73 protein-coding genes, 1 tRNA gene, 2 rRNA genes and 6 pseudogenes (2 of these 82 running past the window's edge) are annotated in these 82,874 nt (G+C 66.9%); 42 read left to right on the top strand and 40 right to left on the bottom strand.

All coding sequences use genetic code 11. The annotated features are described in order from the left end of the window. Positions 1-672: the final stretch of an acetyl-CoA acetyltransferase gene (locus AC2S9W_RS00535; RefSeq protein WP_486571487.1), read on the top strand. Its footprint begins 831 nt before the window's first position; 672 of the gene's 1,503 nt are visible here — the last part of the coding sequence; its start codon lies beyond the left edge, outside the window; it ends in the stop codon at positions 670-672. A gap of 124 nt (positions 673-796) precedes the next feature. Here the strand turns inward: AC2S9W_RS00535 and amaB are convergent, their stop codons facing one another. Continuing rightward, entirely contained in the window at positions 797-2,326 is a 1,530-nt protein-coding gene (gene amaB / locus AC2S9W_RS00540; RefSeq protein WP_286750219.1) for an L-piperidine-6-carboxylate dehydrogenase, read from the bottom strand. 168 nt (positions 2,327-2,494) lie between these two features. Here amaB and acs point away from each other — a divergent pair, with 168 nt between their 5' ends. Beyond that, a complete protein-coding gene (gene acs, locus AC2S9W_RS00545) occupies positions 2,495-4,459 on the top strand; it encodes an acetate--CoA ligase (RefSeq protein ID WP_286750220.1) in 1,965 nt (654 codons plus the stop codon). A 72-nt stretch (positions 4,460-4,531) separates the two neighbouring features. On the opposite strand, the gene AC2S9W_RS00550 is transcribed toward acs, so the two are convergent. The 3 genes from AC2S9W_RS00550 to AC2S9W_RS00560 form a co-directional block, all read right to left on the bottom strand. After that, positions 4,532-5,263: a proteasome-type protease gene (locus AC2S9W_RS00550; RefSeq protein ID WP_067106147.1), complete on the bottom strand. Its 732-nt coding sequence runs from the start codon at positions 5,261-5,263 to the stop codon at positions 4,532-4,534. A 55-nt stretch (positions 5,264-5,318) separates the two neighbouring features. Next, entirely contained in the window at positions 5,319-8,054 is a 2,736-nt protein-coding gene (gene secA / locus AC2S9W_RS00555; RefSeq protein WP_286750221.1) for a preprotein translocase subunit SecA, read from the bottom strand. Between the two features lie 104 nt (positions 8,055-8,158). Further along, positions 8,159-8,425, bottom strand: a complete 267-nt coding sequence (locus AC2S9W_RS00560; RefSeq protein WP_067106142.1) for a hypothetical protein — start codon at positions 8,423-8,425, stop codon at positions 8,159-8,161. 170 nt (positions 8,426-8,595) lie between these two features. On the opposite strand from AC2S9W_RS00560, the gene AC2S9W_RS00565 reads away from it, so the two are divergent. Beyond that, a complete protein-coding gene (locus AC2S9W_RS00565) occupies positions 8,596-9,390 on the top strand; it encodes an SDR family oxidoreductase (RefSeq protein WP_286750222.1) in 795 nt (264 codons plus the stop codon). Positions 9,391-9,425: 35 nt separating this feature from the next. On the opposite strand, the gene AC2S9W_RS00570 is transcribed toward AC2S9W_RS00565, so the two are convergent. Then, on the bottom strand, positions 9,426-10,949 hold the full coding sequence (locus tag AC2S9W_RS00570; protein ID WP_486571488.1) for an acyl-CoA carboxylase subunit beta: 1,524 nt from the start codon (positions 10,947-10,949) through the stop codon (positions 9,426-9,428). Between the two features lie 220 nt (positions 10,950-11,169). On the opposite strand from AC2S9W_RS00570, the gene AC2S9W_RS00575 reads away from it, so the two are divergent. The 3 genes from AC2S9W_RS00575 to AC2S9W_RS00585 are packed head-to-tail and all read left to right on the top strand — an operon-like array spanning position 11,170 to position 14,545. Beyond that, a complete protein-coding gene (locus AC2S9W_RS00575; protein ID WP_486571489.1) occupies positions 11,170-11,949 on the top strand; it encodes an SDR family NAD(P)-dependent oxidoreductase in 780 nt (259 codons plus the stop codon). Between the two features lie 53 nt (positions 11,950-12,002). After that, positions 12,003-13,604: a S10 family peptidase gene (locus tag AC2S9W_RS00580; RefSeq protein WP_286750258.1), complete on the top strand. Its 1,602-nt coding sequence runs from the start codon at positions 12,003-12,005 to the stop codon at positions 13,602-13,604. A 38-nt stretch (positions 13,605-13,642) separates the two neighbouring features. After that, the gene (locus AC2S9W_RS00585) at positions 13,643-14,545 is read left to right on the top strand and encodes a DMT family transporter (protein ID WP_286750259.1); all 903 of its coding nucleotides are present in this window, start codon (positions 13,643-13,645) and stop codon (positions 14,543-14,545) included. 19 nt (positions 14,546-14,564) lie between these two features. On the opposite strand, the gene AC2S9W_RS00590 is transcribed toward AC2S9W_RS00585, so the two are convergent. After that, positions 14,565-15,521 carry an L-threonylcarbamoyladenylate synthase gene (locus tag AC2S9W_RS00590; protein WP_486571490.1) on the bottom strand — a complete coding sequence of 319 codons (957 nt, stop codon included), beginning with the start codon at positions 15,519-15,521 and terminating at the stop codon, positions 14,565-14,567. A gap of 53 nt (positions 15,522-15,574) precedes the next feature. On the opposite strand from AC2S9W_RS00590, the gene AC2S9W_RS00595 reads away from it, so the two are divergent. The 5 genes from AC2S9W_RS00595 (at position 15,575) to AC2S9W_RS00615 (ending at position 23,933) form a co-directional block, all read left to right on the top strand. Beyond that, positions 15,575-17,317, top strand: a complete 1,743-nt coding sequence (locus AC2S9W_RS00595; RefSeq protein WP_286750261.1) for an acyl-CoA dehydrogenase — start codon at positions 15,575-15,577, stop codon at positions 17,315-17,317. A gap of 81 nt (positions 17,318-17,398) precedes the next feature. Continuing rightward, positions 17,399-19,687: an EAL domain-containing protein gene (locus AC2S9W_RS00600; RefSeq protein ID WP_486571491.1), complete on the top strand. Its 2,289-nt coding sequence runs from the start codon at positions 17,399-17,401 to the stop codon at positions 19,685-19,687. Positions 19,688-20,376: 689 nt separating this feature from the next. Next, positions 20,377-22,320 carry a ribonucleoside-diphosphate reductase subunit alpha gene (locus tag AC2S9W_RS00605; RefSeq protein ID WP_212598475.1) on the top strand — a complete coding sequence of 648 codons (1,944 nt, stop codon included), beginning with the start codon at positions 20,377-20,379 and terminating at the stop codon, positions 22,318-22,320. A gap of 102 nt (positions 22,321-22,422) precedes the next feature. Beyond that, on the top strand, positions 22,423-22,737 hold the full coding sequence (locus tag AC2S9W_RS00610) for a hypothetical protein (RefSeq protein WP_286750263.1): 315 nt from the start codon (positions 22,423-22,425) through the stop codon (positions 22,735-22,737). Positions 22,738-22,871: 134 nt separating this feature from the next. Continuing rightward, on the top strand, positions 22,872-23,933 hold the full coding sequence (locus AC2S9W_RS00615) for a ribonucleotide-diphosphate reductase subunit beta (RefSeq protein WP_286750264.1): 1,062 nt from the start codon (positions 22,872-22,874) through the stop codon (positions 23,931-23,933). A gap of 167 nt (positions 23,934-24,100) precedes the next feature. Here the strand turns inward: AC2S9W_RS00615 and AC2S9W_RS00620 are convergent, their stop codons facing one another. After that, positions 24,101-24,817: a hypothetical protein gene (locus tag AC2S9W_RS00620; protein ID WP_486571492.1), complete on the bottom strand. Its 717-nt coding sequence runs from the start codon at positions 24,815-24,817 to the stop codon at positions 24,101-24,103. Positions 24,818-24,990: 173 nt separating this feature from the next. Here AC2S9W_RS00620 and AC2S9W_RS00625 point away from each other — a divergent pair, with 173 nt between their 5' ends. Then, positions 24,991-25,143: a hypothetical protein gene (locus AC2S9W_RS00625; protein ID WP_169799637.1), complete on the top strand. Its 153-nt coding sequence runs from the start codon at positions 24,991-24,993 to the stop codon at positions 25,141-25,143. A 289-nt stretch (positions 25,144-25,432) separates the two neighbouring features. Beyond that, positions 25,433-25,915 (top strand): hypothetical protein, encoded by a 483-nt coding sequence (locus tag AC2S9W_RS00630; protein ID WP_286750266.1) that lies wholly within the window; start codon positions 25,433-25,435, stop codon positions 25,913-25,915. A gap of 230 nt (positions 25,916-26,145) precedes the next feature. On the opposite strand, the gene AC2S9W_RS00635 is transcribed toward AC2S9W_RS00630, so the two are convergent. The 5 genes from AC2S9W_RS00635 to mnmA form a co-directional block, all read right to left on the bottom strand. Beyond that, on the bottom strand, positions 26,146-26,379 hold the full coding sequence (locus tag AC2S9W_RS00635; RefSeq protein ID WP_067106114.1) for a DUF2171 domain-containing protein: 234 nt from the start codon (positions 26,377-26,379) through the stop codon (positions 26,146-26,148). Positions 26,380-26,520: 141 nt separating this feature from the next. After that, the gene (locus AC2S9W_RS00640) at positions 26,521-26,649 is read right to left on the bottom strand and encodes a hypothetical protein (RefSeq protein ID WP_276516798.1); all 129 of its coding nucleotides are present in this window, start codon (positions 26,647-26,649) and stop codon (positions 26,521-26,523) included. A 245-nt stretch (positions 26,650-26,894) separates the two neighbouring features. Then, positions 26,895-27,590, bottom strand: coding sequence for a DsbA family oxidoreductase (locus AC2S9W_RS00645; protein ID WP_286750267.1), 696 nt, complete (start codon positions 27,588-27,590; stop codon positions 26,895-26,897). Positions 27,591-27,875: 285 nt separating this feature from the next. Then, on the bottom strand, positions 27,876-28,295 hold the full coding sequence (locus AC2S9W_RS00650) for a hypothetical protein (protein WP_286750268.1): 420 nt from the start codon (positions 28,293-28,295) through the stop codon (positions 27,876-27,878). Between the two features lie 92 nt (positions 28,296-28,387). After that, the gene (gene mnmA, locus AC2S9W_RS00655) at positions 28,388-29,521 is read right to left on the bottom strand and encodes a tRNA 2-thiouridine(34) synthase MnmA (protein ID WP_286750269.1); all 1,134 of its coding nucleotides are present in this window, start codon (positions 29,519-29,521) and stop codon (positions 28,388-28,390) included. 144 nt (positions 29,522-29,665) lie between these two features. Here mnmA and AC2S9W_RS00660 point away from each other — a divergent pair, with 144 nt between their 5' ends. The 3 genes from AC2S9W_RS00660 (at position 29,666) to AC2S9W_RS00670 (ending at position 30,807) form a co-directional block, all read left to right on the top strand. Next, positions 29,666-30,049, top strand: coding sequence for a hypothetical protein (locus AC2S9W_RS00660; RefSeq protein ID WP_067106108.1), 384 nt, complete (start codon positions 29,666-29,668; stop codon positions 30,047-30,049). A 2-nt stretch (positions 30,050-30,051) separates the two neighbouring features. Further along, on the top strand, positions 30,052-30,351 hold the full coding sequence (sciP, locus tag AC2S9W_RS00665) for a CtrA inhibitor SciP (protein WP_067106105.1): 300 nt from the start codon (positions 30,052-30,054) through the stop codon (positions 30,349-30,351). A gap of 180 nt (positions 30,352-30,531) precedes the next feature. Beyond that, positions 30,532-30,807 (top strand): hypothetical protein, encoded by a 276-nt coding sequence (locus AC2S9W_RS00670; RefSeq protein WP_067106103.1) that lies wholly within the window; start codon positions 30,532-30,534, stop codon positions 30,805-30,807. Positions 30,808-30,909: 102 nt separating this feature from the next. Here the strand turns inward: AC2S9W_RS00670 and AC2S9W_RS00675 are convergent, their stop codons facing one another. The 3 genes from AC2S9W_RS00675 to AC2S9W_RS00685 are packed head-to-tail and all read right to left on the bottom strand — an operon-like array spanning position 30,910 to position 34,297. Then, on the bottom strand, positions 30,910-31,917 hold the full coding sequence (locus AC2S9W_RS00675) for an isoaspartyl peptidase/L-asparaginase family protein (protein ID WP_486571493.1): 1,008 nt from the start codon (positions 31,915-31,917) through the stop codon (positions 30,910-30,912). A gap of 47 nt (positions 31,918-31,964) precedes the next feature. Continuing rightward, entirely contained in the window at positions 31,965-33,101 is a 1,137-nt protein-coding gene (locus tag AC2S9W_RS00680; RefSeq protein WP_486571494.1) for an NAD(P)/FAD-dependent oxidoreductase, read from the bottom strand. Further along, a complete protein-coding gene (locus AC2S9W_RS00685; protein WP_486572050.1) occupies positions 33,098-34,297 on the bottom strand; it encodes a DmpA family aminopeptidase in 1,200 nt (399 codons plus the stop codon). The genes AC2S9W_RS00680 and AC2S9W_RS00685 overlap by 4 nt, the downstream gene beginning before the upstream one ends. 200 nt (positions 34,298-34,497) lie before the next feature. On the opposite strand from AC2S9W_RS00685, the gene AC2S9W_RS00690 reads away from it, so the two are divergent. Further along, complete coding sequence (locus AC2S9W_RS00690) at positions 34,498-35,622, top strand: GNAT family N-acetyltransferase (protein WP_237233563.1); 1,125 nt, start codon at positions 34,498-34,500, stop codon at positions 35,620-35,622. Further along, positions 35,619-36,491, top strand: coding sequence for a proline dehydrogenase family protein (locus AC2S9W_RS00695; protein WP_067186068.1), 873 nt, complete (start codon positions 35,619-35,621; stop codon positions 36,489-36,491). The genes AC2S9W_RS00690 and AC2S9W_RS00695 overlap by 4 nt, the downstream gene beginning before the upstream one ends. Before the next feature lie 72 nt (positions 36,492-36,563). Here the strand turns inward: AC2S9W_RS00695 and AC2S9W_RS00700 are convergent, their stop codons facing one another. Beyond that, positions 36,564-36,902, bottom strand: a complete 339-nt coding sequence (locus AC2S9W_RS00700) for a hypothetical protein (protein WP_067106095.1) — start codon at positions 36,900-36,902, stop codon at positions 36,564-36,566. Positions 36,903-36,984: 82 nt separating this feature from the next. On the opposite strand from AC2S9W_RS00700, the gene AC2S9W_RS00705 reads away from it, so the two are divergent. Together AC2S9W_RS00705 and AC2S9W_RS00710 are read left to right on the top strand one after the other, a co-directional pair. Then, entirely contained in the window at positions 36,985-37,911 is a 927-nt protein-coding gene (locus tag AC2S9W_RS00705; RefSeq protein WP_067186070.1) for a LysR family transcriptional regulator, read from the top strand. Positions 37,912-38,038: 127 nt separating this feature from the next. After that, positions 38,039-38,806 carry a sulfite exporter TauE/SafE family protein gene (locus AC2S9W_RS00710; protein ID WP_212598465.1) on the top strand — a complete coding sequence of 256 codons (768 nt, stop codon included), beginning with the start codon at positions 38,039-38,041 and terminating at the stop codon, positions 38,804-38,806. A 20-nt stretch (positions 38,807-38,826) separates the two neighbouring features. On the opposite strand, the gene AC2S9W_RS00715 is transcribed toward AC2S9W_RS00710, so the two are convergent. Beyond that, entirely contained in the window at positions 38,827-39,378 is a 552-nt protein-coding gene (locus AC2S9W_RS00715) for a hypothetical protein (protein ID WP_067186073.1), read from the bottom strand. Between the two features lie 197 nt (positions 39,379-39,575). Here AC2S9W_RS00715 and AC2S9W_RS00720 point away from each other — a divergent pair, with 197 nt between their 5' ends. After that, complete coding sequence (locus tag AC2S9W_RS00720) at positions 39,576-40,712, top strand: beta-ketoacyl-ACP synthase III (RefSeq protein WP_067186075.1); 1,137 nt, start codon at positions 39,576-39,578, stop codon at positions 40,710-40,712. On the opposite strand, the gene hisF is transcribed toward AC2S9W_RS00720, so the two are convergent. From hisF to hisB, 4 genes are all read right to left on the bottom strand, one after another. Further along, positions 40,699-41,463, bottom strand: a complete 765-nt coding sequence (gene hisF, locus AC2S9W_RS00725) for an imidazole glycerol phosphate synthase subunit HisF (protein ID WP_067106085.1) — start codon at positions 41,461-41,463, stop codon at positions 40,699-40,701. The two genes, AC2S9W_RS00720 and hisF, sit on opposite strands and share 14 nt — an antisense overlap. A 118-nt stretch (positions 41,464-41,581) precedes the next feature. Beyond that, positions 41,582-42,316, bottom strand: coding sequence for a 1-(5-phosphoribosyl)-5-[(5-phosphoribosylamino)methylideneamino]imidazole-4-carboxamide isomerase (gene hisA, locus AC2S9W_RS00730; protein WP_067106083.1), 735 nt, complete (start codon positions 42,314-42,316; stop codon positions 41,582-41,584). Next, entirely contained in the window at positions 42,304-42,912 is a 609-nt protein-coding gene (gene hisH / locus AC2S9W_RS00735; protein ID WP_067186077.1) for an imidazole glycerol phosphate synthase subunit HisH, read from the bottom strand. Before hisH ends, hisA begins: the two co-directional genes overlap by 13 nt. A gap of 9 nt (positions 42,913-42,921) precedes the next feature. After that, entirely contained in the window at positions 42,922-43,509 is a 588-nt protein-coding gene (hisB, locus tag AC2S9W_RS00740; protein ID WP_067106177.1) for an imidazoleglycerol-phosphate dehydratase HisB, read from the bottom strand. A gap of 97 nt (positions 43,510-43,606) precedes the next feature. Between hisB and AC2S9W_RS00745 the strand changes: the two genes are divergently transcribed. From AC2S9W_RS00745 to AC2S9W_RS00760, 4 genes are read left to right on the top strand one after another with little or no spacing between them, the layout of a single operon-like run. Then, positions 43,607-44,089: an SspB family protein gene (locus AC2S9W_RS00745; protein WP_067106079.1), complete on the top strand. Its 483-nt coding sequence runs from the start codon at positions 43,607-43,609 to the stop codon at positions 44,087-44,089. Between the two features lie 4 nt (positions 44,090-44,093). Next, positions 44,094-44,405 carry a hypothetical protein gene (locus AC2S9W_RS00750; RefSeq protein WP_067106077.1) on the top strand — a complete coding sequence of 104 codons (312 nt, stop codon included), beginning with the start codon at positions 44,094-44,096 and terminating at the stop codon, positions 44,403-44,405. Continuing rightward, the gene (gene fumC, locus AC2S9W_RS00755) at positions 44,402-45,817 is read left to right on the top strand and encodes a class II fumarate hydratase (RefSeq protein ID WP_067186079.1); all 1,416 of its coding nucleotides are present in this window, start codon (positions 44,402-44,404) and stop codon (positions 45,815-45,817) included. Before AC2S9W_RS00750 ends, fumC begins: the two co-directional genes overlap by 4 nt. Positions 45,818-45,839: 22 nt before the next feature. After that, entirely contained in the window at positions 45,840-46,205 is a 366-nt protein-coding gene (locus AC2S9W_RS00760) for a hypothetical protein (RefSeq protein WP_067106073.1), read from the top strand. Between the two features lie 20 nt (positions 46,206-46,225). Here the strand turns inward: AC2S9W_RS00760 and AC2S9W_RS00765 are convergent, their stop codons facing one another. Further along, positions 46,226-46,777: a DUF2585 domain-containing protein gene (locus tag AC2S9W_RS00765; RefSeq protein WP_148650921.1), complete on the bottom strand. Its 552-nt coding sequence runs from the start codon at positions 46,775-46,777 to the stop codon at positions 46,226-46,228. Positions 46,778-46,835: 58 nt separating this feature from the next. Between AC2S9W_RS00765 and gmk the strand changes: the two genes are divergently transcribed. After that, the gene (gmk, locus tag AC2S9W_RS00770) at positions 46,836-47,498 is read left to right on the top strand and encodes a guanylate kinase (protein WP_067186083.1); all 663 of its coding nucleotides are present in this window, start codon (positions 46,836-46,838) and stop codon (positions 47,496-47,498) included. 73 nt (positions 47,499-47,571) lie between these two features. On the opposite strand, the gene AC2S9W_RS00775 is transcribed toward gmk, so the two are convergent. The 4 genes from AC2S9W_RS00775 to AC2S9W_RS00790 form a co-directional block, all read right to left on the bottom strand. Beyond that, positions 47,572-48,009: an acyl-CoA thioesterase gene (locus AC2S9W_RS00775; RefSeq protein ID WP_067106066.1), complete on the bottom strand. Its 438-nt coding sequence runs from the start codon at positions 48,007-48,009 to the stop codon at positions 47,572-47,574. Between the two features lies 1 nt (position 48,010). Beyond that, complete coding sequence (locus tag AC2S9W_RS00780; protein ID WP_067186085.1) at positions 48,011-48,793, bottom strand: SDR family NAD(P)-dependent oxidoreductase; 783 nt, start codon at positions 48,791-48,793, stop codon at positions 48,011-48,013. Between the two features lie 156 nt (positions 48,794-48,949). Further along, positions 48,950-50,119 carry an acetyl-CoA C-acetyltransferase gene (locus tag AC2S9W_RS00785; protein ID WP_067186087.1) on the bottom strand — a complete coding sequence of 390 codons (1,170 nt, stop codon included), beginning with the start codon at positions 50,117-50,119 and terminating at the stop codon, positions 48,950-48,952. Positions 50,120-50,273: 154 nt separating this feature from the next. Continuing rightward, on the bottom strand, positions 50,274-51,428 hold the full coding sequence (locus AC2S9W_RS00790; RefSeq protein WP_067186089.1) for an acyl-CoA dehydrogenase family protein: 1,155 nt from the start codon (positions 51,426-51,428) through the stop codon (positions 50,274-50,276). 196 nt (positions 51,429-51,624) lie between these two features. Here AC2S9W_RS00790 and AC2S9W_RS00795 point away from each other — a divergent pair, with 196 nt between their 5' ends. From AC2S9W_RS00795 to AC2S9W_RS00830, 8 genes are all read left to right on the top strand, one after another. Then, positions 51,625-52,494: an SMP-30/gluconolactonase/LRE family protein gene (locus AC2S9W_RS00795; protein WP_067186091.1), complete on the top strand. Its 870-nt coding sequence runs from the start codon at positions 51,625-51,627 to the stop codon at positions 52,492-52,494. Between the two features lie 88 nt (positions 52,495-52,582). After that, a complete protein-coding gene (locus AC2S9W_RS00800; protein ID WP_486572051.1) occupies positions 52,583-54,787 on the top strand; it encodes a M3 family metallopeptidase in 2,205 nt (734 codons plus the stop codon). Positions 54,788-55,152: 365 nt separating this feature from the next. Next, positions 55,153-56,055: an SPFH domain-containing protein gene (locus AC2S9W_RS00805; RefSeq protein WP_067186093.1), complete on the top strand. Its 903-nt coding sequence runs from the start codon at positions 55,153-55,155 to the stop codon at positions 56,053-56,055. A gap of 86 nt (positions 56,056-56,141) precedes the next feature. After that, complete coding sequence (locus AC2S9W_RS00810; RefSeq protein WP_067186095.1) at positions 56,142-56,345, top strand: type II toxin-antitoxin system antitoxin; 204 nt, start codon at positions 56,142-56,144, stop codon at positions 56,343-56,345. 69 nt (positions 56,346-56,414) lie between these two features. Continuing rightward, on the top strand, positions 56,415-57,083 hold the full coding sequence (gene rpe / locus AC2S9W_RS00815) for a ribulose-phosphate 3-epimerase (protein ID WP_067186097.1): 669 nt from the start codon (positions 56,415-56,417) through the stop codon (positions 57,081-57,083). Positions 57,084-57,086: 3 nt separating this feature from the next. Further along, positions 57,087-58,865 (top strand): heparinase II/III family protein, encoded by a 1,779-nt coding sequence (locus AC2S9W_RS00820; protein ID WP_286750276.1) that lies wholly within the window; start codon positions 57,087-57,089, stop codon positions 58,863-58,865. Between the two features lie 599 nt (positions 58,866-59,464). Next, positions 59,465-61,057 (top strand): bifunctional phosphoribosylaminoimidazolecarboxamide formyltransferase/IMP cyclohydrolase, encoded by a 1,593-nt coding sequence (gene purH, locus AC2S9W_RS00825; protein ID WP_067186101.1) that lies wholly within the window; start codon positions 59,465-59,467, stop codon positions 61,055-61,057. A 214-nt stretch (positions 61,058-61,271) separates the two neighbouring features. Continuing rightward, positions 61,272-61,922 (top strand): YqaA family protein, encoded by a 651-nt coding sequence (locus AC2S9W_RS00830; protein WP_067113185.1) that lies wholly within the window; start codon positions 61,272-61,274, stop codon positions 61,920-61,922. A 152-nt stretch (positions 61,923-62,074) separates the two neighbouring features. On the opposite strand, the gene AC2S9W_RS00835 is transcribed toward AC2S9W_RS00830, so the two are convergent. The 6 genes from AC2S9W_RS00835 to AC2S9W_RS00860 all read right to left on the bottom strand — a co-directional run bounded on the left by AC2S9W_RS00835 (position 62,075) and on the right by AC2S9W_RS00860 (position 70,079). Next, the gene (locus AC2S9W_RS00835; RefSeq protein WP_067186103.1) at positions 62,075-62,623 is read right to left on the bottom strand and encodes a VOC family protein; all 549 of its coding nucleotides are present in this window, start codon (positions 62,621-62,623) and stop codon (positions 62,075-62,077) included. After that, positions 62,620-63,711, bottom strand: coding sequence for a 4-hydroxyphenylpyruvate dioxygenase (gene hppD, locus AC2S9W_RS00840; protein WP_067186105.1), 1,092 nt, complete (start codon positions 63,709-63,711; stop codon positions 62,620-62,622). Before hppD ends, AC2S9W_RS00835 begins: the two co-directional genes overlap by 4 nt. A gap of 160 nt (positions 63,712-63,871) precedes the next feature. Then, positions 63,872-65,755, bottom strand: coding sequence for an ABC-F family ATP-binding cassette domain-containing protein (locus tag AC2S9W_RS00845; RefSeq protein ID WP_067186107.1), 1,884 nt, complete (start codon positions 65,753-65,755; stop codon positions 63,872-63,874). 66 nt (positions 65,756-65,821) lie between these two features. Continuing rightward, positions 65,822-67,372, bottom strand: coding sequence for a DHA2 family efflux MFS transporter permease subunit (locus AC2S9W_RS00850; protein WP_067186109.1), 1,551 nt, complete (start codon positions 67,370-67,372; stop codon positions 65,822-65,824). A gap of 131 nt (positions 67,373-67,503) precedes the next feature. Further along, entirely contained in the window at positions 67,504-68,661 is a 1,158-nt protein-coding gene (locus tag AC2S9W_RS00855) for an HlyD family secretion protein (RefSeq protein ID WP_067186111.1), read from the bottom strand. Continuing rightward, a complete protein-coding gene (locus tag AC2S9W_RS00860; RefSeq protein ID WP_067186113.1) occupies positions 68,658-70,079 on the bottom strand; it encodes an efflux transporter outer membrane subunit in 1,422 nt (473 codons plus the stop codon). The genes AC2S9W_RS00855 and AC2S9W_RS00860 overlap by 4 nt, the downstream gene beginning before the upstream one ends. A gap of 64 nt (positions 70,080-70,143) precedes the next feature. Here AC2S9W_RS00860 and AC2S9W_RS00865 point away from each other — a divergent pair, with 64 nt between their 5' ends. Continuing rightward, the gene (locus tag AC2S9W_RS00865) at positions 70,144-70,848 is read left to right on the top strand and encodes a TetR/AcrR family transcriptional regulator (protein WP_486571495.1); all 705 of its coding nucleotides are present in this window, start codon (positions 70,144-70,146) and stop codon (positions 70,846-70,848) included. 24 nt (positions 70,849-70,872) lie between these two features. Continuing rightward, positions 70,873-71,052 carry a hypothetical protein gene (locus AC2S9W_RS00870; RefSeq protein ID WP_067186115.1) on the top strand — a complete coding sequence of 60 codons (180 nt, stop codon included), beginning with the start codon at positions 70,873-70,875 and terminating at the stop codon, positions 71,050-71,052. 9 nt (positions 71,053-71,061) lie between these two features. Here the strand turns inward: AC2S9W_RS00870 and AC2S9W_RS00875 are convergent, their stop codons facing one another. Together AC2S9W_RS00875 and AC2S9W_RS00880 are read right to left on the bottom strand one after the other, a co-directional pair. Continuing rightward, on the bottom strand, positions 71,062-71,775 hold the full coding sequence (locus tag AC2S9W_RS00875; RefSeq protein ID WP_172709678.1) for a helix-turn-helix domain-containing protein: 714 nt from the start codon (positions 71,773-71,775) through the stop codon (positions 71,062-71,064). Positions 71,776-72,436: 661 nt separating this feature from the next. Next, a pseudogene (locus AC2S9W_RS00880) lies at positions 72,437-72,775 on the bottom strand (integrase core domain-containing protein); the annotation flags it as partial. A 153-nt stretch (positions 72,776-72,928) separates the two neighbouring features. On the opposite strand from AC2S9W_RS00880, the pseudogene AC2S9W_RS00885 reads away from it, so the two are divergent. Next, a pseudogene (locus tag AC2S9W_RS00885) lies at positions 72,929-74,225 on the top strand (IS110 family RNA-guided transposase). 209 nt (positions 74,226-74,434) lie between these two features. Here AC2S9W_RS00885 and AC2S9W_RS00890 read toward each other — a convergent pair. The 3 genes and pseudogenes from AC2S9W_RS00890 to istA all read right to left on the bottom strand — a co-directional run. Next, positions 74,435-75,224 (bottom strand): annotated as a pseudogene (locus tag AC2S9W_RS00890) (IS3 family transposase); the annotation flags it as partial. A gap of 106 nt (positions 75,225-75,330) precedes the next feature. Next, on the bottom strand, positions 75,331-76,167 hold the full coding sequence (gene istB, locus AC2S9W_RS00895; protein WP_067182650.1) for an IS21-like element helper ATPase IstB: 837 nt from the start codon (positions 76,165-76,167) through the stop codon (positions 75,331-75,333). Continuing rightward, a pseudogene (istA, locus tag AC2S9W_RS00900) lies at positions 76,164-77,677 on the bottom strand (IS21 family transposase). The gene istB and the pseudogene istA overlap by 4 nt, the downstream one beginning before the upstream one ends. A gap of 296 nt (positions 77,678-77,973) precedes the next feature. Here istA and tnpC (AC2S9W_RS00905) point away from each other — a divergent pair. From tnpC (AC2S9W_RS00905) to AC2S9W_RS00925, 5 genes and pseudogenes are all read left to right on the top strand, one after another. After that, positions 77,974-78,674: pseudogene (tnpC, locus tag AC2S9W_RS00905) on the top strand (IS66 family transposase); the annotation flags it as partial. 150 nt (positions 78,675-78,824) lie between these two features. Then, on the top strand, positions 78,825-79,055 hold the full coding sequence (locus tag AC2S9W_RS00910; RefSeq protein WP_486570931.1) for a transposase: 231 nt from the start codon (positions 78,825-78,827) through the stop codon (positions 79,053-79,055). 210 nt (positions 79,056-79,265) lie between these two features. Continuing rightward, positions 79,266-79,622 (top strand): IS66 family insertion sequence element accessory protein TnpB, encoded by a 357-nt coding sequence (tnpB, locus tag AC2S9W_RS00915; protein WP_486570932.1) that lies wholly within the window; start codon positions 79,266-79,268, stop codon positions 79,620-79,622. A 31-nt stretch (positions 79,623-79,653) separates the two neighbouring features. After that, positions 79,654-81,169 (top strand): annotated as a pseudogene (gene tnpC / locus AC2S9W_RS00920) (IS66 family transposase). 59 nt (positions 81,170-81,228) lie between these two features. Then, positions 81,229-81,423 carry a hypothetical protein gene (locus AC2S9W_RS00925; protein ID WP_486571496.1) on the top strand — a complete coding sequence of 65 codons (195 nt, stop codon included), beginning with the start codon at positions 81,229-81,231 and terminating at the stop codon, positions 81,421-81,423. A gap of 16 nt (positions 81,424-81,439) precedes the next feature. On the opposite strand, the gene AC2S9W_RS00930 is transcribed toward AC2S9W_RS00925, so the two are convergent. The 3 genes from AC2S9W_RS00930 to AC2S9W_RS00940 form a co-directional block, all read right to left on the bottom strand. Next, positions 81,440-81,516, bottom strand: a tRNA-Met gene (locus AC2S9W_RS00930). 109 nt (positions 81,517-81,625) lie between these two features. Beyond that, positions 81,626-81,740 (bottom strand): 5S ribosomal RNA (rrf, locus tag AC2S9W_RS00935). 117 nt (positions 81,741-81,857) lie between these two features. Next, positions 81,858-82,874, bottom strand: a 23S ribosomal RNA gene (locus AC2S9W_RS00940) (it continues 1,776 nt past the right edge of the window).

Raw genomic sequence — 82,874 nt, forward strand, 5'->3', positions numbered from 1 at the left:
CCCGCGAGCATTCTGGCGCGCGACCGCTACGACCATAGCGTCAGCATGGAGACGTCGATCGCCCGCACGCTCGACCTGAACGGTATGACGGTCGAGGATTTCGACTGCGTCGAACTCTACAGCTGTTTCCCCTGCGTGCCGAAGATGGCGCGGCGCGTCCTCGGCTGGCCATGGGACCGGCCCGCAAGCGTGTTCGGCGGCCTGACCTTCGGCGGCGGCCCGATCGCCAATTACATGAGCCACGCGGTCGTCTCGATGGTCGACAAGCTGCGCCGCGAAGGCCGCTATGGCTTCCTGTTCGCCAATGGCGGTTTCGCGACCGACAATCATTGCATCGTGCTGGGCAACCGGCCGATCGCCGCGGCACGCTTTCCGCAGGATTTCGACTATCAGGCCGAAGCCGAGGAAAAGCGCGGCCCCGTTCCCGAACTGGTCGAGGATTATGCGGGGCCGGCGACGATCGAGAGCTACACGGTCTTCTACGGGCGCGACGGCGCGCCCAGGGCGGGCGTCGTCGTCGCGCGCACGCCCGAAGGGCAGCGCACGCTCGCGCATGTCGACGTGCGCGACGCGGCGATGCTGGCGTTCCTGACCGACGGCACGCACGAACCGGTGGGCACCGAAGGGCGGATCGTGGCGCTGGACGAGGGATTCGGCTGGTGGGCGAACTGATCCTCTCCCCTCCCGCTTGCGGGAGGGGTCGGGGGTGGACCAGCGGTGTTGCATTCGCCCACCCCGCTGCGGCTAGCGAACGAGTTCGCAAGCCTCGCTGCCCCTCCCGCAAGCGGGAGGGGAACTAGATCTCGAACGACACCCCCTGCGCAAGCGGCAGCGCGTCCGAATAATTCACCGTGTTCGTCGCGCGGCGCATATAGGCCTTCCAGCTGTCCGACCCGCTCTCGCGGCCGCCGCCCGTCTCTTTCTCGCCGCCGAAGGCGCCGCCGATCTCGGCCCCGCTCGTCCCCAGATTGACGTTGGCGATGCCGCAGTCGCTCGCGGCGAGGAAGCGCTCGGCCTCGGTCAGGTCGCGTGTGAAGATCGCCGACGACAGCCCCGCGGCGACGGCGTTGTGCAGCCGGATCGCCGCGTCCAGATCGTCGTAGCGCATCACGTAGAGGATCGGTGCGAAAGTCTCCTCCAGCACCGGCCCGACCTGCCCCGGCATCTCGACCAGCGCCGGACGGACATAATAGCTCGCGCCCTCGCCGACGCGCGTCCCGCCATGGACGACGCCGCCCGCATCGCGCGCGGCGGCCAGCGCCGCCTGCATCGCCTCGAACGCGGCCCGGTCGATCAGCGGCCCGACGAGCACGTCGCCTTCCAGCGGGTTGCCGACCGCGACGCTCGCATAGGCGGCTTTCAACCGCGCGACGAAGGCGTCATGGATGCTGTCGTGGACGAACAGCCGCCGCGTCGTCGTGCAGCGCTGCCCCGCCGTGCCCATCGCCCCGAACGCCACCCCGCGCAGCGCGAGGTCGAGGTCGGCCGACGGCGCGACGATCACGCCGTTGTTGCCGCCGAGTTCGAGGATCGCGCGCGCGAAGCGCCCGGCCAGCCGCGGCGCGACCGCGCGGCCCATCCGCGTCGAGCCGGTCGCCGAAACGAGCGCGACGCGGGCGTCGTCGACCAGCGCCTCGCCCGCCTCGCGCCCGCCGATCAGAAGCTGCGACAGCCCCGCGGGCGCTTCGCCGAAACGCGCCAGCGCGCGCTCGAAGATCGCCTGCGTCGCCAGCGCGGTGAGCGGCGTCTTTTCGGACGGCTTCCACACCACGCTGTTGCCGCACACCAGCGCCAGCGCGGCGTTCCACGCCCATACCGCGACCGGGAAATTGAAGGCCGAGATCACGCCGACGACGCCGAGCGGGTGCCAGACCTCCATCATCCGGTGCCCCGGGCGCTCGGTCGCGATGGTGAGGCCATAGAGCTGCCGCGACAGCCCGACCGCGAAGTCGCAGATGTCGATCATCTCCTGCACCTCGCCCGCGCCCTCCGACGGAATCTTGCCCGCCTCGATCGTCACCAGCCGAGCGAGGCTATCCTTCGCGGCGCGCAATTCCTCGCCGAACAGCCGCACCAGCTCGCCGCGCCGCGGCGCCGGGACCCGGCTCCACGCGCGGAATGCCGCGGTCGCCCTGTCCAGCGCCGCATCGATGTCGGCCGCGCCGGAAACGCGCACCATCGCGACCTGCTCGCCGGTCAGCGGCGACAGCGACGGCATCGAACCGTCGGACCATGCGGCACGGTCGACACCCAATGCGTCGAGCAAGCGTCCAGTTTCTTCCGTGATCCCGGCCAACGTCCATCCTTTCAGCCTTTCGCCTTCCATCCCAATACCCCTCTCTCCGTTCGTGTCGAGCGAAGTCGAGACACCCCGAAGGCGAATGCAAGCGATAGGCATCTCGACTTCGCTCGATGCGAACGGATAAGGAAGGAAAAAGGATTCGCGGCCGAACGCCCCGGCAACGGGCAGGCCCAAAGATCGGGAGAATCAAGGATGTCCGAACTGCCCCCTTCCGAGCCCTTCGTCCCGGTCCCGCCCGCGGCAGCGGCGAACACGCACACCAGCGCCGCCGATTACGAGCGGCTCTATGCCGAAAGCATCGCCGATCCCGATGCCTTCTGGGCGAAGGAGGCCGAACGGCTCGACTGGTTCACCCCGCCCACGAAGATCGCCAACTGGTCGTTCGATCCCGTCAGCATCAAATGGTATGAGGACGGCGTCCTCAACCTCTGCCACAATGCGCTCGACCGCCATGTCGCGGCGGGCCGCGGCGACCGGACCGCGATCATCTTCGAACCCGACGCCCCCGACGGCGAGGCGCGGACGATCAGCTATGCGGCGCTGCTCGCCGACGTCGTCCGCATGGCGAACACGCTGAAGAAGCTGGGCGTCCGCAAGGGCGACCGCGTCACCATCTATATGCCGATGATCCCCGAAGGCGCGGTGGCGATGCTCGCCTGCGCGCGGATCGGCGCAATCCACAGCGTCATCTTCGGCGGCTTCTCGCCCGAGGCGATCCACGGCCGCATCGAGGATTGCGGCAGCGACTGGGTGATCTGCGCCGACGAGGGGCTGCGCGGCGGCCGCACCATTCCGCTGAAGGCCAATGTCGACAAGGCGCTCGAACGCGTCGCGGTGAAGGGCGTGCTCGTCATCGCGCACACCGGCGGCGACATCGCGATGAAGGAAGGCCGCGACCATTGGTACGACGCGCTGTCGGCCGACGTCGGCGCCGAATGCCCCTGCGAGCCGATGGGGGCGGAGGACCCGCTGTTCATCCTCTATACCTCGGGCTCGACCGGCAAGCCCAAGGGCGTGCTTCACACCACCGGCGGCTATTCGGTGTGGATCGCATCGACCTTCTGGTACGGCTTCGACTATCGCCCCGGCGAGATCTTCTGGTGCACCGCCGACATCGGCTGGGTCACCGGGCACAGCTATGTCGTCTACGGCCCGCTGCAGAACGGCGCGACAACGCTGATGTTCGAGGGCGTTCCCAATTATCCCGACCACGACCGCTTCTGGCAGGTCGTCGACAAGCACAAGGTCGACATCCTCTATACCGCGCCGACCGCGATTCGCGCGCTGATGCGCGAAGGCGACGATTATGTGACGCGCCACGACCTGTCGTCGCTGCGCCTGCTGGGCAGCGTCGGCGAGCCGATCAACCCCGAGGCGTGGCGCTGGTATCACGACGTCGTCGGCAAGGGCCGCGTGCCGGTGGTCGACACCTGGTGGCAGACCGAGACCGGCGGCACGATGATCACCACCCTGCCCGGCGCGCATCCGATGCAGCCGGGAAGCGCGGGGCGCCCCTTCTTCGGCGTCCGCCCGCAACTCGTCGATGCCGACGGCAACGTCCTCGCCGACGAACATGATGGCGGGGTCGCCGAGGGCAATCTGTGCATCACGCACAGCTGGCCGGGGCAGATGCGCACCGTCTATGGCGATCACGAGCGCTTCGTTCAGACCTATTTCTCGACCTACAAGGGCAAATATTTCACCGGCGACGGCTGCCGCCGCGACGCCGAAGGCTATTGGCGGATCACCGGCCGCGTCGACGACGTCATCAACGTGTCGGGACACCGCATGGGCACCGCCGAGGTCGAAAGCGCGCTGGTGCTGCACGAACTGGTGGCGGAGGCGGCGGTCGTCGGCTTCCCGCACGACATCAAGGGCCAGGGCATCTACGCCTATGTCACGCTGAACGCGGGCATCGAGCCGACCGACGAGATCGTCGCCATGCTGAAGCAGCAGGTGCGCACCGAGATCGGCCCGATCGCGACCCCCGACCATATCCACCTGACCCCGGCGCTGCCCAAGACGCGCTCGGGCAAGATCATGCGGCGCATCCTGCGCAAGATCGCGGAGAACGACTTCGGGTCACTCGGCGACACTTCGACCCTCGCCGACCCGAGCCTGGTCGATGGGCTGATCGAGGAGCGGCGGAACCGGTAGCTTCGCCGCCCCCGGGCAAAAGCTGGCGCGGCGCCAAACGTCAGAAATGCTGGCCGTCAGAAATGCCGGTGGTCAGAAATGAAAGTCCGGCAGCGTGTCGAGCGCGTGCCCCAACGCCGCGGCCCAACCGTCGGACACGCTCTGGTAATAGGGATCGCCGCGTTCGAAGCGACGTTCGCGCACGGTGGTGAAGTCGTCGCGCGCATGGACCTTCAGGTCGATCGGCAGGTCGACCCCGGCGTTGGCGCGGATCGTCGAATCGAACGAGACGCACAGCAGTTTCACCGCATCCTCGAACGCCATGGCGGGGTGATAGGAGCGGACGATCATCGGGCGGCCGTATTTGGTCTCGCCAATCTGGAAGAAGGGATTGTCCTCGCCCGATTCGATGAAATTGCCCTCGGGATAGATCAGGAACAGCCGCGGCTCGCCGCCGCGGATCTGCCCCCCGACGATCAGCGAGGCGCGAAAGATCGATTCGGCGTTCTGGCCCTCCGCGCCATAGCGCATCACAATGCCGCGCAGCGTCTCGCCGATGATCGTCGCGACCTCGAACATCGACGCCGCGGTGAGGATCGGCGGGTGCCGGTCGCCGGGCGCCTTGAGCCGCTCGTCGAGCAGGCTGACGACCCCCTGCGTCGTCGCCAGATTGCCCGCCGACATCAGCGTGATCACGCGCTCGCCGGGAACGTGCCAGCTCCGCATCTTGCGGACCTGCGAGATGTCGTCGACACCCGCGTTGGTGCGGGTGTCCGACATGAACACCAGTCCCTTGTTCAGGCGCATGCCGACGCAATAGGTCATCGCCCGAGGTTCGCCCGGTCCGCCGCCGCCGTCAAGGGCAGCGGCGCGCGCGGCCTCAAAGCGCCCCGTGGCAATGCTTGTATTTGCGGCCCGACCCGCAGGGACAGGGCGCGTTGCGGCTGATCTCCATCGCCGCATAGGGATTCTCGCCTTCCGGCAGGTCGGGACGCGGCGCCGCCATCGGGGGCAGCGTGTCGGCGATCACGCCGAGCGATCCGCCGTCGATGTCGGCGCTGTTGTCCTCGCCGGTGAAGGGGTCGATGTGGGTGGTCAGGAAGTCGGGGAGATCGGGCAGCGGCAGCGGCTCGGGCTCCTGGAACTGGAAGTCGATCCGCGCGACGGTGCGCGTCACATCCTCGCGGATGTTCTGGAGCATGCGCTCGAACAGCGCGAAGGCTTCCTGCTTATATTCGTTGATCGGCTGCTTCTGCGCATAGGCGCGCAGGAAGACGACCTGGCGCAGCGCGTCGAGCGTCGACAGATGCTCCTTCCAATGATGGTCGAGTGTCTGGAGCAGGATCGACTTCTCGATCCCGCGCCACGTTTCGGGGTCGACCTGCGCCGCCTTCGCGGCGGCGGCGTCCTCGGCCATCTTCTGGATGCGCTCCTCGAAGATTTCGGGATCGACCTCGTCCTCTTCCATCCACGCTTCGAGCGGCGGCGTCAGTTCGAGCACGTCGGCGATGCGCGCCTTCATCTGCGCGATGTCCCACTGCTCGGGATAGCTGCCGGGCGGGCAGGCGTCGGCGACGATCGAATTGACCGTTTCGGCGCGCATCGCGTCCATCGCGTCGTCGACCGTGTCGCTGTCGATGATCTCGCCGCGCTGGTCGTAGATGACCTTGCGCTGGTCGTTCATGACGTTGTCATATTCGACGACCTGCTTGCGGATGTCGTAGTTGCGCGCCTCGACCTTCTTCTGCGCGGTCTCGATCGCCTTCGACAGCCATTTCGACCCAATCGCCTCGCCGTCCTCCAGATTCTTGTTCATCATCTTGGCGAACAGCGTGTCGGGGCCGAAGATGCGCAGCAGGTCGTCGTCGAGGCACAGGTAGAATTTCGACAGGCCGGGGTCGCCCTGGCGTCCCGAGCGGCCGCGCAGCTGGTTGTCGATGCGGCGGCTTTCATGGCGTTCGGTGCCGAGCACGAACAGCCCGCCCGCCGCCTTCACCGCCTCGCGTTCGGCGGCGACCTCCTCGCGGATGCGCGCTTCGGCCGCCTCACGCTCGGGCCCCGCAGGCATGTCGCCCACTTCGTTCTCGATGCGCGATTCCTCGTTGCCGCCCAGCTTGATGTCGGTGCCGCGGCCCGCCATGTTGGTCGCGATGGTGACGGCGCCCAGCCGCCCCGCCTGCGCGACGATATTGGCCTCGCTCTCGTGGAAGCGCGCGTTGAGCACGCTGTGCGCGACGCCCTCCTTTTCGAGGAAGGAGGAGAGCAGTTCCGACTTCTCGATCGACACCGTGCCGACCAGCACCGGCTGGCCACGCTCGTTCGCCTCGCGGATCGTACGCGCGATGGCGCCGAACTTGTCGGTGATGTTCTTGTAGAACTCGTCCTCCTCGTCGGCCCTCGCGATCGGGCGGTTGGTCGGGATGGTGACGACGTTCATCTTGTAGATTTCGAAGAATTCGGCCGCCTCGGTCGCCGCGGTGCCGGTCATGCCCGCGAGCTTCGGATACATGCGGAAATAATTCTGGAAGGTGATCGACGCGAGCGTCTGGTTCTCGGGCTCGATCTTGACCCCTTCCTTCGCCTCGACCGCCTGGTGCAAGCCATCGGACCAGCGGCGCCCGTCCATCATGCGGCCGGTGAACTCGTCGATGATGACGACCTTGTCGTCCTTGACGATATAGTCGGTGTCGCGGCGGAACATCTGGATCGCCTTCAGCGCCTGGTTGACGTGATGGACGACCTGAGTGTTCTCGATGTCATAGAGGTTGCTGCCCTGGAGCAGCCCGGCGGCCTCGAGCAGCCGCTCGACATGCTCGGTGCCGTCCTCGGTCAGGCTGATCGACTTGGTCTTCTCGTCCTTCTCGTAATCGGCTTCGACGAGCTGGTTCACCACCTCGTTGACGCGGATGTAGAGTTCCGACTTGTCGTCGGTCGGGCCCGAGATGATCAGCGGCGTGCGCGCCTCGTCGATCAGGATCGAATCGACCTCGTCTACGATGCCGAAGTTGAAGGGGCGGTGCACCATCTGCGTGCGGTCGAACTTCATGTTGTCGCGCAGATAGTCGAACCCCAGTTCGTTGTTCGTCGCATAGGTGATGTCGCAATTATAGGCTTCGCGCCGCTGCGTCTCGTTGAGGTTCGGGACGATGACGCCGGTGGTGAGGCCAAGGAAGCCATAGACCTCGGCCATCCATTCGGCGTCTCGGCGGGCCAGATAGTCGTTGACCGTGACGACGTGGACGCCCTTGCCCTCGAGCGCGTTCAGATAGACGGGCAGCGTCGCCATCAGCGTCTTGCCCTCGCCGGTCGCCATCTCGGCGATCTCGCCGCGGTGGATGACGATGCCGCCGACCATCTGCACGTCGAAATGCCGCATGCCGAGCCTGCGCCTCGCCGCTTCGCGGACAGTGGCGAAGGCTTCGGGCAGGATATCGTCGAGCGTCTCGCCGGCTTCGAGCCGGTCGCGGAATTTCTGTGTCTGCGCGCGCAGGCCGTCGTCGTCGAGCGCCTCCATCGCGGGCTCGAAGGCGTTGATCCCGGTGACGATCTTGCGAATCGAGGCGACGTAGCGGTCGTTGGACGAACCGAAAAGGCTTTTGGCGAAGCTGCCGAACATGGCGATTTCCTTGGTATATGAACTGAAAGAGGCGGCTTGTGCGCCGCCGGGCCGCTGATTGCGGCCGCTGGTCGATCGTCAGGCGCGAAGGCCCGCGAAAAAGGCTATTCGAGCGCCCGGTCGATGCGGCCGAGCAGGCCGGGAAGATGCGGCGCCGACGAGCGCGGCGCCTTGCGGCAGGCGCAGGAGGCGCGGCGGGTCGGGGTCGGGTCGACGGGACGGCGGACCTTGTCGTTATTCTCGCTCTGGCTCGCGACATCGGCGAGCAGGACGAGCGACCCCATCGTGGCGGGCGCCAGCGGCGCGGCCACGGCCCGGTCCGCACCGGCGAGGCCGGTCAGCAAGGCCAAAAGGGTCAGCAATAACCGCAAGAATCGCCCCTCTTCAGGTTGAGCGCGCACCCCTATGCGCACGCGACGCTGAACATAGGGTGAAAGCCCCGCCGCGTCTAGGGTCCTGACCCCCGGGATCGGCATTGCCGCTTGACGCGCGGGCTTCCGACGCTCCATCCCTCGCTGACAAACATGTCAGGGAGGGCGCGATGACGAGGAAGGCGATTTTCATCACCGGCGGCGGATCGGGGATCGGCCGGGCGACCGCGCGACATTTCGCCGCGCAGGGCTGGTTCGTCGGCATCGCAGACGTCAATGCGCAAGGGATCGACGAAACCGCGGCGCTGCTTCCCGACGGCGCCTCGTCGCGCCACGTCATGGACGTGCGCGACCGCGACCAGTGGCGGGCGGCGCTTGCCGATTTCGCGGCGGCGAGCGGCGGCCGGCTCGACGTATTGTTCAACAATGCCGGCATCGGAACGGGGGGCCAGTTGATCGACATGCCGCCCGAGGAGGCCGACCGGCTGATCGCGATCAACTTCGGTGGCGTCGTCAACGGCATCTACGCGGCGCTGCCGCTGCTCCGCGCGACGCCGGGGGCGACGATCCTCAACACGGGCTCCGCATCGGGCTTCTACGGCGTCGGCGGGCTCGCCATCTATTCGGCGACCAAATTCGCGGTGCGCGGCCTCACTGAGGCCCTCGATATCGAATTCGCGAAGCACGGCATCGAGGTCCGCTCGCTGATGCCGGGCTTTATCGACACCCCGCTGCTCGATCAGGTCAGCGCCGACAGCAACGAGCCCGCGCGCAATCGCCTGTCGGCGAACGGATATGAGATCGTGCCCGTCGAACGCGTCGCCGAAGCGGCGTGGGACGCGGTGCACGGCGACCGGGTGCATGTGACGGTGGGCAAGATGGCGAAGCGTCTCGCCCGCATCGCCCGCTGGTTCCCCGGCCTGATCGTCAAGCAGTCGAAGAAGGTCGACGGTCTGGGGGGATAGGCCGAGCGTGACGCGCCGTCCCTAAGGTCACGATCCTAGCCCCGCTCCACCACGCGCCACGCGAGCTCCGCGAACTCGCACAGCAGGGGCCGCGTGTCGCGCGGGTCGATGATGTCCTCGACCCCGAATTTCTCCGCGGTGCGGAACGGGCTGCGTACGCGGTTGAGCCGTTCGCGGATCGCCTCCAGATGCGCCGCCGGGTCTTCGGCCGCTTCCAGCTCGCTCTTGTAGGCGACCTCGACTCCGCCCTCGATCGGCAGGCTGCCCCAGTCGCCCGACGGCCAGGCGAAGCGGTACTGGAAGCGCTCGGCGTTCGACATCGCGCTCCCCGCGATGCCGTAGGCGCGCCGCACGACCACCGACGCGAGCGGCACCGACGCGCGGTAGATCGCGTTCATCGCCTGCACGCCATAGCGGATCGTCCCCGTCCGCTCGGCCTCGCCGCCGATCATGAAGCCCGGATTGTCGACGAGGTGGACGATCGGCAGATGGAACTGGTCGGCGAGCTTGACGAAGCGTTCCGCCTTCTCGCTCGTCTTCGCGTCCCACGATCCGCCGAGATAGGTGGGATCGCTGGCGAGCACCGCGACCGGCCAGCCGTCGAGGCGGGCAAAGGCGGTGATGACCGCCCGTCCCCAGCGCGCGCCCATTTCGAAGACGCTGCCCTTGTCGAACACGGCTTCGGCGATGCGCCGCATCGAATAGACCTGCTTCGCCTCGCGCGGCACGACCGACAGCAGCGCCTCCTCGCGCCGGCCCGCGGGGTCGCGATTCTTCGTCCGCACGGCGCGATCGTGGATCGACGACGGCAGATAGGACAGGAAGCGACGCGCGCGCGCGAACGCCTCCGCCTCGCTCGCTACCTCGTCGTCGACGACGCCGTTGCGCGTGTGCACGTCGCTGCCGCCCAGTTCCTCGCGGTCGAGCGTGTCGCCGATCGCCGCCGCGACCGCCGGCCCCGCCGCGAAAAGCTGCGACAGGCCGCGCACCATCAGGCTGTAGTGGCTCGCGACGACCCGCGCCGCGCCCAGCCCGGCCGTCGGCCCCAGCGCGAGCGCGACCACCGGCACGGTATCGAGATTGGCGATGATCTGGTCCCAGCCGGGCACATGCGGGATATAGGTATAGCCCATGTCCTCCAGCGTCTTGACCGACCCGCCGCCGCCGGTGCCGTCGATCATGCGGATCAGCGGCAGGCGATATTCGTGCGCCATCGCCTCGCACTGGATGAACTTGCGGTGCAGCGCCGCGTCGGCCGCGCCGCCGCGCACGGTAAAGTCGTCGGCGCTCGCGACCACCGGCCGCCCGTCGATATTGGCGCGGCCGAAGATGAAGTTGCTCGCAGCCAGATCTTCCAGTTCGCCGTCGGGACCATAAGTGCCCCGTCCCGCGATCTGCCCGATCTCGCGAAAGCTGCCCGCGTCGACGATCGCGGCGAGCCGCGCCCGCGCGTCCATCTTGCCGCGGCTGTGCTGGCGCGCGACCTTTTCGGCGCCGCCCATCTTCTCCGCCATCGCGCGCCGCGCGGCGAGTTCGGCGACTTCCTTTTCCCAGCTCATCGCGCGACGCTAGCTTACGTTGACGGAAACGTCATTCCCATTTTCTCCCCTCCCGTTTACGAGAGGGGCAGCGAGACTTGAGCCTGCGCAGCAGGCGCTGGTCGCAGCGGGGTGGGCATGGGGCGCGGCGTCGCCTGCCCACCTCATTGCGGCTAGGCAGCAAGCTGCCAAGCCTCATTGCCCCTCCCGCCTGCGGGAGGGGACAAAAGGGAGACAAAAAATGACCGACATCACCCTCGCAGGCCGCACCGCGCTCGTCACCGGCGCCTCGCGCGGCATCGGGCGCGGGATCGCGCTGGCGCTGGCCAGGGCGGGCGCCGATATCGCGGTCAACTATACGCGCGATGGCGAGGCCGCCGCCGAAACGGTGGCCGGGGTGATCGCACTCGGCCGCAAGGCTCGGGCCTATCAGGCATCGGTCGCCGACGAAGCGGCGTCCGCCGCGATGGTCGCCGCGATCGAGGCCGATTTCGGCCCCATGTCGATCCTGATCAACAGCGCCGGCATCGCCAGCCGCGGCAAGACCGTCGCCGGCACCGACGCCGCCGAGGTCGAGAAGCTGCTCGCCATCCACGCGGTCGGCGCCCACCGCCTGTCGCGCCTCGCGCTGCCGCAGCTTCGCCGGCACGAGCGCAGCGATATCGTCGTCATATCGAGCGTCGCGACGCTGAACCACGCCGCGAACGGCGCGCCCTACAACATGGCGAAGGCGGCGGCCGAGGCGCTGGCGCTCACCCTCGCCAAGGAAGAAGTGCGCAGCGGCGTGCGCGTCAACATCGTCGCACCGTCGCTGACCGTCAGCGACATGGGCGAGCGGCTGGCACGCGCGATCACCGGCCAGGACGACATCCACCATCTCGACGCCAAATTCCCCTTCGGCCGCGTCCCCACGCCCGACGACGTCGCCGCGGCGGTGCTGTGGTTCGTCTCCGACGCCAACCCCTATTGTTCGGGGCAGAAGCTCAACATCGACGGCGCCGGACAGGCGAGCTTTCGCTGACCCCCGCACCATCGCCCACATGACCCGTCCCTAATGATCCCGAGGTCCGATCCATGAAATCCTTCGCCGCCCTTGCCCTTGCCGTCCTGCTTGCGGGCTGCGCCGCCGCCCAGTCGAAGGAACCGCGCGCCGCGTCCGAAACGGCGCCGCCCGCCGGCCCGATGTTCGAGCCGACCGAGGTGCGCTCGGCGGGGTCGGTGACGGTCGACGGCGTCGCCATCGCCTATCAGGCGGTGGCTGGCACGCTGGTCGTCCACCCGAAGGGCTGGACCGACACGCTCGCCGCCGAACGCCGCCGCGACAAGGATGCCGGAAAAGACGTCCCCGACGCCGAGGCGTCGATGTTCTACACCGCCTATTTCAAGGAGGGCGCCCCCGCCGAGAGCCGCCCTATCACCTTCTTCTTCAACGGCGGCCCCGGATCGCCGACGCTGTGGCTGCACATGGGCGCCTTCGGCCCGGTGCGCGTCGAGACGCCCGATCTGGTTCACGGCGGCGCGCCCTATCGCATCGTCGCCAACGACCAGAGCCTGCTGGGCGTCAGCGACCTCGTCTTCGTCGACGCGCCGGGCACCGGCTTCAGCCGCGTCGCGGGCAAGGACAAGGCCGACGCCTTCTTCGGCGTCGATCAGGACATCCACGCCTTCACCGTTTTCATCCGCGATTTCCTGTCGAAACACGGCCGCTGGAAATCGCCCAAATATCTCTATGGCGAAAGCTATGGGACGATGCGCGCCGCGGGGATGACGCTGGCGCTGCAACGGCAGGACATCGACCTCAACGGCGTGATCCTGCTGTCCGACATCCTGAACTGGGACCTCATCCCCGACGACCCGCAGCTCAACCCCGGGGTCGACCTGCCCTATATCGTGTCGCTGCCGACCTATGCCGCGACCGCCTGGTATCACAAGCGCGCCGCGGGCAATCCTCCCGAGTTGCGCCCCTTCCTCGACGAGGTCGAGAAATTCGCCACCACCGACTATGCGCTCGCGCTGATGAAGGGGAACGGGCTTCCCGACGATGAGCGGCAGGCGATCGCCGCAAGGCTCCACGCCTATACCGGGCTGCCGCTCGCCTATCTGCTCAAGACGAACCTGCGCATCGAATATGGCGCGATGCAGAAGGAACTGCTCGCCGACAAGGGCCAGACGACCGGGACGCTCGACACGCGCTTCACCGGGCCGACGCTCGACCCGCTGAGCAAGACCGCCTCCTACGATCCGCAGGGCAGCGCGATCGGCGGCGCCTACACCGCGGCGTTCAACGATTACGCCCGGCGCACGCTCGGCTATGGCGAGGGCCGGCATTACGAGGGCAGCCTCGGCGTCTATGGAAGCTGGGATTACAAGCACGAACCACCCGAGGCCGGCAGGCCGCTGATCGCGCTCCCCAACGTGCTGCCGGACCTGGCGGCCGCGATGAAGCAGAATCCGCAGATGAAGCTGCTCGTCACCGGCGGCTATTTCGACGTCTCGACCCCCTATTTCGCGGGCTGGTACGAGCTTCAGCACCTGCCGGTTCCCAAGGAGCTGCAGGCGAACATCGCCTATAAATATTATCCCGCCGGCCACATGGTCTATGTCAACGTCCCGTTGCTTCGCGAGATGCGCGTCGACGTCGCCGACTTCATCCGCCGCACCGACCATATCGACTGAACCGCGCGGCGGTCATCTCATCGCGCCGAAGCCCCGTCATGCGTCCCGACTCGTCCTCGCCGCTCGTCCCCTTCCTCGTCGCCTGCGCGGGGATCGCGACCTATTCGTCGATGGACGTGCTGATGAAGGGGCTGTCGATCGGCATCGGCGCCTATAATGCGGTGTTGTGGCGCACGATGGCGGGAAGCGTGCTGAGCGGTCTCGTCTATTTCGCGGCGCGGCCGGCGCGCCCCGATGCGGCGACGATGCGCATCCATGCCTGGCGCTCGCTGTTCGTCACCGGCATGGCGCTCGGCTTCTTCTGGGCGCTCGCGCGGCTGCCGATGGCCGAGGCGATAGCGCTCGCCTTCGTCGCGCCGCTGCTCGCGCTCTACATGGCCGCGATCTTCCTCGGCGAGCGGATCGGGCGGCGCTCGATCGCCGCGTCGCTGCTGGGATTCGCGGGGGTGCTGGTGATCGTCGCGGGCAAGTTGGGCGACGGCGGGCACGACACGCAGGCGCTGTGGGCGGTCGGCGCGGTGTTCCTTTCGGCGGTCTGCTACGCCTACAACCTCATCCTCGCGCGGCGGCAGGCGAAGATGGCGGGACCGGCGGAGATCGCCTTCTACCAGAATCTGTTCGTCGCGCTGTTCCTGTCGCTTGCGGCGCCGTGGTTCGCGGCGATTCCCGCCGCCGCCCACGCTGCGCCGATCGTCGGCGCCGCGCTGCTCGCCATCCTGTCGCTGCTGCTGCTGAGCTGGGCCTATGCGCGTGCCGAGGCGCAAATCCTGGCGACCACCGAATATACGGGCTTCCTGTGGGCGATGCTGTTCGGCTGGTTCTTCTATGCCGAGCCGGTGACGCTGCCGACGATCGCCGGCGCGCTGCTGATCGTCGCGGCCTGCCTGATCGTCACGCGCAAGACCCCGCGTAGAGATCCGGTCGAACCGGCAGCGGCTTAGGCTCTACTACATAAAGAATTCACACCGCCGCGCGCGCGAGCCGGTCGTTGATCGCCGCGCCCAGCCCATCGGCCGGAATCGCGGCAACCGCGATCCGCGGCTTTACGCTCGCCGCCCCTGCATGCAGCGCGTCGAACAGATGCGCCGCCGCCTCGGTCGCGTCGCCCGCCTCGCTCAGGCAATAGTCGCCGCGCAGGGCACCGAAGCCGATGCCGAACTCGTCGGGCGCAAAGGAAGCCGCATCCAGCCGCACCGGCTTGCCCGGCGCATAATGACTTGCCAGCATACCGGGGGCAACGACGTCGGCCCCCTTGCGTCCGCGGACGGGGAGGCCGCTGGCTGCGCCGAGCATCGCCGCCGTCACCGGCCCCGGTCGCAGCACCTCCACCGCGCCGTCCACGACCCGTGCGATCGTCGATTCGACCCCGGCCGTCGTCGCGCCGTCGTCGATCACCAGCGCGATCCGTCCGTCGAGGCTCGTCAGCACATGCGCCGCCCTCGTCGGGCTCACCCGGCCGCTGGCGTTGGCGCTCGGCGCGGCGAGCGGCGCGCGGCTGGCGGCAAGCAGCGCCTGCATCGCGCGGTGCGCCGGGACGCGCAGCGCGATCGTGTCGAGCCCCGCCGTCGCGATGCGCGCAACCGGGCAGTCGCGTGTGCGCGGCACCACCAGCGTCAGCGGCCCCGGCCAGAAGCGCGCCGCGAGGGTGCGCTCGGCCGCGCCGAACACCCCCAGCGCCTCGGCCGCTGCCAGATCGGGCACATGGACGATCAGCGGGTTGAAGTCAGGCCGCCCTTTCGCGGCATAGATGCGCGCGACCGCATCGGCGTTCCGTGCATCGGCGGCGAGGCCGTAGACCGTTTCAGTCGGCACCGCGACCGGAAGCCCCTGCGCGACGAGCGTCGCGGCGCGCGCGACCGTGTCGGCGTCGAAGGCGCGGACTTCGGTTGCCATACTCTCGATTGGACCATCGGCCATGCCGCGCTATAGCGCCGGCTGCAACGGAATCACCCCCTAAAACGGGACGCTTCATGACCTACACCGCGCCGACCACCGAACATCTATTCGTCCTCGACCATATCGCCCGCATCGACGCGATGGCGCAGCACGAGCGCTTCGCCGCCGCGACCCCCGACATGGTCGAGGCGATCGTCACCGGCATCGGCGACTTCGCGGCAGAGGTCTACGCGCCGCTCAACCGCGTCGGCGACGTGAACAATCCCCGCTGGGAAGACGGCAAGGTGACCATGCCGCCGGGTTTCAAGGAAGCCTATCGGCAATTCGTCGAGGCGGGCTGGGGCAGCCTCGACGGCCCCGCCGCCTATGGCGGGCAGGACCTGCCCTTCACCCTCGCGACCGTGGTGATCGAGGCGCTGGGCAGCGCCGACATGGGCTTCACCCTGTGCAACATCCTGACCCCCGGCGCGATTCACGCGCTGATGGCCTATGGCACCGAGGAACAGCGCCGGACCTGGCTCCCGAAGCTCGTCACCGGCGAGTGGAACGGCACGATGAACCTGACCGAGCCGAGCGCGGGCAGCGACGTCGGCGCGCTGCGCTCGACCGCCGAGAAGGTGACCGAGGGCGAACATGCCGGCCTCTACCGGATCAGGGGGCAGAAGATTTTCATCACCTTCGGCGAGCACGACCTTACCGACAATATCGTCCACCTCGTTCTCGCGCGCACGCCGGGCGCGCCCGAGGGGACGCGCGGCATCTCACTGTTCCTCGTCCCCAAATACCGGCTCGATGCCGAAGGGCGGCCGACGATTTCGAACGGCGTGCGCTGCGCATCGATCGAACACAAGCTCGGCATCCACGGCTCGCCGACCGCGGTGATGATCTATGGCGAGGAGGAGGATTGCCTCGGCGAGATCGTCGGCGAAGAGATGGGCGGCATGCGCGCGATGTTCGTGATGATGAACAACGCCCGCCTGATGGTCGGCTGTCAGGGCGTCCAGATCGCCGAACGCGCGCTGCAGCAGGCACAACGCTATGCCGCCGAGCGCGTCCAGTCGGCACTCGCGGGTTCGCCCGACCGCACGCCGGTGACGATCGAGCATCATCCCGACGTCAAGCGCATGCTGTGGCGGATGCGCGCGCAGACCGAGGCCGCGCGCGCGCTCATCTATTATGCGTCGGCGCAGACCGATTTCGGCAAGCTGGGCGACGCTGCCGCGGCGCTGCGCGCCGACGTCCTGATCCCGCTGGCGAAGGCGCATGCGACCGACATCGGCTGCGAGGTCGCGAGCCTCGGCGTGCAGGTCCACGGCGGCATGGGTTTCATCGAGGAGACCGGCGCCGCGCAGCATTACCGCGACGCGCGCATCGCGCCGATCTATGAAGGCACCAACGGCATTCAGGCCGCCGACCTCGTCGGACGCAAGCTCGGCCTTGCCGGCGGCGAGGGCGTGCGCTCGCTGATCGCCGACATCGCGCACGGCGGCGCCGATTTCCCCGAACTGGCGCAGCTTGCCGAGGCGTGCGGCGCGGTCACCGACTGGCTCGAACAGGCGAGCATGCCCGACCGGCTTGCGGGCAGCTATCCCTATCTGACCATGCTCGCGACGGCGACCTGCGGCTGGCTGATGGCGATCGAGCATCGGGCGGCGAAAGCGGCGCTCGAAGCGGACGACGGCGATGCCGCCTTTCTGGGATCCAAGATCGCCTCGACGCGTTTCTATCTTCAGCAGATCGTGCCCGCCGCGACGGGTCTGGCCGCCGCCGTGCTCGCAGGCGACGCCGTGCTTCCCACGCTACCGCGGATCGGCTGATTTCCGCCGGGGTCGGGCGCATGATTAACGCGATGATAACCATCGCGTCCTAAGCACGGCGGGCAATCGCTGGAGACGTGCGTGCCCAATCCGGTCAGAAGCCTGATCATCAGTTGGCGGTCCATCGGCCTGTCGCTGCTGTTGAGCGTGCTCGTCGGCCTGTCGGCGGCCGCGGTGCCGCTCGACCGGCTGGTCGAAGCGGCCATCGGCCGGTTCGCCTGGCGACCGGTGTCGGGCGATATAGTGGTCGTCGCAATCGACGAGCGAACGCTCGACAATTCGCCCAAATCCAGCTTTTCGCTGACACAGCACGCACAGGTCGTCGACGCGGTCAATGCCGCCGGCGCGCGGCGGCTGTTCATCGATTTCTACTACAACCGACGCGAGGCGGACAGCGACTTTCCCCGACTGACCGGGGCCATTCGCCGCATGGGCGACCGGGTCGTCCTGGGGCTGGTTGCCGGCTCGAACAGGCCCGGCGATTTCCAGCCGACGTTCCTGCCCAGTCCCGCGTTCGGCTCTGCCGCCGGTCAGGCCAGCATAGGGCTGGAATATGATTTCTGGCAGGTCTGGCGTCTCGCGACGGCCGTCTCGATCGGCGGGAAAACCGTTCCGAGCTTTTCCGCGTTGTTGGCGCAGCGGTCGCTTCCGATCGGCAGTTTCGCGCTCGACTATTCCTATCGAACCAGCTCCATTCCTGTTTATGAGGCCATCGACCTGCTCTCGGGAAAGGTCGGCGGGCGCGAGTTGGCGGGCAAGGATGTCGTCTTCGCACCCACCGCCCCCTCCTTTCAGGATGCGCATTTTCTGCCGGGACATAATCGCGTGCCGGGCGCCTTCATCCATGTCATCGGCGCGGAGACGCTGAAGCGCGGCAATCCGGCCGATATAGGCTGGATGCCGGCGTTCGCACTCGCCCTCCTCACGACGTTGGGCGCCGTCGCCTTCCGCCGTGGCCGATGGTTCAATGCGACGGCATTGGGCACGATCGCGGCGCTGATCGTCGTCAAGGTCTGGCTGACGACGATGCTCGTCACCTGTTCGATCGGCGCCGCACTGGTCCTGATCGGGGTGTTCGGTGCCAATGTTTCGCGCCGCCGCCGCCGCGAATCGGCGCTCCACGAAAATCCCGTATCGGGGCTACCCAATTTCGAGGCGCTACGGTCGCAGGCGCCGTTCGGAAGCCACACCGTGGTTGCGGCAAAGCTGGTCAATTTCGGCGATCTCGTCGCCTTTCTGCCCGGCGAAGGCAGCCAGCAACTCGTCGAGCAGGTCGCACGCCGCCTGCAGCTCGCGTCGCAGTCGACGGCGCTGCACCACGACCCCGACGGCAACTTTGCCTGGCTCGTCCCATTTTATCAGCACAGCCAGATCGAGGCGCAACTCGCGGGCCTCGCCGCGCTGTTCAACGCCCCGCTGACGATCGGCGGCGCGCGCATCGACGTCGCGATCGCCTTCGGCGTCAACGACGAGTTCGAGGGATCGAATGCGCAGCGGCTGGCCGCGGCGCTGGTCGCCGCCGATCACGCGGTCCGCACCCGCGCGCTGTGGACCAAACATATGCCGCGCCAGCAGGAGGACGCCGGCTGGCAATTGAGTTTCCATTCGCAGCTCGAGGACGCGCTGACCGGCGGCGACATCTGGGTCGCCTTTCAGCCGCAATATGGCATCGCGACCGGCCAGCTGGTCGGCGTGGAGGCGCTGGTGCGCTGGACGCATCCGACGCGCGGCCCCATCCCGCCCGACGAGTTCATCGTCCAGGCCGAAAAGAGCCAGGACATCTATCGCCTGACGCTGTTCGTCATGGACCAGGCGATCCGGTCGGCGGCCCAGCTGCATGCTCGCGGCCTCCACGCCAACATGTCGGTGAACCTGTCTGCGGCGTTGCTCGACCATGACGACCTCGTCGGCACGATCCGCGTGATGCTCACAGCGCATCATCTGCCGCCCGAACTGCTGACGATCGAGATTACCGAAACCGCGCAGATCGAGAACAGCCGGCAGGCGCGCCAGACGCTGGCGCAGCTTCGTCGTGCCGGCATCCGCCTGTCGATCGACGATTATGGCACCGGCCAGTCCAACCTCGAATATCTGACCGAGATCGAAGCCGACGAGATCAAGATCGACAAGCGATTCGTGATGACGATGCGCGATTCGCAGCGCAACTTCGAAATCGTCAAATCGACCATCGATCTGGCGCATCGCCTGGGCGCCGTCGCGGTTGCCGAAGGGATCGAGGACGCCCCGACGATGGCGTTGCTCCATCAACTCGGATGCGATGTCGGACAAGGCTATCATCTTGGAAAACCGCAGTTGTTTTCCGATCTGGTCGCGTCGATCTTTCCCAACTCCCACAGCCGCATCGCATAGCTGCCAATCTGGCGGCAATCCCATTGGTTAAGACTCGATTTACCTTAAAAATTAAGGTATACGCGCGGTTAACTGTTCTCTTCGTGGGGCAGTGCCGACAGGAGATTGATCATGGGTTGGTTTTGGGGTTGGCTTGGTGGCTCCGGTAGCGCCATCGGCGGCGCGTCCGCCTAAGCCTTGAAAAACTGCAGGAAGGGCCTCGGCATCGCCGGGGCCTTTTCTTTTTGGGCGAATGGCGATTCGGGATGGAGCCATTTCCGTCCGCGCCCGGGCCCCACTGCCCCCATCCCGCTCCCTGCCATGACACGGCCGTTGACGGCCACGCACCTGAAAGCGTCGAACGCCGCGGAATAGCGTGACCGGCGCGCGTCGCGGAGCGTGCGCGAGCGATGAACCGAATCAAATCAGCGACGAATCGAGTCGGTAATCGGGCATTTACTCTCTTGCATCCCTGCGCCGAAGTGGCACTATAGGTGGTGGGTGATCCGTCGGGGGGCCCCAAGAAATTGTATCTGGCTGCAAATGGCGGATTTCCGTCGCTCTTCGTGCAGAGGGGCGGGAAAAGGACGTGGTGCGCCAAATATGTCCCACCCGACGCGCCGAAAGATGCTAGGCTGGGGCTTCGCCCCGAGTCGAACAAGACAAGAACGAAGGCGCCGTCGCGCGCCATGCAAACGGGGTGAAGCAGGATGGATTTTCGCGAGACCGAACGGGTGGAGATGAACGACGTGGCGACGGTGGAACTGACGAGAAACGATGCGCCCGGTGCGGCCGAATCGAAGACTGATTCGCCGGTCGTCGGGCAGGGCGATTCGGGCGAGCCGAAAGTGCACGCGCGCCGATTCGAGGTCACGACCGATTCCAGCCGCGACGCGCTGCTCACCGATTTCGGCAAGGAGACGCTGCAGGACCGCTATCTGCTGCCCGGCGAATCCTATCAGGACCTGTTCGCGCGAGTCGCGTGCGCCTATGCCGACGATGCCGACCACGCCCAGCGCCTCTACGACTATATCTCGCGCCTCTGGTTCATGCCTGCGACCCCGGTGCTCTCGAACGGCGGCACCGGCCGCGGCCTGCCCATCTCCTGCTATCTGAACTCGGTCGACGACAGCCTCGAGGGGATCGTCGGCACCTGGAACGAGAATGTCTGGCTGGCCAGCCGCGGCGGCGGCATCGGCACCTATTGGGGCAATGTCCGCGGCATCGGCGAACCCGTCGGCCTCAACGGCAAGACCAGCGGCATCATTCCCTTCGTGCGCGTGATGGACTCGCTGACCCTCGCGATCAGCCAGGGCAGCCTGCGCCGCGGTTCGGCCGCCTGCTACCTCGACATCTCGCATCCCGAGATCGAGGAGTTCCTCGAGGTGCGCAAGCCGTCGGGCGACTTCAACCGCAAGGCGCTCAACCTCCACCACGGCGTCCTCCTGACCGACGAGTTCATGGAAGCGGTGCGCGACGGCGCCGAGTTCAACCTGCGCAGCCCCAAGGACCAGAGCGTCCGCGGCACCGTCGACGCGCGCGGGCTGTTCCAGAAGCTGGTCGAGACGCGGCTCGCGACCGGCGAGCCCTACATCATCTTCATCGACCAGGTGAACCGCATGATGCCCAAGCATCACCGCGACCTGGGGCTGAAGGTCTCGACCTCGAACCTCTGCTCGGAAATCACGCTGCCGACGGGCCGCGACCATCTGGGCAACGACCGCACCGCGGTCTGCTGCCTCTCGTCGCTCAACCTCGAAACCTGGGACGAGTGGAGCGGCGACAAGCCGTTCATCGAGGACGTGATGCGCTTCCTCGACAATGTCCTCAGCGACTATATCGACCGCGCGCCCGACGAAATGGCGCGCGCCAAATACAGCGCGAGCCGCGAACGCTCGGTCGGGCTCGGCGTCATGGGCTTCCACAGCTTCCTCCAGGCGCGCGGCCTGCCCTTCGAGGGCGCGATGGCGAAATCGTGGAACCTGCGCATCTTCAAGCATATCCGCGCGCAGGTCGACCAGGCGTCGATGCTGCTCGCCAAGGAGCGCGGCCCCTGCCCCGACGCCGCGGACCAGGGCGTGATGGAGCGTTTCAGCTGCAAGATGGCGATCGCGCCGACCGCGTCGATCAGCATCATCTGCGGCGGCACCAGCGCGTGCATCGAGCCGATCCCGGCGAACATCTACACCCACAAGACGCTGTCGGGCAGCTTCGTGGTCAAGAACCCGCACCTCGAATCGCTGCTCGTCGACAAGGCGAAGAACAGCGACGCGGTGTGGAATTCGATCCTCGAAAAGGGCGGCAGCGTCCAGCACCTCGACTTCCTGACGCAGGACGAGAAGGACGCGTTCAAGACGAGCTTCGAGATCGACCAGCGCTGGCTGCTCGAACTCGCCGCCGACCGCACGCCCTATATCGACCAGGCGGCGTCGCTGAACCTGTTCATCCCGGCGGACGTCGAGAAGTGGGACCTGCTGATGCTCCACTATCGCGCGTGGGAACTCGGCATCAAGTCGCTCTATTATCTGCGGTCCAAGTCAGTGCAGCGCGCGGGCTTCGCGGGTGGTGTCGAGGCCGATAACACGGCCGAAGCGCCCAAATACGAACTCACGGCCGAAAGCACCGATTACGACGAATGCCTGGCGTGCCAGTGATGCGCGCACGCGCATCCCTGTCCCGCGGCGAGCGCCGCCACGCATCCTCCGCAGCCCTCGCGCGTTATTCCGACGCGAGGCGGGCTGAAGCGGAGCATGGCGATGAGCGACATCATCCACTACCCGATCCTGACGGCGCTGTTCACGCTGGTCAGCTTCGTCGCGATGATCTGGCTCATCATCAACGCGCGCGGCGTGGCGCGCCTGTTCGCCAAGCGGACCAACGATCTGGAGCCCGGCCCGGCGCCGCGCGGCGTGACGGCATCGGCGCGCGCGGTGTGGATCGCGATCATCCTGTTCGTTCTCGGCGGATTCGGCGCCTTCCTGATGCTGTTCCTGAGCGGGGAGCGTCAGGAGATCGACGCGATCGACAGTCGCGCGACGCTCGGCGCGCCCTATATCCCGCCCGCCGGCTGACGTCGGCACGAGCACCGGGGGCAGGGGCACCGGGCCCGCGCACCCCCTTCTATCACGCCGGACGCCCGCCGGGCCGTCCGGCGTCTGTCCCTGTCCGCCCTGCTGCTGCCATTGCCTGACGAAAGAAACGAACCATGCCTCTTCTCGAAGCCCGCAAGACCTACAAGCCCTTCGAATATCCCTGGGCTTATGATTTCTGGAAGCGCCAGCAGCAGATTCACTGGGTGCCGGAAGAAGTGCCGCTGGGCGAGGATTGCCGCGATTGGGCGCAGAAGATCAGCGACCACGAACGCAATCTGCTGACCCAGATCTTCCGCTTCTTCACCCAGGCCGACATCGAGGTGCAGGACTGCTACCACGAAAAATACGGCCGCGTGTTCAAGCCGACCGAGATCAAGATGATGCTGACCGCGTTCAGCAACATGGAAACGGTCCACATCGCGGCCTATTCGCACCTGCTCGACACGGTCGGCATGCCCGAAAGCGAATATGGCATGTTCCTCGAATATGAGGAGATGCGCGCCAAGCACGACTATATGGGCACCTTCGGCGTCGACAATGACGAGGACATCGCGCGTACGCTTGCGATGTTCGGCGGCTTCACCGAAGGGCTTCAGCTCTTCGCCAGCTTCGCGATGCTGATGAACTTCCCGCGCTTCAACAAGATGAAGGGAATGGGTCAGATCATCAGCTGGTCGATCCGCGACGAGAGCCTGCATTGCGAAGGCATCACGCGCCTGTTCCACGCCTTCGCCAAGGAACGCGACTGCCTGACCAAGGCGGTGAAGGAGGACATCATCGACTGCTGCCAGAAGACGGTGCGGCTCGAGGATGCGTTCATCGACCTGGCGTTCGAGCAGGGTCCAGTCCCCGGCATGACGCCCAAGGAGATCAAGCGCTATATCCGCTACATCGCCGACTGGCGCCTCGGGCAGCTCGGCTTCCAGCCGATCTACATGATCGAGGAGCATCCCCTCCCCTGGCTCGCGCCGCTGCTCAACGGCGTCGAGCACGCCAACTTCTTCGAAACCCGCGCCACCGAATATTCGAAGGCGGCGACGCGCGGCGACTGGAACAGCGTGTGGGACAGCTTCGACAACCGCAAGAAGGCGAAGGCGAACGACGACGCGCCGGTCGACGAAGCCGAAAGCGACGGCGAGGACATGTTCGCCAAGGCAGGCATCGCGGCGGAATAACCCTTCCTTACCCCCTCCTGCTCGCGGGAGGGGCAGCGAGACTTATTTATGGGCTCCGTCCCATCAATCACGGCGGGGCGGGCATCCGATGTCCGCCCCGGACGCATAGGAACCAGAAGTCAGAGACGACAGAATGACCGAAAAGAAGAAACTCAAACTCCTGATCCTCAGCCAGCCCCAGCGCGCGACGCTCGAGGGTCTCTCCAACCGCCGCCCCCAACTCGCCGCCGACCCCATCCGCGACGAACTCGTCGCGCTGGGCCTCGTCGCGCAGCAGGGCGCCAGATGGGCGCTGACCCCGACGGGCAAGAAGGTGCTGGCGGCGAACTCCAACCGGCGGAACAAGGGCGGATTTTCGGTTTAAGGCGGCTATTCCGGTCGCTCCGGGTTCCCCCAGACGATCCTGCAGGGGAATCAATCATCGCACCGACCCGCCACCGCATGCGGCCCACCGCGAACATCACGCCGCCGCGCACCGCATCGGGCGAGTCTTCGAGCAGGTAGAGCTTGACCAGTTCGCGCGTCACCTCGCTGTCATCGTCGACGACCAGCCGCAGCGACGCGATGCCGAGGTCATTGCGTTCGATCACCACGTCGCGGATCAGCGCGAGCGGCCACGCGGCGTCGGTGCCACGATAGAGCTGCGCGCCGTCGTGGACGATCCAGGCATCGCGGCGCCGCCACGCGCGGAAGAAGCCGACGAAGCCGAAGATCGCCGCCGCAAGAACCGCGGTCACCACCAGATTGCCGAACAGCAGGTTCATCGCGACCTCCGTCACGTTCGCGCCGCGTGCCTGCCGCGCGATCAGGCCGGCCGCCGCCAGCGCGCACAGCAATTGCCCCGCCAGCAGCGGCTTCGCCCTCAACCGGCCGATCACGATCATCCTGGAACCCCGGTGCGTCATCGCCCGGTCCATAGCATCGCCGCCGCACCGCGCCAGCCCGCGCGCGTCCCGGCGCCACGCTACTCCGCTCTCCCTCCACGACGGGTTGCGGGCGACCGCTTTGCCCGACTCGGCGGGCGCATGGTAGGCTGGTCCGGAAAAGGAGAAATGCCATGCAGGTCGTGACCGAAGGCGATCGCCGCAAGGAGGTCCGCGCGCTCCTCTATCAGATTCAGGCGCATCCCGAGCGCGACTGGACCGCGGCGCGGCGGCGCATCGCCACGCTGAACCGGCTGATCGCGCCGCGGCCCGCGTCCCGCCACTGACGCCTCGCGCCGAAGTCGGAAGCCCGCTGCAAGAGCGAATCGGAAAGCCGATGGTCTGCGACGACCATTCCGCTACCGCCGGCCGCGTTCGTCGCAACCTCGCGGCGTCTCGGCGCTTTTCGCCATCCTTCCAGATTCAGCATAAGCGTGTGTAAGAAATAGGTAATTTCTAACGGCAGCATCTGATCAGACAGTCGGCGCGACTTGGCGCCATGCAACAGCGCCGCCGATCCTTCGTTTTACCCGCATCCGTCCCTTCGCGGACTCCCATACCCGATGGAGAATGATGATGCGCAAGACGATGATGATATTCGCCGCGGGCACCGCGCTGCTTGCGGTTCCCGCATTCGCCCAGCTCGACGTCGGCGGTGCCGTTGGCGGCACGCTCGGCGCGCAGGTCGATCCGGGCGCGACGGTCGGCAATACGGTCGATCGGGTGACGCAGCCGGTCGGCGACACGGTCGACCGCGTCGACGGCACGGTGAACAGAACCGCCGATGCGACCAAGCTGACCCTCGCGACGCGCGAGGAGGTACGCGCCGGCGTTCAGGTCACCGACACCAAGGGCAAGAGCATCGGCACGGTGCAAAGCATCGATGGCGACAATGCGGTGGTGGTCGACGGCGGCAAGCTTTACAACGTGCCGCTTTCCTCGCTCTACCGGCAGGCTGACGGCGCGGCGGGTACGCTGGTGACCAAGCTGCCGAAGGCCGGCCTCGAGGCGCGCGGCAGCGCCGAGGGCGAGACGAACGCCGACGCAACGACGCGCTGAAGTCAGTCAAAAAGCTCCGGCCGCCGCGATCCGCGTGGCGACCGGGCGAGTATCGAACGGAGCCGGTCCGCGTGTCCGGCTCCGTTTTTCGATGCGCAACCGATTGCCCGCGCGGGAAGGGGCTAACCTCGGCTTTCGCCAAAAAGGAAATGGCCCGCCCCGGGGCGTCGGGACGGGCCAGTTTCGGTGCCGGGGTGCCGGATTGCTCCCCCGGCCCTCTGGTTATCCGATCATTCCTCGAACAGGTCGACCGCGTTCGCGGCGTTCGCCGACAGGCGAACCGTGTCGCCATCGACCGAAGCGACAAGACCAGCAGGCAGATAATGATGCCGGCCGTCGCCGCTGTCGGCGCGGGTCAGCTTGATCCGCTCGCCGTCGAGATGATCGACAGTGCCGATATGGACGCCGTCGGCGCCGATGACATGCATATGTTCCTTGATCGCGCTATGGTCGTGATCGGCCATGGTCTGTCTCCTTGCCGCGCCGCCGTCCGTTCCGCGGCGACGATGGAGGTGATACGCGCAAGGCCCGCTTCGGCTCCGCGCGCTCCGACGAACCGCCCGAAAGCTGCGGTCGCGCAGCGTCTCGCGACAGGATGGGGTCTGTCAGGGCGCGCCGCGCGGTTCGTCGTCTTCGATGCCGCCCGGCCCCAGTTCGGCCTCTTCGTCATCGTCGCTGCGCTCGCCGCGATAGGCGTCCATGTCGATCCGGCCCGATCGCTCCATCTGGCGCATATGGTCGATCAGGTCCTCGGCATCGTCGCGTTCGTCGCGCGCGCGCCTTCGTCTTCCGGCTGTCTTCGAGCGGGCGAGCGCGGCGCGCGGCCTCGGCGACGGTCTGGGCCTGCGCCTCCTCGTCCTGCTGTTCGCGGTTCCGCGCCTCGGGCGCTTCATTCTTGTCGTTGCGGGGTTCGTCGACCATGACCGGCTCCATCGCTGGGGGATGACCGGGAAACGCCCGAGGCGCCGCGGCCGTTCCGTCAGGCAGCGGCGGTCAGCAGCTTGTTCTCGATGATGCGGACGAAGACCTCGGGATCCTGCGCACCGGGAATCAGCATACGTCCGCCGAGGATGAAGGCCGGCACGCCGGTGATATTGTTATCGGCCCAATACGCCTCTTCGGCGCGGACCTCCTCGGCATAGGCATCGCCCGCGAGGATCGTGGCGGCGCGCGCGGGATCAAGGCCCGCCGATGCCGCGACATCGGCCAGCACCTGCGGATCGCCGACGTCGCGCTTGTCGGTGAAATGGGCGCGAAAAAGCGCGAGCTTCAGCGCGGTCTGGACCCCGGTCGCCGTCCCCGCCGGTTCGGCCGCTTCGCATCCAGCCGCCCAGGCGAGCAGCCGGTGGGCGTCGAAGCTGTTGCGCATGCGGAACGCGAGCCCGCGGTTGAAGACGAAGCCCAGGTCGGCGGCCGCGCCAGCGAGCCTTTCGCTGTTCGCGCGGCTCTGTTCGGCGCTGATCCCATATTTGCGCATCACGTGGCTCGCCGCGTCCTCGCCCTCGGGCGGCATGTCGGGGTTGAGCTCGAACGGGTGCCAGCGGACGCGAAAGGTCAGCCGCCCCGCGAAATGCGCCATCGCCTGTTCGAAACGGAGCCAGCCGATGATGCACCAGGGGCACATCACGTCGGATACGATGTCGACGTCGAGGCGCGGGGTCGCCGTGTCGGTCACGATTGTCCTCCTGCGCACCGCCGTGCGTGTTGACCGGATTCAGGAAGGCGAACGGCGATCCTTGCCCGAACGGCGATCGTCACCGCTGCGTCGCTCCGGCCCTTTGTAATTCGGGTCGTCCGCTACCCTCCGGTCACCCGAGCGCCGATCCGCCCGGTCCCTCTTGTCCTGATCTCGCGACATGGTCTTCCTTTCCCACGCGAAAAGGGAAAAGCTGCTGCGACCCGCGAAACATTATTCACATTATCGGCGAAAAGACAATCGGCGGAGTATCGAAGGCCCGGTTCAGCCGCCCTCCGGCATGGCGCTGCCCGCCGTCAGGGCGGAGCGCGACAGGGTCCACCAGGCCCCGATCATCAGAGCGGTGGACAGCGCTTCGATGATCATCGCCTGGACGATGCCGCCATTGACCACATCGCCGCTCGCGGCGCCGATCAGGCGGCCGAGAAGCGCGGTGCCATAGAGCGCCGCGGGGACCAGCAGCGCGCGAAGCCAGCCGGGCACGAGCGCCCCGACCGCCGCCCCGCCGGCCGCGACCAGGAAAAAGGCCGACATGTCGGCACGCACCGTATTCGCGGCGGCGCCATCGATACCGATGCCGAACTGTTCGACATAGGTGGCGGGATCGAGCACGCCCCGCACGCCCAATATGGCGAACAGCAGCGCCCAGAGCAGGACGGCGCCGCGCAATACCCAGTTGATCATCGCTCTTCTCCCTTGCTGGCCGCAGGCTGCGGCATCGCCGGGAAAAGTGCAATCCCATCCTTGCGCGCCGCGAGGGCGCGCCGCGCTTCGGATCAGGCGGCGTCGGCCGCGAAGCTTTGCTCGATCCACCCGCCGCCGAGCACCCGGCTCGCATCGCCGGCGTCATAGAGCACCGCCGCCTGCCCCGGCGCGACGCCATATTCGGGCGCCGCGAACAGCAACCGGTCGCCCACCATGCGCGCCGGCACCGGCTTCGCCATGCTGCGAACCTTCGCCAGCACATCGCGCCCTTCGACATCGGCGAGCCAGTTCGCCTCGCCGAGCCGCGCGCCCGATACCGCGAGCGCCCGCCGCGGGCCGACGACGACGCGCTTCGTCTCCGCCTCCAGCCGCACGACATAAAGCGGCTCGGCCTGCCCGCCGATGTCGATCCCGCGGCGCTGGCCGACCGTGTAGTGGATCAGGCCCTTGTGCGCGCCGAGCAGGGTGCCGTCGACATGGACGATCTCTCCCCGGTCGTCGGCTTCGGGCCGCAGCTTGCGCACGAGTCCCGCATAGTCGCCGTCGGGGACGAAGCAGATGTCCTGGCTGTCGGGCTTGGCCGCGACGCCGAGGCCGAGCTCGCGCGCGATCTCGCGCACCGCGCTCTTTTCGAGCCCGCCGAGCGGGAAGCGCAGGAAATCGAGCTGCTCCTGCGTCGTCGCGAACAGGAAATAGCTCTGGTCGCGCGCCGGATCGAGCGCGCGGTGCAGTTCCGCGCCGGCAGGGCCCATCACGCGGCGCACATAATGGCCGGTCGCCAGACAATCGGCGCCCAGATCGCGCGCGAGTTGGAACAGGTCGGTGAACTTGACCCCCATGTTACAGCGCACGCAGGGAATCGGGGTGCGCCCGGCGAGATATTCGTCGGCGAACTGGTCGATCACGGTGTCGCGAAAGCGGCTTTCATGGTCGTGGACATGATGCGCGAAACCCAGCCGGTCGGCGACGGCGCGCGCGTCGCGGATGTCCTGGCCCGCGCAGCAGGCACCGACGCGCTTCGCCTTCGCGCCATGCTCGTAAAGCTGGAGCGTCACCCCGATTACCTCGGCGCCCGAGCGCGCGGCGAGCGCCGCGACCACGCTCGAATCGACGCCGCCCGACATGGCGACGACGATTCGCCGGGCCTTCAGCGGTTCGGCGAGCTGGAAATCGCCGAGTCGGTCGGGGGTGAGCAGCGCTGCCATGATGGCCGCCATCTAGGGACGATAGCGGCGAGATGCCAGTATTTCCGGGACGTCTGTCAAAATATTGACGGAGATTAAGCTTCGCTAACAAGCTCTGAAATGAGCATTTACGCGGCCTTAGGCGGTTGCCGCTAGACGGGTGGCATGAACCTTGTGCCGTCCGATCTTCCGCCCTTCGCCGGTGCGGCCCGCCTGTCGAAGCCCGGCTTCGACATATTGCTGGCGGTGTCGAGCGCGCGGCAGGCGGCGTTGCCGACGGTGCGGATGATGCGCGAGCGCACACACGGCGAAGCGCATGCGGTGCGGGTGGGCGCCGTCCGCGACCTGTTGGGGGGCAGGCGCGGCGACATGCAGGACGCGGCGGCACGGCCCGCGCGCTTCTTCGACCTGTCGCCCGAAACGCAGGATTTGACCGAAACCGTGAACGGTCCGTTTACCAGAGGGTTTCAGCCGATGTTGAGCCCCGCCTTTCTAGACCGGCGAATGTCGGTTGAACCGATCCCCCCCGTTGCAGACATTATGGAATGAGCATGATCGAGAATCAGAAAATCCGCCCGGCCCAGGTCATCGGCCCCCTCGGGGAACCGCTGACGCTGGACACGCTGCCGCCGCCGAACACCACGCGCTGGGTCGTCCGACGCAAGGCAGAGGTCGTCGCCGCGGTCAATGGCGGGCTGCTGACGGTCGACGAAGCGTGCGAGCGCTATAGCCTGAGCCTCGAGGAATTCGCCAGCTGGCAGCGCTCGATCGACCGCAGCGGCATGGCCGGCCTGCGCGTCACGCGCATCCAGCACTACCGCGACCTCTACGAGCGCCAGCAACGCTTCTGACCGCGAGCATCGCTGGACGAAAGGGGGCGCCTTCGGGCGCCTTCTTTTTGCCCCGCACCCCGCCCCAGCGGCGGCGGGATCAAGAAAGAATCGCCTTGCTTCCGATATTTGACGATTTTCCTGCAACCGATGCGTTCATCCCGCGTTAAGCCCCCGAGTCAAACTTGGAGAGAACTCGATATGCGCAAGATTGTGATCACCCTCGCCGCCGCGTCGGCCCTCGCGCTGGGCGCTTGCCAGAGCCCGCAGGCCGACAAGGTCGAGGATCAGGCCGAAGCCCAGGCGGACGCCATCGACGCCCAGGCCGACGCCATGCCCGAAGGCCCCGCCAAGGAAGCCACCGAGGACAAGGCCGACGCGGTCGAAGCAGCCGGCGAGGCCAAGGCCGACGCGATCGACAACGGAACCGTCGCGCCCCCCCCGGCGACCGTGCCGCCCGTCGACGAGAAGAAATAAGGCGAACGGCTCGCCCAAGGCAAACAAGGGCGCCGGAGGCTTGGCCTCCGGCGCCCTTTGTCATGAACATGACCGCAGCGAAGACCGCCCGGTCGAAGCCGGTCAGTCTTCGTCCTTGTAGATCGCAACCTTGCGCTCGCCGGTGCTGCTCGCCTTGCCGCGATACATGCCCGGCGTGTTGAACGACCAGTCGGCGGTCCCGCCGGGTCCGGTGATGATCACGCCGCCGGTGCCGCCCAGCGCCTCCAGTTCGGCCATGACCGCGTCGGCCGCCTGCTTGGGCGCTTCGCCCTTCATCCGGATGCGCGCGCAGATTTCGTGCGCCGCGCCGACGCGGATGAAATATTCCCCCGCGCCGGTCGCCGACACCGCGCAGGCGCGATCGTCGGCGTAGGTGCCGGCGCCGATCACCGGCGCGTCGCCGATGCGGCCCCAGCGCTTGCCGGTGAGGCCGCCGGTGGAGGTCGCCGCGGCGACATGCCCCTCGACGTCGACGGCGACGGCGCCCACGGTGCCATATTTGCGATCGACGTCATAGGAACCGAGCTGCTTCGCCTTCATCCGTTCGAGCTGCCGGCGGCGCTCGGGCGTCGCGAACCATTCCGGATCGACCTGCTGCAGGCCCTGCTCGACCGCGAAGCCGTCGGCTCCCGCACCGCTCAGGAAGACATGCGGGCTCTTTTCCATCACCGCGCGCGCCAGGCTGACCGGATGGCGCGTTCGCGTCACGCCCGTCACCGCGCCCGCCGCCCGGGTGCGGCCATCCATGATCGCGGCGTCGAGTTCGTTGCGCCCCTCCCAGGTGAAGACCGCGCCGCGGCCCGCGTTGAAATGCGGATCGTCCTCGAGCACCTTTATCGCCGCCTCGACCGCATCGAGCGAACTGCCCTTGGCCGCGAGCACCGCACTTCCCGCATCGATTGCCCGATCGAGCGCAGCGCGAATCTCCTTGTCCTGTTCGGGCGTCAGGCGATCGCGTTCGATCGTGCCGGCACCGCCGTGGATCACGATGGTCCAGCCCGGCGGGGCCGAGACCTGCGATGGCGACTGAGCCCCGGCGGCCGGCGCGGCGACGAGGGAAAGAGCGCCGAAGAGAGACAGAAAACGCATGCGGGACTCCCCTGTTGCGGTGGACGATCTTCGGACCGGGCGCGCCGTCAGGCAAACAGCCGGTCGGGACGGATATGATGCGGCTCGACGCCATGCTCCGAAAGCAGCCCCGGCCACGGCAGGCCGAACAGCAGCGCCTCCGCCGCCATCGCCATCGCCGGCGACGTCTGGAGACCGTAGCCGCCCTGCCCCGCCAGCCAGAAGAAGCCGGGTGCGTCGGGGGCGAAACCCGCCGTCGGCACCTTGTCGGCGACGAAACTGCGAAGTCCGGCCCATTTGAGCGCGATCCGGCCCACCGACAGCGTCGTCGCCTCTTCGATGCGCCAGGCGGCGAGCGCCATCTCATAATCTTCGGGCTGGACGTCGCACGGCGGCGACGGCGTGACGTCCATCGGCGACACGAGCAGGCGCCCGGCGTCGGGCAACATGTAGAAGCCGTCGTCCTGAACCGTCTTGAGGAAAGGCCAGTCCGCGATCGGGATGCCTTCAGGCGGGTCGAACCCGATGATCGTGCGCCGCAGCGGCGTCAGGCCGAGCGGCCGGACCCCCGCGAGCACCGCGAGTTCGTCGGCCCAGGCGCCCGCCGCATTGACCACCGTCTTCGCGGCATAGCTTCCTTCGGCGGTGTCGACGATCCACTCGGTGCCGTCGTGCGCGATCCCCGTCACGCCGGCGTTGAAGCGGATCTCACTCCCCGCCGCGCGTAGCGCGCGCGCATTGGCCTGGAGCAGCAGGTCGGCGTCAAGCTTTCGCCCGCCGGTATCGAGGACACCCGCCACCGCGCCCTCGCCTCCGACCTTCAGGACCGGCACGATCGCCTGCATCTCGTCCGGGCCGACCCGGGCGATGCTGTCCGTGAAGCGGCGCATCTCCGTTTCGAGCGCGACCAGCTCATCCATGTGCTGCGGCGTGGCGATGAACAGCGCCGCCTTTTCCTGCCACAGCGGCACGTCCGAATAGCCGGGCGGCGGATCGGCGAAGAAGAAGCGGCTGGCCGCGGTCAGGCCGCGCACCACATCGTCGCCGATCCCGAAATGATAGAAGGTCGCGCTGCGTCCCGACGAATGATAGCCGAGCGCGCTTTCCCGCTCGAGCAGCACGGTCGGCGCATGCCTTGCGAACAGCGCGGCGGCGGATACGCCCGCGACCCCGCCCCCGATCACCACGATCTCGACGCGCTTCAACGGCTGCTCCTTTTCGTTTCATGCGGGTTGTTCGTCGGCGGGCGGTGGCGCGCGACCAGCGCCCTGACCGCCGCGATGTCGAGCGCCTCGCCGCGCGCCGCCGGCGCCTCCGCGGTTGCCTGCCGCTCGATCGTCGTCGCCATCAGCAGCGAATTGTAGATCGCCTCTTCGGCGGCTTCGGCAGCGGCGACGAACAGCGGCGAGACGGCATCGTTGGACAATTCGGGATAGGCCGCGACCCGGGCGCGGCGCGCGGGCGTACGGCGCACCTCGGCGGCGGTCGAGAAGGCGATGGCATAATCGCCCGAGCCGTTGGAAAAGGCCGATCCGGTTCGCGCCAGCCCGGCGATCGCGCGATGCGCGAGACGGGTCAGGTTGCGGTCGCCGAGCGGCGCGTCGGTCGCGACGACCAGGATGATCGAGCCGTCCGCCGCCGTCCGCTCGCCATGGTCCTTCAGATAATAGCGCCCCAGCGCCCGGCCGACCGGCAGGCCGTCCATGACCAGCGTGCCGCCATAGTTGGTCTGGACGAGGACGCCGACGCGATAGCCGCCCAGCGCCGGCGGCAGGACCCGCGAGCTCGTTCCGATCCCGCCCTTCCAGCCGAACGCCATGGTACCGGTGCCCGCGCCGACGCTGCCTTCGGCGACCGGCCCCGACCGCGCGCCTTCGATCGCCGCGACGACGTCGGCGCGGGTGATCGCCCGCTTGCGGATAGCGTTGAGATGGCCGTCGTTGGTTTCGCCCGCCACGGCGTTGACCGACCGCACCGATTCATTCCCCGGCTGGCGCAGCGTCCAGTCGACGATGCCGTCGATCGCCTGCGCGACGTTCAGCGTGTTGGTGAGGACGATCGGCGTCTCGACCTCCCCCAGTTCGGCGACCTGCGTCGTGCCCGCGAATTTCCCGAAGCCGTTCGCGACGACGACGCCCGCCGGCACCTTGTCCTGAAACAGATTGCCACCGTGCGGCAGGATGGCGGTCACGCCCGTGCGGACGTCGGCGCCCTCGATCCGTGTCACCTGTCCGACGCGAATGTCGCCTACGTCGGTAATGGCATTGAGCGGCCCCGGCGCGAACAGGCCGGGCGCGATGCCTATGTCGCGCGCCCGAACGCGCTCCGCGGCCGCGGGAGCCGGCTTTTCCGCGTCATGCGCCCACGATCGACCCAGATCCCCGAAGGCTGCGCAAAGCAGCCCAAGACCGACGAAAGCGGAAAGGCTGCGGGAAACGGAAGATGGACGCAAGGATCGGCTCCGCGGCGGGACAGGAAATTCTGCCTATACGTCCGCGGTCCCATTGGCAAAAGGGATTGCGGACCGCTGGTCCCTCGGCGCGGAGGATCGCAGAGATTTATTAGCTTTTCGGTCGTATCCGCGCGGAAGGGGGGCATCGCTTGCGACACGCGCGTTTCGACAGGATGGGAAGCGGAAATGCGCGCCCCGCGCGGCTCCGGCCGGCGCGCGCGATCGACCTCGTCCGCGAGATGGATGCGGACCGGCTGGCGGCGGAATGGGAACGGCTCGAACCCCGCGGAAACTGGCCGACGCAGACGCGCGATTTCGCTGCGGCGCTCGCTCCGCTCCTGTCCCGCCAGCATCAAAAGCTGCTGGGTGTCCGCAGCGGCATCGCGATCACCGCGCTGCTGCCGCTGTGCCGGGACCGGCGCTATTTCGCCCGCTGGCGGATGGCCGGCGCTATCGAATTGTTCGAGCCCGGCGACCTGCTCTGTGCCGACCCGACGGCGGCCGATCCGATCGCCGCCGCGATCCGTGAGGTGCACCATCCGCTATCGCTCGACCGCATTTCCCGGGACTCGCCCCTCGTACCCGCGCTACGGCGGGCGATGCGGGGCCGCGGCTGGGTATCGGTCCGCCCCGCCATGCCATGCCCGATGATAGCGCTCGGCGAATCGTGGCGCGATCCCGAAAGCCGGTTCAACGCCGGCCGCCGGTCCGATTTTCGGCGCGCGGCGCGGCGCGCCGAAGCGATCGGCCCCGTGACGTTCGAGACGCTGGCCCCGGGCCCGGCGGACTTCGACGCGCTGTTCGACGAAGCGATCGGTGTCGAGCTGCGAAGCTGGAAGCGCGAGGCCGGCAGCGCGCTGGCGGTCGACCGGCGGCGCGAGACCTTCTTTCGCCGCTTCTTCCGTTCGGCCGCGGCGCGCGGCACCTTTCGGCTTTCATTCATGCGCATCGGCGGGGAGGCGGTGGCGATGCAGCTGGCGCTGCTCTGGGCGGGGCAATACTGGCTGTTCAAGATCGGGCATGACGACCGTTTCGGCAAATGCTCGCCCGGAACCCTGCTGATGCTGCACACGCTGCGCTGGGCGGCCGAGCAGGGGCTCGAAAGCTATGAACTGCTCGGCGAGACCGAGGCGTGGATCACACGTTTCTGGACGCAGGAGCAACGCGATTGCGTCCGCGTGCGAACCTATCCCTTCACCCCGCCCGGCCTTGTCGCGCTGCTTGCCGACGGCCTGTTCTGGCTGCGGCATCGACTGGGTAGAGCCGCGCGGTGAAGGAGTCGGCCGCCTGGCGTTGGCTGCGCGACCAGCGTTACGCGCTGCCGCGCCGCGCGGCACGATGGTTGCGGACGCCCGACCCCGCCGATGCTGCCGCGCTATGCGCGCGGCTGCGGCGGCGGGAGTTCGCGGCGACCGTCGGCTATTTCCAGGACGACGGCGACGACCCGGATACGATCGTCGCCGCCTACCGCGCCGTCGCTGCCCGGCTTATCGGCACCGGCGCCTATCTGTCGATCAAGGCGCCGCCGCTCGGCTTCTGTCCCGCGCACCTGCGCGCGCTCGCCAACGCGGGCGCGGCCGCAGGAATGCCGCTCATGCTCGACGCCCACGGCCCCGCCGACGCCGAGGCGACGATTGCGGCAACCGAGCAGCTGCTCGCCGACTTTCCGGGGACCGGCTGCGTGCTTCCCGCGCGCTGGCGGCGCAGCTCCGCCGATGCCGTACGCCTTCGCGACACGACGGCGCGCATCCGGGTCGTCAAGGGTGAGTGGTCCGATCCCGACGCAGACCCCGCGGATACCGATGCGGCCTATCTGGCGCTGGTGTCGGAACTCGCCGGCCGCACTGCGCCGGTCGCCATCGCGACGCATAAGCCGGCGCTCGCCGCGCAGGCGCTCGACAGGCTGATCGCCGCCGGGACGCCCGTCGAACTCGAACAGCTGCGCGGGCTTCCACGGGCGCGAACGGTCACTATTGCGCGGCAGCGCGGCGTGCCCGTGCGTCTCTATATCCCGTTCGGCCCCGGCTGGTGGCCCTATGCGATCGACAAGGCGCTCGCGCGCCCGTGGCTGCCGCTGTGGATGCTGCGCGACATGCTGGGGCTGCGCGATCCGTCCTCAAGCAAAATGGGGCAGCCCGATTAGGGCCGCCCCAGTTGTGTCCGCCGGGGAGAGGGAGAGGGCGGACCGGAGAATGGTGTCTGGCTTGGGATGATGTCAGCGCGACGCAACCTGGCTGTCGCCCTGCGCTTCGGCCACGCCCGCGATCTTCAGCGCGGTGCGATACTGCTTGGCGGCGGCGCGTTCGTTGCCCGCTTCGCACAGCTTGTTGCCTGCGGCGACGAAGCGCTTCGCGCTGGCCTGCTTGCCGCTCTGGACGGTGTCGGCCGCGCCGCGCGCCTGCTCGGCGAGCGCGGTGCAGCGATAGTCGCCGCTCTGGGGCTGGGCGTGCGCCGGCGCGGTCGAGGCGATCAGGCCGGTGAAGGCAAGCGCCGAAGCCGCGACGATCGCGAAGGCGGAGGGGAAGCGGTTGAAAGAGGAGAGCCGATTGGTCATGGGAGAGATCCTTTCGTTTCGTTGTGCAACTTATTTAGCCGCGCTTGCGCCAATAGATAATCCTCTATAATCTGCAAGTGCTTTGAAGCAGGATTTAACAATCCCTCAGGGGGCGCTCGACGGGATCGAGGCTTTTCTGCGCGTGGCGGAACGGCGAAGCTTCTCCGCCGCCGCCGCGGACCTCGGCGTTTCGCCCTCGGCGATCAGCCAGACGGTGAAGGCGCTGGAAGCGCGGGTGGGCGCTCCGCTTTTCATGCGCACGACGCGCAGCGTCGGCCTGACCCAGGCGGGCGAAATGTTCCTCGAACGCGCCGCGCCGGCCTATGCGGGGCTGACCGACGCCTATGAAGCGGCGCGCAATCTGGGCAACCGGCCGGCGGGACGGCTGCGCATCAACCTGATGCGCGGCGCGGTGCAGCCGCTGTTCGAGCCGATCATCGCCGGCTTCTGCGAAGCCTATCCCGACATCGAGCTGGAGATTTACGCCGACGACGGACTGGCGGACCTCAGCGCCGGCGGCTTCGATGCGGGCGTCCGGATGGGCGAAACGCTCGACGCCGACGTGATCGCAGTGCGCCTCACCGGTCCCTTCCGCTTCGTCGCGGCGGCGGCGCCGGCCTATCTCGACCGCCATGGGCGCCCCGAAACGCCGGAGGATTTGCGCGACCATCGCTGCATCCGCTTTCGCTATGCGACCGGCGGTCTGATGCCATGGACCTTCGAAAGGGGGAATCGCGAATATGAGGTGCCGGTGACGGGGCCGGTGATCGTCAACGACTGGATCGCGGCGATGGTCGCGATGCGCGCGGGGGTGGCGATGGGAATGCTGGCCGAACCCGTTGCAAAGACGATGGTGGCGAGCGGCGAGCTGGAGCTGGTGCTGACCGAACATGCGAGTTCGACGTCGGGGCTGTTCCTCTATTATCCCAGCCGCAAGCAGGTGATGCCGAAGCTGCGTGCCTTCATCGACCATGTGCGCGAATATCTTCCCGATCAGGTGAACGGCTGATGCCGCACCGGGGCCGTCTCGGCTGGGCGCGGAAACCCTTCCCTTCAACGGCAGCAGAAAAACTGTACTGGCATTCGCCGTAGAATCGCGGCAGCACCTTCTCAACGAAAATAGTTGGGATGAAATCATGCTTGAACTTTCGGCGCTCGATCCGTCGGCGCTCCTGCCCTTCATCCTGATCGGCTTCGCCGCGCAGCTCGTCGACGGCGCGCTCGGCATGGCATTCGGGGTCATCTGCAACACGCTGCTCGTCGCGGTGATGGGCGTGCCCCCGGCCACCGCGTCGGCGCGCGTCCATGTCGTCGAGGTGTTCACGACCGGCGTGTCGGGCATCAGCCACCTGATCCACCGCAACATCGAATGGGGGCTATTCTTCCGCCTGCTCGTTCCCGGGATCATCGGCGGCGTGACCGGCGCCTATCTACTGTCGTCGATCGACGGCGCGGTGGTCAAGCCGATCGTCCTGACCTATCTGATCCTGGTCGGCGTCTGGCTGCTCGTCCGCGGCCTCCTGTATCCGCCGAAGATCCGCAAGCCCAAGGTGATCGCGCCGCTCGGTCTCGTCGGCGGCTTCCTCGACGCGGCGGGCGGCGGCGGCTGGGGACCGGTCGTCACCTCGAACCTGCTCGTCCAGGGCGCCGAGCCGCGCAAGGTCGTCGGCACGGTGAACAGCGTCGAATTCTTCCTGACCCTTGCGGTATCGGCCACCTTCATCTGGCACCTCGGCTTCGCCGACATCGCGGGCGCGACGCTCGGCCTGTTGATCGGCGGGGTGATCGCGGCACCGATGGGCGCCTTCATGGCCAAGCGCTTCTCGCCCAAGCTGATGCTGATCCTCGTCGGCGTCGTCCTGACGCTGACCAGCGCCTTCGGCCTGTGGCGAGCGCTGATCTGACCGGCGGCGGGGCGCCGGCGCTAGTTCGCCGGCCGCGTCTCGTCGATCTTGTCGACCCATTCGGGGTAGAAGCTGGGTTCGCGCGCCGACCAGCCCGGCGCGGTGGCCGCCGATTCGCCGATCGACTGGAGCAGCGCCTTGCGCTTGTCGGGATGGAGATGCGGCAACGCCGCCGCGGCGCAGAAGGCACCGGGCAGCCAGGGCCGCGCATGCGCGCCGAGCAACCGTTCGTACAGGAAGCGATAGGCCCGGAAACTCGGCAGGCGATCCTGCCCGAGGTCGAAGGCCGACACCGCGACCAGCGGCGCCATGAAGCCCTCCAGCGCGTCGAGCCCGCTATCCTCCGGAATATGCGCGCGGATCGCGCCGAGCCGCCCATAGACCTTCGCCTGCACGCGGATCGCCGCTTCCTCGACCGGATCGCGCGACCAGCGCGCAACCGCGTCGTCGCGCTCCAGCCCGATGTCGAGCGAGCGGCGGATATAGCGCTGGGTGCCCGGAAGGAAGGCGGCGAATTCCCGAATCTCCGCGAGCGACAGATCGCCGGCTGCCGGTCCTGAACGCGTGGCCATGGTCGTGCTCCCGCTAAGCGCCCGGGGAGCCATCCCCCCGGAGGCCTGCACCGCGCACCATGCCACCCGGATGGTTAGCGGTCGGTTAACCATGATGTCGGCGATCGTTCAGCCTGTTGCGACGGGCGTTGCGCGCCGCGATGCCGCGGCCTAATCAACAGGCTGTCCCCGAACAACAAAAGACACGCAGGTCATCCATGTCGCACCAATCGCAGCCGGTCCTGTCCGCCACCGGCCTCTTCACCCCCGCCGAACGCATCAGCAACGAAGAACTGGTGGCCAGCTTCAACCGATATGTCGCGCTCTACAATCGCGACAAGGCGGCGGCGATCGCGGCGGGCGAAATCCCGGCGCTGACCGAATCGAGCGTCGAGTTCATCGAAAAGGCCAGCGGCATCGGGTCGCGCCACGTCGTCGACAAGGCGGGCATTCTCGACCCCGCGCACATGGCGCCGCGGCTGCGCGAGCGCGGCAACGACGAATTGTCGATCCTCGCGGAGATCGGCGTCGCGGCGGCGAAGGACGCGCTGGCCCGCGCGGGGCGCGACGCCGCCGATGTCGATGCGGTGCTGTGCGCGGCGTCGAACATGCAGCGCCCCTATCCCGCGATGGCAATCGAGATTCAGCAGGCGCTCGGCATCGACGGCTTCGCTTTCGACATGAACGTCGCCTGCTCGTCGGCGACCTTCGGCATCCAGACCGCCGCCGACTATGTCCGTGCGGGCCATGCGAAAAGCGTGCTCGTCGTGAACCCCGAAATCTGTTCGGGGCACCTCAACTGGCGCGATCGCGACAGCCATTTCATCTTCGGCGACGTCGCGACCGCGATCCTGATCGAGGACAAGGGCTTGGCGCCCGCGGGGCACTGGGACATCCTCGGCACGAAGTTGAAGACGGTATTCTCGAACAATATCCGCAACAATTTCGGCTTCCTCAACCGTGCCCACGGCGGCATCGACCAGTCGGGACCGAAAACCGACAAGCTGTTCGTCCAGGAAGGCCGCAAGGTGTTCAAGGAAGTCGTCCCGATGGTCGCGGCGATGATCGTCGACGAAATGGCGAAGCTGGGGCTCGAAGGCGCCGACATGCGGCGGCTGTGGCTGCATCAGGCGAACACCAACATGAACCGGCTGATCGCGCAGCGGGTGCTGGGCCACGAAGCGAGCGACGACGAAAGCCCGACCGTGCTCGACACCTATGGCAATACGTCGAGCGCGGGGTCGATCATCGCCTTTCACCTGCATCACGACGACATGCAGGCGGACGACACCGGCCTCATCTGCTCGTTCGGCGCCGGCTATTCGGCGGGCACGGTGTTCGTCAGAAAGACCTGACCGGCAAGCCCGCCGCCGCCAGCCGCGCATGCGCATCGGCGATCGTCGCCTCGCCGAAGTGGAAGATGCTCGCGGCGAGCACCGCGCTCGCCCCGCCCTCGATCACCCCGGCAACGAGATGGTCGAGGTTGCCGACCCCGCCGCTCGCGATCACCGGCACCGATACCGCATCGGCGATCGCGCGGGTGAGCGCGAGGTCATAGCCGTCCTTCGTGCCGTCGCGGTCCATGCTGGTGACGAGCAGTTCGCCCGCCCCCAGTTCGGCGAGCCGCACCGCATGCGCGACGGCATCGATCCCGGTCGCCCGCCGCCCGCCGTGGGTGAAGATTTCCCATCGCCCCGCCGCGACCTGCCGCGCGTCGATGCTGCCCACCGCGCACTGGCTGCCGAAGCGGTCGGCGATGTCGGCGACCAGTTCGGGGCGCACCACCGCGGCGCTGTTCACCGCGACCTTGTCGGCGCCCGCGAGCAGCAGCGCGCGCGCATCCTCGGCGCTGCGCACCCCACCGCCGACGGTCAGCGGCATGAAGCAGACCTCCGCCGTGCGGGCGACCATGTCGAGCAGGGTGCCGCGCCCCTGATGACTCGCGCTGATGTCGAGGAAGCAAAGTTCGTCGGCGCCCGCAGCGTCGTAAGCGCGCGCAGCCTCAACCGGATCGCCCGCATCGCGCAGGTCGACGAAGTTCACGCCTTTGACGACGCGCCCGTCGGCGACGTCGAGGCAGGGGATGACACGAACGCGGACGGTCATGGAGCCAACCTTCCGTGTTCCCCGGCGAAAGCCGGGGTCCAGAGCGTTACGAAACCGTCGTTGCGCGATAACACCCTGGACCCCGGCTTTCGCCGGGGAACACTGAGAGGCATGGCCTTCATCCCTGCCCCACGGCAATTGCTTCGACCAGATCGAGCCGACCGTCGTAAAGCGCGCGGCCGGTGATGACGCCTTCGATGCCGCTTGCGACATGCGGACGGAGCGCATGGATGTCGCCGATGTCGGCGACTCCGCCCGAAGCGATCACCGGAATCGCGACTGCCTGGGCGAGCGCCACCGTCGCCTCGACATTGCAACCTTTCAGCAGCCCGTCGCGGCCGACGTCAGTAAAGAGCAGCGCCGCGACGCCGGCATCCTCGAACCGCCGCGCAAGGTCTTCGACGCGCACGTCGGACACATCGGCCCAGCCCTCGGTCGCAACCATACCGTCCCTCGCATCGACCCCCACGACGATCCGTCCGGGTAGATCGCGCGCAGCCGATTTGACGAACTCGGGATCTTTCAGCGCGGCGGTGCCGATGATCACGCGCTCGACACCGCGCGCCAGCCAGCGATCGACGCCCGCCCGGTCGCGAATGCCGCCGCCGACCTGCACCTTGCCTGGAAACGCGGCGATGATGCTCTCGACCGCCGCGCCGTTGACGCTTTCCCCTGCGAAAGCGCCGTCGAGGTCGACGACATGCAGCCAGTCCGCGCCCGCCGCGGCGAACAGCCGCGCCTGCGCCGCCGGATCGTCGCCGTAAACTGTCGCGCGCGCCATGTCGCCCTCGGCCAGCCGCACCACCTGTCCGCCCTTCAGGTCGATCGCGGGGAAGATCGTCAGGGCCGCCATGCGAGAAATCTTTCGAGGGTGGCGAGGCCATAGGCCTGGCTCTTTTCGGGGTGAAACTGGACGCCGACGATATTGCCCCGCGCCACGGCGGCGGTGAAGGTCCCGCCATGGCTGCTCGTCGCCGCGACATGCACCGCATCGGCGAAATGATAGCCGTGGAGATAATAGGCCTCGCCCGCCGCGATCACCGGATGCGCCACCGTGGGAACGACATCGTTCCAGCCCATATGCGGAATGCGAAGCCCCGGCGCGGGCGCGAAGGCGCGCACCGTCCCGCCGATCCAGCCGAGACCCTTGTGCGTGCCATGCTCTTCGCCCGCGTCGGCGAGCAATTGCATGCCGACGCAGATGCCGAGGAACGGCACGCCGTCGCCACGCACGCGCCAGCCCATCGCCTCGACCAGCCCGTCGATGGCTGAAAGGCCGTTCATGCACGAAGCGAACGCCCCGACGCCGGGCAGCACGATGCGGTCGGCCTTGGCCACGACATCGGGATCGGCGGTGACGGCGACATTGTCCGCGCCTGCCGCGACGAGCGCATTATGCACCGAGCGAAGATTGCCTGCGCCATAGTCGATCAGGGCAATCACGCTCATGGACGGCTCCTAGAGCACACCCTTGGTCGACGGGATCGCGTCGCCCTTGCGCGGGTCGATCTCGACCGCCTGGCGCAGTGCACGCGCCAGCGCCTTGTACATGCTCTCGGCGATATGGTGGTTGTTCTCGCCATAGAGGGTTTCGATGTGCAGCGTGATCCCGGCGGCCTGCGCGAAGCTGGCGAACCAGTGCGGGAACAGCTCGGTATCCATCTCGCCGAGCCGCGGCTGCGAGAAACCCGAGTTCCAGACGCAGTGCGGCCGCCCCGAAATGTCGAGGATGCAGCGCGTCAGCGTCTCGTCCATCGGCGCATGCGCCTCGCCATAGCGGGCGATGCCGCGCTTGTCGCCGAGCGCCCTGGCCACCGCATCGCCCAGCGCGAGCGCCGAATCCTCTACCGTGTGGTGCTGGTCGATGTGCAGGTCGCCCTTCACCGTCATCGAAATGTCGATCAGCGAATGGCGCGACAGTTGCTCGATCATGTGGTCGAGAAAGCCGATGCCGGTCGATACCGAATAGGTGCCGCTGCCGTCGAGATCGACGGTGATCGCGATATCGGTTTCCCTGGTCGTGCGCTGGACAGAGGCGGTTCGCATGGCCGACGCCATAGCAGCGACTTTTCGCGTTGCAAGGCGACTCTCCGCTCTCGACCCCCCTTGACCATCGCCCGCGCGCCGTTCATCCCCCTCGCCCATGAGTGACGAAGTCCGCGACAGCCTGATTCCCTATGACGAGATCGTGCAGGACGCCCTGCGCGCCGTGGTCGGCCGCGTGCTGTCGCAGATCGTCGGATCGGACAGCCTGCCCGGCGAGCATCATTTCTATATCACCTTCAAGACGCAGGCGCCGGGCGTGTCGATCCCCGCGCATCTGGTCGCCAAGTTCCCCGACGAAATGACGATCGTGCTCCAGAACCGCTTCTGGGACCTGAAGGTCGAATCGGATCATTTCAGCGTCGGCCTGTCGTTCAACCAGACGCCGTCGATGTTGGTGATCCCCTATGCGGCGATCACCGCCTTCGTCGATCCATCGGTCGATTTCGGGCTCCAGTTCCAGGTCAGCGACGAGGATATGGAAGCGCCCGAACCGCATGACGAAGCCCATAACGACCGCCCCGACGTATCGGCCGAGGACGGGTCGAACGTGGTGACCGTGGACTTCGGCAAGAAGAAATAGCGCCGTGGCCGACAACTGGCCGCCATCGCGCTTCTGGCAATATTGGGCCCTTGCGGGCATGGTCGTGCTGACCGCCGCCTTCTGGTGGGGGGTCGAGGGCTATGCCTTGTTCGAGGGGCCCTATCCCCGCGGGCAGATCGCCGACGGGCTGCTGCGCTTCAGCCTGCTGGTGCTGACCCCGGCGCTGGTGCTGGTCTGGATCGTCGCCGCCTGGCTGCGCGCGCGGGTCGGCGAGCGCGGTTTCTGGAAGCTGCTCAGCCTCGTCGCGCTGATCTGGGCCGGGGCGGTGATGGTGACGAGGATATTGATCCTATGAGCGACACGCGGATCGAAAGCGACAGCCTGGGCGAGATCGCGGTGCCCGCCGACGCCTATTGGGGCGCGCAGACGCAGCGGTCGATCGAGAATTTCCCCTTCGGCGCGCGCGAGCGGATGCCGGTCGGGATCGTCCACGCGCTCGCGCTGGTCAAGCAGGCGGCGGCGCGGGTCAACCGCCGCCACGGCCTGTCCGCCGAAAAAGCCGACGCGATCGAGGCCGCTGCCGCCGAAGTCGCCGCCGGCGAGCATGACGACCAGTTCCCGCTCGTCATCTGGCAGACGGGCAGCGGCACCCAGAGCAACATGAACGCCAACGAGGTGATCGCCGGCCGCGCCAACGAGATGCTGACCGGCACGCGCGGCGGCAAGGTGCCGGTGCATCCCAACGACGACGTCAACCGCGGCCAGTCGTCGAACGACAGCTTTCCGACCGCGATGCACGTCGCCGCGACGCTGGCGATGCGCAGCCGCCTGCTGCCGGCGCTCGACGTGCTGATCGAGGCGCTGCGCGCCAAGGCGGAGGCGTGGGACGATATCGTCAAGATCGGCCGCACCCATCTGCAGGATGCGACGCCGCTGACGCTGGGGCAGGAATTTTCGGGCTATCACGCCCAGCTGCTTCTGTGCCGGACGCGCACCGAACCGCTGGTGCAGCATGCCCTGCCGCATCTCGCGCAGGGCGGGACCGCGGTCGGCACCGGGCTGAACGCCCCCGCGGGCTTCGCCGGGGATTTCGCGGCCGAGATGACCGCGATCACCGGCGTCGCCTTCGCAAGCGCTCCGAACAAGTTCGAGGCGCTGGCGAGTCACGACATGCTGGTCGACCTGTCGGGGCGGCTGAACACGCTCGCGGTCGCGCTGACCAAGATCGCCAACGACATCCGTCTGCTCGGTTCCGGCCCGCGCGCCGGGCTGGGCGAGATCGACCTGCCCGCGAATGAGCCCGGCAGCTCGATCATGCCGGGCAAGGTCAACCCGACCCAGTGCGAGATGTTGACGATGGTCGCGGCGCAGGTGATCGGCAATCATCAGGCGGTGACCGTCGGCGGGATGCAGGGGCATCTCGAACTCAATGTCTTCAAGCCGCTGATCGGCGCCAATGTGCTGCGCTCGATCGACCTGCTCGCGACCGGCATGGAAAGCTTCGCGACCCGCTGCGTCGCCGGGATCGAGCCGAACCGCCCGCGAATCGCCGAACTGGTCGAGCGCTCGCTGATGCTCGTCACCGCGCTGGCGCCCGAGATCGGCTATGACAACGCGGCAATGATCGCAAAACACGCGCACAAAACCGGCTCGACCCTGCGCGAGGCGGCGCTGGCGCTGGGTTTCGTCGATGCGGCGACCTTCGACCGGGTCGTCGACCCGCGCCATATGCTCGGTCCGGAACCCGAAGGCCGCGTCGCGGATTGATGGGGGAGGAAGGATCGTGAAGATGATGGGACGGATCGTCGGCGGCGTGCTCGGCAGCGCGATCGGGCGCCGCAAGAATAATCACCCGGTCGCAGGTGCCGTGATCGGCGCCGGGACGTTGTTCGTGGCGCGGCGGATGTTCCCGCAACGCTATGCCGTGCTCGCCGCGACCGCGGCCGCCGCCTACCTCACCAAGAAATGGGCCGACCGCGCCGAACAGCGCCGCGCCGCCGAGGAAGCGCATCGCATCGGCGACCGGCTGGCGCGCGAAGGCGTGGTCGACAGCTATGCCGGTATCGACAGCGCGGCGTCCGACGGCGAACAGCTCGGCGATGCCCTGCCCCCGGCGCTGCCGGTCGAAACGAATGGGCAGCCGTCGGTTCACTAAAACCGCTTCGTTATCGAAGATCAGCCCGCCTGCCAGTCCTTGATCGCCTCCACCGGCGAGACGAGCATCAGGACGTTGAGCGTCAGATTGTCGCGGATCGCGAACAGGGTGAACAATTCGAAGGCGATCGCAACGGCGACGGTCGTCTGCCAGCGCATCCGGCTCGCGGCGAGGAAGCCGAGCAGCATGAACGCCGCATCGCTCACCGAATTGAGCACCGAATCGCCCGCATAGCCATAGGCCATCGTCACCTCGCGATAACGGTCGATGATGATCGGCGAATTTTCGAGAATCTCCCACGCCCCTTCGATTCCGATCGCGACGGCGAGCGCGATCCACAGCGGCGCGCGCGGCATCAGCCAGCGCGACAGGCCATAGAAGAGGAAGCCGTGGATAACGTGGCTGAAGCTGTACCAATCCGAAATCTGCTGGCTGTTCTGGTTCGACTGGACGACCCCGTGCCACAGGCTGACGGTACCGCACGGACAGATCGGCGGGCGTCCCATCGCGATCAGGATCGCGGCGAGCAAGGTCAGCAGCGCGGCCGCGACCAGCCAACCTCTGCGCGTCATTCCCGCCATGATGCCCCTTCCCGCTTGACCGGCGCCCGCGCGCGCGCAATGAGCCCGCATGGCTGACAGCGTCCATCTTCACCGCCGCGGCGTGCTCTTCATTCTGTCGTCGCCTTCGGGCGCGGGCAAGACCACGATTTCGAAAAAGATGCTCGCCGCCGATCCCGACATCGCGCCGTCGATCTCCGCGACCACGCGGCCGATGCGCCCGGGCGAGCGCGACGGGGTCGATTATCATTTCGTCGATGTCGAAACCTTCAAGCAGATGGCCGCCGACGGCGAATTCCTCGAATGGGCGCATGTCTTCGGCCATCGCTACGGCACGCCGCGCGGGCCGGTCGAGGACCTGCTCGCCGCGGGCAAGGACGTGCTGTTCGACATCGACTGGCAGGGGGCGCAGCAGCTCTATCAGGAAGCCGGCCCCGACGTGGTGCGCGTGTTCATCCTGCCGCCGACGATGGCGGAACTCGAACGCCGGCTGCGGTCGCGCGGGACCGACAGCGACGAGGTGATCGCGGCGCGCATGGCGCGCGCGGCGAACGAGATCAGCCACTGGGACGGCTATGACTATGTGCTGATCAACGACGATGTCGAAGGCTGTTTCGATGAGGTGAAGGCGATCCTGCGCGCCGAACGGCTGAAGCGCCGCCGCCAGATCGGCCTGATCGGCTTCGCCCGCGACCTGATCCGATCGGTGCCCGAGGCGGACAAGAAGCTTTAATAGCGCTAGGCTCCGTCCTCCGTTCATCGTCACCCCGGATCAAGTCCGGGATGACGAAGGTCAGGCCAGATCGCTAAATCGGCCTAGCCAGATTCGCCTCCAGCTCCGCGACCATCTCCGCGCGCAGCGGCTTCGCCTCGCCGTCGGTGCGGCAGACGACGACGGTGTCGCAGGTCGCGATCGCGCGGCCGTTCTGGAACATCGCCTGGATGAGCGTCCAGCTCGACGTGCCGATGCGGCCGATGCCGGTCGCGATCTCGACGGGATCGGGGAAATTGCCCTCGGCCAGATAGTTGATCTCGACCGCGGCGACCATCATGCGTTCGTTCGCCGCACGCTCGCCCTGCGCGCGCAGGCGCCAGTTGAGCAGGACGCGGCCGCTTTCGAACAGCGCCGCGAAGGCCACGTTGTTGAGGTGGCCGTTGACGTCCATGTCCTGGAACCGCGTCTGGAATGTTTCGCAGACGGGATAGCTGGCGGCATCGAGCCGCCAGCCTTCCGGTTTGGCCATATCAGCGCGGCGCCATGCGGATGCCGCCGTCGAGGCGGACGTCCTCGCCGTTGAAATAGCCGTTCTCGATCATGCAGAGCGCGAGGGTGGCATATTCGTCCGGATTGCCGAGCCGCTTCGGATTGAGCACCGAGGCGGCGAGCGCGTCGCGGACATTCTGCGGCGCGGCGCCGAGCAACGGGGTGTCGAAGATGCCCGGCAGGATGGTGTTCACGCGGATATTCTCGCTCGCGAGGTCGCGCGCGACGGGCAGCGTCATGCCGACGACCCCGCCCTTCGAAGCCGAATAGGCGGCCTGGCCGATCTGGCCGTCCTCGGCCGCGACCGAAGCCGTGTTGACGATCGCGCCGCGCTCGCCGTCCGCCATTGGGTCGAGCGTCATCATGCCCGCGGCCGACTTGGCGATGCAGCGGAAGGTGCCGACGAGGTTGATCTGGATGATCCAGTTGAAGGCGTCGAGCGGGAAATGCCTGATGCTGCCGTCTTCCTTGCTGCGGCTCGCGGTCTTGATCGCATTGCCGGTGCCCGCGCAGTTGACGAGGATGCGCTCCTGCCCGATCGCGGCGCGCGCCTTGGCGAAGGCGGCATCGACCGACGCGTCGTCGGTGACGTTGCATTCGCAGAAGACGCCGCCCAGTTCCTCGGCGATCGCCTTGCCCTTTTCTTCCTGAAGGTCGAAGATCGCGACCTTGACGCCCTTCGCGGCAAGCGCGCGCGCGGTGGCGGCGCCGAGGCCCGAGGCGCCCCCGGTGACGACGGCGGATACGGTGGAATCGAGTTTCATGGGTTTCTCCTGACTAAAGCCCCTCCCCTTCAGGGGAGGAGTTGGGGTGGGGGGTCGCAGGATGGAACGAGACCGCTTGGTCCACCCCGCTGCGACTAGGGAACAAGTTCCCAAGTCTCGCTGCCCCTCCCGCAAGCGGGAGGGGCTTTGAAAGCTTTACAGCCGCTCGACGATGGTGACGTTCGCCTGGCCGCCGCCTTCGCACATCGTCTGAAGGCCGTATTTGCCGCCCCGGGCATCGAGCACGCCGAGCAGCGTCGCCATCAGCTTCGCGCCGGTGGCGCCGAGCGGGTGGCCGAGCGCGATGGCGCCGCCGTGGACGTTGAGCCGCGCGGGATCGGCATCAAGATACTTGAGCCACGCGAGCGGCACCGGCGCGAACGCCTCGTTGACCTCATAGGCATCGATGTCGCCGATCTTGAGCCCCGCCTTCTTCAAGGCCTTTTCGGTCGCAAACAGCGGTTCCTCGAGCATGATGACCGGATCGCCCGCCGTCACCGACAGGTGATGGATGCGCGCGCGCGGGGTCAGACCATGATCCTTGAGCGCCTGTTCGGACACGACCAGCACCGCCGAGGCGCCGTCGCAGATCTGGCTCGACGTCGCCGCGGTGATCGTGCCGCCTTCCTGGAGCAGCTTGACCCCGGCGATGCTTTCGAGCGTCGCGTCGTGGCGGATGCCCTCATCGGCCTTGTGCCATTCCTTGCCGTCGGCGGTCTCGATCTCGACCGGAACGATCTCCCGATCGAACAGGCCCGCCTCGGTCGCCGCCTTGGCGCGGCGGTGGCTTTCGAGCGCGAAGGCGTCGAGGTCGGCCTTGGTGAAGCCGTGCTTCTTGACGATCATCTCGGCGCCCATGAACTGGCTGAACATGATGCCGGGATATTTCTCTTCGAGCCGCGGCGATTTGTAGTTGCCGAGCCCCTCCTTCATGAACAGCGTCGCGACGCTGCCCATCGGCACCCGCGTCATGCTCTCGATGCCGCTCGCCAGCACGACGTCCTGCGTGCCAGACATCACCGCCTGCGCCGCGAACATCACCGCCTGCTGCGACGAGCCGCACTGGCGGTCGATGGTGACCGCAGGGATGCTGTCGGGAAGCTTCGACGCGAGCACCGCATTGCGGCCGAGGTCCATCGTCTGCTGCCCGCCTTGCGACACGCAGCCGGTGATGACGTCCTCGATCACGCTGGTGTCGAAATCGTTGCGGTCGGCGATCGCGTCGAACACCGCTGCGCCGAGGTCGACGGGGTGGACACCGGCCAGCCGGCCGCCGCGGCGGCCGCCGGCGGTGCGGACGGCGTCTACGATATAAGCTGTAGCCATGGAGAATTCCTTTCTTGATCCCCCTCCCGCAGGCGGGAGGGGTTAGGGGTGAGCGCGAGCGGAGCGAGCATCCGGGGGTGAGATGGTCCACCCCGCTGCGACCAGGGAGCAAGCTCCCAGATCTCGCTGCCCCGCCCGCTTGCGGGCGGGGAAATCAGAGCTTCCGCCCGATCAGTTCCTTCATGATCTCGTTCGTTCCGCCGAAGATGCGCGTCACGCGCGCGGCGCGCCACGCGCGGGCGATCGGATATTCGTTCATGTAACCCGCGCCGCCGTGAAGCTGGAGGCACTTGTCCATCACCTCCCATTGCAGGTCGGTGTGCCACAGCTTCGCCGCGGCGCCTTCCTCCGGCGTCAATTCCTTCTTCATGTGGCGCGCGAGCGCCCAGTCGAGGTGCGCCCAGCCGACCTGCAGCTTCGCCTTGAGGTCGGCGAGAACGAAGCGGCTGTTCTGGAAATCGAGGATCGGCTTGCCGAACGCCTTGCGGTCGCGCGTATATTCGACGGTATCGTCGAACGCGCGCTGCGCCGAGGCTTGCGCGCTCACCGCGATCGAAAGGCGTTCCTGCGGCAGTTCGCTCATCAGATAGATGAAGCCCTGCCCCTCGTCGCCGAGGCAGTTGGTGATCGGCACGCGCACGTCGTTGAAGAAGAGTTCCGACGTGTCGGCTTCGTCCTGCCCGATCTTGTCGAGGTTGCGGCCGCGCTGGAACCCTTCGCGCTCCGCCTCGACGAGGATGATCGATACGCCCTTCCACGCCGGCTGCACATCGGTGTCGGTCTTGGCGCAGACGAGGATCAGGTCGGCGTTCTGGCCGTTGGTGATATAGGTCTTCGACCCGTTGATGACATAGTGATTGCCGTCCTTCTTCGCGGTCGTGCGCATCCCCTGAAGGTCGCTGCCGGTGCCCGGTTCGGTCATCGCGATCGCGGTGACGACCTCGCCCGCGACCATCTTGGGCAGCCAGTGCTTCTTCTGCTCCTCGCTGCCGTAGCGGACGATATAGTTGGCGACGATGTCCGACTGGAGCGAGAAGCCCGTGGTCACGCGGCCGTAATAGGCGCTTTCCTCGTCGACGATGGCGTTATAGCCGAAGTCGAGGCCAAGCCCGCCATATTCCTCCGGCACCGTCGGGCACAGCATCCCGATCTCGCCCGCCTTGGGCCACAGCGCCTTGGGGACGATGCCGTCCTCGGCCCATTTCGCCTGGTTGGGGGCGACTTCCTTTTCGAGAAACTGGCGAACCGTCGCGCGGAACGCTTCATGGTCCTCGGTATAAGCGGTGCGCGACAGATGATCGAGCGACATGGGTCTTCCTTTCCTGAGGGCGGCCGAGCGTTATCGGGGAGTCGGTCCGCGCAAGAACGGGCGCGCCGCGGCACGCCCTTCGCCGACCAATGGACCTTACGTTTACGTCCACGTCAAGTAGAAATGCCGCTACGGCACGAAACTCCTTCGTCGAGCGGATTTGCCGGTGCCGGGCGGCGACGCTATGCCATTGCTTATGGTCGAATTGCTCCTCGACGCCCACGCGCTGCTCGGCGAGTCGCCGCGCTGGCACGCGGGCGAATCGCGCCTCTATTGGGTCGATATCGACGCGCACCGCATCCACCGCACCGACCCGACGACGCGACGGACCGAGACGATGCAACTCGACGGGCCGGTCGGCTGCATCGCGCCGCGCGCGGGCGGCGGGCTGGTCGCAGGCCTGAAGGGCGGCTGCGCGCTGATCGACGTCTGGGGACGAGCGCCGCGCCCTTTCGGTCAACAAGTGCTCGCGGACATTCCCGAGCAGCGCTTCAACGACGGCTGCGTCGATGCCGCCGGGCGCTTGTGGGTCGGCAGCGTGACGCGCGACAAGACGAACCCGGCCGCCTCGCTCTATCGGCTCGACCCCGACGGGTCGCTGACGAAAATGCTCGGCGGCCTGCTGACGAGCAACGGCGCCGCATTCAGCCCCGACGGACGGACTTTCTATCACGCCGACACGCCGACGCACGCGCTGCGCGCCTATGCCGTCGATCCGGCGACCGGTATGCTGGGCGAGGGGCGGCTGTTCCACCAGTTCGAGACAGGCACCGGCCGCCCCGACGGCGGCACCGTCGATGCCGAAGGCTGCTATTGGTCGGCGCTGTGGGACGGCTGGCGCGTCGTGCGCCTGTCGCCGGCCGGCGAACTGCTCCAGACCGTCGAGCTGCCGGTGCAGCGCCCGTCGATGATCGCGCTGGGCGGCGCCGACATGCGCACCGCCTTCGTCACCAGCGCGGGCAAGGCGCTGTCCGACGAAGAACGCCGCGAGCAGCCGCACTCGGGCGGCCTCTTCGCCTTTCGCGTCGACGTGCCCGGCCTCATCCAGCCGGGCTTCGCCGGTTGACCGCCGCCTTGCATCGCCGCGCGGTCCCGGGTTAAGGCTCCCCCATATGGTTTCGCCCGAAACCAAAGTTCCCGGGAGATGACCGATGATGCCGCGCCCAGCGCCCCCTCTCGCCCGCCGCCTGTCGATGCTGCTCGCATCCACCGCGCTGGTTGCGGGTTATGCCAGCATGGACAGCCAGATGAGCAAAGCCACCGCCGCCGAACCCGCCGCCGCTCCGGCCGCGGCCACCCCTGCCGCCGACAACCCGATGCTTGCGCCGTGGACCGGCCCCTTTCAGGGGGTGCCGCCGTGGGACAAGCTCGATCCCGAGCTGTTCCCCGACGCCTTCCAGAAGGCGATGGCCGAAACGCGCGCCGAGGTCGAGGCGGTGATCGCCAACCCCGAAGCGCCGACGTTCGAGAATACGCACGTCCCGATGCAGCTCGCGGGCGACACGATGGACCGCGTCTATGCGCTGTGGGGCGTGCAGACGTCGAACAAGTCGAACGACCGCGTCGAGGCGATCGACGCCGAATGGAGCCCGAAGCTTTCGACCTTCTTCACCGAGCTGTTCCTCGATCCGCGCCTGTTCGCCCGCTACAAGGCGGTCTATGACGCGCGGCATTCGAGCGGGCTCGACGCGCAACAGATCCGCATCGTCGAGCGCAGCTATGACGAGATGGTGCGCGACGGCGCCAGCCTGTCGCCCGTCGACAAGGCAAAGCTCGTCGACCTGAATGCAAAGCTCGAAGGACTGTTCTCGGCCTTCTCGTCGAAGCTGCTCGCCGACGAGAAACTCTATACCTTCGTCACCGACAAGGCCGAGCTGGCGGGGCTGGAACCCGCGTTCGTCGCCTCGCTCGCCGCGGCGGCCGAGGCGCAGGGCAAGCCCGGCCAATGGGCGATCAAGAACACCCGTTCGTCAGCGCAGCCCGTGCTTCAGAACGCCGCCAACCGGAGCTTGCGCGAAAAAGTGTGGCGCGCCTTCGTGAACCGCGGCGACAATGGCGACGCGAACGACACCAACGCGACGATCGCCGGGATATTGAAGCTGCGCCAGCAGCGCGCCGAACTGCTCGGTTTCCCGACCCACGCGCATTATCGCATGGCCGACACGATGGCGAAGACGCCCGAAAAGGCGATGGAGCTGATGATGAAGGTGTGGCCCGCCGCGGTCGCGCGCGTGCACGAGGAAGTCGCCGACATGCAGGCGATCGCCGACGCCGAGGCGAAGGCCGGCAAGGGTCCGAAGATCACCATCGAGCCATGGGACTATCGCTATTATGCCGAGAAGGTCCGCAAGGCGAAATACGACCTCGATGAAAGCGAGGTGAAGCCCTATCTCCAGCTCGACAAGCTGCGCGACGCGATGTTCTGGTCGGCGGGGCGGCTCTACGACCTCGGCTTTCGCGAGAATACGGGCACCATCCCCATCTTCGATCCCAAGGTGAAGACCTTCGAGGTCACCAACCTCAAGACCGGCGCGAACATCGGCGTTCTCTATCTCGACAATTTCGCGCGCGACGGCAAACGATCGGGCGCGTGGATGACCACCTATCGCAGCCAGCAGACATTGGGCGGCGACCGCAACGTGCTGGCGTCGAACAACAATAATTTCACCGAAGCCGCGAAGGGCGAACCGACGCTGGTCAGCCTCGACGACGCGACGACGCTGTTCCACGAATTCGGCCACGGCATCCACTATCTGCTGCAGCATGTGACCTATCCGGCACTCGGCGGCGTGCCGCGCGATTTCGTCGAGTTTCCGAGCCAGGTGAACGAGAATTGGCTGATGACGCCCGAGGTGCTGTCGACCTATGCGACGCACTATCGGACGGGCGAGCCGATCCCGCAGGCGCTGGTCGACAAGATCCTGGCATCGGCGAAATTCAACCAGGGGTTCGAGACGGTCGAATATCTGGCGAGCGCGATCGTCGACATGAAGCTGCACGACCGCAAGACCCCCGTCACCGACATCGACGCGTTCGAGCGCGAGACGCTGGCCGAGATCGGCATGCCGAAGGAAATCGTCATGCGGCACCGGCTGCCGCAGTTCGGCCACCTGTTCAGCTCCGACAGCTATTCGGCGGGCTATTACAGCTATCTGTGGTCCGAAACGATGGACGCCGACACCTGGGCGGCCTTTACCGAAGCAGGCGGACCATGGGATCGCGGCGTCGCCGACCGGTTCCGCACCATCCTGCTGATGACCGGCAACGAAACCGACCGCGCCGACGCCTATCGCGCCTTCCGCGGTCGCGACCCGGACGTGAAGGCGCTGCTGCACAAGCGCGGTTTTCCGACCGACTGACCGGCATTCCGCCGCGAAGCAAAGGGGGCCTTCGCGCGCCCTTTGTCCTGTTGTATCGTCCGGCGGGTCCACGTTCGTGACCGCCAGGGCGATCTGGAATGGAATGGCGGGTTTCGACGTTTCTTCTCCCCTCCCGCAAGCGGGAGGGGTCGGGGGTGGGCAGCGACGGCGCAAAGGCCCACCCCGCTGCGACTAGCGAACAAGTTCGCGAGTCTCGCTGCCCCTCCCGCTTGCGGGAGGGGGAACCGGTGCATGGCTCAGACGGCTTCCTGCCCCCAAACCGCCATCACCACCGCCCCACAAATCCAATTGACGCCGGCCAGATGCGATATAAATATGATGTCATCTTTATATCGGAGGGTGCCATGGGTGATTCGTATGTGACGGCCGCGCTCAACCCAACGCGCGAGGTGCGCGCGGCGACGGCGAGCGGCTATCTGATGCTGTTCGTTTGGCTCGTCCTGCTCGGCATCGCGATCTGGGCGGGGGTGAGCAACGCCACGGGGACCGAAGCGTCGTGGAAATGGGTGCTGCTGGCCGTTTCGGCGATTGCCGGCACGCTGATCCTCTGCGGCTTCTACCTTATCAATCCGAACGAGGCGGCAGCGATCCAGCTTTTCGGCAGCTACAAGGGCACCGACCGCGAGACCGGGCTGCGCTGGGTGCTGCCGTGGCTGACGCGCCGCAAGATCGCGGTGCGCGCGAACAACGTCATCTCCGACAAGATCAAGGTCAACGACCTGCGCGGCAATCCCATCGAAATGGCGGCGCAGGTGGTATGGCGCGTCACCGACACCGCGCAGGCGCTGTTCGACGTCGAGGATTACAAGGGATTCGTCCTCGCGCAGATCGAGGCCGCGGTGCGGTCGATCGGATCGCGCTACCCCTATGACGACATCGAGCATCAGGAAGTGACGCTGCGCGGCAACCATGACGAGGTCGGCGCCGAATTGCGCAAGGCACTGATCGAACGGCTGGCGGTCGCCGGCATCACCGTCGACGAATGTGGCCTGACCCACCTTGCCTATGCGCAGGAGATCGCAGGCGCGATGTTGCGCCGCCAGCAGGCCGAAGCGGTGATCGCGGCGCGCCGAAAACTGGTCGAAGGCGCGGTGACGATGGTCGAGATGGCGCTGCAGCACCTGTCGGAAAAAGACGTCGTCCAGCTCGACGACGAGCGCAAGGCGGCGATGGTGTCGAACCTGATGGTGGTGCTGTGCGGCGAACGCGACACCCAGCCCGTCGTCAACACCGGGTCGCTCTATTGATTTGCAAGGATCGTTCGTGTCGAGCCCTTCAACGGCCTTAGCCGGCGCTCGGGGCCCGATGCGAACGGGAATTGAGGTTTGTTCCCATGCCCGCGTCGCCCAAAAAAGCCTTTGCCCTCCGCCTCGATCCCGCGCTTTATGCGGCGATCGAGCGGCTGGCCGCGGCCGAGCTGCGCAGCGCCAATGCCGAGATCGAGATATTGCTGCGCGAGGCGCTCGCCCGGCGCAGCGTGGCGGTGAAACGGTCGGAGGTCCCACGGCGCGGACGGCCACGCAGAACCGGGGACTGACAGTCGCCGAAGGCGACCGGGCGCACGGCCGCTTGCTCCCCATCGGCTAGATGGTTAAGGCCGGTCGTCATGACCGCCGCACCCTCCGTCCGCATCGCCCCCTCGATCCTCAGCGCCGATTTCGCGAAGCTCGGCGAAGAGGTGCGCGCGATCGAGGCGGCGGGCGCCGACTGGGTTCACATCGACGTGATGGACGGCCATTTCGTTCCCAATCTGACGATCGGGCCGATGGTGGTGAAGGCGCTGCGGCCGCATTCGGCCCTGCCCTTCGACGTGCATCTGATGATCTCGCCGGTCGACGGCTTCCTCGACGCCTTCGCCGCGGCGGGCGCCGACATCATTACCGTCCATCCGGAAGCGGGACCGCACATCCACCGCAGCATCCAGCACATCAAGTCGCTGGGCAAGCAGGCCGGCGTCTCGCTCAACCCCGCGACCCCGGCGAAGATGCTCGACTATCTGATCGACGAGATCGACCTTGTCCTGATCATGAGCGTCAACCCGGGTTTCGGCGGCCAGAGCTTCATTTCCAGCCAGCTCCGCAAGATCGAAGCGGTGCGCAGGATGATCGACAAGTCGGGCCGCGACATAAGGCTGGAGGTCGACGGCGGCATCGACGCGGGCACCGCGCCGCTCGCGATCGCGGCGGGCGCCGACGTGCTCGTTGCCGGCACCGCGACCTTCCGCGGCGGGCCGGACGCCTATGCCGACAATATCCGGCGCCTGCGCGGCGCCTGAGCGATGGAGGGGAGACCGTTGACCGTTGCCCCCATCGACCCGACCCCCGATGCGGGCGAAGACACGCCGCCGCTCGACGACTCGATCGAGCCCGGCAAGCGGCTGATCCGCCTGCCCGCCGACAAGGGGCTGTCGCTCGGCGACCGCATCGCCAACCAGATCACGCGGCTGACGTGGCGCACCCCGCTGCACGCCTTCCGCCTCAAGGGGCGCTTTCCGCTCAAGCTGCTCGGCGTGCCCGAGGACCCGGTTCCCGGCGACACGCGCGCGGGCACAGCGATCCGCGCCGGCCATTTCCTCCATCGCGGGCTCAGGCTGCCGCTCGCCACGCTCGATTTCACGGCGCTGGGCGTCGCGCCGAGCTTTGCCGATCACATCCACAGCTTTGCGTGGCTGCGCGACCTTGCCGCCACCGGGACGCGCGCCGACGGTGCGGCGATCGCGGAGGCGATCGTGCGCCAATGGCTCGCGGTCCATGGCGAGACGGTCAGCGAACCGGCGTGGAAAGCCGACAATACGGGGTGGCGCATCCTGTTCTGGGCTGCGCACGCGCCGCTGATCCTGTCGTCGAGCGATCTCGTCTATCGCTCCGCCGTGCTCAACCACCTCGCCCGCGCGGCGCGGCATCTCGACCGCGTCGCCGACAAGACGCGCCCCGGCGTCGAGCAGATGGTCGCCTGGATCGGCGTCGTCGCCGCCTCGCTGCTGATGCCCGGCGGCGAACCGCGACAGGTGTTCGGCGAAGCGGGATTGCGCAAGGTCATCGAGACGAGCTTCTACGCCGACGGCGGCAATATCGCGCGGTCTCCGCAGGCGCAGCTCGATGCGATCATGGCGCTGTCGATGCTTGCGCGCATATACGACATGCGGCGGATCGACCTGCCGCCCTTCCTGCACGAGGTGCTGGCGCGCGCGGTTCCGGCGCTGCTCGGGATCGTCCACAGCGACGGCGGCATGGGAAGCTGGCAGGGCAGCGGCGCGACGCCGGCCGAAACGATCGCGGCAATCGTCGCGGCGAGCGGCGTGCGCACCCGCCCGCTCAAACAGGCGCGCGACTGGGGCTATCAGCGGCTCGTCGCGAACAAGGTCGTGCTGCTCGCCGACGCGGCGCCGCCGCCGATCGCGCGCGTGACCGAGGCGGGCTGCGCCTCGACCCTGGCATTCGAGCTGAGCGACGGGGCCGAACGCATCGTCGTCAACTGCGGCGGCGCGGCGCTGACCGGCGCGACGATCCCCACCGAACTGGCGCGCGGGCTGCGCACCACCGCCGCGCATTCGACGCTGGTCGTTGCCGACAGCAATTCGACCGCGATCCTGCCCAACGGCTCGCTCGGCAAGGGGGTGACCGAGGTCGAGCTCGACCGGCACGAAACCCCGCAGGGCAGCCGGCTGGAAATGAGCCACGACGGCTATGCGCGGCGCCACGGGCTGATCCATCGCCGCCTGCTGATCCTCTCCCCCAACGGGCGCGAATTGCGCGGCGAGGACATGCTGCTCCCCGCTCCGCGCAGCCGCCGCAAGGGCGACAAGCATTTCGCGCTGCGTTTCCATCTCGGCCGCAACATTTCCGCCAGCCTGACCGCCGACCGGCTCGGCGCGCTGCTGCGCATCGCCGGCGGGCCGCTGTGGCAGTTCCGCGCCTCCGAGGGCACGCTCGCGGTCGAGGAAAGCCTGTGGGTCGACGGCGAGGGCCGCCCGCATCCCACCGAACAGCTCGTCGTCACCGGCAGCGCCCCCGCCGGCGGCGTCAGCATCGGCTGGATTTTCAAGCATATCGGGTAAGCGGCTTCCATCGCGGTGAGCCTTGAATTTGCGCTAGGACCAATCGACATTCAGCTCTGGCGGCCTGCAAATGGCGGCTTTTCGCGCTTCCGCTGCTCACGTGCCGTCAGCACGCTGCGCTCCGAGTCGCGAAAAACCACCATTTTCGCCTCGCCATCTTCTGAATGTCGATTGGTCCTAGAGCATCGAGCGTTAAATCTGACCCATCGTCCCGTTTGTGTCGAGCGCAGTCGAGACACCCATCAGCGTGGCGCAAGGCCGATGCGTGTCTCGACTGCGCTCGACACGAACGGATAAGGGGCGTTGCAGATTTATGGCACGCCGCTCTAGCCACTCCGTTCGTGCTGAGCTTGTCGAAGCACCGTCCTTCTCCTTGCAGCGCTGAAAGAAAGAACGGCCTTTCGACAAGCTCAGGGCGACCGGGTCGGATTTATGGCTTGCCGGTCCAGCAAACGACATAAAGGCCTTCCATTTTCTTCTGCGCCCCTGCGCGAATTTCCTTCTCCGCGCCGCCACCTGATACTTCCAAAACCTTGCCCAACGGCGATCACGGGCCTAGGGCGACGGCGACTCCTTCCATCCCCTGCCGAGGCTCCCCCATGACCGATCTCGTTCCCGTCCGCCGTGCGCTCCTTTCCGTCAGCGACAAGGCGGGTCTCGCCGATCTGGCCGCCGCGCTCGGCCGTCATGGGGTCGAGCTGGTGTCGACCGGCGGCACCGCAAAGGCGCTGCGCGACGCGGGGCACGCGGTCCTCGACGTCGCCGACCTCACCGGCTTTCCCGAGATGATGGACGGGCGCGTCAAGACGCTGCATCCGACCGTGCACGGCGGCATCCTCGCGGTGCGCGACGACGCCGCTCACGTCGCCGCGATGGACGCGCACAGCATCGGCGGCATCGACCTGGTCGTCGTCAACCTCTATCCCTTCGCCGCCACCGTCGCAAAAGGCGCGCCGCGCGAGGAGATCATCGAGAATATCGACATCGGCGGCCCGGCGATGGTGCGTTCGGCGGCGAAGAACCACGCCTTCGTCGGCATCGTCACCGAGCCGCAGGATTATGCCGCGCTGATCGAGGAACTGGACGCCAACGACGGTGCGACCACCCTCGCTCTGCGCAAGCGGCTCGCCGCGACCGCCTTTGCCCATACCGCGACCTATGACGGAATGATCGCGCAGTGGTTCGCCTTCGCCGACCAGGGCAAGCTGTTCCCCGACACGCTGCCGCTGACCGCGACGCTGTCGGCCGAGCTGCGCTATGGCGAAAATCCGCACCAGCAGGCGGCGCTCTACCTTCCCGCCGGCCCCGCCGCGCGCGGTATCGCGCAGGCCGAGCAGGTGCAGGGCAAGGCGCTCAGCTACAACAACATCAACGACGCCGACGCCGCGCTCGACCTCGTCGCCGAGTTCCGCGAGGCCGACCCGACCTGCGTCATCGTCAAGCATGCCAATCCGTGCGGCGTCGCGACCGCTGCGACGCTGACCGCGGCGTGGGACGCGGCGCTCGCCTGCGACAGCGTCTCGGCCTTCGGCGGCATCGTCGCGCTCAACCGGCCGCTCGACGGCGCGACGGCGGAAGCGATCGCCAGCATCTTCACCGAGGTGGTCGTCGCCCCCGACGCCGACGCCGACGCGCGCGCGATCTTCGCGAAGAAGAAGAATCTGCGCCTGCTGCTGACCGGCGAACTGCCCGACCCGGCGCGCGGCGGCCTGATGATGAAGACGATCGCCGGCGGCTGGCTCGCGCAGACCCGCGACAACGGCCGGATCACGAAGGACGATCTGAAAGTCGTCACGACGCGCACGCCGAGCGACGCAGAATTCGCCGACGCGCTGTTCGCCTGGACGATCGCCAAGCATGTGAAGTCGAACGCCATCGTCTATGCCAAGGGCGGCGCGACCGCGGGTATCGGCGCGGGGCAAATGAACCGCCGCGATTCGTCGCGCATCGCCGCCGTCCGCGCGCGCGAGGCGGCCGAGGCGAACGGCTGGAGCGAACCCCGCACCGTCGGCAGCGCGGTCGCCAGCGACGCCTTCTTCCCCTTCGCCGACGGCCTGATCTCCGCCGCCGAGGCCGGGGCGACCTGCGTGATCCAGCCGGGCGGCTCGATCCGCGACGACGAGGTGATCGCCGCCGCGAACGAGGCGGGGCTGGCGATGCTGTTTACCGGGATGCGGCATTTCAGGCATTGATTCCGCAGGAAGATCGTCGCCCCGGCGCAGACCGGGGCCGCTATCGTCCTTGTTCGGGCGTCGAAGAGCAAACCGCCAGCGGCCCCGGCTTTCGCTGGGGCGATGGGGCGTGCTTGGGGGTTTATTTCGCCCGTCGCGAACGGCATAGGGAGGCGGTGGTCATCCTGACCCGGCAACAAGGACCAGCATGACCGCCGTCCCCCGCAACAAGTCCATGATCCAGAATCTCTATGCTTGGACCATGGAGAAATCGGCGCATCCGCACGCCGAATATTGGCTGGCGCTGGTCGCCTTCGTCGAGGCGAGCTTCTTTCCGATCCCGCCGCATCCGATGCTCGGGCTGATGTGCCTCGCCGAACCGAGGAAAGCGGTGCGCTATGCGCTGATCTGCACCCTCGCCTCGGTCGCGGGCGGGTGCTTCGGCTATGGGATCGGCTATTTCCTGTATGAGAGCGTCGGGCTGTGGCTGCTCGCGGCGCTGGGACTCACCGACAGTTTCCCGGCAGCCGCCTGCTACCTGCGCGATTACGGGGCGGAGATCATCCTGGTGAAGGGGGCGACGCCGATCCCGTTCAAGCTGCTGACGATCACCGCCGGCTTCATCCACATGAACCCGTTCACCTTCCTGTGGGCGAGCCTGGCCAGCCGGGCCTTTTCCTTCATGCTGGTCGGCATCCTGTTCCGGCTGTTCGGGGCGCCGATCAAGGCATTCATCGACAAATATCTCGCCTGGGTCGCGGGCGCATTCCTCGTCGCGGTGGTCGCCGGCTTCCTGGTCATCGGCGCCCTGTCGGGCGGTGGCGACAAGACCGCCGACAAATGCAGCGGCGCGACGTTCGAAAGCATCGGGCTGGACCGGAAATAAGGCCGCCAGTAGCTGTCATATCTCTCCCCTCCCGCTTGCGGGAGGGGTCGAGGGTGGGCCAGCAGCGGTGCAATGGCCCACCCCGCTGCGAGTAGCAAGCAAGCTCGCAACTCTCGCTGCCCCTCCCGCAGGCGGGAGGGGAAGAAGGAAACCTACTCGTTCACGGGCGGCTGATGCAGCCAGTCGGCGTGGCGCGGCGCCTTCTTCGTCCGGCTCCATTCGTCGAGCATCAGCGGCGCGACGCGGCGCAGTTCGGCATATTGTTCGTCGGTGCCGATGTCGCACGCCAGTTCGATGCGGTGGCCGTTGGGGTCGAAGAAATAGATCGACCGGAAGATGCCATGGTGCGTCGGCCCGAGCACGTCGACGCCATGAGCCTCGAGATGCGCCTTCGCCGCGACCAGTTCGTCATGGCTGCCGACCTTGAACGCCAGATGCTGGACCCACGCCGGGGTGTTTTCGTCGCGACCCATGTCGGGCTGGTTCGGTAATTCGAAGAAGGCGAGGACGTTGCCGCCCCCCGCGTCGAGGAAGACGTGCATGTAGGGATCATATTCGCCGGTCGACGGCACATGATCCTCGGCGAAGGCGGTGGTGTAGGTCATGCCGAGCATGCGCTCGTACCATTCGACCGTCTCCTTCGCGTCCTTGCAGCGATAGGCGGCATGGTGGACGCCGCCGAGTTTGATCGGGCTCGTCATTCGGCAGGCTCCTTTGCGACATCGAGCGCGCCGCGGCGGATCTGGTCGAGTTCCATCGACTTGAACAGCGCGGTGAAATTGCCTTCGCCGAAGCCTTCGTCCTTCTTGCGCTGGATGAATTCGAAGAAGACCGGGCCGATCACCGTCTGGCCGAAAATCTGGAGCAGCAGGCGCGGATCGCCTTCCTGCGTCGATCCGTCGAGCAATATGCCGCGTGCCTTCAGCTCCTCGACCGGTTCGCCATGGCCGGGCAGCCGTTCGGCGAGCAGTTCGTAATAGGTTTCCGGCGGCGACGGCGCGAAGGGATTGCCGAGCGCGGCGAGCTTGTCCCACGAGGCGTAGAGATCGTCGCAGGCGAAGGCGATATGCTGGATGCCCTCGCCATTATAGGCGCGCAAATATTCCTCGATCTGGCCGCCGCCGCCCGCGCCTTCCTCGTTGAGCGGGATGCGGATCTTGCCGTCGGGCGCGGTCATCGCCTTCGAGGTCAGGCCGGTATATTCGCCCTTGATGTCGAAATAGCGGATCTCGCGGAAGCCCGCGATGCGCTCGTAGAACGCCGCCCAATGCGCCATCCGCCCGCCGTAGACATTGTGCGTCAGGTGATCGATCACCTTGAGCCCCGCACCTTCGGGATGGCGGTCGACGCCGTCTTCATAGACGAAATCGATGTCGTAGATGCTGAGGCCGTCGCCGTAACGGTCGATCAGATAGATGATCGACCCGCCGATGCCGCGTATGGCGGGCAGGCGCAATTCCATCGGCCCGGTGCGCACCTCGACCGGCTCGGCACCGCGCGCGATCGCTTCGGCATAGGCTTTCGCCGCATCGCGGCAGCGCCACCCCATGCCGCATGCCGACGGGCCATGTTCGGCGGCGAAATAGGCGGCGGGCGAGCGCGGCTCGTAATTGGCGATCAGGTTGATGTCGCCCTGCCGCCACAATATCACGTCCTTCGAGCGATGATGCGCAATCTGCGTGAAGCCCATGCGTTCGAACACCGGCTCGAGAATCCCCTTCTCGGGCGCCGAGAATTCGACGAATTCGAAGCCGTCGAGCCCCAGCGGATTTTCGAACAGATCGGCCATGGTCCATCCCTTATGGTTACAATTGAAACCATTATGATGGGCGGCGGCGGGGGAGTCAATGCGGGGCTTTTATGATGGTGGCGTCGTTTGAAAGCAGCGTGAGCTTTCCTTCTCTGCGGCCCCTGCGCCAAATGGCTGAACGGCGGCGCGACCCGACCCGTCAGGCCGCCGCCGTTTCGATCGCCTCCAGCGCGTCCATCCAGGCCGCCTCGACACTTTCGAGTTCGGCGGCGAGCTTGCCGCGACGCTGCGCGAGGTCGCCCATCGTCAGCTTGGCGAGCGCGGGATCAGCGCTCGCGGGGTCGAACATCGCGCGGTCGATCGCCGAAATTCGCGCCGAAAGCCTGGCCGCCTGCGCTTCGAGGTCCTTCGCCGACTTGCGCAGCGCCGCCTGCGCCTCGCGCGCCTTTGCCGCTTCCTGCCGCGCCAGCTTTGCGTCCTTCGGCTTCGCCGGCGCGGCCTTCGCCTCGTCGGCCGCGCCCCTGCCGAGGATGAAGGCGACATAATCGTCTATGCTGCCGTCGAAATCGCGCGCCGTGCCGCCGTCGACGAGCACCAGCCGGTCGGCCGACAGTTCGAGCATGTGACGGTCGTGGCTGACGATCAGCACCGCGCCGTCATAGCCGTTCAGTGCCTGCACCAGCGCCTCGCGCGCGTCGACGTCGAGGTGGTTGGTCGGTTCGTCAAGGATCAGCAGATGTGGCGCCTCGCGCGTGATCAGCGCCAGCGCCAGCCGCGCGCGCTCGCCGCCCGACAGCTTGGCTACCTCGGTCGTCGCCCGGTTTCCCGAAAATCCGAAGCGCCCGAGCTGCGCGCGCACCGCGCCGGGCGTCTTGCCCGCCATCACGCGCGTCATGTGACCGAGCGGCGTGTCGGCGCCGTCGAGCTCCTCGACCTGATACTGGGTGAAATAGCCGACGCGCATCTTGCCCGACGCAGCCATGGCGCCGTCCATCGGCTGAAGCTGCGCCGCGAGCAGCCGCGCGAGCGTCGTCTTGCCGTTGCCGTTGCGTCCCAGCAGCGCGATGCGGTCGTCGGGGTCGATGCGCAGGTTGAGCCGGCTCAGCACCGGCTCGCCCGGCGCATAGCCGACGCTGGCAAGATCGAGCGTGATCAGCGGCGGCTTCAGTTCGTCCGCCGGGCTTGGGAAATCGAACACCAGGCTCGGGTCCTCGGTAAGCGCGGCGATCGGCTGCATCCGCGCGAGCTGCTTGGCGCGCGACTGCGCCTGCTTCGCGGTCGAGGCGCGGGCGCTGTTGCGCGCGATATAGTCGACCAGCCGCGCGCGCTGCGCATCCTGCGCCGCCTTCGCCGCCGCCAGCTGCGCCGCGCGCTCGGCGCGCTGGCGCTCGAACGCGTCGTAGCCGCCCGGATAGAGCGTCACCTTCCCGCCTTCCAGATGCAGGATATGATCGACGACATTGTTGAGCAGGTCGCGCTCGTGGCTGATCACGACAAGCTGCCCCGGATAGCTTCTGAGGAAGCTTTCGAGCCACATCGTCGCTTCGAGGTCGAGGTGGTTCGACGGCTCGTCGAGCAGCAGCAGGTCGGGGTTGGAGAAGAGCAGCGCCGCGAGCGCGACGCGCATCTTCCACCCGCCCGAAAAGCTGTCGAGCGGCTGCGCCTGCATCGTCTCGTCGAAACCCAGGCCGATCAGAATGCGCGCGGCGCGCGCGGGCGCCGTATAGGCGTCGATCGCGATCAGCCGCTCGTGGATGTCGCCGAGCCGGTCGGGATCACTCTCTGTCTCCGATGCCGCGAGCAGGGCGGCGCGTTCGCTGTCGGCAGCCAGCACGGTCTCGAACGGCGTCGCGGTGCCGCTCGGCGCCTCCTGCGCGATATAGCCGACGCGCGTGCGGCGCGGCATCTCGATCCCGCCCTCATCGGCCTCGATCTGGCCGATCATCGCCTTCATCAGTGTCGATTTGCCGGCGCCATTGCGCCCGATCAGCCCGGTCCGGCTCTTCGCCGGCAGGCTCGCGCTCGCGCGGTCGAGGATGGTGCGCCCGCCGAGGCGCACGGTAAGGCCGTTGATCGTCAACATGGGCGCGCCGCCTAGCATAGCCGGGCGGCCAACCCAAGCGGCTGGACGCCGCGGCGCCCACTCCTGTCAGTGCGACGCGCCCATCGACACGTGGCGGGGGCGCGGCGCGCACCAGACCGCAAGGGCGGCAATGATGAACACCGCGGCCGAGGCGAGGAAAATGTGGATGACGCCGATCGTCGCCGCCTGCACCTCGACCAGCCGGTCGAGCGCCGCGCGCGCCTGTTCGAAGGTCAGCCCGCCGCCCTGCAATATGTCCATGGCGCCGGCGGGATCGTTGAGCGCGGGCACGATCTCCGACCGCGAAACACGCGTCGAATCATCCCATGCGGTGGTCGCGACCGCCGTGCCGATCGCCCCGCTGAGCGTGCGCAGGAAGCTCATCAACCCCGCCGCCGACGTCTGATCCTTTTCGGGGACAGAACTGAGCGCGAGCGCGGTCAGCCCGACGAAGAAGAAGGGCATGCCCATCCCCTGCAACAGGTGCGGCAGCGCGAGCGTCCAGTAATCGACGTCGGCGTTCCAACCCGCGCGCAGGATCGATACGAAGGCCATCCAGACGATCCCGGCGGAGATGGAGATGCGGATGTCGATCTTGTCGATCGACGCCGCCGCGACTGGCGACAGCAGCACCGCGAACACGCCCAGCCAGGCGACGACATAGCCAGTATCGGTCGCGGTATAGCCCACCATCTGCTGGAGCCACAAAGGCGTCAGCACGACCTGCGCGAAGAAAGCTCCGAAACCGAGCGATATCGCCAATGTCGCGAAGCTGAACCCGCGGAAGCGGAAGACGCGCAGGTCGACGACCGGGTTCGCGTCGGTGAATTCCCAGATGATGAAGGCGACGAAGCTGATCGCCGAGACGATCGCCAGCGCGACGATCCACGTCGATCCGAACCAGTCGTGCTCGCGGCCGGTGTCGAGCATGGTCTGGAAAGCGCCGACCGACACCACCAGCAGGACCAGGCCGATCACGTCGATCCGCGCCTTGACCCGCTTCGTCTCGAACGCGCCGAGCAGGCTGCCGACCCCGAAGGCGCAGAGCGCGACGACGGGCAGGTTGATGAAGAAGATCCACGGCCAGTTCCAATTGTCGCTGATCAGGCCGCCTAGAATTGGCCCGAGGATCGGCGCGGTGGTCGTCGTCATCGCCCAGATGGCGAGTCCGATCCCCGCCTTTTCCTTCGGGAAGATGCGCAGCAGCAATATCTGCGACAGCGGCATCAGCGGCCCGCCCGACAGCCCCTGCAGGATGCGGAAGAGGATCAGCGCGTCGAGCGTGCGCGACACGCCGCACAGGAAGGAGAACAGGCCGAATCCCATGATCGAGATCAGGAACCAGCGCACGGTGCCGAAGCGCGCCGCGAGCCAGCCGGTGAGCGGCACGCTGATCGCGTCGGCGACGGCATAGCTGGTGATCACCCACGTCCCCTGTGTCGGCGACACGGCGAGCCCGCCGGCGATATGCGGCACCGACACATTGGCGATAGTGCTGTCGAGCACCACGACGAAATTGGCGAGCGCCAGCGCGAACGCCGCGGCGAGCAGCCGCACGCCTTTCAGCGGTTGCGGTTCGGCCGGAAGCGATGCGGGGGACGCGGCGGCGGTCGCCATGTCAGGCCGCCCTTTCGTCAATAAGCCTCGTCATTGCGAGGAGCCGAAGGCGACGCGGCAATCCGGAGTGGACGGAAGCCGCCCTGGATGGCTTCGCTCCGCCCGCAACAACGAGGCCGGCGTCGTGAGCATCAATCGTCCCCGCGCGTGTCGATCGTCGCTTCCATCGACAGGCCGACGCGCAGCGGGTGCTTGCGCAGCTGCGCGGGGTCGAGCGCGATGCGCACCGGCAGGCGCTGTACCACCTTCACCCAGTTGCCCGTCGCATTCTGCGCCGGGATCAGCGAAAAGGCCGCGCCGGTGCCGCCCGCGATGCCGACCACCTTGCCGCGATAGACGACGTCGCCGCCATAATAGTCGGAGGTCAGCTCGACCGGCTGGCCGATGCGGATGCGCCGGAACTGGCTTTCCTTGAAATTGGCGTCGACATAGGCAGTGTCGATCGGGACCACGACCATGATCGGCGCGCCCGCGGCGATCCGCTGGCCGACCTGCACCTGCCTGTTGGTGACGATGCCGTCGACCGGCGCGCGGATCACCGTGCGTTCGAGGTCGAGCCGCGCCTTGTCGAGCCGCGCCTGCGCCGCCGCGACGTCGGGGGCGGTGTCGATCGTCGTGCCGCGCACCACGGCTTCGGCCGCGCCGAGATCGCCGCTCGCCGAGCCGCGCGTCGCCTGCGCCGAGGTCACGCCCGCCGCGGCGAGGTCGCGCGCCGCCTGCGCCTGCTTGAGCGCCGCGCGCGCCGCTGTCAGTTCCTCGCCCGACACGGCGCCGGTCCCGGCGATGCTCTCGCGCCGCGCCAGTTCGGCGCGCGCGCGCTCGACCGTCGCATCGGCGTCGCGCAGCCGCGCCTGTGCCTGCGAAATCTCGGCCCCGCGCGCCGCGACGCGCGCGCGCGCCGCATCGGCAGTCGCATCGGCCTGCCCGTAGCGCTGGCGCGCCTGCCGCAGCGCCGCTTCGGCATCGGCGACCGCCAGCCGTTGGTCGGCATCGTCGAGGATGACGAGGATATCGCCCTTTTTCACCGCCTGCGTGCCGCTGACGCGCACCGCCTTGACCGGGCCCGAGACAAGCGCGGTGACGGTGGCGCTGTCGGCGCCGACATAGGCATTGTCGGTCGAGACACGCCCCGCCTGCGTCAGAAAATACCAGATGCCCCACGCCGCCGCGATCGTCGCCACGACGATCAGCAGGATGCGCAGCAGTTTCCGGCGCTTGCCGAGCCGCGCCGCCTGCGCCTCGGCGGTTTCGGGCGCGTCGGGGGTAGCCGTGTCGTCGGCCATCGTCATTCTCCTGTTGGATGGACGGCGCGATAGCCGCCGCCGAGCGCGCGGATCAGCGCGACGTCGAGCGCGCGCTCACGCGCTTCCAGGTCCGCGACCGCGCGGCTGAGCGCGACCATGTCGTCCTCGGCGGTCAGTTGGGCGAGCTGGTTCGACAGACCGGCACGATAGCGCAGTCCGGCCAGCCGCGCCGCGTCGGCCGCCGCCTGCAGCGCCGCGCGGCGCTCGGCAAGCTGGCGCTCGGTCGCCGTGCGGCTGGCAGCGAGGTCGGCGATATCGCGCAGCGCATCGATCAGGGTGCGATCATAGCCGGCCACCGCTGCGTCATAATCCGCGCGCGCGCCGCGATACCGCCCCTCGATGCGCCCGCCGTCGAAGATCGGCAGGCTGATCGCCGCGCCGCCATTGCCATATTTCGACCCCGCGTCGAACAGGTTCGCGAGCCCCAGCGACTGGAAACCGACCAGCGCCGACAGGCTGATATTGGGATAATAGTCGGCGCGCGCGACGTCGATGCGCTTCGCCGCGGCTTCGGCGCGCAGCCGCGCCGCGACGATGTCGGGCCGGCGGCCGACGAGCGCGATCCCGGCGTCGGCGGGAAGCCCCGTCGCGGGCGCGGCGAGCGTCGGACGCGCGATGCTCATCCCGCGATCGGGCCCCGCGCCGACGAGCGCCGCGAGCCGATGCCGGGTGAGCGCGATCGCTTCCTCGATCGCCGCGATGTCGCCGCGCGCGGAGGCGGCACGGCTTTCGGCCTGGCGCGCGCTCGCCTGGTTGTCGAGCCCGGCGCGCGCGCGGTCAGCCGACAGCGCCGCGCTCGCGGTGCGCACGCGCAGGGCTTCGCGCGCGACGTCGAGCGCTTCGTGATGGGCGGCGAGGTCGGCATAGGCCGCCGCGATGCCGGTGGTCAGCATCAGCCGCGCCTGCGCCGCATCGACGCGCGCCGCCTCGGCTTCGGAGGTCGCCGCCGCCAGTGCGGCGCGGTTCCGGCCCCACAGGTCGAGGTCGAAGGACAAGGTCGCAGCGACGTGGCCGGTGTCCTGAATGCCGTCGGGGACGAACTGCGGCGGAATGCCCATCGTCCGGCTCTGCTTCACGCCACCGGCGCTGCCTTCGGCGCCGAGGCGCGGCAGCAGCGCCGCTCCCGCCTGCCGCGCCAGCGCGTCGGCGGCGCGCACCCGCGCCGCGGCGGCGGCAAGGTCGGGCGATCCGGCGAGCCCTTCGGCGATCAGCGTGTCGAGCTGCGCGTCGCCCCACGCGCGCCACCAGCCTTCGACCGGCCATTCGCCGTGCGCGTCGGCCAGACTGGCGCCCGACGCGAGCGAGTCGGCGGCGGCGACCTGTGGCCGCGGCCCCAGGTCGGGCGCCGCGCAGCCGGCGAGCAGGCCGAAAAGGGCCGTTGTCGTAACAAGGAAACGGGGCATGGCGTCCAACGATACTAGCTGGTATCGTGCGTCCATAATGGGAGGAGTCGAATTGTCAATCGAAATGATACCAGCCAGTACGGGACCCGCCGACGACGCGAGCGAGAAGCGCCGCCAGGCGTTCGTCGATACGGCGCGCGAAGCCTTTTTCGCCCACGGCTATGCCGGCACGACCATGTCGTCGATCGCGAGCAAAGTGGGCGGGTCGAAGACGACGCTCTGGACCTATTTCCCGTCGAAGGAGGAATTGTTCGAAGCGGTGGTCGACGATATCGTCCGCCAATATGGCGAGATGCTGCACATCGACCTGCCGGTCGACGAGGATGTCGTCGCGGTGCTGCGCCGCTTCGCCAATATCCTGGTCCCGACGCTGATGACCGATCCGCTGCTGTCGCTCTATCAGCTCGTGGTCGGCGAGGCGCGGCGTTTCCCGCATCTGGCCGAGGCTTTCTATGAGCGCGGGCCGCGGCGCGGCAAGGCGCGGCTCGCGGTGTGGATCGGCGAGAAGATGGAGCGGGGCGAGCTCAGGCGCGGCGATCCGCTGCGCGCGGTCCAGCATTTCACGGGCCTGTGCCAGAGCGGCTCCTATCAGTTCGCGGTGCTCAACCTTCCCGAGGCGCGGCGCTGCGACCGGGCGCGGGTGGCGGCCGAGATCGAGGGCGCGCTCGACACCTTCTGTCGCGCCTGGGGCCCCGAAAGCATGGGCATCGGCGCGCACGCCCTGTCCCAAAAGGCGACAGCTCCGTCGCGTGGCGATGCGAAGGCCTGAGGATTCCCGTGGTATCGAGGCGGCGTGGAACCGATTCGCGACGCCATCTATCATGAGCAACTGGCGCGCGTCGCGCGGCTGAAGGCCGACGCGAGCAGCGATCCCTTCCTCGCGCGGCGGCTCCGCGAAGCGGCGGTCCGGCACGAGCGCACGGCGCGCCGCCTGCGGCGCGAGGAGAGCGCGGCTTCCGACGGAGGGAGTTGAAGCTTTCCCCTAAAGTTCGATCAGGATGCGGATGGAGGCAGCATCGACCCCCGCCGCGCGCGCGATGCGCTGGCGCGCGGTGGCGATCTCGGCCTTCAGCATGTCCATGTCCTCGGCCGCGGCTCGGCGGCTGGCCGCCTGCGCCGATGCCCGCAGGCCGACCATGGCGGCATCGCCGACGATCTCCTGTTCGGAAACGCGCAGCGCGGTCGCGAGCGCGTGCAGGCTTTTCCGGCGCGGCACGGTGGTGCCCTTTTCCCACGCCCAGACGCTCGGCTTGCTGAGCCCGGCCGCCCTGGCAAGGCCCGCAAGGCTCATCCCGCGCGCCTCGCGCAGGCGGCGCAGGCGCATGCCCAGCGGCTCGGCGGCGTCGGCAGCCACAGCCTCGCCCCCGTCGGCCGGATCGACATCGGACGGCAGGGGATTGCGTAGGCGCGCGGCGCTCAGCACGGCGCGCGGCAGCGGCTGGCGGAAGCGGCAACCGAACAGCCGCTCGCTCTGCCACACGACCGAGGCGACCACCTCGCCCGCCTCGGGCAGCACAATGGTGAAATCCTGGCCCAGCAGCAGGTCGGCGGCGGTTTCGATCAGCGCGCCGGTCACCGACAGATTGTGCACGGTCACGGCGGTCCCGCCCTGCCCTGTCGTACCGCCCTCGACCGTCAGGTTGAGCCGCAGGCGGTCCGCGCGCTGTCGGGCGGAGCCGGCGGGCGGTTCCATCATCGTTCCGTGAATGACCATAGGCGCGCGATCTTCGCAGCGAGGCGTTGCCGAGGGGTTAACGGCCCGCCGGGAAACGCCCTCTCCGACATCCGCCGACGACCCGCGAACGGAGCGGGAGGCGGATGACGGGATGGCGGCGGGCGGGAAGACGGGGGGAACGGACGAGGACATGATGCCTTTCATTTCGGCCTGGTCGCCCAACCGCCAGAATCCGGCCGGATAGGCCGTACCGAGCGAAACGCGCACTCGTCAGCGATCGTTGCCGCGATCCGCCGCAAGCTTGGCGCGGTCCGGCGTGGATGCAGCTCGTGTCGACGCTCCGCAGAGCAGAAATCCGGTTAAGATTCGGATGCAGCCTGTTCCATAACAGGACGGCTTGCCTGCCGGGCATCGCGACCGGTCCGGCGGTTAACCCTCAAGACCCCCATCATTCCCGGCTTTCCCAGAGTTTCCTTACATTTACCGCCTCGCGATTCTGGGCGACGGGTCATTTTGGGGGTTCACATAAAAATTAACTCCCGTATTAAATTGGCCCTAACGGAGGGGGGGTGAGTCGGGTCGCGACTTCCCCGGGCATAGGGATGCCCAGGACCGCAATTACGCGGACAAAAACCGTTCAGGTTTATTTGACCGGCCCCCACCGAGTGGTCCGATCGGATTGTTAGTGCATTGACGCCTCCATCGCCAGTGTTGGCCGTAGGTGGAGCGAAGCGGAACCGGAGGGCGACACTGGCGATGGAACAGCCTCTGGCGCCGGTGGTCGATATCCCAGCGAGCTGTGCGGCCGGACGGTGTTGTAATGACGCCTCCACGCCTCGATCAGGATACGAGCCTCGGCGAGCGAGTAGAAGATTTCGCCGTTGAGCAGTTCATCGCGCAGCGACCCGTTGAAGCTTTCGCAATAGCCATTCTCCCATGGCGATCCGGGCGTGATGTAGAGCGTCTTTACGCCGATCTGGGCGAGCCATTGCTGCACCGCCGTCGCGATAAACTCCGGACCATAGCACATTGGGAAGCAGCCTTTCGAAGGGCCGCGATGCCTTGATGGAGACAAGGGCGCGTAGCGCCCGCCGGCTTCATCAAGGCAGTCATGACCGGCCAGCAGGTCTCTAAAGAGATGTTGTCGACACAACTCTTTGGAGGCTGACCGATCATGACCAAGCTGTATTCTACGCCACCCGACGCCGTCCTGGTAGCCATCGATATGTCGAAGCACCGCCAGGAGGTTCTCCTCGAACGACCGGAGGGCGGCCGCCGACGCCGTATGACCGTCATGGCGACGAAGGCGGACTATGACCGGCTGGCGGACGATCTGACGGCCATCGGTAGGCCCGTGATCGTCGGCTTTGAAGCAACCGGCAACTATCACCGCACGTTGGCGCATCGATTGCTGTCCGCCGGGTGCGAACTGCGCCTGATTTCGTCGGTCGCCTTGGCCCGGACACGCGAAGCGCTGCACAATGGCTGGGACAAGAATGATTCCAAGGACGCGCAAGTCATCCTGCACATGCTGAAGATCGGCGCGACCCAGCGCTATGTCGATCCGCTGGCGGCAGGGATCAACGATCTGCAGGAGATGTCGAAGACGCATGAAGCCATATCGAAGGCGAAGACCCAGACCTGGCATCGGATCCTCACGCATTATCTGCCACTGTATTTTCCGGAGATCGAGCGTTTCGCCGGCAACAGCCGGTCCGACTGGTTCCTGGCGTTGATCGAACGCTTCCCGACGCCGGGCAGCATCACCTCGATCGGACGCGAGGCGTTCACCGAACAGGCTTGGCCGCTGATCGGTCGCAAGGTCTCCAAGGCCCGGGTGGTCAACGATATTTACGAGACCGCCTGTGCATCGATCGCGCTGCCGATCGACGAAGATTCCACGGCGGTCGCCATGTTCCGCATGGTCATCGCCCAGGCGCGCACCCTGATTCAGCAGCGTAACGAGATCGAACGGATCGCCCATGACGCGCTGGCGACGAACAGCGATTATCAGCTCCTGCGCATGATCCCCGGTATCGGTCCGATCAACGCCCTGACGATCCTGGCCGAGGCCGGCGATCTGCGCCGGTTCAGCCACCATCGCCAGTTCCTCAAGTTCTGCGGCCTCGACCTCGCTACCTACCAGTCAGGGATATTTCGGGGGCGGACGAAGCTATCAAAGTACGGCAATGCCCGGCTGCGACGCACCTTCTGGATGGCCACGCAGGTCGCGATCCGACAACCCAACAACAGCTTCCGTGACAAGCTCTCCCGCTATGTCGATGGCCATGCCGACGACCCCGATCGCCGCCGCAAGGCGATGACCGCTCTCACCGCCAAGATGGCGCGCGTCGTGCACGCCGTCATCAAGACGGGAACCGAGTACCGCCCGTTCGTCGAACGGGCGGACACCAGATGGAAGGACCCCTCTCTGCTGTGCCGTGAGGGCGCTACGGCGACCCTGTAGATAATGTTCGGGCCTTCCATCTGGCATGCGTATCTCATCTTAAGGACGGTGAGGACCACGATCCCGATGATCGATGGATCCTGTGTTTGCTATGGCCGAGAGCGCCTTCCTTGACGATGGAAGCCATCTGGATCATAAAATCATCAGCGCCGATCACACTCGGCGCAACGAGACCTGCTGGCATTTTCCCGCTGCGCCTTCCCAACATAGGACGTTGTCCGACCTGATATGCGCCGGCGGCCCACGCGTGACGAACAGCTCGGAGAGTGCCGCCAGCACGTCATCGCTCCTGAGCTTGCGCGCGACCGGCAGCGCCGGCACTCCCGGCTCGCCTCGTCGATGATCGACAGGATCCGATATTTGCGACCATCGTGGGTCCGCCCTTCGACGAAGTCGTAGGACCAGACATGCCCGGGATATTCCGGCCGGAGCCGGATGCACGATCCGTCGTTCAGCCACAGCCGCCCGCGCTTCGGCTGCCTTTGCGGCACCTTGAGCCCCTCGCGCCGCCAGATGCGCTCGACCCGCTTGCGGTTCACATGCCACCCCGCATCGCGCAGCAACGCCGTCACCCGGCGATAGCCATAGCGACCATATTGCCGGGCCAGCGCGATGATATCCTCGGTGAGAGCGGCTTCGTCATCCGCCCCGCGAGGCGCCTTGCGCTGTGTCGATCGGTATTGCCCGAGCACGCGGCAGAGCCGCCGCTCGGACACCGGCATCATCCTTCTGATGTGGTCGATACAGCGCCTTCGGCGCGCGGGGCTCAGAAGTTTCCCCGGGCAGCTTCCTGCAGGATCAGCTTGTCCAGCGTCAGGTCGGATATCGCACGGCGAAGCCGCGCATTCTCTTTCTCCAGGTCCTTCATCCGGCGCGCCTGATCGGTCTTCAGGCCGCCGTATTCCTTGCGCCAACGATAGTAGGTCTGCTCGCTGATCGCGATCCGACGGCACGCCTCGGCGGTCGTGGCGCCCTGCGCCAGCACAACCTCCGCTTCACGCAGCTTGCCTGTAGCGCGACGATCTGGATGAGAAGTTAGCGACGATCAGGATGAGAAGCGCTGACCGCGACGGTGCCGTTTTGATGTGTTTAATTGTCGCTGGCAAGGCCTATGTCGCAGGTTGATTGTCGTGGAGCGACAGGCCGGTATTTTTGATTGTCGCGACCTTTGCGGGCCGACCTGCGCCGTGCTGCTTTCGGTCGATCGCGGCGCGCCGCCGATAGCTTTCGACGTTCATTTCGAAGATGGTGGCGTGGTGCACGAGGCGATCGACAGCGGCCAGCGTCATGGCGGGATCGGGGAAGACCCGGTTCCATTCGCCGAACGGCTGGTTGGCGGTAATCAGCAGCGAACGCCGCTCGTATCGCGCGCTGATCAGCTCGAACAGGACCGAGGTTTCGGCTTGGTCCTTGGCGACGTAAGCCAGATCGTCCAGGATCAGCAGATCGAAGCGATCGAGCCGATTGATCGCGTTTTCGAGCGTAAGCTCGCGGCGCGCAACCTGCAGTTTCTGGACGAGGTCGGAGGTCCGGACGAACAGCACGCGCCAGCCCTTTTCGATGAGCGCCAGTCCGATCGCCGACGACAGGTGCGATTTGCCCCCGCCGGGCGGGCCGAACAGGATCAGGTTCGCGCCGTTTTCGAGCCAGCTGTCTCCGGCGCAGATCGCCATGACCTGCGCCTTCGATATCATCGGCACCGCGTCGAAGTCGAACGTATCGAGCGTCTTTCCCGGCAACAGCTTTGCTTCCGCCAGATGCCGCTCCATCCGGCGGCGACCGCGTTCGGCGATCTCATGCTCGGTGATGGCGCTGAGGAACCGTGCCGCCGGCCAGCCCTCCTTGTCGGACCGATCGGCGAACGTCGGCCAGAGCTGCTTGATTGTCGGAAGCCGCAGCTCATTGAGCATCAGGGTGAGCTTGGTCGCATCGATGCCCTGGGTCATGCCATTTCCTCCGCGCGAGGAGCCAGCAGCGCTTCATAGGCGCTCAGCGGGACGAGCTCGACGATAACCTCGGGTAAAGCCGCGGGGTCGGGCGCGAACCGCGCACGCAGCGCTGCCATGTCCGGCATGCCCTGCGGCGTCGCCAGCAGGGATTCCAGCACGCCAGCAAGCTCGGCCTCGCAGGCCCGCTCATGTGCAAGGCTGAGCAACTCGACCATCGTCCGGCACGCCATCCGATCGGCGAGCCGCTCGATCAGCCGGTCGAACATGCGCCGATAGGCCTCGCGCGGGAAGAGCTGGTCACGGTAAACGAGGTTCAGCAACGCCATCGGCTTACGCCGCAGCGCATGGATCACATGGCGATAATCGACGACATGATCATGCTTGCCTTTGCGGTCGGCGCGACCGCGCGGCAGAGTGAACAGGGGCGTGCCGCCGAGGAAGAGCTCAAGCCGGTCGTCGTAAAGCCGTACCCGCAGCCGGTGACCGATCAGCCGCGACGGCACCGTGTAGAAGACCTTGCGCAGCGTGAACCCGCCCGAGGAGGTGACCATGACGAGCACCTCTTCATAATCGCTGGTGCGCATGCCCGGCAGCGACTGAAGCACCGCCCGCTCGGCGTCGATGCGCTTCGCGCTCCGGGCATTCTTGCGCGCGACGATCTCGTCGATGAAGCGTCGATATTCCGCAAGCTCGCCAAAGTCGACCGATCCGCGCATCAGCAGGGCATCACGCACTGCCGCCTTCAGATGCCCGTGCGCGCTTTCTATCGCGCCATTCTCGTGCGCAACGCCGCGGTTGTTGCGGCTCGGCTCCATCCGGTAATGGCGGCACAGCGCGTCATATCTGTGCGTCAGATCATCGCGCGCCGATGCATCCAGATTGCGGAACGCCGCCGACAGGCTGTCGCTGCGATGTTCACGCGGCGCCCCGCCCAGCGCCCACAGCGCATTTTGCAGACCCTCCGCCAGCGCGACATAACTCTCGCCGCCAAGGATCACATGGGCATGCTCGAAGCCCGAACAGGCGAGCCGGAAGTGATACAGCCGGTGGTCGAGCTCGACCCCCGCGATCCGTACACCCAGATCGGCCATGTCCGTAAAATCCGACAGCCCCATCCGCCCCGGCTCGTGCACCGGCGGAAGATCACATCGCGATCCGGGCCTTGCAGCGCCCGCCAACTGCGGATCCGACGCTCCATCGTCCGCCGCACTCCATCGGGAAGCTCAGGATGACGACGCTGCATTTCTTCGAACACCGCGACGGCGCGGATTCCCGGCGCACTCTCCAGAAGCGGTACAACCTCGCTATCGAAGATATCCGCCAGCGGATCGGGGCGACGGCGACCGCGCGGCGCCTTCTTTTGCGACGGCAACTGCGCATCCTGCTCCAGCCGATAGGCCGTCGCCGTGCTGAACGCCGCGCACGCCGCCGCTGAACGCGGCGACACTGTCTGTCTCATCTTCATATATAATCTCACCTGATGATCGTTGATATGGCTCCCAGGCACCGCTTCTCCCCTTCAGAAGGAGGCGCCACCTGACAGGTCACGATCACCAAAAGCGCCCTTCCAGAAGAAAAGGCGCTCGCGGCGGTGTGTCTGTCGCTCCTCGGGGCTTCGCCCCTCGTCCCGACAGACACACCGCCGCCTTTCTCATCTAGATTGTCGCGCTGTTCTCACCTTGATTGTCGCGCAGCAGCTTGCCAATAATCTCTTCCGGGCGATGCTTCTTGCTCGGCATTCCGTATCTCCTTCGTCGTCCAAAATATCATCAATTTTGGACCACTCAGAAGGGGGCAGATCAGGGCGGCAGCGATCCACCGATCGTCGCCTATGTCTATGCTCCGGATCGCAAGGCCGAGCGTCCTCACGCGCATCTTGGCGATTTCGCGGGCATCCTGCAGGTCGACGGCTATGGCGGCTACACCGCGCTCGCCCGGCGGCGACAGCAGATCCGGCTCGCTTTCTGCTGGGCGCACGTGCGCCGCAAGTTCTACGATCTCGCCGACACGTCGCCGGTCTCCACCGAGGCGCTGCGCCGCATCGCCTTGCTCTATGCCATCGAGGACGACGTACGCGGTTCATCCGCCGAGCGGCGCCGCGCCGTCCGGGCCGAGCGCAGCCGCGCCATCGTCGACGATCTTCACCAGTATCTTGTCGCCCGCGGCCGCCGGTCAGCGCCAAAAGCAAGCTTGGCGAGGCGATCCGCTATGCACTCACCCGCTGGGACGGCCTCGTGCGATTCCTCGACGATGGACGCATCGACCTCGACTCCAATACCGTCGAACGGTCGATCAGGCCGCTGGCTCTCAATCGCAAAAACGCCCTGTTTGCCGGCTCCGACGAGGGCGGAGATAACTGGGCCGTCATCGCGACCCTCATCGAATGCTGCAAGCTGGGCGCCATCAACCCCCACGCGTGGCTGACCGACACGCTCACCAGCCTTGCCAACGGTCATCCCATCCAAAGCGTCGGCGATCTCATGCCCTGGTTCGACGTGGCCTGAAAACACCGGTTACGGAGCAGCCGACCACTGTCGCCAATTATCTTATGACTAATGTGGCTGAAGCGTAAGCGGAGGCGTGACCCCACCTTGCGGGAGTGACGCGCAGCGCCGAGTGTCCGCGCCCTGATCGTGGGGTAGGAAGCTGGTGCTATGACGATGCCATATGATGATGCTGGCACCAGCGGGGTTCAGCGCTTCGAGGTTTTCACCGGTAGGGGCAAGCGGCGGGATTGGCCGCCAGAGTTGAAGGCCTCGATCGTTGCGGAGAGCTTTTCGGGTCACGAGACGGTCTGTGCGGTGGCGCGTCGGCATGGCTTGAGCCCCACGCAGTTGTTCAACTGGCGCCGCGATCTGCGCAAGCGCCTGGAAGGCCGGGCCTGACGTTGCCGACGGCGGCTCCCGCCTTCGTCCCTGCTGTGATCGATCCGCTGCCCGCGAGCGATCCACATCCAGCTGTCAAGCATTCCGCGAAGCGGCGGCGTCCCAGGCAAGTGCGGTCGAGCTGGAGATCGACGGCGTGGCGGTGAGGATCGGCCGAGGCGCCGATGTCGGCGTGATTGCCGCGGTAATCGAAGCACTCAAGGCCACGCGATGATCGGCCCCGGTGCCGGCGCGCGCGTGATGGTCGCAACGCGTCCCGTGGATTTCCGCAAGGGGCCCGACGCGCTCGCCGCGCTGGTCGCCGCCGAGTATGGCGGCGATCCCCGGTCGGGCGTGATCTATGTGTTCCGGGCGAAGCGCAGCGACCGGATCAAGCTGGTCTGGTGGGACGGCACGGGACTCTGCCTGATGGCCAAGAAGCTGGAGTCCGGCGGCTTCAAGTGGCCGGGCATCCAGGACGGTGTCATGCGCCTCACGGCCGCGCAGCTCGGGGCTCTTCTGGAGGGACTGGACTGGCGCCGCGTCCATGGCGGGCGCCGGCCACAGGCACCGCAGATTGCTGGTTGACGGGGCGTTCTTCCGCTGATTCACTGCTCCCATGCTCGTGGAAGCGGACCTGCCGGATGATGTTGACGCGCTCCGCGCGCTCGTCCTCGAACAGGCCCGCAAGCTCGAGAGTGCCGGTGCGGAAGTCGAACGTCTGAGGGCGATCCTCGAGGCGTTTCGGCGCCACCGGTTCGGCCGCCGTTCCGAACAGCTCGATCCCGATCAGCTGCAACTGGGTCTCGAGGATGTCGAGGCGGCGCTCGCCGAGGCCGAGGTCGCCGCCGAAGCGAAGGCCGGAAGGCCTCACAGCGATCGGGTGCGCAAGACCAACCGCGGTTCGCTGCCGTCGCATCTCGAACGGATCGAGCAGGTCGTGGATATCGAGGATAAGGCCTGCCCCTGCTGCGGCGGTGCGCTCCACCAGATCGGCGAGGATGTCGCCGAGCGTCTCGATGTCGTGCCGACCACCTTCCGCGTCCTGGTCACGCGCCGACCGCGCTACGGCTGCCGCGCGTGCGAGGGCACGGTCGTGCAGGCTCCCGCACCGCCGCGTATCGTCGAAGGCGGCATTCCGACTGAGGCGCTGATCGCCCAAGTGCTGGTATCCAAGTATGCGGATCATCTGCCGCTTTACCGGCAAGCCCAGATCTACGCCCGACAGGGCATCCGGCTCGATCGATCCACCCGGCCGATTGGGTCGGCCGAGCAGCATGGTATCTACGCCCCTTGCGTGACCATATCCTCGAACAGCTTCGCCGGTCCGAGCGGCTGTTCGCCGACGAGACGACGGCGCCGGTGCTCGATCCCGGGCGCGGGCGGACCAAGACCGGGCAACTCTGGGCCTATGCCCGCGATGACCGGCCATGGGGCGGCAGCGATCCACCGATCGTCGCCTATGTCTATGCTCCGGATCGCAAGGCCGAGCGTCCTCACGCGCATCTTGGCGATTTCGCGGGCATCCTGCAGGTCGACGGCTATGGCGGCTACACCGCGCTCGCCCGGCGGCGACAGCAGATCCGGCTCGCTTTCTGCTGGGCGCACGTGCGCCGCAAGTTCTACGATCTCGCCGACACGTCGCCGGTCTCCACCGAGGCGCTGCGCCGCATCGCCTTGCTCTATGCCATCGAGGACGACGTACGCGGTTCATCCGCCGAGCGGCGCCGCGCCGTCCGGGCCGAGCGCAGCCGCGCCATCGTCGACGATCTTCACCAGTATCTTGTCGCCCGCGGCCGCCGGTCAGCGCCAAAAGCAAGCTTGGCGAGGCGATCCGCTATGCACTCACCCGCTGGGACGGCCTCGTGCGATTCCTCGACGATGGACGCATCGACCTCGACTCCAATACCGTCGAACGGTCGATCAGGCCGCTGGCTCTCAATCGCAAAAACGCCCTGTTTGCCGGCTCCGACGAGGGCGGAGATAACTGGGCCGTCATCGCGACCCTCATCGAATGCTGCAAGCTGGGCGCCATCAACCCCCACGCGTGGCTGACCGACACGCTCACCAGCCTTGCCAACGGTCATCCCATCCAAAGCGTCGGCGATCTCATGCCCTGGTTCGACGTGGCCTGAAAACACCGGTTACGCTGAAGCGCTCCGCTTGGTTGTGCTCACCCGCTCTGTCCGCGAATATGAAAACCGCGATGAAGAAGATTTTCCGGTCGACCTGGTATTGCCCGATGGCGCTACCGACGATTTTAGCAGTAACCGTCAACTCCGGCCGCGCGCAATCGAAGCGTGGAACAAAGCAAAAGTCGGGATTCCGAATTTGGAATGGTCGGAATGCCGCCCGCTCCGAACAGCAAAAAAGCCCACTAAGCTCGTAGCCTAGTGGGCTTTCTATGGTTGCGGGAGTAGGATTTGAACCTACGACCTTCAGGTTATGAGCCTGACGAGCTACCGGGCTGCTCCATCCCGCGTCAACCAATCGCCGATCCCGGAATCCGGGACCGCAGAAACGGCAAAGGGCGGCCAACGCCGCCCGACCATTATGAATGGGTTCCTCTTCGACCTTACGCCGGCTGCAATGCCTGGCGACGTCCTACTCTTCCGGGGCTTGAGCCACAGTACCATCGGCGCTGTCAGGTTTCACGGCCGAGTTCGAGATGGGATCGGGTGGGGCACTGACGCCATGGTCACCAAGCAATGAAGCCGGCGTAGGTCGGATAGGGGTTCAATCGATGCCCGTGCATAATGGCTGTTATTCATATCATCCACATCACCGGCAATCCGTTCAGGATTGTCGTTGATGGTGGGACTCTTCAAGCGCGAATAGAGCAATTAGTATCGGTTAGCTCCATGCGTTACCGCACTTCTACATCCGATCTATCAACGTGGTGGTCTTCCACGGCTCTAAGAAATCTTATCTTGAGGGAGGCTTCCCGCTTAGATGCTTTCAGCGGTTATCCCGTCCATACATAGCTACCCTGCTGCGCGGCTGGCGCCACGACAGGTACACCAGAGGTATGTTCAACCCGGTCCTCTCGTACTAGGGTCAACTCCTCTCAAATTTCGACGCCCACGGCAGATAGGGACCAAACTGTCTCACGACGTTCTGAACCCAGCTCACGTACCACTTTAATTGGCGAACAGCCAAACCCTTGGGACCTGCTCCAGCCCCAGGATGTGATGAGCCGACATCGAGGTGCCAAACGATTCCGTCGATATGAGCTCTTGGGAATCATCAGCCTGTTATCCCCGGCGTACCTTTTATCCGTTGAGCGATGGCCCTTCCACTCGGGACCACCGGATCACTATGACCGACTTTCGTCTCTGCTCGACTCGTCAGTCTCGCAGTCAGGCAGGCTTATGCCATTGCACTCTCGCAGACGGTTTCCAACCGTCCTGAGCCTACCATCGCGCGCCTCCGTTACTCTTTAGGAGGCGACCGCCCCAGTCAAACTACCCGCCACAGAGGGTCCCTGATCCAGTTTCATGGATCGAGGTTAGACATCAGAAAACAACAGGGTGGTATTTCACCTATGGCTCCACACCAGCTGGCGCCGGTGCTTCAAAGCCTCCCACCTATGCTACACAGTTCTTTCCTAATGCCACTCTGAAGCTGCAGTAAAGGTGCACGGGGTCTTTCCGTCTAACCGCGGGTACTCCGCATCTTCACGGAGAATTCAATTTCGCTGAGCATCTCCTGGAGACAGTGGGGAAGTCGTTACGCCATTCGTGCAGGTCGGAACTTACCCGACAAGGAATTTCGCTACCTTAGGACCGTTATAGTTACGGCCGCCGTTTACCTGGGCTTCGTTTCGGAGCTTGCACCCCT

This window comes from Sphingopyxis sp. 550B (assembly GCF_057401805.1).

Excerpts from the sequence above, each read along its gene's own strand:
- amaB (WP_286750219.1), bottom strand. The coding sequence starts at position 2,326 with ATGGAAGGCGAAAGGCTGAAAGGATGGACGTTGGCCGGGATCACGGAA.
- acs (WP_286750220.1), top strand. The coding sequence starts at position 2,495 with ATGTCCGAACTGCCCCCTTCCGAGCCCTTCGTCCCGGTCCCGCCCGCG.
- AC2S9W_RS00550 (WP_067106147.1), bottom strand. The coding sequence starts at position 5,263 with ATGACCTATTGCGTCGGCATGCGCCTGAACAAGGGACTGGTGTTCATG.
- secA (WP_286750221.1), bottom strand. The coding sequence starts at position 8,054 with ATGTTCGGCAGCTTCGCCAAAAGCCTTTTCGGTTCGTCCAACGACCGC.
- AC2S9W_RS00565 (WP_286750222.1), top strand. The coding sequence starts at position 8,596 with ATGACGAGGAAGGCGATTTTCATCACCGGCGGCGGATCGGGGATCGGC.
- AC2S9W_RS00570 (WP_486571488.1), bottom strand. The coding sequence starts at position 10,949 with ATGAGCTGGGAAAAGGAAGTCGCCGAACTCGCCGCGCGGCGCGCGATG.
- AC2S9W_RS00575 (WP_486571489.1), top strand. The coding sequence starts at position 11,170 with ATGACCGACATCACCCTCGCAGGCCGCACCGCGCTCGTCACCGGCGCC.
- AC2S9W_RS00580 (WP_286750258.1), top strand. The coding sequence starts at position 12,003 with ATGAAATCCTTCGCCGCCCTTGCCCTTGCCGTCCTGCTTGCGGGCTGC.
- AC2S9W_RS00585 (WP_286750259.1), top strand. The coding sequence starts at position 13,643 with ATGCGTCCCGACTCGTCCTCGCCGCTCGTCCCCTTCCTCGTCGCCTGC.
- AC2S9W_RS00590 (WP_486571490.1), bottom strand. The coding sequence starts at position 15,521 with ATGGCCGATGGTCCAATCGAGAGTATGGCAACCGAAGTCCGCGCCTTC.
- AC2S9W_RS00595 (WP_286750261.1), top strand. The coding sequence starts at position 15,575 with ATGACCTACACCGCGCCGACCACCGAACATCTATTCGTCCTCGACCAT.
- AC2S9W_RS00605 (WP_212598475.1), top strand. The coding sequence starts at position 20,377 with ATGGATTTTCGCGAGACCGAACGGGTGGAGATGAACGACGTGGCGACG.
- AC2S9W_RS00610 (WP_286750263.1), top strand. The coding sequence starts at position 22,423 with ATGAGCGACATCATCCACTACCCGATCCTGACGGCGCTGTTCACGCTG.
- AC2S9W_RS00615 (WP_286750264.1), top strand. The coding sequence starts at position 22,872 with ATGCCTCTTCTCGAAGCCCGCAAGACCTACAAGCCCTTCGAATATCCC.
- AC2S9W_RS00620 (WP_486571492.1), bottom strand. The coding sequence starts at position 24,817 with ATGATCGTGATCGGCCGGTTGAGGGCGAAGCCGCTGCTGGCGGGGCAA.
- AC2S9W_RS00625 (WP_169799637.1), top strand. The coding sequence starts at position 24,991 with ATGCAGGTCGTGACCGAAGGCGATCGCCGCAAGGAGGTCCGCGCGCTC.
- AC2S9W_RS00630 (WP_286750266.1), top strand. The coding sequence starts at position 25,433 with ATGCGCAAGACGATGATGATATTCGCCGCGGGCACCGCGCTGCTTGCG.
- AC2S9W_RS00635 (WP_067106114.1), bottom strand. The coding sequence starts at position 26,379 with ATGGCCGATCACGACCATAGCGCGATCAAGGAACATATGCATGTCATC.
- AC2S9W_RS00640 (WP_276516798.1), bottom strand. The coding sequence starts at position 26,649 with ATGCGCCAGATGGAGCGATCGGGCCGGATCGACATGGACGCCTATCGC.
- AC2S9W_RS00650 (WP_286750268.1), bottom strand. The coding sequence starts at position 28,295 with ATGATCAACTGGGTATTGCGCGGCGCCGTCCTGCTCTGGGCGCTGCTG.
- mnmA (WP_286750269.1), bottom strand. The coding sequence starts at position 29,521 with ATGGCAGCGCTGCTCACCCCCGACCGACTCGGCGATTTCCAGCTCGCC.
- AC2S9W_RS00660 (WP_067106108.1), top strand. The coding sequence starts at position 29,666 with ATGAACCTTGTGCCGTCCGATCTTCCGCCCTTCGCCGGTGCGGCCCGC.
- sciP (WP_067106105.1), top strand. The coding sequence starts at position 30,052 with ATGATCGAGAATCAGAAAATCCGCCCGGCCCAGGTCATCGGCCCCCTC.
- AC2S9W_RS00670 (WP_067106103.1), top strand. The coding sequence starts at position 30,532 with ATGCGCAAGATTGTGATCACCCTCGCCGCCGCGTCGGCCCTCGCGCTG.
- AC2S9W_RS00675 (WP_486571493.1), bottom strand. The coding sequence starts at position 31,917 with ATGCGTTTTCTGTCTCTCTTCGGCGCTCTTTCCCTCGTCGCCGCGCCG.
- AC2S9W_RS00700 (WP_067106095.1), bottom strand. The coding sequence starts at position 36,902 with ATGACCAATCGGCTCTCCTCTTTCAACCGCTTCCCCTCCGCCTTCGCG.
- AC2S9W_RS00710 (WP_212598465.1), top strand. The coding sequence starts at position 38,039 with ATGCTTGAACTTTCGGCGCTCGATCCGTCGGCGCTCCTGCCCTTCATC.
- AC2S9W_RS00715 (WP_067186073.1), bottom strand. The coding sequence starts at position 39,378 with ATGGCCACGCGTTCAGGACCGGCAGCCGGCGATCTGTCGCTCGCGGAG.
- AC2S9W_RS00720 (WP_067186075.1), top strand. The coding sequence starts at position 39,576 with ATGTCGCACCAATCGCAGCCGGTCCTGTCCGCCACCGGCCTCTTCACC.
- hisF (WP_067106085.1), bottom strand. The coding sequence starts at position 41,463 with ATGACCGTCCGCGTTCGTGTCATCCCCTGCCTCGACGTCGCCGACGGG.
- hisA (WP_067106083.1), bottom strand. The coding sequence starts at position 42,316 with ATGGCGGCCCTGACGATCTTCCCCGCGATCGACCTGAAGGGCGGACAG.
- hisH (WP_067186077.1), bottom strand. The coding sequence starts at position 42,912 with ATGAGCGTGATTGCCCTGATCGACTATGGCGCAGGCAATCTTCGCTCG.
- hisB (WP_067106177.1), bottom strand. The coding sequence starts at position 43,509 with ATGCGAACCGCCTCTGTCCAGCGCACGACCAGGGAAACCGATATCGCG.
- AC2S9W_RS00745 (WP_067106079.1), top strand. The coding sequence starts at position 43,607 with ATGAGTGACGAAGTCCGCGACAGCCTGATTCCCTATGACGAGATCGTG.
- fumC (WP_067186079.1), top strand. The coding sequence starts at position 44,402 with ATGAGCGACACGCGGATCGAAAGCGACAGCCTGGGCGAGATCGCGGTG.
- AC2S9W_RS00760 (WP_067106073.1), top strand. The coding sequence starts at position 45,840 with ATGATGGGACGGATCGTCGGCGGCGTGCTCGGCAGCGCGATCGGGCGC.
- AC2S9W_RS00765 (WP_148650921.1), bottom strand. The coding sequence starts at position 46,777 with ATGACGCGCAGAGGTTGGCTGGTCGCGGCCGCGCTGCTGACCTTGCTC.
- gmk (WP_067186083.1), top strand. The coding sequence starts at position 46,836 with ATGGCTGACAGCGTCCATCTTCACCGCCGCGGCGTGCTCTTCATTCTG.
- AC2S9W_RS00775 (WP_067106066.1), bottom strand. The coding sequence starts at position 48,009 with ATGGCCAAACCGGAAGGCTGGCGGCTCGATGCCGCCAGCTATCCCGTC.
- AC2S9W_RS00780 (WP_067186085.1), bottom strand. The coding sequence starts at position 48,793 with ATGAAACTCGATTCCACCGTATCCGCCGTCGTCACCGGGGGCGCCTCG.
- AC2S9W_RS00785 (WP_067186087.1), bottom strand. The coding sequence starts at position 50,119 with ATGGCTACAGCTTATATCGTAGACGCCGTCCGCACCGCCGGCGGCCGC.
- AC2S9W_RS00790 (WP_067186089.1), bottom strand. The coding sequence starts at position 51,428 with ATGTCGCTCGATCATCTGTCGCGCACCGCTTATACCGAGGACCATGAA.
- AC2S9W_RS00795 (WP_067186091.1), top strand. The coding sequence starts at position 51,625 with ATGGTCGAATTGCTCCTCGACGCCCACGCGCTGCTCGGCGAGTCGCCG.
- AC2S9W_RS00800 (WP_486572051.1), top strand. The coding sequence starts at position 52,583 with ATGCCGCGCCCAGCGCCCCCTCTCGCCCGCCGCCTGTCGATGCTGCTC.
- AC2S9W_RS00805 (WP_067186093.1), top strand. The coding sequence starts at position 55,153 with ATGGGTGATTCGTATGTGACGGCCGCGCTCAACCCAACGCGCGAGGTG.
- AC2S9W_RS00810 (WP_067186095.1), top strand. The coding sequence starts at position 56,142 with ATGCCCGCGTCGCCCAAAAAAGCCTTTGCCCTCCGCCTCGATCCCGCG.
- rpe (WP_067186097.1), top strand. The coding sequence starts at position 56,415 with ATGACCGCCGCACCCTCCGTCCGCATCGCCCCCTCGATCCTCAGCGCC.
- AC2S9W_RS00820 (WP_286750276.1), top strand. The coding sequence starts at position 57,087 with ATGGAGGGGAGACCGTTGACCGTTGCCCCCATCGACCCGACCCCCGAT.
- purH (WP_067186101.1), top strand. The coding sequence starts at position 59,465 with ATGACCGATCTCGTTCCCGTCCGCCGTGCGCTCCTTTCCGTCAGCGAC.
- AC2S9W_RS00830 (WP_067113185.1), top strand. The coding sequence starts at position 61,272 with ATGATCCAGAATCTCTATGCTTGGACCATGGAGAAATCGGCGCATCCG.
- AC2S9W_RS00835 (WP_067186103.1), bottom strand. The coding sequence starts at position 62,623 with ATGACGAGCCCGATCAAACTCGGCGGCGTCCACCATGCCGCCTATCGC.
- hppD (WP_067186105.1), bottom strand. The coding sequence starts at position 63,711 with ATGGCCGATCTGTTCGAAAATCCGCTGGGGCTCGACGGCTTCGAATTC.
- AC2S9W_RS00845 (WP_067186107.1), bottom strand. The coding sequence starts at position 65,755 with ATGTTGACGATCAACGGCCTTACCGTGCGCCTCGGCGGGCGCACCATC.
- AC2S9W_RS00850 (WP_067186109.1), bottom strand. The coding sequence starts at position 67,372 with ATGGCGACCGCCGCCGCGTCCCCCGCATCGCTTCCGGCCGAACCGCAA.
- AC2S9W_RS00855 (WP_067186111.1), bottom strand. The coding sequence starts at position 68,661 with ATGACGATGGCCGACGACACGGCTACCCCCGACGCGCCCGAAACCGCC.
- AC2S9W_RS00860 (WP_067186113.1), bottom strand. The coding sequence starts at position 70,079 with ATGCCCCGTTTCCTTGTTACGACAACGGCCCTTTTCGGCCTGCTCGCC.
- AC2S9W_RS00865 (WP_486571495.1), top strand. The coding sequence starts at position 70,144 with ATGATACCAGCCAGTACGGGACCCGCCGACGACGCGAGCGAGAAGCGC.
- AC2S9W_RS00875 (WP_172709678.1), bottom strand. The coding sequence starts at position 71,775 with ATGATGGAACCGCCCGCCGGCTCCGCCCGACAGCGCGCGGACCGCCTG.
- istB (WP_067182650.1), bottom strand. The coding sequence starts at position 76,167 with ATGACCCAGGGCATCGATGCGACCAAGCTCACCCTGATGCTCAATGAG.
- AC2S9W_RS00910 (WP_486570931.1), top strand. The coding sequence starts at position 78,825 with ATGACGATGCCATATGATGATGCTGGCACCAGCGGGGTTCAGCGCTTC.
- tnpB (WP_486570932.1), top strand. The coding sequence starts at position 79,266 with ATGATCGGCCCCGGTGCCGGCGCGCGCGTGATGGTCGCAACGCGTCCC.
- AC2S9W_RS00925 (WP_486571496.1), top strand. The coding sequence starts at position 81,229 with ATGAAAACCGCGATGAAGAAGATTTTCCGGTCGACCTGGTATTGCCCG.